The organism is Bacillus sp. TH17 (assembly GCF_016651125.1).
GTDB lineage: Bacteria > Bacillota > Bacilli > Bacillales > Bacillaceae_G > Bacillus_A > Bacillus_A mycoides.
Window position 1 is genome coordinate 807,397 of record NZ_JAEKEN010000001.1, and the last position, 115,343, is coordinate 922,739.

Genomic DNA, 115,343 nt, shown 5'->3' on the forward strand with positions numbered 1-115,343 from the left:
ATTAGAGCCAGGAGATATCATTGCAACAGGGACACCAGCTGGTGTTGGTAAAGGTTTTACACCACCGAAGTTTTTACATGCTGGTGATGAAGTTGTTATTACAGTAGAGGGAATTGGTACGCTTAGAAATATTGTGAAATGAAAAAAGAGCTATCTTGTGAAAAGATAGCTCTTTTCTATGGGCGTGGATTAACGGAGTAATCTATGATGGCGAAAATATACAATCCGATTAATGCTAAAGTACAAATTCCAATTAGCATAACTGCAAGTGCGCTTCTCTCACGGCCAAAACCGATAATTGTAAGGAAAACAGCAGCCCAAAATGATGTTTTGAGTAGTGTGAATGTATTAGGAGTTGAATAATGACTGAGTAAAGTTGTAGATAATATGAAGCCGATGAATGTCATAGAAATAAAAATTGTAGCTAAATTATTAATGTGTTTACCGTATTTCAATAGCATACAGTTACCCCCTTTTTAACAAAAACAGAATATTCAATTTTATTTTACGATAAACTACTAAAAAAAGAAAGAGGTTGTCCTATATTTAGGACAACCTCACTATGATTAAGATAGTACAGCTTTAATTTTTTGGAACGCCCACTCTAAATCTTCTTCAGAGATTACTAGAGGTGGTGCAATACGAATTACGTTTTCGTGTGTTTCTTTACATAATAGACCAGCTGCTTTTAGTTGTTCACAGTAAGGACGAGCTGGCTCGTTTAATTCGATACCGATGAATAAACCTTTACCGCGAATGTCAGTAATCATTGGGTTATCAATTTCTTTTAATTGCCCAACTAGTTTTTCTCCTAATTGAAGAGAACGCTCTGTTAATTTTTCTTCTTCTAATACTTCAAGAGCTGCAATAGAAACAGCACATGCAAGTGGGTTACCACCGAATGTAGAACCGTGAGAACCTGGCTCGAATACACCTAAAATGTCGCTGTTTGCTGCAACACAAGAGATTGGGAATACGCCGCCGCCAAGTGCTTTACCAAGTATGTACATGTCAGGAGTTACATTGTCCCAGTCGCAAGCAAATACTTTACCCGTACGGCCTAAGCCTGTTTGGATTTCATCTGCTACGAATAAAACGTTTTCTTTTTTACATACTTCAAAAGCTTCTTGTAAGAAACCAGCTGGTGGAATGTTAATTCCTGCTTCACCTTGGATTGGCTCTAAAATGAATGCAGCTGTATTTGGTGTAATCGCAGCTTTTAACGCTTCTAAATCACCATAAGGAATTACAATAATGCCAGGAAGCATTGGACCGAAGCCGCGCTTGTACTCTTCGTTTGATGACATAGAAACAGCACCCATTGTACGTCCGTGGAAGTTATCTTCACAAACGATGATTTCTGCACGGTTTGCTTCTACCTTTTTCACATCATAAGCCCAGCGACGAGCTGTTTTAATTGCAGTTTCAACAGCCTCTGCACCTGTATTCATAGGAAGTACCATATTTTTATTTGTTAGTTTCGCAACTTTTTCGTACCAAGGACCTAATTGATCGCTATGGAAAGCACGAGAAGTTAACGTCACTCGATTAGCTTGGTCAATTAAAGCGTTAATGATTTTTGGATGACGATGACCTTGGTTTACTGCAGAATATGCACTTAATAAGTCCATATAGCGGTTTCCTTCAGGATCTTCTACCCAAACGCCTTCTGCTTTAGAAATAACGATTGGAAGTGGATGGTAGTTATTTGCCCCGTATGTGTCTGTAAGTTCGATAATATCCTTAGTTTGAATCATGATTGTTCCCCCTTTTGTTATTACAAGAAGTTTGTAAATACTCTAAATATTATAGCATTTAAATATAAAAAAGCGAAACATTTCCTGAAAATATATGAACATGTTATCATATAGAGTGAAAAAGTGTGAAAAAGAGGAGGCAGGGATACGATGGTACATATGCATATTACAGCATGGGCGTTAGGATTAATTTTATTCTTCGTTGCGTATTCACTTTATTCAGCAGGAAGAAAAGGTAAAGGTGTACATATGGGGCTTCGCCTTATGTATATCATCATTATTGTGACAGGTTTCATGTTGTACATGAGTATTGTGAAGACGGCAACAGGTAGCATGCACATGTGGTACGGCATGAAAATGCTAGCTGGTATATTAGTAATCGCTGGAATGGAAATGGTTCTTGTGAAAATGAGCAAAAACAAACCAACAGGGGCGGTTTGGGGCTTATTTATTGTCGCGCTAGTAGCGGTATTATACTTAGGACTAAAATTACCGCTTGGCTGGTACGTATTCAAATAAAAATAAAACCACCTTATGATCTCAAATATTTGGGAGATAAGGTGGTTTTTATTTTATGTCGCATCAATATGTAACTCTTCTCCGTTTACTTTCGTAAATCGCAAAATATTTTTATTAGAGGAAGAGTGGCGTACAAAATGATGCTGCAATGTACAAATCATTTCGTCGTTATCGAATAAAAGAATATTTACTCCTTCGCATGCTTCCTCTTTTGGCAAGAAGGATAAATAATTATGACAATACATGCAATCATATAAAGAGTAATTAAGTGATTGCAATGATTCGGTTAATAATGTAAAGACAGAGTCAGGTAATTCCTCAAGCCATTCATTATAGCTAAGAAGTAATTTTTTTCGAATTCGTATCATTTCCCCGTTTTGGAGAGAATGTTGTTCATTTGCAATTTGTAATATGTCTTGTTCATAAAAACGAGCTGGTAGCCAATTGTTGTTATATAAAATTTCAAAACCATCTTCAGCAATATCTTCTAATAGAAAAGCCTCATCATTTTCATCATCAAAGAATACCCATTCTTTGTTTATATATTCTACATTACCGACTGTATGAGCGCGCGGTTGGTTATACAAAATGTGTTTGCGTTGTATCATAGTTCATTTCTCCTTTTATAGAAATAGTTATTCTTGTTATGGACAGTTCGTACGTTCTTTATAACTAGACACACCTAAAGATAGATGGGCATACAATAAAACACGCTTTACACTGTGAAACTGCTATTCCATATGTGGATAGTTAGTTATCGTCAAGTTTGTTGTTTTTATGTATCCGCACTCATAGGGTGGGGATTACTGCACGTTCAGAAACAGATATTAGATTAGGAAGGATGATTCTTATGTGCGGGATTACAGGATGGGTGGATTATAAACGCTCATTAGAAGGGGAAAGGGACATCGTGACGAAGATGGCGGAAACGCTAGCGAAACGCGGTCCAGATGATAATAAAGTTTGGATTAAAGGGAACGTCGCATTTGGGCATAAACGGTTAATCGTTGTAGATCCTGAAGGTGGTAAACAACCCATGACTTGTTTAAAAGACGAAACGAGTTATGCGATTTGCTATAACGGAGAGCTCTACAATACAGAAGATATTCGCAAAGAGTTATTAAGAAGAGGTTATACATTTAAAGGGCATTCCGATACAGAAGTACTATTGGCATCTTATATTGAATGGAAAGAAGAATGTGTCGATCATTTAAACGGTATATATGCGTTTGCAGTATGGGATGAGAAAAATGAACGAGTCTTTATTGCCAGAGATCGATTAGGTGTAAAACCGCTTTTTTATAAATATGATAGCGGACGATTATTATTTGGTTCAGAGTTAAAAGCGATACTAGCGCATCCAGATGTGAAGGCGGAAGTAACGTTAGAAGGGTTGTCAGAAATATTTGGCCTCGGACCATCTAGAACGCCTGGTCACGGTATATATGCTGGTATTCAAGAACTGCGTCCGGGTCATGCAATGACGTTCTCAAAAGACGGTTTATGCATATGGAGATATTGGAATGTAGAAAGTAAAAAACATGAAGATTCATTTGAAGAAACAGTAGAGAAAACTCGTTTTTTATTACAAGATGCGATTACGAGACAATTAGTTTCTGACGTACCACTATGCACTTTTTTATCAGGAGGTGTAGATTCAAGTGCTATAACAGCAATTGCCGCGAAAGAGTATGAAAGATCAGGGAAAGGTCAATTGCACACGTATTCTGTTGACTATGAAGATAACGACAAATATTTTAAAGCGAATGCGTTTCAGCCGAATTCAGATGCACCATTTATTAATTTAATGACAGAGACATTTCAAACAATTCATCATCGCTGCGTCATTTCTAATGAACAACTAGCACAGTATTTAACAGAAGCAGTACTCGTTCGCGATTTGCCTGGTATGGCAGATATTGATTCTTCATTATTATGGTTTTGCCGTGAAATAAAACAAGATTTTGTCGTCGGTTTATCTGGAGAATGTGCAGATGAAATATTCGGCGGTTATCCGTGGTTTTATAGAGAAGATGATTTACAATCAAGTGCATTTCCGTGGATGCGTTCTACAGAAGCGCGTGAACAACTTCTGAAGAAAGAATGGAGAAATAAATTAAATTTACAACAATATGTACAACAACGCTATGAAGAATCCATTCAAGAAGTTCCTATTTTAGAGGGAGAAAGCCCATTAGAAGCGAAGAGACGACAATTATTTTATTTAAACATGGTATGGTTTATGACAACATTATTAGACAGAAAAGACCGTATGAGTATGGGGGCAAGCTTAGAAGTACGCGTTCCATTTGCGGACCACCGACTTGTCGAATATGCGTGGAATATTCCTTGGGAAATGAAAATGTATAAAAACCGCGAAAAAGGTCTATTGCGTAAGGCTTTAGAAGGATTACTTCCAAATGATATATTGTATAGAAAGAAAAGTCCGTATCCGAAAACGCATAACCCGCACTATACGAAAGCAGTCACAGTATGGCTCCAAGATTTATTAGCGGATAAAGGCTCAATTTTGCATGAATTGTTCGATAAGGAGCAATTGAGCGGATTGATCCAGTCTGGCGGCAGTGCATTTCAAAAACCATGGTTTGGTCAATTAATGACTGGGCCGCAGCTTTTAGCTCATTTAGCGCAAATTCATGTTTGGTTTAAAGAGTATGGGGTAAATATTAAGGAATAGGGAAAGAGCGGCTTATATTTATGTGAGCCGCTCTTTTTCTTAAATAAATTGTCATATAAAATTCGAAATCATATTAGAAACAATACTTATTTAGAATTATTATTTTGACGTACTTATTATTGCTTGTTATAATTGGAAACAAATGTTCTTGAAAAGGATTCTCATTTCCAAAATTGAGGTGCTATATAGATGACGAAGAAGAAAATAGGTTTGCTTGTAATGGCATATGGAACGCCGGAGTCATTAGATGATGTAGAAGCTTATTATACTCACATTCGTCATGGGCGTAAGCCATCTCTGAAGAAGCGCTCCAAAATTTAATCGGACGGTATAAAGCGATTGGTGGAATTTCACCGCTTGGGAAAATAATGAAAGAGCAGGCGCATAAATTAACAGATTCAATGAATAAAATGTTTACAGAGTATGAATTTGTTTGTTACTTAGGTTTAAAACACATTGCTCGATTTAGGAGTTTTATATGACACCGATTATGAATGTAAAGTTGTAACTGATGAATTAAATGCTGCATATTTTAGACTAAATATGCCCAATTCACAATCTGTATTTATTGATTGTTTAGCTGAAATTGTTTCCAAAAAAATGAAGGAAATAGTTGACAAGGATTTAATTTTGAATAATAATTAGTTTATAATAATTTTAAATAAATAATAATTACTATGAAGGAAAGAGGAGGATCACCCTTGATGAATCCAAATAAGCGCTTAACAACAAACCAAGGTGCTCCAGTTGGAGATAACCAAAACTCTCGTACAGCTGGTCGCCGTGGACCGGTATTGTTAGAAGACTATCATTTAGTAGAAAAACTTGCTCACTTTGATCGTGAACGTATTCCTGAGCGTGTTGTGCATGCACGTGGTGCAGGTGCTCACGGTGTATTCGTAACGAAAAACAGCATGAAGCAATATACGAAAGCAGCGTTTTTACAAAATGAAGGAACTGAAACACCTGTATTCGTTCGTTTCTCAACGGTTATTCATGGTCAAGGTTCTCCAGAGACAGCTCGTGATCCGCGTGGGTTCGCTGTTAAATTTTATACAGAAGAAGGAAACTACGATATCGTAGGTAACCACTTACCAGTTTTCTTCATTCGTGACGCAATTAAATTCCCTGACATGGTGCATTCTTTAAAGCCAGCACCTGATACAAATGTTCAAACGCCAGATCGTTACTGGGATTTCATGACGTTAACTCCAGAATCTACACATATGATGACATGGGTATTTTCTGATTATGGTACACCGGCAAACTACCGTGAAATGGAAGGTTTCGGCGTACATTCATTTAAATGGATTAATGCAGAAGGTAAAATCGTTTACATTAAATATCATTGGAAGCCACAGCAAGGTGTGCGTAACTTAAGTGCAAAAGAAGTCGAGCAAGTGCAAGGAAAAGACTTCAATCATGCAACTCGTGACTTGTTCGATGCAATCGAAAAAGGAAATTATCCGAAGTGGGATTTACACGTACAAGTGATGCAACTAGAAGAAACGGATTCTTTAGATTTCGATCCACTAGATCCGACGAAAGTATGGCCAGAAGATCGTTTCCCATTAATTGAAGTAGGGACGATGACGTTAAATCGTAACCCGAAAAACTTCTTTGCGGAAGTAGAACAAGTGGCGTTCTCTCCAAGTGCAACTGTAAATGGTATTGAACCATCTGAAGATAAATTATTACAAGGTCGTTTATTCTCTTACCCAGATACACAGCGTTATCGCCTTGGTGCAAACTATTTACAAATTCCTGTAAACTGCCCATACGCAGCTGTTCGTAATCAACAACGTGATGGTGCGATGCAAGTGGATCAAAACCCATCTACAATAAACTACGAACCGAGCCGTCATACTGAAAATCCAGTTGAAGATCCAACTTACCGCGATTCAACTATGAAAGTAGAAGGCTACGTATCTCGTGAAAAAATTGAAAAACCAAATGACTTCAAACAAGCGGGTGAGCGTTACCGTTCATTCTCTAAAGAAGAGCAAGATAACTTAATTGCGAACTTAACAAACGACTTAAAAGGCGTAAATGAGCAAACGAAATTACTAGCTATTTGCAACTTCTTCCGTGCAGATCATGACTACGGAATGCGTTTAGCAGGGGCGTTAAATGTTGATATTACGCAGTATGTAGGGAATGTTCCGAAGTAAATAGGAAAAGACGACTGTTAAACGGTCGTCTTTTTTGTGTAAAATCATGCAGGGTATTTTGCGTTTTAGCTATGTCGGAATTCGTCGGTAAATCGATATATTGAAAGAAACGATCGATAAATTTATGGGAATACAGGATGGGGTGTGCAAATCAGTGCGAAAAAAGAGATGCAATCTACTATTAATAGATTGCATCTCTTTTTTAATTTACTCGCTCAGTATACTCATAAGCTTTCTCCCCATGCATCGAAATATCAAGCCCCATTTGTTCTTCGTGCTCATCGACGCGAACAGGAAGGAAGAAGTTAATAGCCTTAATAATGGCGTACGTCATTATGATTGTGAATGCATATGTTGCTCCGATTGCTACAAGTTGTTTGAAAAGGAGAGTGGCGTTTCCGTAAAATAATCCGTTAGCACCATCGCTATTTATAGTAGTAGTAGCAAATAGTCCAGTTGCAATACCGCCCCAAGTTCCTCCAATGCCGTGGCATCCAAATGCATCGAGTGTATCGTCGTATCCGAATTTGTTTTTTAAGAAGAAGACAGCTCCGAAGCATAATATACCGCCGATTGCTCCGATAAGAAGAGCGGAGAAAGGTGTAACGAATCCACAAGCCGGCGTAATTGCGACTAAACCAGAAACAACCCCGGAAGCAGCTCCCATCGCAGTCGGTTTTGATTGGAAGAACCATTCAGAAAGCATCCAAGTTAGAGCTGAGGCAGCGGCGGCTATATTTGTATTAATAAATGCAGTTAAAGCTACGTCATTTAAAGATAATGCACTACCGACGTTGAAACCGAACCAGCCGAACCAGAGTAAGCCTGCGCCTAACATTGTAAATGGTAAATGATGAGGGGAGGTACCGCTTATATTTTTTCGTTTTCCAAGGAAAATAGCTAATACAAGACCAGCAACGCCAGATGTGATATGAACGACATTACCACCAGCGAAGTCTAACGCGCCGAGTTCTCTCAGCCATCCGCCAACGCCCCATACCCAATGAGCGACAGGATTGTAAACGATTGTTGTCCAAAGAAGGATAAAAATAAGAAAGGCAGAAAATCGCATTCTTTCGGCGAATGCCCCTGAAATTAAAGCGGGAGTTAAAATAGCGAACATGAGTTGGAACATCATAAATAAATTGTGAGGAATAGTAGATGAGTAGTCTGGGTTTGGTGCGTAGGTAACTCCGTTTAGACCGAACCAATCGAGATTGCCGATAAGTCCGTGCCAATCTGGCCCGAATGATAAAGAATAACCGATAACAATCCATTGAATCGAAACGATAGCCATTGCGCTATAACTGTGCATTGTCGTGCTGAGTACGTTTTTACTGCGAACCATACCCCCATAAAAAAGTGCCAATCCTGGTGTCATCAACATGACCATTACTGTCGTTACAAAAATAAAAACTGTATCTCCCGTATTCATTCTCTCTCCTCCTATGATGATATGAAACATAACATCTATATGTTATGTTTCATATCATATTCGAAATAAAAAGAAAAATCAACTAAAAATTCAGAAAACTTTTTAGTTGATGTTAGAAAACCTAACATGATGTATTTTTGGGGGATAAAATCAACGTATGCGATTTGCTCTAAAAATTGGTATAATATTCTTACAATTGGAAGTTTGGGGGATGCGTGTGAAAAAAATATGGACTAAGGAACTATTCATTTGTTTTTGTTTAGCTGTTATTTTGTTTGTACCAGTACATACTTTTGCGGAAGAAAAAAGGGAATGGCGAGATGAAGTTATGTATTCCATTATGATTGATCGCTTTAATAACGGAGAATCGAAAAATGACAAACAGTTAGACGTTGGTAATTTAGAAGGGTATCAGGGCGGAGATATACGTGGGATTATAAAAAGATTGGACTACATAAAAGAAATGGGATTTACTACTATTATGCTTTCGCCGCTTTTTGAAAGTGAAAAGTATGACGGATTAAGCGTTCGAAATTTTCAAAAAGTAAATGAACATTTCGGAACAGAAAATGATGTGAAAGAACTTGTAAATGAGGCTCACAAAAAAGGAATGAAAGTTGTCTTTCAATTTCCGTATGAAGAAAATGAACAACAATTAATAGACTCGATGAAATGGTGGATAAAAGAAGTCGATTTAGACGGAAGTTATGTGATACATAGTGAAAAAAAGCCGCGTGCTTTTTGGGATGAAGTGCAAAAGGATTTGCAGAAGGTAAAGAAAGATTTTCACATTATGACAAAGGAAGATAATGAGTACTATAAAAAAATAGTAGAGTCATTTTCAAAAGCAGATATGTCTGTGAAACCTTTATATGATGTGAGTGGAAAAGAAGAGGAATTCGCTACGTTTTTAGATAATCAAGAAACAAAGCGATTTGCACGTATTGCAAAAGAAAATATGTATTACCCGCCGTCTCGTTTAAAACTAGCGATCACTTACTTATTAACATCCCCGGGGATACCGAATTTTTATTACGGAACTGAAATCGCATTAGATGGGGGAGATGCTCCAGATAATAGACGATTAATGGATTTCAAATCTGATGAAAAGTTTATGCAGCACATAACGAAGCTAGGTGAACTTAGACAAGCGAGACCATCTTTACGACGTGGTACGTTTGAACTTCTATATGATAAAGATGGAATGAGTATATTAAAACGAAAGTATAAAGATGAAGTAACACTAGTAGCGATTAATAATACGAAAGAGACGAAAAAGGTTTCCTTACCTGTAAGTGCAATTGGTGAAAAACAAGAGTTAAGAGGATTGTTAGAAGACGAAATTATAAGAGAAGAAAACGGAAAGTTTTATCTTGTTTTAAAGCGCGAAGAGTCGAATGTGTATAAAGTTAGCGAAGAAACAGGTGTGAATTGGTTGTTTATCTCCTTAATAGTCGGTGTGAACGTATTATTTATTGCTTTTTTAATTGCGGTTAAAAAGAAAAGATCCTCTGTATAGATAGAGGATCTTTTTTTCTTAGCGGTAGTTAATGAATTGTACGTCGATTGGTAAGTCGACGCTGCGAACGGCTGCGATTACTGCTTGTAAGTCATCACGGCTTTTCGCTGTTACGCGTACTTGGTCATCTTGTACTTGCGTTTTTACTTTTAATTTCATTTCTTTAATGATGTTGTTAATTTTTTTCGCGTTATCTTTATCGATACCTTGTTGCAGAGTTGCACGTTGGCGAACAGTATTACCAGATGCAGTTTCAACTTTTCCATAGTCCAAGTTTTTAATTGGAACGTTACGTTTTACAAGTTTAGAAATTAGAACGTCTTTTACTTGGTCTAATTTGAACTCGTCCTCAGAAGTTAAAACAAGTACTTCTTTTTCTAATTTAATATCACTTTTACTACCTTTAAAGTCATATCGGTTTTGGATTTCCTTTAATGCGATGTTAATTGCGTTTGTTACTTCAGGTAATTCTACTTTCGAAACGATGTCAAAAGAACTCTCTTTTGCCATAGTTAGCACCTCCAAATAAATTTCTATCTTTTCATGCACCTAAATAGGCTATGTAATATACATATTAAAGTATAGCGGAAAGTACATCGATTAGATAGAGTTGTTGCAACTTAAGTGTTTTGACGGATCATCCGTAGGGGAATATAGTCCTATAGATACAGTCTTTATTTAATTATAGTGAATTTTGGGCAGTTGGACAAATAAAGGAAAAATCGTGTTATAATTAACTTTTGTTTGGAATGATAAAAAAGATAACTTTATATATAGAGAAGGGAATTAAAAAATATGTATTTGCAATTAGGATCGATTGAACAGGTAACTGTTTTACGCGAAACGGAAATCGGATATATGGTTGGAAACGAAGAGGAAGAAATCTTCCTACATAAAAACGAATTAGCTGGAGAAATTGCAGAAGGCGATACGATTGATGTATTCTTATACCTTGATCACCAAAATCGTATTTCAGCAACAATGAAGGAACCAATTATTACAACGCATGATTGGAATTGGGTAAAGGTTGTAGAAGTTATTCCTAGCTTAGGTGTGTTTGTTGATATTGGTGTATCAAAAGATATACTAATTCCACTTGATGAGTTTCCAATTTATATGCCAGTATGGCCTCAGGAAGGCGACGAATTATATTGTACGTTAAAATTAACGAATCGTGATCGTTTAATTGCCCTTCCGGCAAGAGACAGTGATATGCAAGAAATTATCGTAGATGCAACGCCATCTATGCGTAATAAAAACGTAAATGGACGTGTGTATCGCTCACTTCAAGTTGGTTCGTTCATACTAACTGACGAGCATTTCCGTGCTTTCTTACACCATACAGAAAGAAAAGAACAAGTCCGCATCGGTGAGCGCGTAACAGGTCGTATTATTGACGTGAAAGACGACGGTACAATTAACATTTCACTTCTTCCTCGTAAAGAAGAAGGAATGGAAGATGATGCAGCAGTACTTTATGCATATATGGAAGAACGAGGCGGAGCAATGCCGTTTTGGGATAAGAGTAACCCAGAAGACATTAAAGAACGTTTCAATATGAGTAAGGCTGCATTTAAGCGTGCACTTGGTAAACTGATGAAAGAAGAAAAGATTTACCAAGAAGAAGGTTGGACTTACTTTAAGAAATAAGATAAATGAAAAAGAACTATTTTTTCTCTTAATTTTTAAGAGAAGAGATAATTCTTTTTTTTATTATAAAGTACATAAAAAGTAAATAAGGTGTAATAAAATTCACAAAATCTGAAGATATACAAACGACTAGAATACGTTATGGTTTTTATTATAACAAGAAAGAAGAGTATTTCGAATAAAAAGAATATTAAAATGAGTTTTTGGGCTTTTAGTTAACAAAGTTTCGAAAATAAACACTTTATAAAGGTTTCCTTTAAATATGATTATTGTGTTTCGAGGGTTTCCTTATAAATCTTAGCTATATATTTTACAAAATCAATGATGGGATAGTGTATGAGCGAGCGGTGCTGCATAAAACGAACTCCTGATTTTTCCATTTTCGAAATGATTTGTTCAATTTCCAACTCTTTTTGTTGTATCTTATTATAATTTTGATATACAATGTTTTTCCATTGATAGGAAGAACCATGAAAATAACTCTCTCCTTTTACCTTGTGATTAAATATTATTTCTATTTTTTCTCTACGTTGTCTTTCCTTCATATACGATTCCGTTGACTGCATGGTTATCGCCTCTTTCCTTTGTATTGTATACTGTTTCCGAAAATTCGGTCTAACTCATCATAGCCAATGTACAGTGATTTTGTTGGGGATTGTCGTTTAAGGCTATCTTATCAACTGTATATATTTTGCAATTTCTTAATCTAATATCTTATATCTAAATAAATTGTTAGTGTGTATAAAACGCCATTAATCTTTTAAGTTTTTGCTACCAATAACAAAATTAGAAAGTAACGAAAACGGATGAAAGATAAATTGTTTATCAATCTTTATTATAAAACGATTCTTTATGGATATGCACCTTTTTATACTCACCAAGATTTACAATATGACGAGTATCTTCATCCATGAATGTTATCCTCTATTTGCTGAGGATAGTTTTTTTATTTAGGCTAAGCAACATATCGTATGCCTCAGAACCCTTTTTATAAAAAATGACAATATATGTAACGGTTTCCCTTTTGATATGAAAAAAATCATATAGAAATAAAGCGTTCTTAAAGTGGTTTGTTAAAAATTTGTTGTATTTGACTTAAAAAAAGGAAAGTAATATTTATTTGTAGAAAATTTTTAAGGATACAAATGAATGTAAAAATAGAATGACTATCTACGATAAAAAAGGGGGCACTTATATATGCTAACAAATGATTTAGATTTCCGATTAGAACCACGTTTAAAAGAATTGTATGAACAACATAAAATAAGGGCGCAGAAGATAGACTGGGGTTATCATGAGTTTTTACCATGGGATAAGGGAATGGACTTTAAAAGAGTTCCTTGGGATGAAAGTCAAGTTACTCTTCCTTCTGGTGTAATTACGGCTATTGAGACAGCTTTATTAACAGAAGTGAATTTACCATGGTTTACAACGTATTTATCGGCGACCTTTAAAGGATCCCTTTCTGTTATTACAGACTTTATTCATACTTGGACCTCAGAAGAGGATCAACATTCGAATTTATTGGAGACATATTTACTACTCACTCGAAGTGTGAACCCTAAACGAATACATGATTTAAGAAAGTCAGTCGTTGAGGGTGGATTTGAGCCTGATTTTCATACACCAATCGAAGCAATGACGTATACGACGCTACAAGAACTTGCAACGCTGGTGTTTTATAATAACGTAGCTAAGGTTTCAAGTAAGCATGATCCAGATCTTGCTACATTATTACGTCGTCTCGCCAAAGATGAGACTCTTCATTATGCGTTTTATCGAGACGTCATTCGAACACATTTGGAATTAGAACCTAATTATTGCTATCATATTGCCAATGTGATTAAGAATTTTAAAATGCCAGGTGCCGTCATGCCTGATTTTGAAAATAGAATGGCTGTGATTGCAAAAGAAGCGAATTATGGACCACTACAATATTTTGATCAAGTACTTGATGTAGTGGTTGATTATTGGGGGTTAAAAGACTTACGACCAATTGCACCTTTAGCTGAAAAAGCAAGAATTGAGATTTTGGAATACCACACAAGATTGAAAAAAATACGGGATCGATTTGGTCGTTTTCAAGGGAAAACTGATCTACGTTAATGAGTAGAGATTTCTGAATATAAGCGGGGGAATCTGACACACTCCCTATTGTTTTTGGGGTGTTTTTTACTTAATTTAATTTTTGTTAAAAAAGTAGTTGACGATAAAAACGATTTTATGATATTATAAAATATTTGATAAAAAATCAAATATATGTTAAGGTTGAGAAGGTTACCATATATGGAGGTGGATTATATGTTTCAAATTGGCGATAACATTGTTTATCCAATGCACGGAGCAGGTATAATTGAAGCCATAGAAGAAAAAGAATTCTCAGGAAAAAAACAACAGTATTATGTTATAAAAATGTCGATCAGTAATATGCAAGTCATGATTCCTATGGGGAAAATATTAAGTTCGAGTATACGCCCAGTTACTGATATACTTGCATTAAAACACATTATACAAATTTTTCAGCATGGAGAATCAGATAAATTATTGCCGTGGAAACAAAGGTATAAAGTGAACACGGACAAAATAAAAACGGGTGAAATACAAGAAGGTGCTGAAGTTGTACGTGATTTAATGCGTATGAAGAAAGAAAAGGCACTTAATACAAGCGAAAAAAAATGTTGGATAACGCACATGAATTTTTGATTAGTGAACTAGGATTAATTAAAGGAATCACTGAAAATCAAATAAAAAGTTTCTGTTAAGATTCATTATAGATAATGTATTACATCCCCCGAAAATATCCTGAATTTTTCGGGAATATGATGATTATTAAAAGTAAATCATTTCAAAGACATTCAACTTCTTTAACTCACTTTTAGAGTAGGAACCTCTTTTGTTATTACTTCAATCTAATCCATTTTTATTTTTAAATTTCTTTTACGAACGTTCGAAGTTTCATCAAATAACTCGATTAAATAGTCACTTGATTTTTGCAATCCTGATTCACACTGGCACGGACAAGGAGCCGTAAGGATGAAAGAGAGGTAGGGCTTTCATTGTTTTAGGTAATATACTATCTAAGTCATTATTTCTAGAAGAAAAAACAATCAATCTCACCGCTATCTTTAAGAATTTCTTACATCTACTGAGACAGTGAATAGTAATTGTTTATCTTCTTTGCGTAAAATTGATAAGCGAACTGGTAACACCATATGGTTAACTACAAAAAATGGTTTCCAGACCAGGAAACCACTTTTAATTTTATTTACATAACAATAGTAAATTAAGCAGTAAGAAGGAGTGCACACATGAAAAAAATGTTAACCAAAGAATTAAGTAAAGAATTAAAGAAGCGGGAAGGGGTCATTTCTATTACAGTTGAGCCTTATGAAAAAATCGAAGTTGGTGGAATTCGTGTAGATGGACCAGCTGTTATTCTAATTAATCAAGAATAGCTAAAAATAGTTGAATGCACGAAGAAAAGGATCAGCCTTTAAGAGAAGGGAGGATCCTTTTTGTTTGCTGCAGCTAATATGGGGTACACATAATTTTCATCTGATGTGTTGGGGTTAATAGGAAGGAGAGGGTCGGGATTATCATAGTGGAAAGCTTAACATTGGTAGGATTTCTTTTCATGTTATATACATTAGTTGCTAAAAAAACAAACTAATTATTTAAATGGACAGATTTTTCTTTTTAAGGTCGGAATTTATTTTATAGTGAAATGGATAATTTAGATGGATGCAAGGAAAGAACGCATAAAATATGAGGAAATGTCAAAGAATTATGACTGTATTTATTTAGTTTCGTTTATCTTATTAATTGTGCTTGTTTGTAGTAGTGTGATTATCATAGGAGCTACAGGGGGGAAATATGGAGTGTTTTTATTGTTAACAATTTTACTTAACGCACGTATTACTAAAGAATCTCAAAAAATGTATGAGCACTATTCTAATAAAGGGCGTATTTAAAATGATACATATCTTGAAAGGAACAGCCTGGATGTACATGCAAAATATCCCTATATCATCACCTATTAACTAGTAAAAGTAACCTTATATAAATAATTTTTTAGCAATTTAGGAATAGAAAACGCACCTTATTAAAATGTTAGTTTCGTTTTTATAATGAAATATCCTTCTAGTATAGTTATAAGATTTATATCATATATTAAGAGGGAAAATGTAAGTTAGAAAGGAGTCCTATAGAATGAGTTTTTTAGAGGCAAATGACTTTAGTGAACAAAATATGGTAAGTGTACCTAATCCCTACGTATATTAGACATTACAATCGGTAATTGGTAAACATGTGGTTATTGAAGCTGTAAGAGGTAATGTAAGAGGAAAGTTAAAGAATGTGAACCGGATCATTTGCTCATTGAAGATAAGGTGCCGCATATTGTACGTATTCAACAAATTGTATGGATTATGCCAAAACAATGATCAAATTACATCTAGTTTGATTTATAACCGATTGGCGTCATAGACGCCCAAATAAAAATACAGGGTTTTATCTCTGTGTTTCTTCAAATTTTCGTTTTTGAATATATGCTTGAGCATGAATGATTTCTTCCTGAAGTGCTTCTAATTCTTCCGTAGATCCTGATTCAATCCTCATATAAGTAGTAACTAAACTAATCATCATATCCATCTTCTCTACTATATTTTGAATGACCTGTTCAGATTGCTCTTTTTTAGGGTGTTGTATTGCTATTAATACATTTTCCATATAATTGTTCTTTCTTTGCTGGATATCATAAATAAACTGTTTTGTGTTTGAGTTCATTTGTTGTTCCTCCTTTTGGATATATTTTCATTCTATCATATTTGAATAGAAAATATTGGATTCCCCTAAATTCACACCTGTCTCGTATATCTCCACAAATATACAAACTAATTCCTTAACGTACAGGGAATAAATTGAAATACGTCAATTTAATGTCTAAATGTACAGTTTTCTTTTTTGGGTATGGTGCCCCCTAATAGCTTCAGTTGAATTTTGTATGCTTTTGTTACAAGAGATTAAGAAAGAATAGATGAGATATTGAAACGGAGGTACGGAAGTGCAAGATAATGTACTTGAACAATTAATAAACCGTCTTTCCATAGTATGCCCTGAAAAAGAACGTGAAATATTAGCGGTGGATTTAAATGATATATATGAGAGTAGTGAAAGATTCGAAAAATTGTTTGAAAATATTATGAAATCTCAGCAAAATAAAGACGACTTAATAGATATATTAATTGAAGTAGAGATAGAACTAGATCACATCAATTGGCATTATAAAAGTCTGAAGAAAAAGCTGAAAGTATTAATGAAAGAATAAAAGAAGTAGGCTGCTTAAGCAGCCTACTTCTTTATGTTGTTAATTTTCGTCGGTAAATCGATATATTCGAAAAAATGCCGATACAATCTCATTTACCATCATGCATACTGTTCAAAAAGTTTGCACCCTCGTTTTTTATTTACCTTTCCCAAAAAGATGAGAAAATGTATCTTTCAAGTCACTATCGTTTATTTTAATATCCGCCTTTTTTAATTCATCTTGTAATAATTTTTGACCGAAGGAAGGGTCGGCAAGACGTTCTTCTTCTAAGTCTTTACGTATAGAGTCTTTCACTTTATCGTAAGGTTGTAAATCTTTTTTATCAGTTAGTTTAATAATGTGATAGCCGTTTGGTGATTTTACGGGATTGCTAATTTGGCCGGGCTTTAATTTGTAGGCAGCTTTTTCAAATTCAGGTGTCATTTTGCCTGCCCCGAAGTATCCGAGGTCTCCGCCATTATCTTTTGATGCTAGATCTTGAGATTCTTGGTTTGCTAATTCTTCAAATGAAGTGCCGGTATCTAATTTCTTCTTTATCTCTTTCGCTTCATTTTCGTTACTTACTAAAATGTGACTAGCTTTAATTTCTGGTTTATAGTGGTCTTTCACATCTTTTTCTGTAACGCTTTGTTTAATCGCTTCATTCAATGCAAGTTTGAATTTAATTTGATTTTTGAAATCTTCTTCATCTTTTAAACGATTATTTTCTAGTGTTGCTTTGAATTGTTCTCCATATTGATCTTTTGCTTTTTCTACTTCTTTATCTACTGCATCATCAGATACTTTATATTTTTTAGTAATAACATCTTGTGCCACCATTTCGTATAGCGTGTCTTTTCCGTATCGATCTTTCAATTGTTTTTCGAAATCGCTCTTTGTAATTGTTGAGTTTGTTGTTGTAGCGATTGTGGCCGAGTCATTTTTTTGTCCGCAAGCAGATAGCATTAATATACTTATTAGTGCAGTGATAATGAATGTACTTTTTCCTTTCATGCTAACACCTCATCCGAATATGTTATCGCTATTGTAGAATATAGAAGTGAACATGAAGTGAATTTTTAATGTTTTTTCCCTGTAAAATGTAAAAAAAGTACATCAACATTAAAGTTGATGTACGATGTAATCAAAGGTGATCGGTTTTCTTAGAATATGCACGTTTTCCTTGCTGAATATTTTTTTGCTCTTGTTCATTTTTTTGAGTGCGCTTTGCATTATTGTCGCGTGCTTTTTTGTCGTTATCGCTAGTATGTGGCATATGTATCAACTCCATTTCTAAACGTTGTATGTTTATCATTTCCTTTTTCGTAAAGACTATGTATAGCGGTGCATTCATGAATACTAAAGGTGGATTAGAAATGGATTTGAAGCTGAATTATACTGAACTTATTAAGAAGTTAGTCGTTGTAATTATTGCGGGTTTATTAAATGCGATTGGGATGAATTTATTTTTAACACCAGCGAAAGTGTATGCGAGTGGTTTTGCTGGATTGTCTCAATTATTGTCACAAATATTAGGTGACTTTTTATCTATTCATATATCTACGGGGGTATTGTTTAGTTTATTTAATATTCCTGTCGTTATTTTAGCGTGGAAAAAGGTTGGGAAGGCCTTTACATTTTTTAGTTTTCTTTGTGTTGTATTTATGACTTTGTTTTTAGAAATTATCCCAGTTAGAGCGGTTTCGCACGATATTATATTGAATGCGATTTTTGGTGGGATTATTTCAGCGATTGGGGTAGGGGTTGCTTTAAAGTGGGGGGCTTCTACAGGTGGTCTAGATATTATTGCTATGATTTTATCAAAAATAAAAGATAAGCCTGTCGGCACGTATTTTTTCTTCTTTAATGCACTTATCATTATCGCTGCTGGCTACGTATATGGATGGGAAAAGGCATTATATACTTTAGTCACTTTGTATGTATCAACGAGAATTATTGATGCGATTCATACCCGTCATGTGAAGATTACGGCATTAATTGTTACAAAGAACGGGGCAGATGTGCGAAAAGCGATTCACTCTCGCTTAGTGAGAGGGATTACAACTATACCAGCAACAGGTGCTTATACAAATGAAAATAAAGAAATGTTAATGATTGTTATTACTCGTTATGAGTTGTACGAATTAGAGAGGGTTATTAAACAAGTGGACCCAGGTGCATTTACAAATATACTGCAAACGGTCGGTGTGTTTGGATTGTTTAGAAAAGATTAAAGAGGACCAAAGCTGGTCCTCCTTTTTTAATGCGAATTCGTAATGTTTTGCAATTGCTCCTGCATTTCACGTAGCTGAACTTTTTCAGCAGTTGAAGAGTTTGCATAAGCAGAGTGCAAAGAGTTTTTTGCTCTATAAACGAGTTCCTGTTGTTCAGCGCCACTTGAACAAGAAACGGCACTTGAAACAGCGTCTCTAGCTTGTTGGAATAGTAAGTTCCCCATTTAAACCCCTCCAAATGAAGAGTTACTTCTCGCTTTTTCTGCCTCAGCTAATGTACCTCTGTACGGGAATCTTGCATCATGCTTCATAACAGCATCGGCTCCTTGCTGGATAAAACGTTTTGATTTGTTCTTTTTACCCATTCGAAAAACCCCCTTTATTTAGCTGAAAACAATTGACGCGCTGACTTTTGCGTCTAATAATAGTATGAGCGTTTGGCGAGAAACTATAAGCAGGGAATTTTTAGATTACAATCCAAGAACCTCTTCTAAATATAGAGCGATACCATCTTCTTCATTCGTTAATGTCGTATGATTTGCGAGTGATTTTAATTCAGGAATTGCATTACCCATTGCGATTCCATGACCAGCAAATTCGATCATTTCAAAGTCGTTATCCTCATCACCAAAAGCGATAATTCGCTCTTTAGGAATATTATAATGGCCTGAAATTTTTTGTAATCCGACAGCTTTATTTAATCCGCTTTTTACAATTTCAATAATTGGCCAAGGCGCACCCCATTTTCTATGGTCGATGACTTCAGCATGCATATCTGTTAAATGTTGGCGAATTGTAGCAGAATGCTCGTCATGTGCATCGATTAATAAGCAAGTTGGATGGTCGTTTAAAATATTTAATAAATCTCCTGTGAAAATCTTTGGAGAACCGAATTCAAAAATATGTTTTTTATCTTCATCAATTTCACGGACATACACATCATCGATGACTTCAGCATAGACATTTTTCACGCCGAAATCAAAGCAAGCTCGGACGATTTCTTGTGCTGTTGAAAGTTCGAGAGGAGAGTGATGTGTTCCCCAACTTGAATCAAGAGGGTGATGCACGTAAGCTCCATTAAAGTTTACGATTGGTGTGTTAAGGCTAAGTTCTTTATAATAATCGTAACTAGCGCGGAATGGACGTCCTGTTGAAATAACGACAATATGTCCTTGTTCTTTTGCTTTTGCAATTGTGTTTTTCGTTCTTGGAGAAATTATTTTGTTGTCTGTTAATAAAGTTCCGTCTAAGTCTAATGCGATTAAATGTTGTTTGTTCATAATTTCACCTCTTATAATAAATTTTTTGATTCTATCTGTATTTCCGTTTTTAATATGCAGAAATAAGAGGTTAGACTGGGTGAAACTACTGTAGATGAAAGTTTCACTATATATCCATCTTACGTCGCGAAGCGCTGTGGTGTCTACTATTTCTCGTTGGAAATTAGGAAAAGTCAATGTCTTTTTAGAAAGTTCAAACAATGTTTCTTTCATTATGTACAATTTGTGAAAAGGGTTACATTGTTTGAATGATGCGACTTATAATGAACATGTAATCTTCTCGTATATGTTTGACTCTCCTTTGAAACTGGCCTAAAGTAGGTTGGTTTCTTTTTTTTTAACAAATATGCCAATAATTCCTGCTTAAGCTTGTGTAATTATATATATGTACATGGGTAAACGGTAGTACTTGTTTCCTAAACATGACAGAAAGGCTTTCTTTTAAAATGGATATACTAATGAGGCAAGACGTCATGGAAGGAGAATGAAAATGGGACAAAATCGCAGGTTTCGTTCAGGGCAAAAAGCGCCAAATGATGGCATTTACGTAGAAATTGGTGAAACGGGAAGTATGGTGAAAAATCCGCAAATGGTACAATTAACTGCCGGTGAAAAGTTTCCAGAGAACGCAAATCATAACCGTCAGTGGACATATAAAAGAAAACCGTAACAGAAGCCGCAATCGTTATTGCGGCTTTTTTGATTAGGAAAATGAATGTTACTTTTTTCTTTTTCCAATAATAAGTTTGAACTACATAAGCAAAATTATTGTATAAAAAAGTCAGTTGGCGTATAATCAAATCAAAGGTCAAAGAAAGTCAAACATTTGGAGGGCTGTAAAGATGGACTTAAATCAAATGACAACGAAAACACAGGAAGCGATTATGAGTGCTCAATCTTTAGCGGTATCTCATCATCATCAAGAAGTAGATACTGTTCATCTATTGCTTACGTTATTAGAGCAGCAAGACGGATTAACAGTACGTATTTTTCAAAAAATGAATGTCGATATAGAAGCGTTAAAACAAGGCGCCGAAAGTTTAATTAAGAAAAAGCCTTCTGTAACTGGAAGCGGGGCAGAGGCAGGGAAATTATATGTAACAGGTGCTTTGCAACAACTGCTTGTAAAAGCGGGAAAAGAAGCGGAGAAATTGCAAGATGACTACATTTCAATCGAACATGTATTACTTGCTTTTTCTGAAGAGAAAGGCGATATAAATCAATTATTTGCAAAATTTTATATTACGAAAGATAACTTATTACAGTCTTTAATGACAGTTCGGGGGAATCAAAGAGTGACTAGTCAAAATCCAGAAGCAACTTATGAAGCGTTAGAAAAATATGGCCGTGATTTAGTGGCTGAAGTAAGAGCGGGGAAAATTGATCCTGTAATTGGCAGAGATAGTGAAATTCGCCGCGTGATCCGCATTCTTTCACGCAAAACGAAAAATAACCCCGTTTTAATCGGAGAGCCAGGTGTTGGTAAAACAGCAATCGTTGAAGGATTAGCGCAGCGTATTGTGAAAAAAGATGTCCCAGAAGGATTAAAAGATAGAACAATTTTCGCTTTAGATATGAGTGCACTTGTGGCCGGAGCAAAATTCCGCGGTGAGTTTGAAGAACGTCTGCAAGCTGTATTAAATGAAATTAAAAAGAGTGAAGGTCGCATTTTATTATTCATTGATGAACTTCATACAATCGTCGGCGCTGGTAAAACAGAAGGAGCGATGGATGCGGGAAATATGTTAAAACCAATGCTAGCGCGTGGTGAACTGCATTGTATCGGGGCAACGACATTAGATGAATACCGTAAATATATTGAGAAAGATCCAGCGTTAGAAAGACGTTTCCAACAAGTGTTAGCAGAAGAGCCAACTGTTGAGGATACAATTTCCATTTTACGTGGTTTAAAAGAGCGTTTTGAAATTTATCACGGCGTAAATATTCATGACCGCGCGATTGTAGCAGCATCTGTTTTATCAGATCGATACATTTCGGATCGCTTCTTACCTGATAAAGCGATTGATCTAGTTGATGAAGCTTGTGCAACAATTCGAACAGAAATTGATTCTATGCCAACAGAACTAGATGAAGTAACGCGCCGCATTATGCAGCTGGAAATTGAAGAAGCTGCTCTTGGGAAAGAAAAGGACTTAGGTAGTCAAGAGCGCCTAAAAACATTGCAACGTGAATTATCGGATTTAAAAGAAGTTGCAAGTAGTATGAGAGCGAAATGGGAGAAAGAAAAAGAAGACATTCATAAAGTGCGTGACTTACGTGAACATTTAGAGCGCTTGCGCCGTGAGTTAGAAGAAGCAGAAGGAAATTATGATTTAAATAAAGCAGCTGAGCTTCGCCACGGGAAAATTCCAGCTATCGAAAAAGAGTTAAAAGAAGCGGAAGAGATGGGTGCACATAATAAACAAGAGAATCGCTTATTACGCGAGGAAGTAAGTGAAGAAGAAATTGCAGACATTGTTTCAAGGTGGACTGGTATTCCTGTCGCAAAACTCGTTGAAGGTGAACGTGAGAAATTATTACGTCTTGAACAAATTTTATCAGAGCGTGTTATCGGTCAAGAGGAAGCGGTAAGCCTTGTATCAGACGCAGTACTTCGTGCTCGCGCTGGCATTAAAGATCCGAATCGTCCAATTGGTTCATTTATTTTCTTAGGCCCTACAGGTGTTGGTAAAACTGAGCTTGCAAAAACGTTAGCGCAAACACTATTTGACAGTGAAGAGCAAATGATTCGTATCGATATGTCTGAGTATATGGAGAAACACGCAGTGTCACGCTTAATTGGAGCGCCTCCTGGATATGTTGGATATGAAGAAGGTGGTCAATTAACAGAAGCAGTAAGACGTAAACCATATTCTGTTATTTTGTTAGATGAAATTGAAAAAGCACATCCAGAAGTATTCAACATTTTATTACAAATGTTAGACGATGGCCGCATTACAGATTCACAAGGACGTACAGTAGACTTTAAAAATACGGTTATTATTATGACTTCAAATATTGGATCTGCTCACTTATTAGAAGGGCTAGAAGAAGATGGTTCTATTAAAGAAGAGTCAAGAGAACTTGTAATGGGACAATTAAGAGGACATTTCCGACCAGAATTCTTAAACCGTGTCGATGAAATTATTTTATTCAAACCTCTTACAAGGAATGAAATTAAAGGTATTGTTGATAAGATTGTACAAGAATTACAAGGGCGTTTAGCAGATCGCCACATATCATTAGAATTGACGGAATCTGCAAAAGAATTTGTTGTAGAAGCTGGATTCGATCCGCTGTACGGAGCTCGTCCGTTAAAACGATATGTACAGCGTCAAGTTGAGACGAAATTAGCGAGAGAATTAATTGCAGGAGCGATTACTGACAATAGTCACGTAGTGGTTGATGTAGAAAATAACGAATTAGTCGTGCGTGTGAAGTAAAAAAAGAGTTCGGATAAAATCCGGACTCTTTTTTTAGTGTTGTTCTACTGGCTCGTTTGGAATCGCAGCTGCAATCGCTAATACTAATACCGCAAGAACAACTGAGAAAATAGACGCTTGGTTAAAATCGTATGTACCGCCAGTCATAGAGCCGATTACATAGCTCATCATATGTACAAGTGCGAACGACCAAATTAATGCCCAAATGAAACGCATATTTTACACCTCTATTCGTTCAATCTGTCCTTATTGTAACACAATTGAAAAAAGAATATAGAAAAATATTTGTAGATTTTTCAACGCAAATTTGCATTCTGTTCATACATTATAAAGAGTACTTTTATACGTTTAGAAAATAAGGCGGGGGAAAAATGAGTATTACGGAACGTTTTTTTACTTAGAAAAAGAACCATGTGTAATTTATTTACCGGAAAAGCCAAATGGATTTTCTGTTATGCTCCTAGGAGATTATAACTATTTTATTGAGAATGGTACAAGTTTATGGACACAGCATGCAGGGAGAGCTTATTTTTTACAGGGCCTTATTGAAAAAGGTTATACGGTCTTTTCATCTAACTTATACGGAAGGCATTGGGGGAACGACCGAGCTGTTCGTCTTGCAAAACGTTTGTATGATGTCGTTCTAAGAAAAGAGACATTGAATGCGAAAATGCACATTATGGCAGATGGTATGGGAGCGCTTGTAGCACTGGAGATGATGAACAAATACCCTGAATGTATACGTTCTGTCGTTATGTTAAATCCGTGTTTAGATTTACCAGAATATGTGGATTTTGAGAAAGAGCATAAGTTTTTTTACAAAAGATTAGTGAAGGAATTAAGTTTGGCGTATGATTCCAAAGAAGAAGAATTAGAATCAAAAATAAATAAGAAATCATTTGCGCTTCTGCCATCTTGTGTACCTGTTAAAGTTTTTGTCTCAACACAGGAAAAAAGAGGAAGAAAACAATTGTTACGTAAATACGAGAAAATGAGGCAATTCAATCAATGCGATACTTCTGTTTTATTCCATCTGCAAGATGTGAAATATAAAATGGTTAGACAAACGACGGATTTCTTTAAAAAATATGAAGAAGAATTGTGAAGCTCCCATATACATAAATGAGGAGCTATTTGTTTCAAGGGGAAAGGGTTGGTGGTATGAAACGCGTGCTGATTATAGGTGCACTTACGTTTGTAGGTTATCACCTTGTGAATAAAATGATTGCAGAAGAAGTAGAAGTATATGGTCTTGATTTTGATGAATTTGATAGTATGACAAAAATTAATGAAGAGAAATTATTGTTGATTGGGCGGAATGCGTTATTTACGTACTATTCTATAAGGGATGAAGACGGATGGCGATCGGTAGAGGAAGAGAGTTTCGATACAGTTTATTTTTGCTTGTATGAGCCGAATCAGCAAAGTGGATTTCGGAATGAAAGGGTCATATTACAATATTTAAAACGAATCGTAAGGATGTGTGAAAAAAATAAAGTAAAGTTAAATCTAATTTCTTCTATTGAAATAGGAAGCACTGAAGAATCCGAAAACAAACATCTATTTTCGAAAGTGGAAGAAGGGTTGAAAAAAGGCGAATTACAATATAGTGCATATCGAGTTCCTACATTATATGGGCCGTGGCAACCGTCGTTTATGATGTATCATCAGCTTATTTTATCAGAACTTGATGAAAAAGAGTGCCGTTGTATAAATGGAGAAAAAGGAAGTGATTTACTTTACGTTGAAGATGTATGTGAATATTTATGGGAAAATGGAATGAATGTAAAACACCTCGGTATATATAATTTACTTAGTGGAAAAGAAGAGTTATGGGAAAAGGGTATGAGTCTTTTACATGCAGATGATAAAGTAAATAACAAAAATGTGGAAGTAAGAGATGAAGCTGTAGAGGTTATTTCTATTCAAAAAAATACACCAGTAGAATTCGGTTTAAATAAACAATTGGCACATATGAAAAAATATAAAGAGTTATACGAAGGGTAGCATGCATGTTACACTATTGTATGGATAATTGATTGAAAAGCTTTAATGGAGAGGAAGAGATTACATGAACGAAAAAAGTATGCAATTTTTACAAATCGCAATGAAGCATTTACCAGAAGCAAAGACAATTTTAGATTCTAATGGAATTGCACTTGATATGGAGAAAGCACAGCCGGTGTTAGAGCTATTGATGAAAGTAATGGGCGAAGCATATGAGCTTGGGAAAGCAGATAAAGAATAAAACCAAACCCTTCTTTTTTGATGGAAGAGAGGCTCGAGCCGTGGATAGAAGCGGTTGGGGCCTTTTTTTATTTCGAGTGGAGTGAAACCTGAGGGATGATGAGGCTAAAGGGGAAGGTTATGAGGAGAAGGTCTTAGTTTTGAAGGGAAAGCAGATAAAGAATAAAAATCTTCTTTTTTGATGGGAGAGAGGCTCGAGCTGTGGATAGAAGCGGAAAGGGCTTTTTCTGTTTCTTTTAATGAAAAATAAAGTTAGTAATACGCTGTCTTATTTTTTTAGCTGAAATATATTCTAGACAAAAGTACATTTATGTTTTAAAATTAGTACCAAGTCATAATAATTGATATAAAACGGAGGGCTGCGATGTGAACGTGGGCATTTTAGGGATCGGAAGATATGTGCCAGAAAAAGTAGTCACAAATCACGATTTAGAGAAAATCGTAGATACATCTGATGAATGGATTCGTACGAGAACGGGAATTGCAGAAAGACGCATTGCCGATGATACAATAGATACTTCATATATGGCGGTAGAGGCTTCTAAAAAAGCACTTGAAGATGCCGGGATTAGCGGAGAGGATATCGATCTTATTTTAGTGGCAACAGTAACGCCAGATCGCGCATTCCCAGCAGTAGCTTGTGTAATCCAAGAAGCAATTGGCGCAAAACACGCAGCCGCAATGGATTTAAGTGCAGCGTGTGCTGGCTTTATGTACGGAATGATTACAGCGCAGCAATTTATTCAAACGGGAACTTATAAAAATGTATTAGTAGTTGGTAGTGACAAACTATCTAAAATTGTAGACTGGAACGATCGAAATACAGCGGTACTATTTGGGGACGGAGCAGGTGCTATCGTAATGGGAGCTGTTTCGGAAGGAAAAGGTGTACTTTCTTTTGAATTAGGAGCGGACGGAAGTGGCGGTAAGCATCTTTATCAAGACGAGTATGTTATGATGAACGGCAGAGAAGTCTTTAAATTTGCTGTTCGCCAACTTGGTGATTCCTGTCTTCGCGTGTTAGAAAAAGCGGGACTTACGAAAGAGGATGTGGACTTCTTAGTACCACATCAAGCGAATATTCGTATTATGGAATCTGCAAGAGAAAGATTAAATTTACCGAAAGAAAAAATGAGTATGACAATTGAAAAGTTCGGTAATACATCGGCTTCTTCAATTCCAATTGCAATGGTAGAGGAATTGCAAAATGGACGTATTCAAGATGGTGATTTAATTATACTAGTCGGTTTTGGCGGCGGGTTAACATGGGGAGCAGTAGCTCTTCGTTGGGGTAAATAAGGACTGAGAGAAAAAAAGGAGTGTATTTTGTATGGAAAAAAAGAGGGTCGTAATTACAGGGCTAGGAGCTGTTACACCGATCGGAACAGATGTTGAAACAGCTTGGGAAAACATTAAAAACGGTGTATCCGGAATCGGACGACTTACAAGAATAGATTCAGAACAAATTCCTGCAAAAGTAGCAGCAGAAATTAACGACTTTGAAGTCGAAAAATATATAGATAAAAAAGAAGCGCGCCGTATGGACCGCTTTACGCAATATGCAGTAGCAGCAGCGAAAATGGCAGTTGCGGATGCGAAGCTTGAAATTACAGAAGAAAATGCACCACGCATTGGTGTATGGGTTGGTTCTGGTATTGGTGGTATGGAAACATACGAAGAACAATTTAAGATTTTTACTGAAAAAGGTCCGCGCCGCGTGAGCCCATTCTTCGTACCAATGATGATTCCAGATATGGCAGCAGGTCAAGTGTCAATCGCTACAGGAGCGAAAGGAATTAATACTTGCTCTGTAACAGCTTGTGCATCTGGAGCAAACTCAATTGGTGATGCGTTTAAAGTAATCCAGCGCGGTGATGCTGATGCGATGATAACAGGCGGAGCAGAAGCGCCATTAACAAGTATGGCATTCGCTGGGTTTAGCTCAGCGAAAGCATTAACATTCAATGAAGATCCAGCAACGGCTTGCCGCCCATTCGATAAAAATCGTAGCGGTTTCGTAATGGGTGAAGGATCAGGAATTCTTATTCTTGAAGAATTAGAGCACGCATTAGCACGTGGTGCTCACATTTATGCGGAAATTGCTGGTTATGGTGCAACTGGTGATGCGTTCCATATTACAATGCCTGCTCCTGGCGGTGAAGGCGGAGTTCGTGCGATGCGTCAAGCTTTAGCTGATGCAGGTCTAGAGCCAAAAGATATTGATTACATTAATGCACATGGTACAAGTACAGATGCAAATGAAAAGTATGAAACGATGGCAATTAAAGAAACTTTCGGTGAGCATGCATATAAAGTAGCGATTAGCTCAACGAAATCAATGACAGGTCATTTATTAGGAGCAGCTGGTGCTGTTGAAGCAATCTTCTCTATTAAATCAATTACAGACGGAGTAATTCCTCCGACGATTAACTATGAAACACCAGATCCAGAATGTGATTTAGATTACGTACCAAATACAGCGAGGCATCAAGAAGTGCGAGCTGTATTAAGTAATTCATTAGGATTCGGTGGTCATAACGCAGTATTAGTATTTAAAGCATATAAATAATATGTACAATAAGGTGTCTTTTCGTAAAGTATTACGAAAAGACACCTTATTTATTTTTTATCACCTTTACGTTCCTTTCTTTTTTGCATATACATAAGAAAAGGAGGGATGAAGGTTGGGGGTTGTTGAAACGGCAGAATGGTTACATCTGTATTATGGACGTCCAGAGAAGCTTTGTGAGAAATTTACAAAGTATATTCCATTGCCAAAAGAGAGACTGTATCGCTTTTTAATCTCTAAAGGTATGTATCGCCCAGTAATGCGGGGGGAGCAGGAAATTAAAGAGTTAGAGAAGAAAGAAATTTGGAAAGAACTTAGCATGGAGTATGAAAAATTGAAAGGTTGGCTAAAAGGTCCAGATGTCCCTATCTTTATTTTATTATCAGATTCATACAATCGAACTGTACAAGAGGAATATAACGGGAAGGCTGGCTTATCTATGCGTCACGTTATTTTCTTATTCGTATGTGGACGTAATTCAGTAGAGGAACTAAAAGCTTTATTAACGCATGAATACCATCATATATGTAGGTTACATCAAATTGAGACGAAAGAAACAGAGTATACATTACTTGATACGATGATTATGGAAGGGTTAGCTGAGCAAGCTGTGTATGAAAGGTATACAGAAAAAAGATGTGCACCGTGGACTACTTACATTTCAAAAGAAGATGCTATTTATTATTGGAGGAATTCAATACAAGAACGAATAGGCGTAAAGAGAGGTACGAGGGAGCATGATGTTTTATTAAATGGACTGCACTCGTATCCGAAAATGCTTGGCTATGCACTTGGATTTCATATTGTGAAAGATTGTGTAGCATTTGAAGGAGAAAATACACTTTCTTTATTATCTATAGATGCGAAAGAAATATTGAATAAAGCAAATACATTTCATGTTTCATGAAAAACAGGGGAGCTATCTCCTGTTTTTTTATATCATAGAAGAAAAAATAATAATTAGAATATATTTCCTCAAGTGGAATAAAGTTAAGCGAAACTGAACATAATGATTGGTACAAACAGTAGTGAAGTGAGGGGTAGTGAATGTTATATCTACATGATGTATGGGTAAATTGGTTTGAAGGTGAAGAGAATGGGTATAACGTTTGTCATTTTTACGAATGGCGGAAAGATGATACGATTGAGCTATTAGATCAAGTGCCATTATTAAAAGTAGATGCCACATTATATCATTACATCGAGAACGAATTATTAGAGCTTCCGCAAAAATTATTGGAAGACGTATATCATAAGGCTTATATTCGTAAAAATCACGAACGTTTGCAACAAGAATATTGTTTTGTAGTTACAGATGGAAAAGGAATTATTGCGATTGATTCAATCGGCTATAATGTGCCAATTAGAAAAAGTAGGCTTATACCGCGTCAAGAACAGATGGTATATGAGATGGTAGAGAATGTGCAAGCAGAAAAGTATGAGTTCCAAGTGGAAGAGATTGAAAAAGAACATCATATTTTATCGCCGTCGCCTTTCATTATGAATGGCCTAACTCGTAAAGAAAGACAGTTAAAACAATTATTATTTATGGCATTAGATCAATTACATACAACGAAAAATCCAGCTGAAATTCGCTATTGGTTCACAGAGTGGGATCCATCAGCGTACGGAATGGTCCAACATATGGAGTTTGAAGATGTTTGGGCTAAACTTTATGATGAAGCGAAAACTGGATGGTCTGAGAAGCACGAGCAATTATGTGAGCGCCTTGTAAAAGGACAGCCGTTTTTTGAAAAGTTATGGGAAATGGAAAATGAGCAGAAGGTAAATTAAAAAAACCGCCAATTGGCGGTTTTTTTTATGGAGGTGACAAGAATGTTCGGTGGCTTCGCGCCTTCCTGCGAGGCAAAAAGCGCCTCTACGTCAGGAGCTCCATCCCCCTCACATTCTGAGCGAGCCGCTTCCGCTTTTTGTAGTAATCCAGCTCTGGCAGCAAGCTCTTCGTGTCTAAGAACCTTCCGCATAAGAAGACAAAAAGCGTCTTCTATGCGAAAGAACCTTAGCCAGTCAGAGCTGAACGAGCTGCCTCCGCTTTATAAGTTACCTACGTTTTCTACTTAATCCCATTGCGTTTTCTACTTTGCGTAGTTGTTTGAATGCAACGTGGTTCGCTTTTTCGGCACCTTTGTCTAGAATTTCGTCTAGTTCTGGTGAGTTGATTAGTTCGTTATATTTGTCTTGGATTGGACGAATTGCTTCTACGACTACGTGTGCTAGGTCGCCTTTGAAATCGCCGTATCCTTTTCCTTCGTACATTGCTTCTATTTCTTCAACTGTTTTTCCAGAGAATGAAGAGTAGATTGTTAATAAGTTAGAGATTCCAGGTTTGTTTTCTTTATCAAATTTCACGATACCATCAGAATCAGTTACAGCACTTTTAATTTTCTTTTCAATTGTTTTTGGTTCATCAAGCATACTGATCATTGCTTTTGGATTCGGATCAGATTTACTCATTTTTTTCGTAGGTTCTGTTAATGACATAACGCGAGCTCCTACTTTTGGAATACGAATTTCAGGAACAGTGAACACTTCACGGAAGCGTTTGTTGAAACGCTCTGCTAGGTCGCGTGTTAATTCCATATGTTGTTTTTGATCATCACCAACAGGTACGATTTCAGTGTTGTAAAGTAAAATATCAGCAGCCATTAATGGTGGATACGTTAGTAATCCAGCTGGAACTGAATCTCTACCAGAAGATTTATCTTTATATTGCGTCATACGCTCTAATTCTCCAACGTAAGCAACTGATTGCATAATCCATCCTAGTTGAGCGTGTGCTGGTACTTCTGATTGTACAAATAAAGTAGCTTTTTCAGGATCGATGCCACATGCTACATAAAGTGCAGCAAGACTGCGAATGTTTTTACGAAGTTGTACGGGATCTTGAGGTACTGTAATCGCATGTTGGTTTACAATACAGAAATAACAGTCGTGTTCATTTTGAAGCTCTGTAAATTGCTTCATAGCTCCTAAATAGTTTCCAAGTGTAATTGTTCCGCTTGGCTGAATACCAGAAAAGATAACTGACATAAGTAATTCCTCCTAAAATTGAATGTGCGATGGGGAAGAGAAGGCATACAAAAAAGCCCATTCATCCCAAATTACATAGGGACGAATGGACCGCGGTACCACCCTAATTATTTCACAGCTGTGAAATCTCTCAAGATCCATAATAACGTCTGGATATAACGCCAAAGCCTACTACTTTCGGTTCGGTTTGGTGCTCAAAAGCCCATTCCATACTGCGCAATTACTTGTTCACACCAGCCACAAGCTCTCTGAAATTGCCTCAATATGTACTCTTCTTTATCATCGCATACATATAAATTTATTTATTGTTACCTAAGCTCTTTTAATATGAAAGAACTAAAGTTTTATAACAAAATGTTTTGCTGATTATTATATCATATGGGATAGTGTTTGCAAACTACATCAAAATAGTAAAGCTAATGAGGATCGAGAACAACCCAAGTACGATACCGGTAATACAAATCGGATACGTCCATTTGAATGAATATGTTTTATAAATACGTTCTTTCTTATCGATAGGTTCCTCTGCTTCTTCAATTAAAGAGTCAATTTTTTTATTCGTACCAAATACTCTTTGGAATGCGTAAATTGTTACGTTAAAAAATCCGTTTTGAAATATGAATAAAAAACCACCTATAAGAATAAAAAACAATGCAATATAGAATGAGATGTTGACAAAATTCAACAAAAAATGAGATGAAACGAGGAATGCGCCCACACTAGAAGCGATTATCGCAACCAAAAATAGTATACAAGTATGAAAAAAACTTTATTCAAAATATTCCCCTCCGTCAAAATATTACTAGAATTATTATACTATAAAAGTTATAATAAGTAATATAAATAATTTTTTGAAAATTATACGCAATTGAGGTTCTAATTTCAAGATGATGGTAGCAATGTTAACGTATCTCTTTACAAAAAATTAAAAATATAAACATTTTATTAAAAATTTTAACAAAAAAACAAAAAACTATATTCACAATCGTCATATTATATGTATAATGAAAATTGTAGAAACTTGGAGATTATTCTTTCAATTCTGTTTTTCTACAAGTGAGGGTACAGGAAGTGCAATTAGGGGAGGCAACACAACATGAAGAAAAAGATACCGTTATTACTTGCATCAACTTTAACTGCAAGTATGTTGCTTGGCGCGTGTAGCTACCAGAAAGAGGACGCAAAAGGAAAAGAAAACACTACTAGTAGTAGTAACGGAAAACAGATTCTTAATTTAACAGAGTTATCTGAAATTCCATCAATGGATGCATCGTTAGCATCAGATTCTGCATCTTCAACAGCATTAAATAATACGATGGAAGGTTTATATCGTACGGGCAAAGATCAAAAGAGAATGCCTGGGATTGCTGAAGATGTCCAAAAGCTAGATGATGGGAAGAAATACATATTTAAGTTAAGAAAAGATGCGAAATGGTCGAATGGGGAACCTGTAACAGCGAAAGACTTTGTGTATTCATGGAAAAGAGCAGTAAATCCAGATACAAAAGCGACGTATTCATACATTATGTTCGATATTAAAAATGCAGAAAAAATTCATAAAAAAGAATTACCTGCTGACCAATTAGGTGTAAAGGCGATTGATGATTATACATTAGAAGTGGAATTAGACAATCCCGTTCCTTACTTTATTGATTTAACGGTTTATCCGGTGTTCTACCCACTAAATGAGAACTTTGTGAAATCACAAGGTGATAAGTTTGGTTTAGAGGCAAATACAACATTATATAACGGGCCATTCGTTATGAGTGATTGGAAACATGAACAAAGCTTCCAATTTAAGAAGAACCCATCATATTGGGATAACAAGACGGTTAAAATCGAAGAAATAAATTTCAATATTGTGAAAAATACATCGACTGATGTAAATTTATATGAGACAAATTCGATTGATCGTGCGGCTCTAACATCGGAATTTGTTGATAAATTTAGACAAACTCCAGAGTTCCAAACACGAAAAGAAGCTGGAGTTGCCTACTTAAGATTTAATCAAAATAATAAGTATTTGAGTAATAAAAACTTAAGAAAAGCAATTTCAATGTCCTTTGACCGTGATAACATTGCAAAAGTTATTTTAAACAACGGCGCAATCGGTGCTTACGGATTTGTTGGAAAAGATTTCGCTGAAGGTCCGAATAAAAAAGACTTCCGTGCTGAAAATGGAAATCTAGTTGAAACGGATTCAAAAGAAGCGAAAAAACTTTGGGAAACAGCAAAGAAAGAGCTTGGCACTGATAAAATTGAACTAGAATTCTTAAGCTTCGATAATGAAGATGCGAAAAAAATTGGCGAATTCTTAAAAGGTGAGATGGAAAAGAACTTACCTGGTTTAACGATCAAAATTAAACAGCAGCCATTCGCACAAAAAAATAAGTTAGAAGACTCTCAAGAATATGATATGGCGTTTGGTATTTGGGGTCCAGACTTCCCAGATCCAGTCTCATATTTAGATATGTTTGTTACGAATGGTTCGCAAAATAAAACAGGATATTCTAATCCGAAATATGATGAGCTAATTCTAAAAGCAAAAACAGATACAAAAGATTTACAAGCTCGCTGGAACAACCTTTTAGAAGTAGAGAAAATATTAATTAAAGAGGATGCAGTTATTACTCCGATCTTCCAAAAAGGTTCAGCATATGTGGTAAAAGGTGCCGTAAAAGATATTATCCCAATTAACTATGGTGGTAGATTAACTTACAAATGGGCATCTGTTGAACAAAAATAATCTTTTTTCCATCGTTTACAAGGGTATATGCCTATGATGGGCATATGCTCTTATTTTAAAAAAATAAAAGTAAGAATATTTTAAACTATCTTATTGCTTTTGAGAAAAACGGGGAGGTGCTTGACTATGGGACGTTATGTATTAAAACGTTTCGTGTACATGGCTTTGACATTATTTTTAATTACTACACTGACTTTCTTTTTGATGAAATTACTACCGGGTTCTCCGCTTAAAAACCAGGAGAAGCTATCACCGGCACAAAAAGAAATCATTCTTGAAAAATATGGTTTAAATGATCCGGTACCAGTTCAATATGCACGTTACTTAGGTAACTTAGCAAAAGGTGATTTAGGGGTATCATTCCAATATGATAACCGCCCAGTAACAGATATGATTGTGGATCGTATTGGACCATCAGCACAACTTGGTTTACAAGCGATTATATTAGGAACATTTATCGGTTTAATTTTAGGAATCGTTGCGGCGCTTCGTAACAATACGTGGGTCGATTATGGGGCGACAATTATTTCCGTACTCGGGATGTCGGTACCCTCATTCGTATTCGCCGCATTACTACAATATTTCGTAGGGGTAAAACTTGGTTGGTTCCCAGTAGCATTCTGGAAAGGACCGGAGTTTACAGTAATGCCTACAATTGCCTTATCGATGGCAGTTATCGCAACAATCGCACGTTTCGCTCGTGCAGAGTTAATTGAGGTTATGCAAGCAGACTACATTTTAACAGCGAAAGCGAAAGGAATTAGCCAAGGCGTTATCATTATCAAGCACGCACTGCGTAACGCATTAATTCCAGTTGTAACAATTTTAGGACCAATGGTTGCAGGATTAATTACAGGGACACTAGTTATTGAGCAAATTTACGCTGTACCTGGACTTGGGGAACAATTCGTTAAATCGATTACAGTGAATGACTATACAGTTATTATGGGAACTACAATTTTCTATAGTGCGATCTTCATCTTAGTTATTTTCATTGTCGATATTTTATACGGAATTATTGATCCTCGTATTCGTTTAGCGGGAGGGAAAAAATGATGAAAGATGTACAAAAATTATCTCCAGATTTATTTCAACCAGCCAATCAGAGTAATGTTGATAATGAAGTCATTGCCCGTCCAAGCTTAACGTTTTGGCAAGATGTAAGAAGACGTTTGTTCCAACATAAAGGTGCAATGTTTGGTTTCATATTATTAATGCTTATTGTACTACTAGCAATTTTAGGACCGATGGTAAGTAAGCATTCTTATAAAGAGCAGGATTTAGGTCGTGCGAAAATGCCACCGAAAATTCCAGTGATTGAAAATGTTCATTGGCTACCATTTGACGGTACAGATCAATATGGTGTTGACCAATATGAAAAACGTGATATTAAAGAGTACTTCTGGTTTGGTACAGATGATCTTGGCCGTGATTTATGGACAAGAACATGGGAAGGTACACGAGTATCATTATATATCGCTCTTTTAGCAGCAGCGATTGACTTAGTAATTGGGGTTGCATATGGAGGTATTTCAGCCTTCTATGGCGGCAGAGTAGATAATATTATGCAACGTATTATGGAGATCATTAACGGTATTCCATACTTAATCATCGTTATTTTAATGGTAATCATTATGGGATCAGGTATTTGGTCAATTACACTTGCGATGGCAATTACAGGTTGGATAGGGATGTCGCGTATCGTTCGTGGACAGATCCTAAAATTAAAAAACCAAGAATATGTATTAGCATCTCGTACATTAGGGGCAACGAATACACAGTTAATTGTGAAGCACTTAATTCCGAACGTAATGGGACCAATTATCGTAATGACAATGTTTACAATTCCAACAGCGGTATTTGGTGAAGCATTCTTAAGCTTCATCGGACTAGGTATTCAGCCACCATTCGCATCACTTGGTTCTCTTGTAAATGATGGTTATAAATCAATTCAAACGTATCCACATATGATGTTCATCCCAGCGGTTGTCATCAGTATGTTAATCTTAGCATTCAACTTAATTGCAGACGGATTACGCGACGCGTTAGATCCAAAAATGCGTAAGTAAAAGAGGGGAGAAGTAAAAATGAAAACATTGCTAGAGGTAAAAGATTTGCAAGTCTCCTTTGATACACATGCAGGTGAAGTACAAGCTGTACGCGGTGTTACTTTTGATTTGAAAAAAGGAGAAACATTAGCGATTGTAGGAGAATCTGGTTCTGGTAAATCAGTTACTTCTAAAGCGTTAATGGGATTAATTCCGAATCCTCCAGGGCGTATTAAAAACGGTGAAATCGTATTTGAAGGTCGTGACTTAACGAAACTAACAGAAAAAGAAATGCAACAAGTACGCGGTAAAGATATTGCGATGATTTTCCAAGATCCAATGACATCATTAAACCCAACGATGACAATTGGAAATCAAATTATGGAAGGCCTTATTAAACACCAAGGGATGAGTAAAGCAGATGCACGTAAAGTTGCGTTAGAATTAATCGACCTTGTAGGTATTCCGAATCCAGAAGCGCGCTTAAAACAATATCCTCACCAATTCTCAGGTGGTATGAGACAGCGTGTAGTTATTGCGATGGCGTTAGCTTGTAACCCGAAATTATTAATTGCCGATGAGCCGACAACAGCGCTAGACGTTACAATTCAGGCGCAAATTTTAGAACTTATGAAGGACATTCAGCAAAAAACAGAAGCAGCAATCATTTTCATTACGCATGACTTAGGTGTAGTGGCAAACGTTGCAGACCGAGTTGCGGTTATGTACGCTGGTAAAGTTGTTGAAATTGGAACTGTTGATGAAATTTTCTACAATCCAAAACATCCATACACATGGGGCTTAATCGCATCTATGCCAAGCTTAGATGGTGCAGAGGACGAGCTATATGCGATTCCAGGAACGCCTCCAGACTTATTAAAACCGCCAAAGGGTGATGCTTTTGCACCACGTAACCCGCAGGCATTGAAAATTGATTTTGAAATGGACCCACCTTTATTTAAAGTAAGTGATACACACTATGCGGCAACTTGGTTACTTCACGAGCAAGCTCCAGAAGTAAAACCACCGGCAGTCGTTGAAAAACGCATTCTTCAAATGAAAGCAGGTGAACAACATGACTAAACAACGTGAGAAATTAATTGAAGTAAAAAATGTAAAGCAGCACTTCGACGTGAGTGGTGGTGTTGTCAAAGCGGTTAATGATATTTCATTTGATATTTACCGCGGAGAAACATTTGGTCTTGTAGGAGAATCAGGTTGTGGTAAATCGACAACTGGAAGAACGATTATTCGTTTATATGATGCAACTGCTGGTGAAGTGTTGTTCGATGGTGAAAATGTACATGGTAAAAAATCACGTGCCGAGCTGAAGAAGTTCAACCGTAAAATGCAAATGATTTTCCAAGATCCATATGCATCATTAAATCCTCGTATGACAGTAGGGGATATTATTGCAGAAGGTATTGATATTCACGGACTAGCAAAAGGCAAAAAAGAGCGTATGGACCGTGTTCATGAATTATTAAATACAGTTGGTTTAAATAAAGAGCACGCAAACCGTTTCCCGCATGAATTCTCAGGCGGACAACGTCAACGTATCGGTATCGCTCGTGCGCTAGCTGTAGAACCTGAATTTATCATTGCTGATGAACCAATCTCAGCACTTGACGTATCGATTCAGGCGCAAGTTGTAAACTTACTGAAACAGTTACAAAGAGAAAAAGGTTTAACATACTTATTCATCGCCCATGATTTATCAATGGTAAAATACATTAGTGATCGCATTGGTGTAATGTACCGTGGTCAAATCGTTGAGTTGACAACAAGTGAAGAGTTATATGCGAATCCAATGCATCCATATACAAAATCACTACTATCTGCAATTCCGCTTCCAGATCCAGATTATGAGCGCAATCGTAAACGTATCGTATACGATCCATCTCAACATCAATATGGTGAGGAAGCACCAACAATGCGTGAAATTCGCCCAGGACATTTTGTATTATGTTCTGAAGCAGAGTATAAGAAATATAAAGAAATCTATCAATAATAAAGTAGAGCCATTCTTCTATTAAAGAAGGATGGCTCTATTTTTTTATACTAATTAAACTTAATTTAGTATAAAGAGATTTTATCCAAGTCCTTTTTCGGTTTAAAGACAGCAAATTAAGAGTTTCCAAGAATGAAGAAAAGGCGACTGAAATCCAGCCGCCTTTTTCTTCATTTAGAAACACTTTTATTTTACTGCGCTTGAACAGAAACACTCTCATCTTGCTCATTTGGTTTAACAAGTGCATAATTTTCCCACGATCTACTTCTCCAGCGGAAGAACATAATAATTGCTCGCGTCCATTCGTCGATAGCAATCGCTAGCCAAATACCAACGAGCCCCATGTCTAAATGGAAGGCGAAAAAGTAACCGAGTGGTAAGCTCATTAACACCATGGAGAATGCGCCGATTAAAACAGGGTATTTTGCATCGCCAGCTGCACGAAGTGAATTAATGATGACGATGTTCATCGTTCGTCCTGTTTCAAGTAGTACACTTAGTAAAAGAACGCTTGCCCCTAGAGCGATAATATGAGGATTATCCGTAAATAGTCCCATTAATTGTGTTCGGAATGTAACAACGAGAATGACCATAAATAAAGTTACACCAATCGCCCATTGTACACTTTTCCATACACGTGTGTACGCTTCATCCTTTTCATTTCCGCCAACTAGGCGTCCAACGATAATAGCTGTTCCCATACCGATAGCAATGGCGAATAAATAAGTGAACATGGAAATGTTAGTAGCGTATTGTCTTGCAGCTAACGATTCCGTACCTAAGTATGTTGCGTAATATAAGAAGACAATTTGACAAGCTTGATACATGACTTGCTCGAATGCCGATGGAATGCCGATCTTTAAAATTTTGCCAACGTATTCTTTTGATAAAGTGAAGTAATATTGTAATTTCACACGGTATTCCATAACGCGGTACAGTAACCAGAAGAAAACGATAAGTGCGATTAACCGGCTGACAGCAGAAGAAATAGCAGCCCCTTGCACACCAAGTTCAGGAAGACCGAATTTCCCGAAAATAAGTACGTAGTTTCCGGCGATATGAATGATATTCATTCCAAGCGAAACAAACATTGCTTGCTTTGTAAAGCCGTGAACGCGGATAATTGCGGCTAATGAGTTAATAATAGCTTGAAGGAAAATAGCTCCTCCGACGATGGATAGATAGCTTTGTGCATACGTTAGTACATCGCCTTGTAAATTCATTGCCATCATCATATGTTTTGAAAATAAAAGAAAACCAGCGCTTATAATGAGTCCGACCACTAAATTTAATGTGACGGCTAATGCTGATATTTTTGATGCTTCCATAAAGCGTTTAGAACCGAGGTATTGGGATACAACGATAGCTGCACCATTCCCTATGACTTCTAGTACTAAAATCGCGATATGAAGGTATTGATTCGCTGCACCAACCCCAGATACAGCATCGTCTGATAATGCACTTAACATGAAAGTATCAGCGATCCCCATCAGCATAAAAAGAAAAACTTCTAGAAAAATAGGCCATGTTAATAAGAATAAACTTAATTTCTCTGTTGGCCCGTTTTTTGAGCGAATTGCTGTCATGTCCGTCCCCTCTTTACCGATATCTATTTTTAGCAAAGTGTATCGTAACACACTTTCATATCCTTTGCACTTATTTTAGCCTACATATTTTCAATATGAATAAACCTTCATTTTATGACAAAAAAGGAGGAATAATTATGCGTAAGATATTATAGAATATAAAATTTATTTTTCTCTGATAATTTAGAAGAGTATAAAAATGACCATTTTTAACACTTTAGTTCAATAAAAACGCAGTGTGAAACGTTTACAAAGGCACGTGGTGTTAACAGAAAATTTTAATGAAATAGAAATATAAATATACAAAGAATATATTTATGTGTATAATATGAATTATTAGAACATATATATATTTCTTTCTGTTTGAAAATGAAAGGGCTAACATTTTTTTGGGAGGGTGGAAGTATGAAAAAAAAGATACCAGTTTTTGTAGCATCAACAGTAGCAATGAGCATGATTTTAGGGGCATGTGGCTACCAAAAAGATGAACCGCAAGCGAACGCAAAAGGGGATAGCGGGAAAAGCGGTGCGAAGCAAGTTATTAACTTAATTGAAACACAAGAAATTCCAACGATGGACCCAGCGTTATCAGCTGATGCAGTTTCTTCAAAAGTAATGAACAATACGATGGAAGGCCTATACCGCCTTGGGAAAGACGATAAATTAGTTCCAGGTGTAGCGAAGGAATTCCAAAAGTCAGAAGATGGTAAAAAGTATACATTTAAATTACGTGAAGATGCAAAATGGTCAAATGGTGAACCTGTAACGGCGAAAGATTTCGTGTATGCATGGCAAAGAGCAATTAATCCAGATACAGCTGCGAAATCGGCGTACATTATGTACGATATAAAAAATGCTGAGAAAATTAATAAAAAAGAGATGAGTCCAGACCAATTAGGTGTAAAAGCGATTGATGATCATACGCTAGAAGTAGAATTAGATAATTCTATTCCATATCTTGTTGATTTAATGGTCTATCCGATCTTCTATCCTGTTAATGAAAAGTATGTGAAAGAGCAAGGGGCGAAGTTTGGTTTAGAAGCAAATACAACACTTTATAACGGACCATTTACATTAAGTGATTGGCAACATGAACGTAGCTTCAAAATGACAAAGAGCTCATCATATTGGGACAATAAAGAAGTGAAGCTTGAGGAAGTAAACTTTAATATTGTAAAAGATACGTCTACGCCAATTAATTTATATGAAACAAACGCAGTCGATCGAGCGACGTTATTAGCAGAGTTCATCGATAAATATAAAGGAAAACCAGATTTCAAAACGGTAGAAGATACATCTGTATTCTTCCTTCGCTTAAATCAAAAAGACCCAGCTTTAGCAAATAAAAATATTCGTAAAGCAATTTCTCTTGGTTTTGACCGTAAACCATTCGTTGATACATTATTAAATAACGGTTCTAAGCCAGCGACGGGATTAATTCCTGACAATTTCATTAAAGGACCGGATAAAAAAGATTTCCGTGTTGAAAATGGAGATATTGTAAAACCAAATGTAAAAGAAGCGAAAAAGTATTGGGAAGCTGGTAAAAAAGAGCTTGGTAAAAACGAAATTGAATTAGAGCTATTAAATGAAGACGTTGAATTATCGAAGAAAACTGGTGAATATTTAAAAGGTGAGTTAGAAAAGAATTTACCAGGTTTAACAGTGAAAATTAAACAACAACCATTCGCGCAAAAACTAAAATTAGAAGATGCGGGCGACTTTGTAATGTCATTCTCTGGATGGAGTGCAGACTTCCCAGATCCAGTTACATATCTTGATATGTTCGTAACTGATGGGGCACAAAATAAAATGAAGTATTCTAATCCGAAGTACGATGAGATTATTATGAAAGCGAAGAAAGATGGAAGCGACGTAAATGCTCGTTGGAAAAACTTACTTGAAGCAGAAAAAATGTTACTTGATGACGCTGCGATTGTTCCAGTATATCAACGTGGTAGAGCATATTTACAAAGAGAAACAATTAAAGATATGTACAACCATAAGTATGGCGGGGAAGTAAGCTTCAAATGGGCATCAGTAGGAAAATAACAAAAAAAGCAGGTGATTACCTGCTTTTTTTAGTACGTACGTTTTTTATAAATGCCTTTTCCGCCAACTTGGTTCCAGCCAGATTGTACATCTAAACTTTTATTAACAAACTTCATTTTTTCTTTCCCACCAAAGAGTTTTTCACCGATGCTATTTGTAATGACACCAATCAATGCTGTTATTCCGATGATGAGGGTAGCAACAATGATAAAATCAGTAAAAAAAGCGATCATATGCAAATTCCCCCTTTGTCTGTCTGTATTTTTATTGTATGAGATAAATGGTAAAAAAGAAAGAAATGTCAGAAAAATATTCGATTTACTTTAGAAAGCATATAGACATGAGCGGAGAGATTTGTTAAAATAAGAACAAATGTTCCTTTTTATTTCTAACCTTTAGAGTCTTACATTTCCCAATTGTTTTGTCGGGAAAAGGTAAGAAAACGCTCTCTTTTTAATGGGGAAGATTATGAAACTGTAATTGTATATCAAGTGAAGATTATTGTAGAAAGTAAGTATCAAAAGGGTTGAGGACCGTTGTTAAAGGACAGTTTTACTGAGTATAATCATGTTGCATAGCAGTGGAGTACACGGAGGAATTTTCTCAACTAGCAGTAAATTCACTGTATATTTCTTGCAAAAACTAGTGTATAATGATTATAGAAGTTACTTATTAAAAGTAATTATTGTTGCTTACATGAATTGCGATTTTTTACTTTGCTATAAGACAAGTTATCGCGAAAAATTGCGGAAGTTAGAAATTTAAACTGTAATTAGTACAGAATTTGTACTCTTTAAGGAGAGTGAGCTTTGTATGGTAACATTATATAGTTCTCCAAGCTGTACGTCTTGTAGAAAGGCGAAATTATGGCTAGAGGAAAATCATATTCCTTATACAGAACGTAATATTTTCTCAGATCCATTAACGATTGATGAGATTAAAGAGATTTTACGTATGACAGAAAGCGGAACGGATGAGATTATTTCTACTCGTTCAAAAGTTTTCCAAGAATTGAATGTGAACTTAGAGTCTTTACCACTTCAAGATTTATATAAGATGATTCGTGACTATCCAGGTATTTTACGTCGTCCAATTATGATTGACGAAAAACGCCTTCAAGTAGGTTACAACGAAGATGAAATCCGTCGTTTCTTACCACGTACAGTAAGAACGTTCCAATTACGTGAAGCACAGCGTCTTGTAAATTAATTATAATAATATGAAAACCTTCTACCTATTATAGAGTAGAAGGTTTTTTTTTACTGTTTAACATTACGTAATCGCACTTGTTGAACGATAAAGCCTATGCATAAAATGGTGAAAATGAACAAATAAGGGATACTTGTGGCAAAACTAGGATTATGATGAAAAAACGTTGCAAGTCTGTCTTCATGTGTAATCATTTTTCCTGCTGTATAGGCAAGAACTGCTGCTCCGCAATAAATGAGAAATGGAAAGCGTTCCATGAGTATTAAAATAAGTTTGCTTCCCCAAATGATAATCGGGATAGAAATGAATAAACCGATAATTACGAGTGAAAGTCTTCCGTGAGCTGCTCCTGCAATGGCAATAACATTGTCAAACCCCATAACGAGATCCGCGAATACAATTGTACGCACAGCTTGGAATAAAGTCGTTTTTCCTTTGATAGAAGAAAGATCGTTGTTATTATCAGTGAGTAAATTGACCGCAATTAATGTAAGTAAAATTCCGCCGGTGAGTTGTAAAAATGGGATATCAAGTAAATAGACAGCTAGTATCGTGAGGAGAATTCGTAGCACAATTGCTAACATAGTACCAATCAAAATGGCTTTATTTCGTTTTGCTTCAGGTAAATTTCGGCTAGCTAGTGCGATGACAATTGCGTTATCGCCACCTAGTACAACATCGATACCGACAATCAGTAGTACAGATGTTAAAAACTCTAAGTCCATTCGTCTGCCTCCATTTATGATGTTTTAATAAGCGAAATATATGTATGTGGTGAAGAAAGTTTGTCTAGTTTTGATCCCGCGCTCCCAGGGACAAAATAATCACCTCTAATAGAAGTTTCACTTTATTACAGTGTACGAGGGAATATGGGAATGTATGTCCAAATTTTTTGCGAGCAGTGAATTGGTATAATGGTATATTTATTCCGATTGGTGCGAGCTAATAATCAGTGGAGGATGAAAAAAATACTGATTATTGTTTCACTTTATGTAAAAAGTCGAATACAGATAGGTATATAACTATTTTTGTAAAATAAATCGATTTTATTTCCCTTCTGGAGAATCTTATCATAAAATGAGAGTACAAGAATCTATTGTTTTGTCATATGAGTGGGGAATCCCTTCATAACAATTCTAAGCAGGAAGGGAGCGTTGTATTTTGGATATTGAAAGAATTAATGACCATACGATGAAATTTTTTATTACGTACATTGATATAGAGGACAGAGGGTTTAATCGTGAAGAAATTTGGTATGATCGCGAACGAAGTGAAGAGCTCTTTTGGGAGATGATGGACGAAGCTCGTGATCATGATGATTTCTTTATCGATGGGCCGTTATGGATCCAAGTGCAAGCAGTCGATAAAGGGATTGAAGTACTTGTAACGAAAGCGGAGCTTTCAAAGGATGGACAAAAGCTGGAACTACCAATAGGTGTAGACAAAATTATAGACATTCCTCTAGATGAAGGCATCGAATCATTATTCCAGCAAGAATTAGTGGAAGAGGTAGAAGAACAAATAGGAACAAACTTTAATGAAGATGGTACGTTTGGCTTTTTAATTAAGTTTAATGATTTTGAAGATGTTATTTCATTAAGTCATCGTCTTATCTTTGAAGATATAAAAGATGAATTACATTCATTTGAGGACCGATATTATGTATATGTGGAATTCGATGAAGTGCTACATGATGAAGAAGAAATTGATCGTATTTTAAGTATTGTTTTAGAATATGGAGAAGAATCTACTTTAACGATTCACCGTGTAAGTGAGTATGGGAAACAGGTTGTGAAAGAGCGTGCGCTTGAGACAATTCGCAACAATTTCCCTCCTAAAATGTAGGCCGATTTCTATAGTATGAAATCGGCTTTTTTTATGAAGAATAGGAAGGCTTTCTTAGTAAGGAGGTAAGAGATGAAAAATACGTTAAAACTACTTTTCTTTTTTCTACTATTGTTCGCATTATTTGTTTCATTACGCATGTTTATTGATGTAGCATTTTATTCGGATGTCATTGGGATAAAGGATGTTTCTATTTTAGGTATTATTAGTATTTTATTTACGGTTTCCGCATTTTTAATTGGATGTGTTATTTTCTTAGAAAACCGCCATCCGTCTAAAACACTTACGTGGTTAATCGTACTAGGTATTTTTCCGGTGTTCGGTTTCTTTGCTTATCTTTTATTTGGACAAAATTTTCGTAGAAAAAGAATGTTCCAAAAGAAGGCATTACTCGATGAACAGGCGTTTTTACAATATAAGGGACACGAAGATTACGAAGAACGGATTTTACGAAATCATAAGCATCAAGAATTGTTATTTCGTTTAGCAGATCGATTAGGTGCTTTAAATATTTCATTTCAAACTGAAACGAGGACATTAACAAATGGAGACGAAACGTTTCAGGCAATTTTAGATGGGTTAAATCGAGCGAAACACCACATTCATATGGAGTATTACATTGTGCGTGATGACAAGCTAGGTACAGAAATTAAAGATATTTTAATAAAAAAATCAAAAGAAGGCGTTGTCGTTCGTTTTTTATACGACGCGGTTGGAAGCTTTAAATTATCAAATTCGTATATTGAAGAATTGAATGATGCAGGAGTAGAAATGATTCCATTTTTCCCTGTGCGCTTTCCAATTTTAAACGATAAAATTAATTATCGAAACCACCGAAAAATCGTTATTATAGATGGAAATGAAGGGTTTGTAGGTGGATTAAATATTGGTGATGAGTATTTAGGGAAGGATAAATATTTCGGTTTTTGGCGAGACACGCATTTATATTTACGCGGTGAAGCAGTTCAAAGTTTACAGCTAATTTTCCTTCAAGACTGGTTTTATATGACTGGTGAGGCGGTATTAGCACCTGAATATTTACAAGCGGAAGCAGTTGAGGGTGATCATTGGGGCGGAGTCCAACTTGTTGGAGGTGGACCGGATAATAAATGGGAAACAATTAAACATTTATATTTTGCAATGATTGCTTCAGCTAGGAAATCGATTTGGATTGCAACACCATACTTTATCCCAGATGATGATATTTTATCTGCATTAAAAGTAGCTGCACTTGCAGGTATTGATGTTCGTTTGTTAATGCCAAGTAAGCCAGATAAGCGGACTGTCTTTTATGCATCAAGATCGTACTTTCCGGAGTTATTAGATGCAGGAGTAAAAATATATGAATATGAAAAAGGTTTTCTTCATAGTAAAGTTGTCATCGTGGATTCTGATCTCGCATCAATTGGGACAGCTAATATGGATATGAGAAGTTTTCATTTAAACTTTGAAGTAAATGCCTTTTTATATGATACAGGTAGCATTCGAAAGCTCGTTCAAGATTTTAAAGACGATTTAGAAGAATCCAGTGAAATTCATGTTGACCGATTTCATAAGAGACGTCTTCATAGGCGGATTGTTGAATCGACGTATCGGTTATTATCACCTTTATTATAGAAAGAGATGTCCTAATTTAGGACATCTTTTTTTTTTGAGAGGAATTTGTAGTAAATTGTAGAATACAAGAAGTTGAAAGGGTGTGATGGTGGATGTTTATTGCAAGGAGAGAAAACGGAGAGAAAATTCATCTATTATATAACCGGGATGAAGAACGTTTACGCGAAATGCGTAAACGAGAAAAATTCTTTTGTACAGCTTGCGGAAAAGAAGTGCAAATGAAATTAGGAACACAAAAGAGCTGGCATTTTGCTCATAAGAAAGTGGATTCATGTCTTACCTTTTATGAAGCAGAATCTATGTATCATATGCAAGGTAAAGAATTGTTATATAGATGGTTAAAACATCAAGATTTTCATGTCGATATAGAGCATTACCTTCCAAAAATCCAGCAAAGACCAGATGTTTTCGTAGAGAGAGCAGGTAGGGAAATTGCGATTGAATATCAATGCGCCAATCTCTCCATAGAACAGCTTTCTAAACGAACATACTCGTATTGGCAAGCTGGTATACAGGTCATCTGGATCATTGGTGGAAATCAATTAAAAAAGCAATCTGCATATTGGATGAAATTTTCCTCACTTCTGGCTTTCTCCTTACAATCTTATCCTCAGCCATTTCTTATTTTCTTCTGTCCGAAACAAAAATCGTTTATGAAATGCGCATTTATCACTCCGTTTTCTACAAATGTCTCTTTCTCACATACTATTTATTTACCAACTGATACGACTACTGTTGACATGCTCTTTTCCTCTGTTCCTTTCCAAAAAGAGGTATTAGGACAAGAATGGAAGAGAAAAAAGAACTATTTTCGGCAAAACGCTCTATCTATCTGGAATTATAATCATAAGTCACTACTCCGCCTCTTATATCAATATAAATGTACCCCAGCGAGCTTTCCTTCTGAAATCGGTGTTCCGCTCCCATCCGCGTTTGCTTTTCAAACAAATCCATTTACATGGCAAGCTTTTCTATACATGAAGTGTATAGGTGAGCTTGCGGTAGGGAATTGTATTTCCCTTCAATATGTGTGTAGTTATGTAAAAAAAAATACGGAAATGCGCTTACTTCCGTACTTTTCACAACATATATGGAAAGTAGCGGTTACTGAATATATGACTTTTTTATGTTTTGTAGGCGTGTTGCATAAAGTAGGGACTTATACGTACCGAAAAATGAGGAATATAGTTATGTTACAGGCGGAGGAGGAAGTTAGGAAATATGATGAGATTTGCCTAACTTATGCGCTATCTCTATTTGAGACAAAGTTCAACATGAGAGAAGAAAAAGGGGATATAATAAAGAATGAACGTGAAGGAATTACATAAGAAAAACAGAATTGTACTTAAGTAGAGATATTTAAAGGAGGGCTTACAGAATGTCTGAACAAAATAAAGCAAAAACATTACCAGATCGCAATGAGATTGAAGAAGCAAGTACATGGCGATTAGAAGATATTTTCCAAACAGATGCAGAATGGGAAAAAGAATTCCAAGCTATTAAAGAGCTATTGCCAAAGTTAACTGAATTTAAAGGGAAGCTTGGCGACTCTGCAGACAATTTGCTTGAGGCATTGCAATATGAAGATGAAATTTCAATGCGATTAGGTAAGCTATATACATATGCACATATGCGTTACGATCAAGATACAACAAACTCTGTGTATCAAGCACTGAATGATCGCGCAACAAATTTATACTCACAAGTATCTAGTAGCACAGCGTATATCGTACCTGAAATTTTATCTATTTCAGAAGATACATTGCAAACATTCTTACAAGAAAATCGAGAACTAAGTGTATATGAGCATGCGTTAGAAGAAATTACACGTCAACGCCCGCACGTATTATCTGAGGCAGAGGAAGCGTTATTAGCAGAAGCATCTGAAGTGATGAGTGCATCAAGTAATACATTCGGTATGTTGAATAATGCGGATTTGAAATTCCCATCTATTAAAGGTGAGGATGGAGAAGAGGTAGAAATAACACATGGCCGTTACATTCAGTTTTTAGAAAGTGATGATCGTCGTGTTCGCGAAGATGCATTCAAAGCTGTATTTGAAACGTATGGGAAATTTAAGAACACATTTGCAAGTACGTTAAGCGGGGCAGTGAAACGTAATAATTTCAATGCACGTATTCGTAAATATGATTCTGCTCGCCAAGCAGCATTAAGCAATAATAATATTCCTGAAGCAGTATACGATCAACTCGTTGAAACAGTAAATGATAACTTACATTTATTACACCGTTACATTGATATTCGTAAGCGTGCACTAGGACTTGATGAGCTTCATATGTACGATTTATATACACCACTTGTACAAGAAGTGAAAATGAATGTGAAGTATGAAGAAGCGCAAGACCTGTTATTAAAATCTTTAAACGTACTTGGTGATGAATATGTTGAAATTTTAAAAGAAGCATATGAAAATCGCTGGGTAGATGTGTACGAGAATAAAGGCAAACGAAGCGGAGCATATTCATCTGGTGCATACGGAACAAATCCGTATATTTTAATGAACTGGCATGATAATGTAAATAATTTATATACACTTGCTCATGAGTTTGGTCATTCGGTGCATAGTTATTACACAAGAAAGACACAGCCACACGTATACGGTGATTATTCAATCTTCGTTGCAGAGGTAGCATCAACTTGTAATGAAGCGCTTCTAAATGATTATTTATTAAAAACGACAGAAGATAAAAAAGAGCGTCTATATTTATTAAATCATTATTTAGAAGGATTCCGTGGTACTGTATTCCGTCAAACAATGTTTGCAGAGTTCGAGCATATCATTCATAAAAAAGTACAAGAAGGACATGCGGTTACGCCAGATATGTTAACGGAGATCTACTACGATTTAAATAAGAAATATTTCGGGGATGCTTTAGTAATCGATAAAGAAATCGGTTTAGAATGGTCTCGTATTCCGCACTTCTATTACAACTATTACGTATATCAATACGCAACAGGATTTAGTGCAGCGACTGCGTTATCTAAACAAATTTTAGAAGAAGGGCAACCAGCAGTAGAACGTTACATTAACGAATTCTTAAAAGCGGGAAGCTCCGATTATCCAATTGAAGTGTTGAAAAAAGCAGGAGTTGATATGGCATCTCCTGAACCAGTGAAAGAGGCACTTCAAGTATTTGAAGAGAAATTAAATGAATTAGAAGCGTTATTATTTGAAGAAAAGTAATGAGAAAAGACGAGGGATTTTATCCTCGTCTTTTTTGTTTGAAAATGTTTTTGTCGATATTTGTCGGAAAAATAAGGAGGATTTCCTTACTTTTTCTAAATTAGAAGGCAGTTTTACAGTTGATTTTTGTAATTAAAATCCTTTAAATCGTTTTCTATAGTTGAAATAAGAGACAGCGATGACGATAACTCCGAATAAAAGAGGGAAGGCAATAATTTTAGGAAAAGCTTGTAGTAGAGAAAGGATGTACAAGAAAAAAGAAACAATGAAAGCTAGAAAAATTAGCGCGATATGAGACTTTTTCATTAATAAAACCTCCTAAATGTTCTTTTTTATAGCTTATTCAAAAATGAAAACGTTTAGAATGTGACAAAAATGTGAAATTCGACAAAAGGGGTTGTCATCTGACGTCGAATCTTGTAATATAATAAGCGTGAACGAATTCACATACAAACATATACCCCTTTGTTTGAACGTGAAAATTTCTCCCATCCCCTTTAATATTTTTATAAGCCGTAAAGAAAAAGACCTGGTGTTTACACCAGGTCTTTTTCTTTTGCTATCCATTTCCAATAACGCTCGCACTTCACTTCAATCATTTGTACTTTTCGTTTTAGTTGTAATTTTTTTAGTTCACGCTCTATTTCTTGCTGAGGGCAGTCATATATAAATGAGATTTCCTTTGAAGAAATAAATTGTGTTGCTTCTAGTAATACTTCTAAAGGAGGTAATGGTTCTGGCTCAATTTCGCATTTTACCAGTTCTTTTAATAGCTGTACGTATACATCATAGGAATAAATCCCTGTGATTTTAATACCTTCCTCATCTGAATTTGCATGAAAAAATAGGAGGGAAGGTATTTCTGTAATATGCATCTCATTTGTGAATTTTAGGTCGCATTGGAAAGCTTTTTTTGCGCTAACTGAGTGTAGGTCTTTTTTAAATTCCTCTACATCAATGCCACTATCTTTAGCACATGTAAGCAATAATTCACAGTCAGGGTTTGATACATTTTCAAGAAAAATGTATTCTTGGAGTTTTCGCAAAAACTTCGAACCTGCTTTTCGGCCTTGCAACTCCGCCGCCTTAATTGCCATCGAAACTAAATACGGTGTTGACGACGCCTCTTGCATATGTACTTTTCCATCACATGAAAAACCTTGTAAACTTGTTGTCTTTTCCCACACAAATCGAATATTAGCAGGTTTATTCCATTTGTGTGAGGAAGCGTTCGCCCCGTCCACTTTTCCTGTTACTATATGACGAATAGAGAAGTATTTCCCATACTCAAGCCATAGTTTAATAATAAATGGCTCGATATCCCAGCAATCTTTACAAAGTGGATCAATAAATAAATATGCTTCTACAGATTTATGCTCGCATGTGGAAGGAGAAGGCATATTTATATGCTTTGCTTCCTGCTTATCCATTACACTTCACCTGTTTCATTTGGAGTATTGACCATATGTTGAGCAGTTAATGCTAAACGTTCAAAAACAAACTCTCTTATATGACCGTGCACTCCTGTATCATCCATTGCTTGCTCCATACATGACAGCCAAGCTTCTGCGCGTTTTGGAGTAATCTCAAACGGAAGATGGCGTGCTCTTAGCATAGGATGCCCATGTTCTTCAGTGTATAAATTAGGACCACCTAAATATTGTGTTAAAAATTGTTTCTGCTTCCTAGCAGTTTCTGTTAAATCATCCGGGAAGATCGGAGATAAGTCAGGGTGTTCACTGACATAGGAATAAAATGTATCCACTAATGTTGCAATGCATTGTTCACCGCCGATTGCTTCAAATGGTGTCATCGGTTGCTTGCTCATCCTTTATAAACCCCTTTTTCCATGAAATGTATATCTATTGTAGCAATGGAATGTTATGAAGAGCAACTAAACAGCCTTCATAACATTCTTTGCTTATTCTATATGTTGCTAATAAATCTTTTACTTTTCAAAAAGGTGAAATGTAGCCGTAAGTACAGCTCTTCTTGACTGATGGAAATTTTACTTTAGCGCTCTTCGTTTTGTTTGGCAAGGAAAAAGCGTTTTACTTTGTTGTTTGTATGCCGAACTGGTACGTTATGTTGCTTTAATAACCTTATAAATGCTGCTTTACCGGTCTTTTCATCTTGCACTTCGTATTCAATTTCATAATCATCGTGATTGTAATAGAAACTATGATCAAAGACAAGCGTTCCGCCTTCAAATAATATTTCAGCTCTTTCTGTTGTTAAACTACCCATATAAGTTAAAGCGGAAACGGGAATTTGTAATTTGTGTAGCTGATCCATTACAGTTCCTTGAATGATTGTGTTTGTTTCCATCATAAGTTGTGCTTCTTTTTCTGTTACAGACTGATGAGTTTCTAATAAACCAATTTCAGCAGGTTGTTTTAATGTTAATGTATAAGTTCCATCTTTATGACGAATACGAAGTGCAGAGCCCGTATCTTTTAAAGAGAAGTGAGGCGTTTCAAAGTAGTGATTTACTTGTTTTGTAAATGCTTCAATAGAAAAAGATTTGCATAATGTTTGGAATTCTTTCTCTGTAACCATATTTTTAAATTCAATTTCAATTTCTTGTGTCATTGTATGCGCTCCTTTTGAAAAATAATTCTTTCCACATTATCGCTTTTTCGCAAATTTGGTTCAATGTTTTATTTGTTTGCGTCCATGTTATGATACAATAATACTGTTAAGTAAGACAGGAAGTTGAGATGGAGGAGTTCGAGTATGCAAAATAAAATTCAAGTTAAGAGCGTAGAAACGAGAGAGAATGCGCTTATTTTTTGTGCGGAAAATACTGAAATAGAGGTAAAGGAGTTAAGTGCGCGTAATCACGTACTTGTAGACTCAGACAATTTATCATTTTTATATATCTTAGAAAATGAATCATCTTTCATTTATGTAAGTATTCCGCATACATGCTGGGAAGCAGTGCATGAAGCGATGAATAAAGATACAGCGATGTTTATTCGCGTGAATGATGTTGAAATAGAATTAGAAGGATTAAAAGAAGAAGTAGAATATTTAGTTGAAAATATTGAAGGTAATGCAAATTACGGAGAAGAACTAGTAACTGCTGTAGAAAAAGTGTTTCTATAAGCAAATGGATTGATTTTGGTGGTGGTTGAAATGAATCGTAATTGGGAAGAATTTTTAGCACCGTATCACCAAGCGGTGGCGGAGCTGAAAGTGAAACTAAAAGGAATGCGTACTCAATTTGCAATGTTAACGGAGCATTCTCCAATTGAGTTTGTAACAGGAAGGGTAAAGTCGGTTGCAAGTATTATTGATAAAGCGGAGAAGAGAAATGTACCGCTAGACCGAATTAGAGAAGATATGCAGGACATCGCGGGCCTTCGAATGATGTGTCAATTCGTAGATGAGATTAAGCCTGTTGTAGAATATCTTCGAAAACGAAATGATTTTGACATTGTAGAAGAACGTGATTATGTAACGCAAAAGAAAGATAGCGGCTATCGCTCTTACCACGTTGTCATTAGTTATCCTGTTCAAACGATACAGGGGGAGAAAAAAGTGTTAGTTGAAATTCAAATTCGCACGTTAGCAATGAATTTTTGGGCAACGATTGAGCATTCTTTAAATTACAAATATAGTGGACGTTTTCCTGAAGATATTAAAATACGCTTACAACGTGCAGCGGAAGCGGCGTTTTTATTAGATGAAGAAATGTCTTCCATTCGTCTTGAAATTCAAGAAGCGCAAAAGGTCTTTTCACGAAAGCAGGAAACGAAAGATTCTGAATCATAAACTAAAGGGTGTTGGGCGATGAAATTTACAATTATGTCAAAGGGAGATCAATCATCAGATACACTAGCAAGTACGATGAAAGAATACTTGTTAGATTTTGGGTTTACAATGGATGAAAAGGAACCTGATATTGTAATTTCTGTTGGGGGAGATGGAACGCTTTTATATGCATTCCATCGTTACTATAATCGATTAGATGAAACCGCATTTGTTGGTGTACATACAGGGCATTTAGGTTTCTATGCAGATTGGTTACCGACGGAAGTAGAGAAGTTGGTGATTGCAATCGCTAAAACACCGTTCCAAGTGGTTGAATATCCACTTTTAGAAGTGATTATTCGCTATGTGAATGGTAGTAAAGAGTCGCAGTATTTGGCGATGAATGAAGCGACTGTAAAAAGTGCAGAAGGTACATTAGTAACAGAAGTGGAAATACGCGGAGAGTATTTCGAAACGTTTCGCGGAGATGGTCTTTGTATTTCTACTCCTTCAGGAAGTACCGCGTATAATAAGGCGCTTGGCGGAGCAATTATTCACCCTTCTATTGAAGCGATTCAAATTGCAGAAATGGCATCTATCAACAATCGTGTATTTCGTACGGTAGGTTCGCCGCTCGTACTGCCGAAGCATCATACATGCGTTTTAAAGCCGGCTGCAGGAATGAACATGCAAATTACCGTGGATCATTTGACGATGGTTCATCAAGATGTGAAATCAATTCAGTATCGCGTTGCAAACGAGAAAGTACGATTTGTTCGTTTCCGTCCGTTCCCATTCTGGAAACGTGTTCGTGACTCGTTTGTTGCAGATAAATAGAGAGGGTTTATATATTTGAACAGATTTACATTGAAATGGGATATAGGGCTGGCTGAAGAGGGAACTTTAGTTAGAGAATTTTTGAAAACAAAAGGGATTTCGAAAGCTGCTTTAACGGATATAAAGTTCCGCGGGGGAGCAATTGAAGTAAACGGTCAACACACAAGTGTTCGTCACAAGTTACAAGCTGGTGAAGAGTTACAAATCTTTTTTCCAGTGGAGGAAAGAAGTGAAGGGATGGAAGTGGAAGAGATCCCTTTATGTATCGTATATGAAGATGATGCGGTTCTTGTTATAAATAAAGAAGCAAATATGTCGACGATTCCGTCTAGGGAGCACCCGTCAGGAAGTATTGCAAACGCTCTTTTATATCATTATGATAAACAAAATCTTGCAAGTACGGTGCACATTGTGACGAGGTTAGATCGTGATACTTCAGGGCTTATGCTAATTGCGAAAAATAGATTCGTTCACCACCTTTTATCGAAGCAGCATCAACAAAAAGGGGTGAAACGAACGTATGAGGCAATCGTTCATGGGACTATTTTAGAAGAAGTAGGAACGATTGACGCGCCAATCGGACGAAAAGCGGATAGTATTATCGAGCGAACTGTCTGTGAAGAGGGTCAAAGAGCTGTTACTCATTTTAGAGTGATGGAGAGTTCTTCCGATAAGACGCATGTAGCGCTTGAGCTCGAGACGGGAAGAACACATCAAATTCGTGTACATATGGCATATATAGGACATCCGCTACTTGGGGATGATCTATACGGTGGCCGAAGAGATGTGATAAAACGTCAAGCGCTGCATAGTACATCTTTGACGTTTTATCATCCTATTTTAGAAAAGGGAATGACTTTTACCGTAAGTATCCCAGAGGATATGCAATACGCTTTACATAACAATTAAAAGGGAACAAAATTCTTATCATAAAAAGAATTTTGTTCCCTTTTTTTAGCGGAATAATATTAAAATTTGATTTTCACCAGTACGTTTTATAACGAAAAAGCCACTTTCAGCTTTCGTGGCAATGCCGTCATCATTCGGACGACAATATCCGTGTGTTTCGCAAGTGCCGTCATCACGTACTAACATTTGTCCAATTAATCCGACAGGAAGCCACTCAGTACGGTCTCTTCTTGATATATACTTACAAGCTGGATCCCATTCTGTATTTAAAAGAGGTCGTATTTCTTGCGTATCCGTACGCGTATATTGACGTTTTCCGAAGCTGTCTGTTTTATAGCGTTTTTGCCAACTTAAAGCACCGCTATTTCCTATGAGAGCGGGGGTAGCGCTAGATATTCCTAATATGAATGAATCATTTGAAGTAGCTTTTCGAATTTTTTCTTCGCTACTAAATGTAATGAAATAGCCGATATCAATAGGGCTATGATCTGCTGCCTCAAACATTTGTGCAAAATCAGTACCACCTGCATTGTAAGAAGCACCATCGATATACATTTCTCCGTTATGGGCAAGCCATTTGGCACCTATATTATAATCAGTGTCATTTGTCCCATTTGCGATAAACCAGGAATAAGCTTCTTCTGCTGTACCAAATTTACCCATAATATGGCTGCCTGCAAAATTAGCTGTTGATGTATGATTTCCTTCCGCATGAGATGAGAATCCGTTAGCGATAGTTGCGGTTCCTTCTGCATGTGCTGCTTCGCCCAAAGCAATTGCATGTTTTCCTTCTGCATGAGAATAAGAGCCGCCTGCTGTCGTTTCACTTCCTTCGCTATGCGAACTATGTCCAGTTGCCTTTGTTTTTGTCCCTTCTGCATGAGAAAAGGGACCCGTTGCATGTGTAAGAAGCCCTTCTGCATGTGAAGCGATTCCATCAGCTTTAGAGTGAAGTCCTTCTTTATATGCGTGACGAGCTCCTTTGTTATTTTCTTTTTTTATAGGTGTAGGTACAGGAGCCTGAATAGGGGCGGATCTTTCTATTTGTACATCGTTGCCCGAGATTAATGCTTCTTTTATTTTTTTTACTTGATTTATAATAGTAGCTGGAATTTCTGGTTGTACTTTTTCCTTTATTGCTGCAGGAATGTTTTCTTCTATATTTTCTTGTATCTTTTCCGAATTAAGCACAGGTTCATCATTATTAGAAGCGAGCTTCTTTTTTTGTTTTGCTTTTATTTTCCTGCTATCTATAATTCGCCTCATAACAGCATTTTCTAAAGAGACATATGTTTCTCTCGGTTTGCTTTTTTTTGATGACTCTTGTTCTTCTATTTCTTCTATAGCTGCAGCTCGAATACTGCACCAGTTGTTAATTCCATACATGGGATGGTATAAAGGGTGGAATTTTCTTTTTTGTTTAGAAGATTTTTTCTTCATTCCGTCACCTCCTGCGACAGTATATGCCGTGCAATTAAAAAAAGATGCACTTTATTGCATCTTTTTTTAATTGCTTTATCTAGTTTTAGTGTGGAATATGTCTAGAAAACACCATGATCCTCTGCAAATCGTGAATTGTATTAAGTAGAGGTATTTATCCCGATTGGTGCAGGCTAATAATCAGGGGGGGATGAACAAAACCCCCACTGATTAAAGTTTCACTTTATGAAATTGGGCGGAACTTTTCAGGGACAAAAGGTAGGGAAGAAGGGACAGAAACGGTCTCCAACTCAGGGTAACGTAGTCCAGTTAGTTTACCACCAAATACAGCACCAGTATCAATATTGACTGTATGATTCACAAAGCGAGGTTCATTGACAGGTGTATGTCCATAAACAATCCATGTTTCACCCTTATACTCTTTCGCCCAATCTTGGCGGACAGGTGAGCCGTCAGGGTGTTTTTCGCCTGTAATATCACCATATAATACAAAGGTTTCTACTTTTTTATCTTGTCTTCCTATGTAATCTTGCCGAATACCAGCGTGACAGACGGTTAATTTTTTTTCATCCAGTATGTGATATAGCGGTGATTGTTCGTAAAGAGTAATGAATTTTTCTTTTATTATTTGTTGCTTATTAGAAGGCAATGCTTCATATTCTGCAACAGTTGTTTCGAGCCCATGAGCGATTGTAACATTACGTCCAAGGAAGAAACGATACAGTTTATTACAGTGATTCCCTGGAGCATAATAAGCATCTTTTCTATTTATTACGAGCTCCCATACAATTTCAATCATCGGTAATGAATGAGGACCTCGGTCTGTAATATCACCAACGAATGCAAGCCTTCGTTTTGCGTTATGAATTGGGATACCACTATCCCAGCTATACCCTAGTTTCGTTGTTAAATCTTGAAACTCTTGGAAGCATCCGTGAATATCACCTATAATGTCATATTTCATATTTAAACCTCCAGCTCATTTTTTCATTAGTATATCTAAAATGGAAATAGAAAAAAACCATACCGTTTTTCGATATGGTTCATTTAAACATAAAGATTTTAGTTCTTGAGCGTACGTTTAAAATAAATCCAATAGCAACCATATATGTGAGCAGTGAACTCCCGCCGTAGCTCATAAGCGGTAACGTTATTCCTGTAATAGGGAGTAAACCAATTGTCATCCCAATATTTTGGAATACTTGGAACGTAAACATTCCAATTGTACCAGCGCAAATATAACTACCGAAAGGTTCATTGCTTTCTAAAGCGATATGGATCATTCGGTAAATGAGTAAGAAAAAAAATGAAATAATAACACTTGCTCCTAAAAAGCCGAATTGTTCAGCGATATTTGTAAAAATAAAATCTGTATGTGGCTCTGGAAAATATACTTGTCTATTTTCCCATCCTTTTCCTTGCATCTCTCCTGATCCAGTAGCTAAAAATGCTTGTCTTAATTGGTATCCTTGTGCGTCATATTCATAAGGTGCAAGCCAACCATAGAAGCGATTTAATTGATATTCTTTTAGAATGTGCTCTTTAAAGAACTCTGTATGCGTGAAATAAATATATGTTAAGGTAGAGCCTATGGCGAAAATACCGGAGGTTAATCCGAGGATAAAGCGCCAACGTATACCAGAAACTAAAACCATTGTTGCAAGCATCGCTGAAATGACCATTGTGTTTCCTAAATCAGGTTCTTTTGCGATTAGAAGTAGTGGAGGTAAACTAGCTGCAAATATTTTTAAAAGTAAAATGAAATCTTCACGAGTTGTCCGAAAAAGGTATTTTTCATTGTGATTCGCTATAATTCGCCCAACGACGATAATCAAAAATAATTTCATAATTTCAGAAGGCTGAAAATTTCCGATGCCTGGAAGTCTGTACCACGCGGTAGCCCCTTTAATTGTAACGGCGCCAGGAACTTGAAGTTCTAGGCCAATTAGAAGTATGAGTGCAAAGCTATATAAATACCAAGCAATTTGTTTATAGCGATCGAAATCAATAACCATAATAACACCAATGGCGATAAATCCAATGGCATACCATTGGATTTGTTTTAATACAAAATTTACGTTTTGTAAAAATGGTGGTAAAGAAGCTTGTGCACTTGCGATAGCAAAGCAGCTAACAATCCCAATGGCAAATAAAATGAATATTAATATGTAGTCTATTTGATATTGAGTGTTCGGATCTTTCACTGTATGAATTCCTTTCTACTGCTCTCTATATTAGTGGGTTTTAGTTGGTGCATCACATAGTTTAAAAAGAATGTATGAACTATACGCATTATTCACGTAAAGCTCACACATTTTATTTTCGCAGAATAGACTAATGATGTAGCTCTTTTATAATTATGTCCAAACAATGGGAAAGACGTACATGTGCATCTGGAATGAGGTTTGGTAGCTGGCTATAATATTCTAAGGAACCTTTACACCATTTATAAGCGCTAATTAGACCTAGTCTATAATCTGTATTATCTTGTAAAAATCCGTATTCTTTTGAAGTTATAACGAGGTGCGTAAAATCCTCAGATCCTTCAAGGAGTTTGCTGTGTATTTGTTGCCCAGTATGGTAGCGAAATTGGCTTAAAGGTTCGGATATGTATACTGCGTCTCCTTTAGAAAGTAAGGAAATCCATGATGCCATATCGACACTACAAGAATAGTGCCTTCCTTTTAGTGTGCCGAAAGGTTCAGTGAGTAACTGTTTTCTAAATAGAATAGTTGTAGGCTCACCGATAATGTTATGTCCACCTTTTAACATCCAGTCGCCTAAAAATATTCCGTTTAATTGAATGTCTTCGCTATATAATCTTTGTGTTGGATGAGCATCTCCAATTAAATTCCCGTGATCATCAATACGTACTCGATAAGAAGTTATAAGAGCGAGATTTTTATTTGTGTCTTGCTCAAAATAAGCCATCATTTTTTGTATTTTATGATTATAAAACACATCATCGTCCATTAAAAAATTTATATACTCCCCATTAGATTTCTCTAAGAGCATAAGATCGTTATGAAATTGTCCTAAAGTAGTGGTATTTCGAATGTATGTTATGTTTTTATAATTAGGTAAATACTGTTCATTTATTAAGATTTCTGTTTCATCATTTGTACTATCGTCGCCTATAATAATTTCAATGTTTGGATAAGTTTGTGCTAATGCACTTTCTAGAGCAATTTTGAAATAATGTGGTCGATTATAAGTGGGAATAAGGATGGAAACGAGAGGTGACTTTTTTTTATTATTCATACGAAACTACCTTTCAGAAGCTTTTTTTGTAAGAACGATATCTTGATAACTTGTATATTCATTTCTGCCGCACCATAAACCATAATGCGGTTGATTAATTACCTCTAAGCCATGTTTATTTAATAAGGTGCGGATATCTTCTTCAGGATAGGCAACTGCGAAATTAGGAATATCTTTATTCACAACATAACAATTTTCAATTTGATGATAAAAACCTAATGTACTTAGCCCAGAATTTAAGTAATAGGATGATTCAGGGTTAATGAGAAAGAAGGTAATAAAACATCTCCCATCTTTTTTTAGAACACGTACAATCTCAGATACGTAATGTTCTAATTCTTTCGGAAGGAGATGGGTAAATACAGAAGTTAAAAAAATAAAATCGAATGAATCGTCTTCATATGGAAATTTGTATTGAGAAGCATCTTCTTTTCCTTCTGGGTTGTAGAATTGATTATATATATCAACGTGTTCAAAATGGAAATTGCTACGGGCAGTTGAAATATTATTTTTGCACCATGTAATGCCATCTTTAAATAAATCAAATCCATAATAAGCTCCATCATCACCTAAGTAATTCATTAATGGAACCGCCATTCGACCGACACCACAACCTACATCTAACACTGTTTCATTGGATTTTAAACTACCAATTTGAATAAAATGCTTTATGAATTCTTTTCCAACCTTTTGAAAGTCGCCACCTACATATTGGACGAGTTCGGGAGGTGGGATTAATGCGATTTTTTTTTCAAGCTCGCTCATAATTTCACTCCTTCCTTGTAGTAAATAGGGAACCAACATTTTTAACATGCAGCTAACATTTTATAGTGGGAGGGGAAACGATATTAGAACTGTTGCGATATGTAAAAAGCTCCCTAAAACAACTGGAAATAGTAATGGGAGCTTTTGTTTTTATTTATCATGCTATTGGCGAAGGCTAATAATTAGTGTGAGATGGAGAAACCCTAACTGAATAAAGTTTCGCCCTATTCTTTTCGCCAATAAACCCCGAATACATCAATTTTAGTAATAGGAGCTTTTAAGTTTCTTTGATTTCTAAAGTCTGTCACGGCCTCTGCACAAGCTGGTAGTCCATAGTCATCAATAATAATATAGCCGCCCTTAGAAACTTTATCGTATAAGTTCACGAGACCATCCATTGTGGATTCGTACATATCACCGTCAAGGCGTGCAATTGCAATTTTTTCTATTGGTGCTGTTGGTAAAGTATCTTTAAACCAGCCTTTTAAAAATTTTACTTGATCATTTAATAAATCATATTTTCTAAAATTCTCTTGTACTTGTTCTAAAGAAACGCGTAAGTAATCGAAAGAGTGTAAATAATCTCCGTAATCTTTCGGATAGTGTTCTAAATTCGGTGTTGGCAAACCTTCAAATGAATCTGCAACCCACACATTACGATCAGTAATGTTATTTGCCTGTAAAAAACCATTCATAAAAATGCACGATCCCCCGCGCCACACACCTGTTTCAATAAAATCACCTTCTATATTTTCACGGACAACTGTTTCCAGTGCTTCATGTAATTGATTCATTCGTTCCCGGCCGATCATACTGTGTGCTGCTCTGGGCCAATCCATCCCATCTTGACGTTCACTTTTTAAAACATCTGGTTTCACAATTTTCAAGTTATGGTTTTCAGCATATTGCTTAATGAATAAAGGAAGTGGTACGGTAACTGGTTCATATGGGAGTTCCTTAGAAATATGTAATGAAGCAGGTAAGTATGGCTCATACTCTAGCCATATTTCAAATAAAATTGTTTTCTTTAACAACTCGAGATAAAGCTGAACAGCAAATTTATTTTCCATATTTGTGCCTCCTGCAAAATGTCATACAACAATATGATTATGTAGATAGTGAAAGTTTCATGCTTGAATTCATAATTGAAAAAGCAGTAAAACTGATATCAGTTTTACTGCTAAGTAAAAAAATTAAGCGATTTTTTCAATAATAATGGATGCACTTGTACCAAGAGCTAGAGATAATCCAAGTCCTGTAACGACAGCTTCAACCATTGATGGCGTTATTGTAATTTGTGTAATTGCCTGGATAACGAGAGGCGCTCCAAGTGAGATTAAACTTGTTCCAGCGCCAGGTATATTAACGCCGTTCACTTGAATTGCAAGGCTACCTAATATACTTACTGCTGCAGTATATGCGATAACAGTAATTTTATAGAATCCAGTTTCACTTATGATGAAAGTATCAGCGTCTAATTGAGAAATTGCTGTACCAAACTGAGATCCAACCGTGTTAAACGGTACAGGATCATTAATTCCAAGAGCTAAAGAAATTGTAGCAGAGTTAAATGCATACAATCCTGCTGGAAGTCCTAATCCAGATGGCCCAGTAGGCCCAGTAGGTCCAGTAGGCCCAGTAGGCCCAGTAGGTCCAGTAGGCCCAGTCGCACCAGTTGCACCAGTGTCTCCAGTCGGCCCAGTAGGTCCAGTTGCGCCAGTGTCTCCAGTCGGCCCGGTAGGTCCAGTTGCGCCAGTGTCTCCAGTAGGCCCAGTAGGTCCAGTTGCACCAGTGTCTCCAGTCGGCCCAGTTGCGCCAGTGTCTCCAGTCGCGCCAGTTGTACCAGTGTCTCCAGTAGGCCCAGTCGGTCCAGTCGGTCCAGTCGGTCCAGTCGGTCCAGTAGGCCCAGTAGGCCCAGTAGGTACGGTAGGTCCAGTAGGTCCAGTCGGCCCAGTAGGTCCAGTCGGCCCGGTTGGAAGTGTAAACGGTGGTATTGGTGGTAAAGTTGGACCTACAAGATTAGGATCAAATGCACTAGCTGATAAGAATTCATCAGGATTTAAGCCATCTGAATAATTATTATTTGACATAAATTCACCTCCATAAAGCTTTCATTATATAGTAGATGCAAAATCACAAGAAAATGACACGGACATTTGAATTATTAAAAAGAAATCTTAAATAGCTTGAACAAGTTAAAAAAATGGAAAGTTTATTGTATGTATAACATATGATTGAGTTGGAAGAGGGTGATTATGTTGAACAAGCAAGGAATTACAATTAGTCTATGTATGATTGTTCGCGATGAGGAAAATACAATAGATCGATGTTTGGACGCGGTAGAAAAAATTGTTGATGAAATTATTGTAGTTGATACAGGATCCACTGATCGGACGAAGGAAATTGTAGCAAAATACACTTCTAACATACACGATTTTCCGTGGGTTGATGATTTTGCGGCAGCTAGAAATTTTGCGTTTTCAAAAGCAACGCAAGAATATATATTATGGTTAGATGCTGATGATGTGTTATTAGAGGAAGCTCAAGAATCACTGAAAACATTAAAACGAGAGTTAGATGGTAAAGTTGACGCTGTTTCTATGCCTTATTATCTTGTAATGGATTCTAATGGGAAACCTTTATATTGCACAAGAAGATATCGACTTGTAAAGCGTGAAAAACAATTTCAATGGTTTGGAAAGGTGCATGAGTATTTAGCTGTTTCTGGTGAGATTTACAATAGTAATGTCGCCATTACACATAAGAAAGAAAAAGAAATAACGAATCGTAATTTGAAAATTTTTCAAAATGCTGTAGCAGCTGGAGAAGAATTAAGCCCGAGAGATTTATTTTATTACGGTAATGAATCTATGGATAATCAAAAATACGACGATGCGGTTCTTCTGTATGAAACATTTCTTAATCAAGAGGAAGGATGGCATGAAGAGAAAATTTATGCATGTGGTAAGTTAGGAGATTGTTATGCGAAGTTAGGAGACTGGGAGAAGGCAGTTGAAACTTGTACGAAGTCGTTTCGTTATGGTATTCCTAGAGGAGAGAATTGTACAAGAATAGGATATATATATATGGAACAACAAAAGTATAATGAAGCGATATTTTGGTTTAAGCTAGCAACTGAAGTGCCGCTAGCAGAGGATAGTCCTTTTCACAGTCCGGCTAGTTATACGTGGATTCCATATTTACAAATGTGTATTTGTTATAGCAGATTAGGAGATCAAGATAAAGCTTATTATTATAATGAATTGGCAGCTTCTTATGTTCCGAATAATGCTGCGATTGAATATAACCGTAAATATTTTAGAGGCATCTATGATAAACAATATAAAATGTAATTTGTTCTATTTTTAGGAAATGACTTGTCGCTATTCTAATGATAGTAGAATGGCTATATATTAGATTATCGGTAATGCAACCAATAGAGATGGCATCCTTTGTAGAATATCTTTTGTTTATATTTCAAATTCAATTTGCATAAGGAGTGTGTGAAATGAATCGGGAGAAAAGTTCTTTATACGAAGAAAAATCTGAACATTATTATAATGCGATAAATCCTAATTTATTCAAGCATATAAAAAAGGAATGGCAAGAAGTTCTTGATATTGGTTGCTCGAGCGGTGCATTAGGAGCGGCTATAAAAGAAAATGGAGCACGTGTATCAGGAATTGAGGCGTTCCCAGAGGCTGCCGAAAAAGCGAAAGAAAAACTAGATCATGTTATTTTAGGTGATATAGAAACAATGGATCTTCCTTATGAGAAGGAACAATTTGATTGTGTCATATTCGGGGATGTATTAGAGCATTTATTTGATCCGTGGGCTGTCATAAAGAAAGTAAAGCCATATATAAAAGAAAATGGTGTGATTTTAGCTAGCATACCAAACGTTGCGCACATTTCAGTATTAGCTCCCTTACTCGCTGGAAATTGGACGTATACAGAATATGGCTTATTAGATAAAACGCATATTCGTTTCTTTACTTTTAATGAAATGCTAAGAATGTTTTTAAAAGCAGGATATTCTATTAGTAAAGTAGATCGTGTATATGTTGATCATAAAATATATGAGCCACTTATTGAAGAGTTATATGGAATTTGTAAAAAGTATCGTCTTGGAAGTGGCTTCATGGCTGAGACAGTTGTATTTCAATATATTATTGAAGCAGAAAAATCACAATTATGAGTGCTGCAGAAAAAACAATACTATTTGTTACATGTATAAATGATCGGAAATTGTATGCACAATGTGCGCGACATATATTGAAATTGGCAGTACCTCCTGGGTATACTATACAATTTATGCCGATTCGAAATGCAAAAAGTATGACGAGCGGATACAATCAAGCCATTTCACATCCAGCGAAGTATAAAGTGTATTTACACCAAGATGTCTTTATTATAAATGGAGCCTTTCTATACGGATTAATTCAATTATTTGAGGAGCATGAACATCTTGGGATGATTGGGATGGTTGGATCCCAATATGTTCCTCCAAATGGTGTATGGAACGAAGGGCGTGGGATTGTCGGGAAAGTCATTGGTTATATGAACGATTTGTTTTATATGGCAAGTTTAGAGCAACCATTTCATGAATCGAAAACATTTATTCCTGTGGAATGTATTGACGGTTTATTGATGGCGACACAATATGATATTCCGTGGCGAGAGGACTTATTTGATGGGTTTGATTTTTATGATGTATCCCAATCTTTTGAATTTAAAAAAGCTGGGTATACAGTCGGTGTCCCTGTGCAGCGTGATGCTTGGTGTATTCATTATCATTTCGATGTAAATATGACGAACTATGAAAAGTATAGAAAAGTATTTGTAGAGAACTATATGTCAGATGTGAATAAGGAAGAATAGAGGGCTACAAAATGAAAGATCATACAATATTAGTCGTTGTTTGTGTAAATAATGAAGAGCTTTTCGAGCAATGCGAAAGGCAAATAAGAAACATTGTTGTTCCCCCTGGCTATGTAGTGCAAATTTTTCCGATACGAGATGCGAAAAGTATGGCAAGTGCGTACAATCGAGCACTTTCATATCCGGCGAAATATAAAGTATATATACATCAAGATACTTACCTTATTAATCGTGATATGTTTTGTACCCTCATTTCTCTTTTTAAAGAAAATGAAAAGCTTGGTTTAATTGGAGTAGCTGGTGCTCAGTTTTTACCGAGTAACGGGATATGGTGGGAAGGGAAAAATTTAGTAGGGAAAGTGATTGAGTACAGAAGACGGAATTATCAATTATTAAATTTGGATCTGGGGTTTTACGGAAATCAATCTTTTATGTCAGTGCAAGCAATCGATGGTTTACTCATGGCAACGCAGTATGATATTCCGTGGCGAGAGGATTTGTTTCAAGGATTCCATTTCTATGATGTGTCACAGTCTTTAGAATTTCAAAAGGCTGGATATTTAATTGGTATCCCTAATCAAGCAAATCTATGGTGTATTCATTACAACGGAGATGAGTTTGATGCGGATACATATGAGAAATACCGGGAAATTTTTGTGGAACATTATAAAGAGGTGCTATCTCCATCATAAGGGAGAGATGAAGGATGAAAGGGATTATTTTAGCAGGCGGGACAGGATCGAGATTATATCCAATAACGAAAGTAACGAATAAACATTTACTTCCCGTTGGGCGGTATCCGATGATTTATCATGCGGTATATAAGCTGAAGCGATGTGAAATTACAGATATTATGATTATTACCGGTAAAGAGCATATGGGAGATGTTGTGAGCTTTCTAGGAAGTGGTCAAGAGTTTGGTGTATCCTTTACGTATCGTGTGCAAGATAAGGCGGGTGGGATTGCGCAGGCACTAGGACTTTGTGAAGATTTCGTAGGAAATGATCGGATGGTAGTTATATTAGGAGATAATATCTTTTCAGATGATATTTGCCCGTATGTTGAAGAGTTTACAAGTCAAAAAGAAGGGGCTAAAGTGCTGCTTCAATCTGTAGAAGATCCCGAGCGATTTGGTGTAGCGCATATTAAAGGCCGAAAAATAATTGGAATTGAAGAAAAGCCGAATGAGCCGAAAAGTTCTTATGCTGTTACGGGAATTTATTTGTATGATTCGAAAGTCTTTTCTTATATAAAAGAATTAAAACCTTCCGCAAGAGGGGAACTTGAAATTACAGATATAAATAATTGGTATTTAAAACGAGGAGTACTTACTTATAATGAAATGAGCGGCTGGTGGACTGATGCGGGAACGCATGCTTCTCTTCAAAGAGCGAATACGTTAGCGCGGGATATAAACTTTGGGAAACAGTTTAATGGAGAATAGGTGAAAATATGAAAGTTGTAGAAACAAATTTTACCGATGCGAAATTGTTAGAACCGAGATTGTTTGAAGACGAGCGAGGTTTTTTTACTGAAAGTTATAATAAGAAGATGCTAGAATCGTTAGGGATTACGCATTCATTTCTGCAAGATAACGTATCTTATTCAGCGCATTCGGGGACGATTCGAGGGCTACACTTTCAAAAAAATCCGAAAGCACAAACGAAACTCATTCAAGTTATGCAAGGTGCAATATATGATGTTATCGTTGATTTGCGAAAAGATTCACCTACATTTAAAAAGTGGAGAGGTTATATTTTAAGTGCGGATAATCATAGGCAATTATTAGTGCCGAAAGGATTTGCTCATGGTTTTTGTACACTTGTACCTCATACAATTGTTATGTATAAAGTAGATGAGTATTATAGTGCTGATCACGATTCCGGTTTGTTTTGGGAAGATAAAGAATTATCAATTCCATGGCCGGTAACAAATCCTATCTTGTCCGATAAGGATCGAATATTACCATTACTTCAGGAATATGAAGATAGTTTTTAAGTAGGAGAGTTGTTTATGAATATATTAGTTACAGGTGGAGCTGGATTTATTGGAAGTAATTTCATTCACTATATGTTAAAAAACTATGAAACATATAAAATCATTAATTACGATGCATTAACATATAGCGGGAATTTAAATAATGTAAAGTCTATTCAAGAAAATCCTAACTACTCATTTGTAAAAGGGAAAATCCAAAATGGAGAGCTGCTGGAACATGTTGTTAAGGAACGTGACGTGCAAGTAATTGTAAATTTCGCAGCTGAATCACATGTGGATCGTAGTATTGAAAACCCAATTCCTTTTTATGATACGAATGTAATAGGTACAGTCACGCTGTTGGAGTTAGTGAAAAAATATTCACATATTAAACTCGTGCAAGTATCAACAGATGAAGTATACGGTTCTTTAGGGAAAACAGGAAAGTTTACCGAGGAAACCCCGCTAGCTCCTAATAGTCCATATTCTTCAAGTAAAGCGAGTAGCGACATGATAGCCTTATCTTATTATGAAACGTATCAATTACCGGTTATTATAACGCGTTGTTCTAATAACTACGGACCGTACCAATATCCTGAGAAATTAATTCCGTTAATGGTTACGAATGCGCTTGAAGGAAAGAAACTACCATTATATGGTGATGGATTGAATGTAAGGGATTGGCTGCATGTAACGGATCATTGTAGTGCAATTGACACCGTTTTGCATAAGGGATGTGTAGGAGAGGTGTATAATATCGGCGGAAATAACGAAAAAACAAATGTAGATGTTGTGGAACAAATTATAAAACTTTTAGGAAAAACGAAAAAAGATATTGAATTTGTAACAGACCGTTTAGGTCACGACCGTCGTTATGCGATTGATGCACAAAAAATGAAGAATGAGTTTGAATGGGAACCGAAGTATACGTTCGAACAAGGATTAAAAGAAACGGTGGAATGGTATAAAAACAATGTGGACTGGTGGAAACCACTAAAAGAAAAGTAAGGGGCATGTAGATGAAAGAACGGATTATCATAACGGGAGCGAACGGTCAGCTAGGGAAGCAACTACAAGAAGAGTTGAATTCTGAGGAATATGACATATATCCATTTGATAAAAAGTTATTAGATGTAACAAATATATCCCGAATTAAGCAAGTGGTACAAGAAATAAAGCCACATACAATTGTTCATTGTGCAGCGTATACGAAGGTAGATGGTGCTGAGAAAGAACAGGATCTTGCTTACTTAATAAATGCGATTGGAGCTCGAAATGTAGCGGTTGCTTCACAATTAGTAGGGGCTAAGTTAGTGTATGTCAGTACCGATTATGTATTTCCAGGTGACAAACCGGATGGCTATCATGAATTTCATAATCCAGCACCGATAAATATATATGGAGCTTCTAAATTTGCAGGAGAGCAGTTCGTAAAAGAGTTACATAATAAATATTTTATAGTTCGTACATCGTGGTTGTATGGTAAGTATGGAAATAATTTTGTGAAAACGATGCTACGATTAGGAAAAGAGAGAGAAAACATATCTGTTGTAGCGGATCAAATTGGCTCTCCTACGTACGTGGCAGATTTAAATATGATGATTAATAAGCTCATTCACACTTCTTTATACGGTACGTATCACGTATCCAATAGAGGATCATGTTCTTGGTTTGAATTTGCCCAAAAAATATTTTCGTATGCAAATATGAAAGTGAATGTATTACCTGTTTCAACTGAAGAATTCGGATCGGCGGCTGCGAGACCAAAATATTCTATCTTTCAACATAACATGCTACGATTAAATGGTTTTTTACAAATGCCTACTTGGGAAGAAGGATTAGAAAGGTTTTTTATAGAAACAAAAAGTCATTAACAAATTTATGTTAGTGACTTTTTTGTTTGCCTTTAAGAGGTTTTATGGTACTATAATTATAGTATCAGGTACTAATAACAAGTATAAGTATTTCTGGGAGGATATATCATGGAACTATTACAAGGGAAAACATTTGTTGTTATGGGCGTTGCGAACCAAAGAAGTATTGCATGGGGAATTGCTCGCTCTTTGCATAATGCAGGTGCAAAATTAATATTCACATATGCAGGAGAGCGTTTAGAAAGAAACGTTCGTGAACTAGCGGAAACATTAGAAGGACAAGAATCACTTGTATTACCTTGTGATGTAACGAATGATGAGGAACTTACAGCTTGCTTTGAAACTATTAAGCAAGAAGTTGGTACAATTCACGGTGTTGCTCACTGTATTGCTTTTGCAAATCGTGATGATTTAAAAGGCGAATTTGTAGATACTTCTCGCGATGGATTTTTACTTGCACAAAATATTAGTGCATTCTCTTTAACAGCTGTAGCAAGAGAAGCGAAGAAAGTGATGACAGAAGGCGGAAATATTTTAACTTTAACATACCTTGGCGGCGAGCGCGTTGTGAAAAACTATAACGTTATGGGTGTTGCGAAAGCTTCATTAGAAGCTAGCGTGAAATATTTAGCGAACGATTTAGGACAACATGGCATTCGCGTTAACGCTATTTCTGCAGGACCAATTCGTACGTTATCTGCGAAAGGTGTAGGCGACTTTAACTCAATCTTAAAAGAAATTGAGGAACGCGCACCACTTCGTCGTGCGACGACTCCAGAAGAAGTTGGAGATACAGCAGTATTCTTATTCAGTGATTTAGCACGCGGAGTAACAGGTGAAAACATTCATGTTGATTCAGGATATCATATTTTAGGATAAATATAATAGGAATTAAAGTTTAAAAAGGACAGTCTCTAAACGTTGAGACTGTCCTTTTTAATTGTTCCCAGAAAGAACGATTTTTAACGAAAGTTCTAGCCACGTTATGAATATAACTATAATAGTACACGATTTATCCAGCTACGTATGGAAGTGGGAGGGACGAGTGTGAAGAATAAAAATAAAAGTTCAACAGTTGGAAAACCGTTGTTATATATTGCACAAGTAAATTTAGAACTCGCTGCACCGAAAATAAAAAGAATTATTTTAACGAATTTCGAAGATGAGGATCAAAAAGAGCAAAGTAATAGAAATGAAAGTATTGTAAGTAGTGCTGTGGAAGAAGTGGTAGAACAAGAGAAACAAGAACCACGAGAGGAGCCTAAAGTGGAGGTGGAAGAAAAAGTAGAGGAAGAGGAAGAGGAAGAGCAAGTGAGAACAGTCCCTTACAATAAATCCTTTAAGGATATGGATAATGAAGAAAAAATTCATTTTTTATTAAATCGTCCTCATTACATTCCAAAAATAAGATGTAGAATAAGAACGACGACCGTCTCATATATAGGATCGATTATATCTTACCGTAATGGCATTGTATCCATTATGCCACCAAATAGTATGAGAGATATTCGATTATCTATAGAAGACATCAAAACGATTGATATGGCCGGCTTTTAAATATGTAAAGGTGGTAGAAAGCTTCTACCACCCCAATAGTTTTTTAGTTTACTTAACTATAGAAACGTCGCGTAAGCACTGAATAGCACAGAAGCAGCTTAAATCAACAGTAATGCAAGTAGATGTCGAGATTAATCTTGCATTTGGTATAGCTAAAAACGTACAAATTGGATCGTCGCCAGGTGGTACAGGAGACCCATCACCTAATACTACAGTTAACACACGTAGGACAGCACAGCTATCGTCATCTACGCTTTCTACACGGAAAATTGGAGATTGGCAGTTAGTAAGGCTTGAAGATGGTGCAAATGCCTCAAATGGCGTTCCAGCTTTTGTGTATAAAATAAAAGGGCGTGTATTTGCTACTGCTGCTGTATTGTGTGCTCCTAAAAATGGAATTTCACAACCAGAACCACATGTTGAACTAGAGCAATCTTGTAGTTCATTGATGAATTTTACGACGTCAACTACGCAGTGAGAAGAGCTATGGTGTTTATTTTCGTTACAACTCATTAATGTCACTCCTTATCTTCTTGTTTGTATTTACATTAATAAGATATTGGAGTGGGGGAGATTTGGTCACAATCTTAAGACCTTTTTTTTTAAATAGGCTAAAGAGGATAGGGAAGGTGGAATTATGTTATTTACAAGCTGGCTTTTATTTTTTATTTTTGCGCTAGCTGCATTTAGGTTAACTCGTCTTATTGTTTATGATAAAATTACAGCTTTTTTGCGAAGACCGTTTATTGATGAGTTAGAGATTACAGAGCCTGATGGAAGTGTATCGACTTTTACAAAGGTGAAAGGGAAAGGATTAAGAAAGTGGATGGGAGAATTATTAAGCTGCTATTGGTGTACAGGTGTGTGGGTTAGTGCTTTTTTATTAGTTTTATATAAATGGATTCCTATTGTTGCAGAGCCTGTACTAGCATTATTAGCCATTGCAGGTGCAGCAGCGATCATTGAAACAATTACAGGATATTTTATGGGAGAATAATAAAGTGAAAATTTAATCAGTGTGGGGCATCCCCCGCTAATTATCAGCCCGCACCAATCGGGATAAATCTTTATGATGTTAGAAAAAGCGGAGTTTAAGAGGATGCGGGAACGGAAATAAAGAGTTGTTCATATAGTAAATAGACAGAATTGACAGTAGAGGAGATGTTTGCTGTGAGCAATAATCCAAGGCAAAATTCATATGATCTACAGCAGTGGTATAACATACAGCAACAGCAACAAGCACACCAACAGGCATATCAAGAACAGTTACAGCAACAAGGATTTGTGAAAAAAAAGGGATGCAACTGTGGGAAAAAGAAGAATACAATAAAACAATATGAAGAATGAAACACTCATGTTACGGTGAGTGTTTTTTATTGTAAAAATAAAAAGCGGTATTTCAATTAAGAAATACCGCTTTTTACTAGCTAATTTGTGCAACTGTTAATGCTGCAGCACGGATGTCTACAGTTCCAAGCAGTTCAACTGGTACAATTTGAATTAAGTCACCAGGGTTTAAGTTAATAAGAATAACACCACTGGATACGTCTACTTCACCAGTACCAATAACGTTAGAGCGAACCGCTGTACCTGATCCAGGAATAATGTTAGCTGGTGTACCTAATGATAAGAAGAAACGACCAGCTTCTGGTGCAGTAGGAACGTTATCAAGACTGATCGTTAATGTATAACTGATTTGATAAATACCAGCTACTTGAATTCGAATACCGTCTCCGACACTTACTGTATTATTTATTACAGGAACAGTAATATTTGGGTTTGGACTTACGCTAGGTAATAGTAGTGGTGTGAATAGTGAAGCGAACTGAGGTGCAGAAGCGTTGAAAGCAAAACCGAAGGCAGGTAGTGTACTAGCTGGTTTCGCCTCACAATCAATGTTATTAAATTCGCAATCAGAAGAGAACATGTTTTTCACTCCTTTATCTGTTTCTACTTTTAGTTAATGAAAAGGACAGGTTCTATGTTCTAGACAAGTTCCCAATTTTATAAAAAATACATAATAATACCTTTTAAGCATGGATTGGGTGGCAGAATCATCTGCCACCCAATCCATGCTTAAATTAGTATTCAGTTTTATATAGAAACATCGCGTAAGCATTGAATAGCGCAGAAGCAACTTAAATCAACAGTAATACAAGAGGAGGTTGATACTAATCTTGCATTTGGTACAGCTAAAAATGTACAGATTGGATCGTCACCAGGTGGTACAGAGGTACCATCACCTAAAACTACAGTTAATACACGCAATACAGCACAGTCATCATCATCTATACTCTCTACACGGAAAATTGGAGATTGGCAGCTAGTAAGGCTTGCAGATGGTGCAAATGCTTCAAAAGGTGTTCCAGCTTTTGTGTATAAAATAAAAGGACGTGTATTCGCTACTGATGCAGTGTTATGTGCTCCTAAAAATGGAACTTCGCAACCAGATCCACATGTTGTGGTTGCACATTCTTGTAGTTCATGTATAAAACGAACGACATTAGATACACAGTTGAAATCACAATCATGGTGTTGATGATCTTCATTACAATTGCAGCTCATTATGTTCACTCCTTATCGTGAGTTCTGACATACACTATTACAATATGAACGGGATATGGTTGATATTACGTTAATTCTCAGGATAGAAACAGGGAATTTATATAGAGGGGATGTACATATCGTGATATGGAAAAAGACACCCATTATTTAATGGATGTCTTTTCAGGTAAATCTTTTTGCGCAGTATATAGAAAACGAGATATATCTAGTTTCTTTCCTCTGAAAAATTGCGGGGAGGAAATGTAAAGTTCTTCTTTTGCGCGTGTAATGGCGACATAGAGTAATCGTCGTTCTTCTTCTAATGCTTCAGAAGTCTCCGTCACACGGTCATTTGCATCTTTTAAAGAAGAAGTATGCGGCAATATACCATCGCTTGCTCCGAGTAAAAAGACGCATGGAAACTCAAGGCCTTTCGCGTTATGAATTGACATAAGCGATACAGCATCTTTTTGCGGCATTGTTTTTAATGCTTCCATTTCTTTTTGACCTTGAATGGCCTCGTTAATAAATTGTAAGTAAGCTGGAATATCCGTAAAGCGAGTTGCTGATTCCATTAATTCTTCTAACATTTCTTCTTGTATGTCCTTATGCATCGTAAAGGAAGAACGATCATTACTTTGTAAGTACTCTAAATACTTTCCTTTACCATGAATAATTTCTTTCAATGCTTTTTTCGGTTCAAGTTCTTTTATAAACTTAATAAAATCGATTCGCTCATTTACTTTTTTAACTTGAAAAGGTTTCAAGCTTGGGTTTAGTAATAGAAAATGAAGAAGAGAAGGGAAACGGCCCTCACCATATTTCCATTGTTCACGTTCAATAAATGAAATGCACTCATCACGGCCAATATACATTGTTGGTAATATATTTGAAAGTGATTCGAGGCGGAACGGTTCAAGCACGAGTCGTAAGTGATCTAATACGGGCCTAATTAAAGAATGTTCGTAGAACGATTGGCTCGCTCCATGTTTAATAAATGGAATCTTATGAATTGTAAGCTGATCAAGTAAAGAACGGCTTACAGAATGTGTACGATATAATAAACAAAAATCTTTATAATTTCGTTCACCACTATCTACTTTTTCCTGAATGAGTTGCAAAATTTGATTTGCTTCATCAAGAGTTGTCACAGGTCGTGCATAAAACGGCTGTATGCCATCGTTACGAACAGAATATAGCTCTTTATCAAAACGTTCTTGATTGAGCTTAATAACTTCATTTCCAAGTCCTACGATAAATGGATTAGATCGATAATTCGTATTAAGTGCGATAATCGTAGTATTATCAAATTCCTTTGGAAAAGATAAAATAATTTGGTGACTTGCCCCTCGCCAGCCGTAAATCGCTTGATCGTCATCACCTGCGATAAATAAATTATTTCTCGGCGTGGCTAACAATTTTACAATTTCATATTGTGCATACGACGTATCTTGAAACTCATCTACTTCAATGTAATGAAAACGCTCTTGTAATTGAGTAAGCAGGGGAGCGTTATTTTCTAACATATAATACATTTCTAATAAGATGTCGTCAAAATCGATATAATTGTGTCGTTGTTTTACCTCTTCGAAACGTTCGTATACTTCTTTGAACTCTTGTTCAACCGGTGTTTTCGCTTTTACATCTTTCGGACGATTCAAGTTGTTTTTCTCAAGTGAAATCATAGCGAGTATCGTTTCGGCATCATAATCGTCTTTTAAGCGCAATTCTTTCAAAATTTTCTTTATCATAATTTGTTTATGTTTTTCATTTGCTAAAATTTGCTGATTATATCCTTGACTACGAAGCAATTTTAAAAAGACAGAGTGGAATGTACCAGCAACGACATAGCTACTTGCGGCATGATTCATACCAGGTAAATTCGCTACACGGCTTCGAATTTCTTCAGCTGCTTTTTGTGTAAACGTCAGCAGTAAAATATTTCGCGGATGGACATGTTTTACATTAACTAAATAACCAACGCGAGTTGTTAAAACAGATGTTTTACCACTTCCAGCACCAGCTAGTGTAAGGACAGGTCCTTCTGTCGTTTGCACTGCTTCTAACTGTTTTTCATTTAAATAAACACCTTGCTGTTCTAAAGCGCGGAAATACGCCGCATCTGCATCTTCTTCCATAATTAAATGGGTAGATGTTTTCGGAATATGATACGCCGCTTGCGGAATGCCAGCGTGTGTTAACGGTTTTTGTGAAAATTTTTCTTGTGTCATATATTCACCTTCAAAACTATAGCATCAACATTTAACTTTAGCGGAAGAAAAAGAAAATAGCAATGTAAAAAACAGGAGGGGCTACCTCCTGCTACAAAATTATAATTCTTTTATCATTACGACGTGTGGGATATTTGCTTCCATAAACACATCAGAAGCCGTCACGTATCCTAGCTTTTTATAGAAAAATTCAGCATGTGTTTGAGCATGGAGTTTCAATTTCGGTAGAGACTCTTCCTTCGCATACGCTTCAAGTGCATCCATAATGATTTTACCAATGCCTTTTTTACGATGTGAAGCTAGTACGCAAATGCGCTCCATTTTTCCTATTCCATCAACGATGCGGAAGCGACCAGCACCAACTGGAACATCATTATCATATATAACAACGTGTGTTGAAATCTCTTCAAACTCATCATACTCTTCTTCTGCAGAAACACGTTGCTCATTTACAAATACTTGCTTACGTACAGAGAATGCATCTCTTAGTTGTTCGTCCGTTTGTACGATTTGTGCGTGCAAATTAGTTGTTCTCCTTTCCAAGGTGGAATGTTTCATGTACAGTCCACGTTCCATTTTCTAATTGGTATAGAAGGTGGAAACGATCGATTGGTTGCTCATAATAGAAATCTTTCATACGTAATCGACCTAATACATCAGCGTGCTCTGCGTCTGATAAGTCTTGACCGATTGTTAAATGAGGTACGAAAGAGTACTCGCGCTCTTGTGTAAAGAAACCATTATGCATTTCTTCATTTAAGAAAGTAAGTTCAGGTGTTTTTTCTACTTTAAAATAAAGAACATTATTAACAGGTGCGAATGAACCGACTTTCCCAACATGAAGGGTGAAAGGGTTCGTTTTATTTGCGATTGTATGTAACTCATTCACAATCGATTCTAATTGTTCATCTTGCGTCTCAAAGGGTGTTTTCAATGTAATATGTGGCGGAACTAATGCGTAATGCGGATCATAACGTTTACGTAATCCGTTCGCTTTATCTTGAATCATTTTTGATGGGAAAATTACAATTCCTAATTTCATGTTCCAATTCCTCCCTTTGCAAGTCTAGTTAGATTTTGAGAATAAATCTCTTTATCTATTATATCAAATTATTCTGAATACCGCTCTCTATTATTTCATTGATAGGATATGAGAAAATGCTTTTGGTAAATCTGCTTGCCAATATTTCCATGTGTGATTCCCTTCAAACTCTTCATAATGCGTGATGAAATTTCTATCTGTAAGTAGTTTATTTAACTCGCGATTCGGTTCTACGAAATCAGATACTTGTCCGTCTGTACGCTTGACAGCTGTTTCTTCGGTCCCAATTACGTGATAAAGATCTAGCGCCCCCGGATTTTTGAAATCTTTTGCTAAGTTCGTGACTGTTTCATCAACAAATGGTGATTGCATAACGACCTTACCAAATGTATGCGGATACATAAGTGCGGTCATGAAGGAAACTGTACCGCCGAGAGAATCTCCAATTAAAACGCGTCCTTTACCCATTTGATATGTTGGATAATTTGCATCAATATATGGAGCAAGCTCATGAGCAAGGAAACGAATGTAAGCAGCATTCTTTACATCATTTGGGAAATATTTTTCCTTACGATCGTGTACATTTTTATATGGAATACCGACAATAATTGTGCGGTCGATTTCTTCAGTTTCACGAAGACGCTCAATTACACGGTGCGCTTTACCAAGCTGAAAATAATCTCTACCATCTTGTGCAATAACAACCGTATGCTTATGGAGAGGTGTGTAATTTACTGGTAAATAAACAAGAAGTGTAAGCTCCTCTTGAAGTGATGTACTAAAAAATGAAATTTCTTCAATTCTCCCTATTGTTTGATTCATGTATATCCCCCTAAATAAAAATTTACTGTAATGATTGTAAGAGCAACGCTTGTAGTGAAAAGGAAAGACATAATCACTAATAGGTGCCTTAATTTCTATTTTACCATAATGGTACGAAGAATCTAAAAAATTAGTATTTAAGTTGTGAAAGAAAACGGATATAATGAAGTGGGATTTTTTACAGGTGAGAGGGGAGACAGGATTTGAAACAAGAAAGATCAATCGCACTACCACTAGCAATTTCCATTATAGCAATTTCATTCGCAGCTGTTTTTGCAAAGATGTCCTCAGCACCATCTTCCGTTTTAAGTATGTATCGATTATGGATTATCGTACTTATTATGCTGCCGATCGTTTGGAAAAAACGGGAAGAGTTTAGTAGGATTCAAATAAAAGATTGGGGATTTTTAATTGGATCTGGTTTCTTTTTAGCTCTTCATTTTCTTCTATGGTTTGAATCCTTAAAGCATACGACAGTTGCTAGTTCGACGATTATTTTAGCACTTCAACCGATCGTATCTTTAGTGGGAGGTTTTTTCTTATTTAAAGAAAGAACAACCTATTCAGCAATTGCGACGATGGGAATTGCGATACTAGGCGTAATGTGTATTGGCTGGGGAGATTTAGGGCTAAGTGAGCAAGCAATTTATGGGGATATATTATCCTTTTTAAGTGTAATTGCAGTTGTCGGTTATTTATTTATCGGACAAACGACAGTAAAGAAAGTATCTCATTGGATTTATAGTTTCACTGTATTTGCCTTCGCTGGTATATTTATAGCGATTTATAACGTTATACTTCAAGTGCCATTTACAGGCTATACGAAGTGGGATTGGAGTATTTTTCTTTTACTTGCGATTGTACCGACAGTGTCTCACGTCATTAATAATTGGTTATTAAATTACGTAAATGCAACAACGATTTCAATGAGTATTTTAGGAGAACCAGTTGGGGCATCTATACTAGCGTTCTTCTTACTTGGAGAAAAATTAAACGCAATGCAAATTATCGGTAGCATGCTCGTATTGTTTGGTGTATCTGTTTTCTTACTACAGCAACAAAAGCGAACAGCAAAAAATGTGGTGAACGAACCGGCTTATACACAGGAATTATAACGAGCCTATTCTAATATACGAAAAGAGAAGTTATTGGTAACTTCTCTTTTTTTGTTCTATGCAGAAAATAAAACAAATCAATAGGAGGAATCCCCTCCATATAGCATGAAAAAAGATAATATATAGTGGAGTTACATCATACGTTTCTCATACAAATATAGAAGGGGAAGGAGAGACCAAATGAAAGAGATTTTAATGAAATACATGACAAATCTTACAACATTAAGTGAAGAACAGCAGCGCGTGATCGTAGAAGAATTACAAATTGAAGAGTATAAAAAAGGAACAGTGCTCCTAGGGCAAGGAGATGTTCCGTCTAAATGTTATTTTGTATTAAAAGGATGCGTGAGGCAACATTGTATAGATGAATCTGGAAAAGAAGTTACATCAAATTTTTATACAGAAGAACAAGCAATCGCAAATTTCAATCATCATAAACAAGATAAATTATCCCCACATACGTTAACGTGCCTAGAAGATTGTCTAGTTGTAGTTGGCGATCTGTATAGTGAAAAGGACATGTATAAGAAATATTCACAGTTAGAAGAAATGACGCGCCAAATGATTGAATACAATTTTGGTGAAGTACAGGAAGAACTTACATTATTTATTGCATCGACACCAGAAGAGCGCTACAAATCATTATTACAAAAACGACCTCATTTAATCGATCGTGTTCCTCAATATCAATTGGCAAGTTATCTAGGTATTACGCCAGAATCATTAAGCAGAATTAAGAAACGACTCAAACAGTAGAGTTTTTTCCACCTCTAAGCAATAGCCATATACTAAATCCTAGTTCACCTGCGATCATCGGTAGTTGAAAGACAACGTTAAGAATGGAAATAATCGCATCATATTGTGAAAACATCGTATTCATTACGTTAATGATGATATAGCCGATTGCAGCAATGAGCAGTAATATACTAATAGTTTTCGGTATGTTTTTAGATTGAAAGGTTACGTATCCTAAGGTGAGAAGATGTAAGCCGAAAATGATTAATCCTACAGACCAAATGTATTCAAAAGCTTCTAGAAATAACATTGTATATGCTTCTGAATTAGCAACTGTGTTTTTTGAAAGAAGTAATACAAATGTTAAATTGAATATAGCAATCCCAAGTATAGCTGTATACATAAGACGAAGACAGGCAGCTAGTAATGAGAGGCTAGTATGGATAGGTTTTAGAAAGAAATAAAGAGCCCACGAGGCGATAATATCCGTAATAAAAATGATAATCCATCCGAAAATTTCTGCTTTGAAAAGTGAACTTGAAGTTTGAATATTATGGAGTGTCGTGCTCGCATTACTTGGTACAACGAGATTTTCGTGAACAAAACCGTAAGAAAAAAATGCAGTGAATGCCATGATAAGAAGAGAAGTGCCTGCAAATAAGGCAAAATTTCGCTCAGTCATAATACGTCCTCCTATTCTAATGTTGTTTTCATTGTAATAGGGAAGAGGAGGAGATTCATTGACTTAAATCAAGGGAGGGGAAGTTTAGTGGAATTTCCATCAAAAAAAGATGTATGGTTATATCCAATTCTTTGTATTGTTGTAGGTGTCTGTTTTGCTCCGATATTTGCAGGGAGCGAATATTTTCTTTTATTTTTTACAATTCCTTTAGCCATACTATTTATTTGGAGTTGGTTTTCAACAAAATATATTGTTGGGGAAGAAACAATTACAATTAGATCAGGTTTCGTTAAAAAACGCATATTTATACGAGATATAAAACAAATTTCAAATACGAAAAATCCAATAGCTGCTCATGCATTATCATTTGATCGACTTGAAATTATTTATGGATCACATCAAACAGAAATTATTTCTCCTAAAGATAAAGAACAATTCATCAATCTCGTTACAAGTAAAAATTCACACATTGAAACAAAGTAAAAGAGTGGCTACGAAGCCACTCTTTTACTTTGGATTTGTCATATAAGGTTGTACATGAATAATGCATAGGTCACGGAACTTTCCTTCAGCAGTTGTGACAATTACGACTGCTCTTCCGGCACTTTTTCCAGTAATCGTTACCGTATCACCTTTTGGATACATTGTGATAACATCAGCATTCATATTTGTCCAAATAAGTTCTGTATTCGTTGCTTGCACTGGCAAAACGGAAGCTGATAACTCAGTGCTTTGTCCAGTTCTTACTTTCAGCTTATTTTTTTTTATATGAACACCAATGACTGAAATAACAGAAGGAGCGATTGAAATTTTAGGTGGATTAGGTTGTATGTTCAAACAAGACGTAGAAGTATTTGTGATGGGTGAAAATTTTCGTGTTTGTTGTTGCTGGAAAGCTGCTAACATGTTGGAGTCCCCTTTCTGTATAAGTGCTGATACTCATACTATAAAGGAGTAGTGTTATGTTAAATTTAACGAAACATAAAGAATTTGTTAAATTTGAGAAGAAGATTGTCGAACTGTAAAGAAAGCTCTGCTGTTATCATAACAGCAGAGCTTTCTTTTTATAGATTATGACTATGTTGTTTTTCGAAATCCTCAAATTGCTCTTCAACTTCTTTTGAAGGTTGTGTTAGTAAACTAACAATTACGATTACTAGTAAACTAATAGTGAAACCAGGAATCATTTCATATAAGAATTCTTTTAAGAATTTGAACTGAGTCCAAATAATTACTGTAGCGGCACCAGAGATCATACCAGCAAGTGCGCCCCACTTCGTCATACGTTTCCAATATAAGCTTAATAAAATAGCAGGTCCGAATGAAGAACCAAATCCAGCCCAAGCGTATCCAACAAGAGCTAAAATTGTATCATTTTGTTTAAGTGCTAATGCACATCCAATTAAAGCGATAACAAGAACAGCCATACGACCGACAAATACAAGTTCTTTATCAGAAGCAGAACGTTTAAAGAATGTACGATATAAATCTTCTGTTATAGCACTCGAAGTAACGAGTAACTGAGATGAAATTGTACTCATAACCGCTGCTAAAATAGCTGCTAATAAAAATCCAGTAATAAGTGGATGGAATAAAATAGTGCCAAGTTCAACGAAAATCGTTTCTGGATCAGAAAGTTTTAAACCTGCTTTTGAATAGTACGCAATACCGATAAGGCCAGTAAACATAGCTCCGACAACAGAAAAAATCATCCAGCTCATACCAATACGTCGTGCGCTTTTAATTTCTTTTACAGAAGAAATTGCCATAAAGCGTACGATAATATGTGGTTGTCCAACATAACCAAGGCCCCATGCGAATAATGAAATAATTCCTAATACAGAAGTACCTTTAAAAATATCTAATAATGCCGGATCGATAGATTTAATTGTTTCAAATGCTGGACCAAGTCCATTTACGTGCATAATTGTTACGACTGGAACAAGAATAAGAGCGACTACCATAATGATTCCTTGCACGAAGTCTGTCCAACTTACAGCTAAAAACCCACCAAATAATGTGTAAGCTACGACAACTCCACCAACGATAAGAAGACCAACATGGTAATTGAGTCCAAATGAATTTTCGAATAATACAGCGCCAGAGACAAATCCTGAAGCTACATAAAACGTGAAAAATATCATAATAACAAGTCCAGATACTAGGCGTAGCATATGGGATTTGTCGTGGAAACGGTGTTCCAAAAATTCTGGGATAGTAATAGAGTTGTTTGCAATTTCAGAGTAGGTACGTAAGCGAGGAGCGACATAGATCCAGTTTGCGTATGCGCCTAATGTTAGGCCGATCGCAATCCAACTACTACTTAATCCAACGCTAAACATTGCACCGGGTAAGCCCATTAAAAGCCAACCACTCATATCAGCTGCTCCAGCACTTAATGCTGTTACTGCGGGGCCTAGTGTACGCCCGCCAAGCATATAATCTGTTAAGTTGGATGTTCGTTTGTAGGCGAAATAGCCAATTACTAACATCCCGAGCATGTAAATAGAGATAGAAGTTAAAGTTAACATCTGCGTACTCATGTAGTTCCCCTTCCTTTTGTCATGTCTTTTGATGCGTTATGCATATTTATAATCTATCATGATTATTCTGAAAAATCCATACAGAAATACGAATTTTCAGAAATGTAAGCGTTTTTTGACATCGTTTTACTTTTTAAATATATAAATTTCAGACGAAAAAACCTTAATTTTAATAGAGTATTTATTATATTTACATAAAAACACGTTGTTTTGTCAATATAATATTGAAAGAAGGGAGAAATATTTTTTAAAAAAGTATTGACTTGTGAAAAAAGTTAGGTCTATAATGAGTGCAACTTAAAAAAATGCAAGCGTTGATGAAGAAGAGTACACATGATGAACATGTCAGAGAGCTGATGGTTGGTGCGAATCAGTATGGGATTGATGTGGAATGGGCTTCGGAGCTTCCAAACCGAAATGAAAGAAGTAGGCTTTGGCGACATGATCTCATCGATACAAGAGACACGTATTATTTTTTGATACGGCAAAGTGCGTTACATTCGTAACGAATTAAGGTGGCACCACGGGAGTACCCGTCCTTTCTATAGGATGAGTACTCCCTTTTTGTGTACAAAAAATTAAATATGTTAAATCGTTTAAGTAAGAAGAGTACGTATATTGGAGACGTTTCAGAGAGCCGGGGACAGGTGGGAGCCCGGTGCGGTGCCATATACGGAATGGGCTTACGAGAGGTATGCTGAACAATTATTTTCAGTAGGCAACCCGGGTTCCGCCGTTACAAGGATAAGGTATATATTTTGTACCTGAATAAAGCGGGATGCTTTTGCGTCCAACCTGAGGTGGTACCACGGTAAATTTATCGTCCTCTACATATTTCGATATGTAGGGGACTTTTTTATTTTTCAGAGTGAGGTGAAAGGCATGATGACAAAAGAGGAATTTATGAAGCAAAAAGAACAAAGAAACACATTTTTAGTAATTGCTGAAGAAGAAGGAGATAGCATTACGCCAATTTCTTTATATAGACGTATGAAGGGAAAGAAAAAGTTTTTATTAGAAAGTTCGCAGCTTCATCAAGATAAAGGGCGCTATTCTTACTTAGGGTGTAATCCTTATGGAGAAGTGAAAAGCGTTGGTATAGAAGTAAAGCGAATGATGTATGGGAAAAAAGAAAAGCTGCAGGGTAACGTACTGCAAATGCTAGAAGAGGTAATCGCACCAGCGCAAGTAGACAGTCCATTTCCGTTTTGCGGGGGAGCAGTTGGATATATTGGCTATGACGTCATTCGGCAGTATGAAAACATTGGAGCAGATTTACACGATCCATTAAATATTCCAGAAGTACACCTTTTACTATATCGTGAGTTTACCGTTTACGATCATTTACGCCAAAAGTTGTCATTTGTATATGTATGCAGGGAAGACGATTCAGCTTCTTATGAAGAAGTATACGAAAGATTGCAAGTATACAAAGAGGAAGTGCTAAAGGGAGAAGAAGCGGAAGTAAATGAAATACAATCAATATTATCATTCACTTCTTCAATAACTGAAAAAGAATTTTGTGAAATGGTAGAAACAGCGAAGGAATACATTCGGGCCGGAGATATTTTCCAAGTTGTATTATCCCAGCGTTTGCAAAGTGAATGTATTGGAGATCCATTTGCACTATACCGGAAACTTCGAATTGCAAATCCATCACCATATATGTTCTATATCGATTTTCAAGATTATGTTGTACTTGGCTCTTCGCCGGAAAGTTTGTTATCAGTAAGAGAGGATAAAGTGATGACAAACCCAATTGCTGGTACGAGGCCGAGAGGGAAAACGAAGCAGGAAGATGAGGAAATCGAAAAAGAACTGTTAGGAAATGAGAAAGAGCGAGCAGAGCATATGATGCTTGTGGACCTAGGACGAAATGATATTGGCAGAGTAAGTGAAATTGGCTCTGTGACGATAGATAAATATATGAAAGTAGAAAAATACTCTCACGTTATGCACATTGTATCTGAAGTTTACGGAACATTGCGAAAACAAACGAGTGGATTTGATGCATTAGCGTATTGTTTACCAGCTGGTACAGTATCAGGTGCTCCGAAAATAAGGGCGATGGAAATTATTAATACGTTAGAGCATGAAAAAAGAAATGTATATGCCGGAGCGGTTGGATATATTTCATTCTCAGGAAACCTTGATATGGCGCTAGCAATTCGAACGATGGTTGTAAAAGACGAGAAAGCGTACGTTCAGGCAGGAGCGGGTATCGTCTACGATTCAGACCCGGTTGCTGAATATGAAGAAACATTAAATAAAGCGAGAGCGCTTTTGGAGGTTATGAAATGATTGTACTTATCGATAATTATGATTCGTTCACATATAACTTGTATCAACTATTAGGCGAGTACGAGAAAGAAATTGTTGTCGTAAGAAATGATCAAATAACAATTGAACAATTAGAGGAGATGAAGCCGAAAGGAATTGTGCTCTCACCAGGACCTGGGAAACCAGAAGATACTGGAATTTGTATCGATGTTATTCGTCATTTTTATAAGAACGTTCCCATCTTAGGAATTTGCCTTGGTCATCAAGCAATCATATCCGCATTTGGAGGAGAAATTGTTAGAGCAGAGCGCATTAAACACGGAAAAACATCGCGTGTGAAACATAACGGAACGTCAATCTTTTCGTACGTAACGCAGCCGCTAACAGCAATGCGTTACCATTCACTCGTCGCAGTGCAAAATAGTTTGCCGCAGTGTTTTGACATACTTGCGACAGCGATGGATGACGGAGAAATCATGGCAGTTCGTCACAACTATTATCCGCTCTTCGGATTACAGTTTCACCCAGAATCAATTGCAACAGAAGAAGGCGGAAAGTTAATACGTGCCTTTTTAGCAGAAGTGAAAGAGGAGGAGAGAGTATGAACAGTTATCTTCGAAAATTAGTAGAGGGACAACATTTAACAGAAGAAGAAATGTATGAAGCGGGACTTCTTTTATTAAGTGACAACATATTGGAAAGTGAAGTTGCAGCTTTCTTAGTATTACTGAAAGCGAAAGGCGAAACAGCAGAAGAAATATACGGTCTCGTTCGTGCTCTTCGCGAAAAGGCATTACCGTTTTCAAATCATATAAAAGGCGCGATGGACAATTGCGGAACGGGTGGTGACGGTGCGCAAACATTCAATATTAGTACAACATCGGCATTTGTACTTACCGGAGCTGGTGTAAAGGTTGCGAAGCATGGAAACCGCGCTGTTTCTAGTAAAACAGGAAGTGCTGATTTATTAGAAGAACTCGGTGTAAACATAAGCTGTACGCCGGGTGAGATTGACTATTTATTAGAGAATGTAGGTATTGCCTTCTTATTCGCACCAGCGATGCATCCAGCATTAAGACGCATTATGAAAATAAGAAAAGAATTAAACGTTCCGACGATCTTTAACTTAATTGGACCGTTGACGAATCCGGTTAATTTAGAAACACAATTTGTCGGTATTTATAAGCGAGATATGTTATTGCCAGTAGCGGAAGTATTGCAGAAACTTGGCAGAAAACAAGCGCTCGTCGTAAACGGAAGTGGCTTTTTAGATGAAGCATCATTACAGGGAGAAAATCATGTCGTCGTTTTAAAAGATAATGAAATAGTAGAAATGAGTATTGATCCAGAAAAGTATGGTTTTTCAAGAGTGAAAAATGAAGAAATTAGAGGTGGGAATTCAAAAGAAAATGCAAAGATTACACTCGGAGTATTAAGCGGAGAAAAGAGTGTCTATCGCGATACTGTTTTATTAAATGCAGGTCTAGCCCTTTTCGCAAATGGAAGAGCAGAAACGATTGAAGAAGGAATTACACTAGCGGCACATAGCATTGACTCTGGAAAAGCATTAGCCAAACTAAACTTATTAATTGCAGCAAGCCATGAAAAATTAGAAAGGGTGAATTAAAATGGGGACGATTTTAGACAAAATTGTAGAGCAAAAGAAAGTAGAAGTTGCGGAGTTATATGAAACATATTCACCAGTGAAAGAAAAAAGGAAAACACACTCACTTGTAAAAGCTTTAGAGCAGTTTACTGTAATAGCAGAGGTAAAGCGAGCGTCTCCATCAAAAGGCGATATTAATTTACACGTTGATGTGCCAAAACAAGTGAAAACATATGAAGAATGCGGTGCTGGAGCAGTTTCGGTTTTAACAGACGGTCAATTTTTTAAAGGGTCGTTTCACGACTTAAAAACGGCAAGAGCAGAAAGTAACATTCCGCTTTTATGTAAAGATTTTATAATCGATAAAATCCAAATTGATAGAGCGTATGAAGCAGGAGCAGATCTTATTTTATTAATTGTTGCAGCATTGTCAAAAGAGAAATTAAACGAGCTTTATAACTACGTGCTAGAAAAAGGATTAGAAGCGATTGTTGAAGTTCATGATGAACAGGAATTAGAAATTGCAATCCGATTAAATCCGCACGTTATCGGTATTAACAACCGTAATTTAAAAACATTTGAAGTAGATTTAAGCCAAACTGAAAAGCTCGGAAAACGACTGAATGAGGAAAACCTACTTTGGATTAGTGAAAGCGGCATTCATTCAAAAGAAGATATTATTCGCGTCAAACGAGCTGGTGCAAAAGGTGTATTAGTTGGAGAAGCACTTATGACATCATCTTCTATAAGTAACTTTTTCGAAGACTGTAAGGTGAACATATGAAAGTGAAAATTTGCGGCATCACTGATGTTGAAACAGCAAAACATGCTTGCGAATACGGAGCAGATGCAATTGGATTTGTTTTTGCAGAAAGTAAGCGGAAAATCACCCCAGGGCTAGCGAAAGAAATTATTGGGGAAATTCCAGTCCACGTTTTCAAGGTAGGTGTTTTCGTAAATGAATCAGTAGAAGTGATCCAGAAAATTGCAGAGGAGTGCGGGTTAACGCATGTGCAACTACATGGGGATGAAGACAATCATCAAATTAGGAGATTGAATATTCCGTCTATAAAAGCAGTAGGAGTAGCTTTAGAGAAAGATATTGAATGTGCGAAAAAATACGATACAGATTATCTGTTATTTGATAGCCCGAAAGAAAAGTTCCACGGAGGAAACGGAAAGACATTCTCATGGGAGTTACTCGCACATATGCCAAACGAGTTGCGAGAGAAAACGATATTAGCTGGCGGATTAAACATCCTTAATATAGAAGAAGCAATTCGAACCGTTCAGCCATATATGATCGATGTAAGCAGCGGAGTAGAGACAGAAGGAAAGAAAGATCTAAAGAAAATAAAACAATTTATTAAAAAAGCGAAGGAGTGTTCAAAATGAACTACGCATATCCAGATGAAAAAGGTCATTACGGTATATACGGAGGACGATACGTTCCAGAAACGTTAATGCAATCCGTATTAGAATTAGAAGAAGCATATAAAGAAGCGATGCAAGATGAAGCGTTTCAAAAGGAATTAGATCATTATTTACAAACGTATGTTGGAAGAGAAACACCGCTTTATTTCGCTGAAAATATGACGAAGTATTGCGGCGGAGCAAAAATCTATTTGAAACGTGAAGATTTGAACCATACGGGAGCTCATAAAATTAACAATACAATCGGTCAGGCACTTCTTGCGGTAAGAATGGGTAAGAAGAAAGTTGTCGCTGAAACAGGAGCAGGACAACACGGAGTTGCAACAGCTACTGTATGTGCACTTTTCGGTTTAGAATGCGTCATCTTCATGGGAGAAGAAGATGTGAGACGACAAAAATTAAACGTGTTTCGAATGGAATTACTCGGAGCGAAAGTAGAAAGCGTTGCGGCAGGTAGCGGCACGTTGAAAGATGCAGTAAACGAGGCGCTTCGTTACTGGGTTTCACATGTACACGATACGCACTACATTATGGGATCAGTTCTCGGGCCACATCCATTCCCGCAAATTGTTCGTGATTTCCAAAGTATAATTGGGAAAGAAACGAAAAAGCAATACGAAGCGTTAGAAGGAAAATTACCAGAAGCAGTCGTTGCTTGTATTGGCGGTGGTAGTAATGCAATGGGAATGTTTTATCCGTTCGTACACGATGAAGAAGTTGCTCTTTACGGTGTTGAAGCAGCTGGAAAAGGTGTTCACACAGAAAAGCACGCAGCCACTTTAACGAAAGGAAGTGTCGGTGTTTTACACGGATCGATGATGTACCTTCTGCAAAATGAAGAAGGGCAAATTCAAGAAGCGCACTCTATTTCGGCAGGGCTGGATTACCCGGGTGTTGGGCCAGAACATAGCTTGCTAAAAGATATTGGCCGCGTTTCTTATCATTCCATTACAGATGAAGAAGCGTTAGAAGCATTTCAATTATTAACGAAAAAAGAAGGGATTATCCCGGCATTAGAAAGTTCACATGCTGTTGCATACGCTTTAAAACTAGCGCCGCAAATGAAGAAAGACGAAGGACTTGTCATTTGTTTATCCGGCCGCGGTGATAAAGATGTAGAGAGTATAAAACGTTATATGGAAGAGGTGTAAAAAATGGGAGTAGAAAAAATTATAGAAGCGTTTGAAAATGGCAAGAAAGCATTTATTCCGTATGTAATGGGCGGAGATGGTGGACTTGAAAAGTTAAAAGAAAGAATTCGTTTTCTTGATGAAGCAGGAGCAAGCATCGTTGAAATCGGTATTCCGTTCTCAGATCCAGTCGCAGACGGTCCAACTATTCAAAGGGCAGGAAAAAGAGCATTAGATAGCGGTGTAACATTGAAAGGTATTTTTCAAGCATTAATAGAGGTGAGGCAAGAAGTTCAAATTCCATTTGTACTTATGACATATTTAAATCCAGTACTCGCATTCGGAAAGGAACGTTTCATTGAGAGCTGTCTTGAAGCAGGGGTGGACGGTATTATCGTTCCAGACTTACCGTATGAAGAACAAGACATTATTGCACCGCTCCTTCGCGTGGCGAATATCGCTTTAATTCCACTCGTTACCGTAACGAGCCCTATTGAACGAATCGAAAAAATCACGAGTGAATCACAAGGATTCGTCTACGCCGTTACAGTAGCGGGCGTAACGGGAGTACGTCAAAACTTTAAAGATGAGATTCGTAGTTACTTAGAAAAAGTAAAAGAACACGTCCACTTACCAGTAGTCGCAGGATTCGGTATTTCAACACGAGAACAAATTGAAGAAATGATTACAATATGTGACGGCGTTGTCGTTGGAAGTAAAGTCATTGAGCTGTTAGAAAATGAAAAGCGAGAAGAAATTTGTGAGTTAATACATGCAGTAAAAGAAACAGAAGAGGCTTAAGTCTCTTCTGTTTCTTTTGTGTAATAAATGTTAAAATATACAGAAAATACTTATAACTTAGAGGGTGAGAAGGCATGCTAAGACGTAAACTATTATATCTTCTTTTAACTGTACCATTATACGCTTGGCTCATTAGCATGACGAAAATAGAGTTGATGGCTCTGTTTTTAGGATATGTATTCATCTTTTCCCAATTAAATCGAATACAAGAGCAATCTATTTTAGAAGTATGTATATTTTCGGTTAGTATAGAACTATTTAGTATCGTTTCGATTGTATTATTAAGTGAATTATTCCAATGGATCCATTCATTTGAATTAATAAAACTTGGGAATATTGTATTGCAAGTAATATGTGCTTATATTGTGTTTGTTGTACTAGAAAAAATGATTGGACAGCAGACGGTTTTTCAGGATAAAAGATAAAATATTAGTTATTCAAAAAAGGAGCCAAGCGGCTCCTTTTTTAAATCTGTTATAAAGATAATTGAAAATCATAACATCTGTTATATAATAGTTAAAAATTGCAATTTTTACGAAAAGAGATGATAGCATGGCCATATTGTTGGCACTTATCCCGATTATGATGATTTTTATTTGTTTGTTTTTGTTTAAACAAACGTCATTAAGAGCCTCATTAATCTCTTATGCCGTTTCTGTTGGAATCGTTTTACTTTCGCCAACGTTTCAATTAGGGATAAGTGAAACTGTACACGCAACAATTAAAGGGTGGTTAATTTGTTTTATTGTCGGATACGTTTTATTTTCCGGTATTTTTTTATTTCACCTCATGAACAAAATGGGATGCATCGATCAAGTAGCGCGTTTTCTAGAAGAAATTACGCACGATCGCTTACTACAAATGCTTCTTATGTGTTTTGGTATTTGTCCACTTATTGAATCAGTGAGTGGATTCGGAATTGGTTTTATGGTCGCAGCACCTATTTTTCTTTCGCTCGGTTATAAACCGTTTCAAGCTGTGTTACTATCGTTTATCGGTTTACTTGCAAGTTCATGGGGCGCGATGGCAACGGGTACGATTATCGGTTCTCAGCTTATTAACATGCCGCTCACAACTCTTGGTACAAATACAGCATTATTAAGCATCCCGATTTTCGCATACTTTATCATCCTTTCTTTATACGTTGTCGGTGGCTGGCAGGCAGTTATAGAAAAGTGTAAGGAAGGAGTAGGATTCTTTCTATTATTTTCTCTCGGAATCTATCTTTCTAACGCATACGTAAGTGTTGAACTTGCAGGGATATTAAGTTCTATCGTTACCATTGCATTTGGCTTTCTAATCATTAAATTAAAAGGCAAAAGTGAGCAAAACTTTATAACAGAACATGCGGCGACTGCAGAGAGAGAAGTATCTATTATAAAAATTATTAGCCCTTATATCTTTTTAACAGTTTGTATTTTACTTTCCCGCCTCGTTCCAGTATTACATGATTTTCTTAGGTCATATGCAGTTCTCGATTTAAAATCATATTCTTACAAACTAGAGCTACTATATTCACCAGGATTTTGGCTCGCTATGACTTGTTTATTTACAATTATTTTCTTCCGCATTCCATCAAATATTATTAAACAATCACTCTCACAAACGATAAAACAATGGATTCCTTTCGCTATTACAACGACGATGTTCATCGCCATTTCAGAACTAATGGGTGCATCTGGTATGCATTCATTACTCGCAAAAACAGCTGGTGAAACATTTGGGACATTTTTCGTTTTCGTTGCTCCTTTCATAGGCGGAATTGGCGGCTTTTTAACAGGTAGTAACGCAGGATCAAATGCGATGTTTATAAAACTACAAATGCAAACAGCGCAAAACGTAGCGCTCCCGTGGCAATATGTCACAACACTCCAAAACACCGCATCATCAGTAGCGACAATCGCTTGTCCATCACGAATTACACTAGGCGCGTATTTATGTAATATCCCTTATCGTGAAAATGAACTATTAAAGAAGACGACGTTAATGATCTTTGGTGCGGTGTTGCTTGTAGTGGTAGAGGTTATTGTTTGGTATATGTTGAGAAAATAAGAAATCCTCCTGGGAAAGGAGGATTTTCTTTTTATATGGATAATGCCTAAAGTATGAAAAGCTTCTACTAAATGAATAGGAGATGAAATGTATGCCCCTAAAAAACTACGGCGTGTTAAAAGGTACAGTTATACAGTCAAAGATTGGAAAAGGGAACACACCTCATTATCAAGTTCATTTACAAGGCGAAGCAGAAGTAGATTATCGTATTGCAATTAACGTAAAGTCGCAAAGTTATCCGTCAGAAGTTTTATATTTTGCAAGCGAACATATTGATTCAGAAGCTATTCACATTTTATCAACATTACCGTTTGGGTTTACAGAAGTGAAAAACAATGAGCCGAAAGTAGCTTTAGATTATGTAAGAGGTAATTTATTTGATTCAAAGCAAATGATTCCTTTACCTGCTGAAAAATCGGGATCTGATAATGATTTAAATGAGAAAATAGAACATTATATAAAAAGAGCAATAGATGAGAAAGCAATTATTTATGCGTTTGGTGAAAGGTGGGGACCAGAAGAAAAGGTTCCGGATTCGTATTTCCACTTTACACCTGGAAACGGTATACACGATATTCATATGAATCAAGGGAATGTAGAGAAATGGCAAGGTGATGATGGCAAATGGCAAGACGGTGGGATATTGATTCACTTTGAGAAGAAGGAAGAGTGGATTGGTATTTTTCTTGCCTTTCAGTCACAGTCATGGTGTACCGATGAAGAAGGGCACGCTCGTGTTCCGGTTGAGCATTGTGATTATAAGAGAAATAACTGATGAGAAGAGCTAGTTCAAAATGGACTAGCTCTTCTCATTGTATACAAGATATATAGTGATGAAATTATGTTTGTAATATTAAAAAATGGTGATAGGGTTATTGATTTTTATTCGTATTAGAAAGTAGGTACCCAATTAGCAGGACAAGGAGGTCTACCTTTGAAGATAACGGAAGAAAATGTTGTGCAACAAATTAAAAAGCGTAATGAGAAAAGCGTTACGTTTATTATTCAAACATACGGCGGTTTACTAAGCGTGATTATTAAAAGATATGTACAGAGTAATCAGCAAGATTATGAAGAATGCTTAGATGATGTATTATTAGCCATTTGGTTTCATATCGATTCATTTGATTCAAGTAAAAATACGTTTAAACAATGGATAGCAGCCATTGCTAAATATCGGGCAATTGATTATCAGCGGAAAAATGCGAGAAATCAGCAACAAACTGTCTGTACAGAGATTAATGATCGCCTGTATCAAGAACAAAGAAAACAAAATGACTTCTTAGACGTACAGGAATTGCTTAGTGAGTTGTCAGCAACAGAGCGGAACATTTTTGAAAAGTATTATTTAGAAGGTGTACCGTCTCGTGAAATTGCTTCCCATCTTAACGTGAAAGAATCATGGATTCATAACAAACTGTCACGCGGACGAAAAAAGCTCAAACAGATTTTTATTTTTAAAAATGGAGTGTGAGGGCATGTCTATTTATAAAGAGTTAAATGATATTCAGCTAGATATCACAGAGTTTGAGGAGACTCCCTTAACCAAAATAGAGGAAAAGCAGTGGGAAAAACGTGTGAAAAATAAGCTACGCAAAAATAAAAAAACAAAAAAATGGTTCGGGGTCGCAGCAGCTTGCATGTTAATTGTCAGTATTACAGTGCCACTTGGACAAACATCTTTAGCAAATATGCCATTTATTGCGGGATTGATTGAAAAATATATTGATAAACAGCAACCACTTGACTATTCTCCCTATAAAACGGCTATTGGGAAAACTGCTGAAAATAAATACGGTAAACTGACGTTAAATGAGGTATTAGTGGATGACAATAAATTATTCATCAGTTCAACATTTGAGCCAGCGAAGGGTGTGAAATTTGATTATCAAACATATTTAATTCCACAGGTACGAATAAATGGGCGTGACTTTTCTAATACAAAGGATGCACAATCAATTGAAGTAAATGATTCTATGTTTACAATTTACGGTGGTATCGAGTTAAGTGAAATGCCACAAACTGATGAACTTCAAATCGAAATTACTTATGATACATTCAACAGAGATACTGTAATTGAGCAACCATGGATATTTGCTATTGAAGTATCACAAGCTCAGTTGATGAAAGAGAAGCGGACGTTTGATTTAAATGAAACAATTGCTTTATACGATGGCAATAAAGTAACTGTTAACAAAGTAGTTTCTACGCCGATTTCCACAACGATTTATTATGATGTGCCACAAAGTACAAATGAAGATATTTATTTTAAAATCGAATCAGAATCTGGGGAAGCACATACATTTAAAGAGGCGGTTATATCGAATGAAGATGGCGGTATTTCTTTTAGTAGATTTGATGGAATAAATGTAGCGGTGGGAAAATATTCACTTGTACCGTATTCGGGGAAAGAAAACAAAAAAATTGGACCACCTATTCCGATTCAATAACTTATTAAAGCTGATAAATAATTATTTAAGGAGAGAAGAGGACGTTCACAATGAACGCCCTCTTCTCATTTTATAAAACCCAAAACTAACAAGTGTAGAAATACAAGAGAAAAGAAGCGCTACACTAGAAAATGCAATGAGATACATATTATACTTCATCATTTTACCGATTAGTTGGTTACTATCGTACTGAAACAGTCCCGCTATTATATTGAATAAAAATAATAAGATAAACATGACGATGACGCCGTCTATTGATCCTTTAATGTCTGGTTTACTTAAAGCGATATGTGCGGAAATACAAATAGCGATAAATAAAAATAACCAAAATGAAGGAGTCAATAAATTGCTCATTGTAAATAGACTTTTTAATAAAAAGAATGTTGATAAAAACATGTTTTGGATCATGTCTAAGTTAATAGAAGTCGATGCAACAGTTGTTTCGAGATTCGTATTAAATAAAGAATATGACGCTGGTACGAAATAGCGCATTAAAAGTATTAAGGCAGTAATACCAGAAATAATAGGACCGATGCCGATAAAGAAATTACCGATTCGTTGGTATATACTTTTTTGATTGTATTGATGTTGTACGTAACCTAAAGCTCCCTGACTTGTATCTGTTGGGAAAAACTGCGTTGCTACAATTTTATGACGAAATAATAGACACATAATTGCATGTCCAAGCTCATGAACGGGAACACCAATCCACGCGGTTAAAAGAAAGCCTTTCCTACCAAAAGCTCTCGACCAATACGTTCGTGTGAGAGATTCTAAATAACCTAATATAAATCCAATTACAATGATGACACCAATTAAAGAAAATAATTGGATCACACTTGTAAGGAGTGTTTGAAAAATCGAGTTTACAAATTCCACTGTCTTCATCCAATCTGTTTAAAGTTTCACTTTATTTGCTCTGTTTCATAATAACATTATTTTTCTATATTACTAGCACACATAGTTTCGTTTAAAAGAAGGATTTCATATTCTTTTTCTTGTAGTCATGTTTTATGTACAAAGTCATATATTAAATTTGTAACACCCTATAAGGTATATGCTTAAGGAGGGATGAGAGAATGAAATGTCCGGCATGTAATACTGAAAATGCAGCGGAAGCAAGGTTTTGCGGAAATTGTGGACATTCGTTAACGGAAGAAGTGGTAGCGAGTGGTGGGCAGGAAGAAGGGCAGCTATCGCGCCCGGCACGAGTAAAGGAAACTCGTCCGAATGAAACGGTAGAGCAAGTGAAACAATTTGCAAGTGGCTATTTTCAGTTCTTTAAAAATGCTTTTAAATCACCATCGGCCATTATGGAAAGTGGAAATATTGAAGTGCGAAATGGAATTGTAAGTCTTGTGCTTATTTGCTTTTTAGGAGCATGTATTTTTTATAGAATGATGAGCGCAGCGGCGACTGTTACAAGGACATTAGTGCCAGATATAGCTACTCCTACTTTCTTTGGAGAATCTGTAATGGTCTTTTTCTTTTTATTAATTTTAACTTTATTTGTTGGATTTATTATTTTTGTAAGTGGTAAGATGATGAAATCATCTTTTTCTTTTCTTGAAGCATTCGGTATATGGGGGACGATAGCGACGCCAGCTATTGCTATACTAGTTCTTTCTTTTCTATTTAGTTTCCTATTGATCTTTTTTACCAATCTTATTAGGGCTGGCTACAACGTATATGGGAATTAGTATAATTGTAGCTATATTAAAACTAGACAACGGCGGAGTAGATCCTGTTTACACACTTATTATCGCAAATGTTTTAATCGGAATTGCAACGTTTATCGTGTTTTGGTCTTACATTAAAACGATAATCCAAACCTTTATCGGGGGATTAACAGGCTTCTAACGAAAAGGTGGTTGAATGGATGAATGTATGTACAAAATGCGGAGCTCAGTATGAAGATGGAGTGCAATTTTGCCAAAACTGCCGGATGAAGAGGGAAAGTCTTGTAGTAAAGAAGAAAATGAGCGGCGGTACAAAAGTTGGCATTACACTCTTAACATTACTTGTTATAGTAATCGTTGGATTGTATTTGTATGGATCATCGTATTATAAGCAGACGGCACAAGTAGACCGAATGATTACTATTTTACAAGAGAGGGACGGGGAGAAATTAGCTGAAATCATCACGGCAGATGATCCAGCCGTTATTGTAACGAGAGAGAGTTTAACGCCTCTATTTTCATATATAAAAGAAAATCCATCTTACGTGAATGAATTGAAAGAATATTTGAGGCAAGGTGAAAAACAAGGGGATGGAATAGAAAGAGCAGATTTTTCTTTAACGAAAGATGGGAAACATTTCTTTTTATTTGATCGGTATAAATTGAAAGCGAAGACGTATTATACGACTCTGCTTACAAATGAAAAAGGTACATCTTTAAAATTGAACGGAAAAGAAATTGATAAGACAAATGACAAAAAGTTTGAGAAGCAATATGGACCGTTTCTTCCTGGAACTCAAGTATTTCAATCTGAATATAAAAATGACTATGTAAAACTATCACGTGAGGAAAAGGTTGTACTTATGAAACAAGGTCAAAATAATGTAACGGTAGATTTAACGTTGCAAGGGCAATATATTACAGTTCAAACGAATGAATCTGGTGCGACATTGTACGTGAATCAAAAGCCAGTTACTGCGTTGACTGGAGAAGAAATTACGTGGGGACCGATAGCGACTGATGGAAGTGCGGCGATTTATTTAGAACGAAATGGAGAAAACGGAAGGGAAACGACAAAGGTAGAAACGGTAACGGCACTTTCGGCTTATAATCTTCCATTTCAAAAGAAAAGTGTAGAAAAAACAGTTGTTTACAATGTTACTCCACCGCCTACGACTCGGTATGTATATAATGGTTTCATCTTCCCTGATAGTGATATTCGAAAATTAACGAGTACGGACTTAACATATTTATCGAAAGAACAATTGAAAATAGCAAGAAACGAAATATACGCAAGACATGGACATATGTTTCAAACGAAAGATATGCAAGCGTATTTTTCAAAACAGTCTTGGTATAGAGAAAATCCGTATTTTACAGGAAAGCTAACAGATATTGAAACTTATAATGTTGAATTGATCAAATCAAGAGAATAAACACGTGAAAAAGGTACAGTGCATAGCTGTACCTTTTCTATGGTTATTTAGCTGGACCAGGATCCCTTGAGAAAAAGATATGAAAGAGGAATGTGACTTTGCTTGCTCCTCCTGATGTACTTGCTTGCACATCAGATAATGCACTAGATGTTAAAACACCTTCAGAACGAGGGGGTACGACTATTTTGAGTGCATCATCTGATTCGGATGATATAGTAACCGTTATTGTATCCTCAGAAAAGTTCACAATTTTTACAGTACCAACTGGGAAGATGGATTTGCGAGCGTGTGAGGCAGAAGCAAAGCGAGTCGATTTCCAAATAGTTTGTGAGAAAGTGTCATTATCAGATAACCAAGCACGTGCACTGTATAAAGTCACACTAACGGTAAATTCCTGTTCAAGCGGGAGGGCGGGTCTCGGTTCTATCGGTTCCTCTGGAAGCTGGACGAGAAGGCCGGCGCACATGTATGTTTCACCTACTTTCAATAGTTGCTGTTATAGCATATTAAACATCTTGTTTATAAGACACGACGGATACCTATTCATGCATAGGTTTGTGCACCAAATTTGTAGATAGAATTCTATTTCTTTACAATGGAAGTAGGTGTTATTTCTATAAAATATGGAAATCGTAAAGAGTATGTAAAAAAGAAGGAGTGGTAAAATGAACTATGTCATTATTGGCGGAGATGCAGCAGGTATGAGTGCAGCAATGCAAATTGTTAGAAACGATGAAACTGCAAATGTTGTAACGTTAGAAAAAGGTGAAATCTATTCATACGCTCAGTGCGGATTACCGTATGTGATTAGTGGTGTTATTGCTTCTACTGAAAAGTTAATTGCACGCGATGTAAAGACGTTTCGTGATAAATATGGAATTGATGCGAAAGTACGTCATGAAGTAACGAAAGTAGATACGGAAAAGAAAATGGTGTACGCAGAGCATACGGAGACGAAAGATGTTTTTGAATTTCCGTATGACCGTTTATTAATTGCGACTGGAGTGCGTCCTGTTATGCCAGAATGGGAAGGGCGAGATTTGCAAGGCGTTCATCTTTTAAAAACAATTCCGGATGCTGAGCGCATATTAAAAACGCTAGAAACGAATAAAGTTGAGGATGTAACTATTATTGGCGGCGGTGCAATTGGACTAGAGATGGCAGAAACATTCGTCGAACTTGGTAAGAAAGTAAGAATGATTGAGCGAAACAATCATATTGGCACAATTTATGATGCCGATATGGCGGAATATATACATAAAGAAGCAGATAAACATAATATTGAAATTTTAACGAATGAAAATGTAAAAGCGTTTAAAGGAAAAGAAAGAGTAGAACAACTGGAGACGGATAAAGGGACGTATAAAACTGATCTCGTTTTAGTATCTGTCGGTGTACAGCCAAATACTGATTTTCTTGAAGGGACAAATATACGTAAAACTCATAAAGGTGCAATTGAAGTAAATGCTTATATGCAAACGAATGTACAAGACGTATACGCTGCTGGTGATTGTGCAACGCATTACCATGTTATAAAGGAAACTCATGATCATATCCCGCTCGGAACGACTGCGAATAAACAAGGGCGACTTGCCGGACTCAATATGGTTGATAAACGAAGAGCATTTAAAGGTACGTTAGGTACGGGCATTATTAAATTTATGAATCTGACGCTCGCAAGAACAGGCTTAAATGAAAAAGAAGCGAAAGGGCTAAACATCCCGTATAAGACGGTCAAAGTAGATTCAACAAATATGGCAGGCTATTACCCGAGTGCTTCGCCACTTCACTTGAAATTACTATATCACGCCGATACGAAACAATTATTAGGCGGTCAAGTAATTGGAGAAGAGGGCGTAGATAAACGTATTGATGTTATCGCGATGGCACTTTTCAATAAAATGAGTATTCACGATTTAGAAGATGTCGACTTAAGTTACGCACCACCATATAACAGCGTTTGGGATCCAATTCAACAAGCAGCAAGGAGAGCGGAATAGCACTTTTTTAAGTGCTATTTTTTTTGTGAAAGGGGAATAAATAAAGTTTCACTTTATTTCGAATATACCGTTCACCCTTGAAAACATAGTACGTATCGCTTATATTGTCATATAGTATTTATTTTTTAATAAAGCAATGAACGAACCAGGGGGCACAGTATGGCAATTAACATGAATATAATCGAAGAATGGATTGCTGAATCAAATGCAAGAAACGAAGAAGACTTAGGAAACGTTGTTGAAGAGATGAAAGAAGTATGTGTCGGACTTGATAACGCGACATTAATTTATACGAAAAACGTATTTTGTTTCGGTAAGAAAGTAGAAGTATTCTTCTTCTTCCAAGATCACGTCGTTATCGGAGAAGAGAAGGAAGAGTATATTGAGATTGAAAAATTAAAGTATGATGACATTACAAATAGCAACTTAAAAACAAATGACAAAAATACAACGTTAGAACTAAAGTTTTCTAACGGGAAAGCTATTAATTTAGATAGTCTAAATGATAACTACGGTACGAAAAACTGGTTATTTGCAAGACAAATTAAGAGTATTTTTAAAGTAATCTAGTAAAAAAGGCAGACCTTGAAAGGTCTGCTTTTTACTTATTTCCTATTAAATAAAGGCACCCTCTTTCTTCGTAACATTTCACGCTTGTAAATCCCGTCTCATAAAAAAGGTTTACTAATTCTTCGGTCGTCTTAAATTTATCCATATGATATTGGATTTTGAAAGTTTCAGCAACTAGTAAAAAGGATCCATTCGGTTTTAAGACGCGAAATACTTCTTTCATATCGTGTTCAAAATCGGGCCAAAAGTAGTGGGTTTGAAAAGCGGTAATGAGATCAAAGAAGTCCGGATGATATGGAATAGAGGAGATGCTTGCTTGATGAATAATTACTTTCGCTGCTTTGACATCCTTCATATTTGCTTTCTTTGAGTTTTCAACAGCTTGATTGGAGTAGTCGATCCCGTATATTTTCCCAAGCGGAGTTCGTTTTGAAAGAGTCTGTATGGTTTTACCACCCCCACAACCAATATCTAAAATAACTGCATTTTCACGTATATGTATTTTTTGTAAAGCCCAATTTGTTAGTCTCGTATGCGCAGCATTCATAATGCAAAGCATAGAGGAACCAATTGTCCCGTGAGGATTTTTCGCTTGCTCGATTAACCTTTGTAAAATACTCAATTCAAACTCTCCTTTTATATAAGAATATGTATTTATTTCGCTTTTAATAATTTAACTCCTTTAAAAAAAGCACGCCATTAATCGGCGTGCTTCTAATTATGCAAGGACCCTTTTAGCCAATTTCGCGCCCTGTAAGCCCCAACAGGAATTTGAATGAGGGACGTTTCATTTCCAGCATCAATCCCGTACAATTGATCGCATGAATTTGTATCAAAACTTAGTAACGGATGCCCACCCATTCCCATCGCGGTCGCTGCAAAAACGAGTTTATGAACGAGCATGCCAGCTTCCATTTGATGAATGCGATATCCTCTATAACCTAATTTATTTTTATAGTAATCTTTATTTCCGATTACATGTAGACAAAGTGGTACTTGAAAAAGGTTTACGTTATCCATCGTCATACTGGATTGCAGAGAATAACGAAGGTCTCCGTACCGAATTGGCTGTATGGAATGTGTCCTACTGTTATAAGCGTAAGCGCCGTTTTCTATGTCTTTTACGTTATAAAAACATCCATATAGTGAGACTCGTGCGTTTTCATTTAAATATTTGCCATCAAGGTCGTTGTAATAAGGGAAGGAGAGGCTCGCTGCTTGTAGTAAAGTGGCGAGCTCGGCTGCATCCCATTTCGTTAAAATGAAGTCAGAATCAGGTGAATATCGTTTTTTACAAAGTTGTAAAAAATCATATGATAAACGTTCCACTTTAGGTAGCTGCATAGCGTGTGCACTATATTGTTGTCGTTCTTCACAGGTAAATGTTTGGAAGTGTTCTGTTGATTCAATCATAGATGACGCGTTTATTTTTTTTATCATCGGATATTCATCTACATATTTTGAACGAACGAAATGCTCATGTGTTAACGGTGGGATTTGTTGCAACAAGTCATGTGAAGTAATAGTTTTATTTTCGTGATGATTATCGTGAAACCAAGTTGTATTCGATTCTGTACTTAGAGGAATAACTGCGTATACACTTTCTTCACCTTCTGACAGTCCAAGTAAATGATTCATTGCCCGATCTAGAAACTGAAAATATACACCATTTGTATAACCAAATTGTTTTGCGCATTCAAGTAATTGACCGATTAGAACACCGCTATCTAATCCTTGCAGACGATACGAAAAGTTATTGTATTTAAAGAAGTTTTTCCAAAACATAGTGGATACAAATGCAGCACCAAAACAAGAATGTAGGTTACAACGATTGCCGAGTGTTTCTGTAAGATAAGAATCGAAATTTCCTTCGCGAAGTAAGATAAGACGGTGATGCGCGGCGTCGTAATGGTAAATGCCGTCTGGATAATGATCAATTTTTAAATACATATATAATTCATTCGGATATAAAGCACCCCCAGAAGGGATGAATCTTCGAAATAGAGTCGTTGTTTTATTATTTTCTAGGTTAGTAGTAGGCTGACATAATTGTGTTAAACCAAATGAGTACCAAAGATAATGACCGATTTCCTCTAAGTTAGGTTTAGTAGAAGAATTCCGCAAAGTTAATGGGATTTCTAAAGAGAGAGGGATTACTGGTAAATTTCGATATAATTTATAAGGAAGTGGTGCGTCTTCCCAGTCAATCTCTTTATCGGACGACATAATTTCATTAATAGAAAAATGGAGATGATGTAAAAAAGTATCAGGTTGCATCAAATTTCCCCCTCACTATGAATTATGGAAACGGATGCGGATGTGGATTTAAACTTTCATTCGTTAAAGGCTCAGCCCAATATCCAAGTGTCATCGGTACGGTATACACTCTATCCAGTCCTGTAACCCGAGTGAGATGGTGACCGAACGTCATCGGTAACATGCCTGGAATAATTACTTTTACACAATGTAAGCCGTTCTTTTCTATAAGGGGGACCGTTTGATTTACAACAATTACTTCAAGTCCAGATTGATGTAACCTGTTTAAAAGTTGATGAAGATCAGATGTTAAATCCATATCAAATGATTGTAATGCATTCATTTCTTGGAACGTTTGCACTGGAGCATCATCACGTAAAAGGAAGTGAAGACGTTCTTCCGCTTCTTTCAATCCGTACAACATACTATGGTCTTCCATTTGCGAAACAAGATATGGATCTTGTAAACAGTTTTCATATTTCTCTCTTTTTTGTTCAAGCTCTTCATCTGTTATAAGTAACATGCCCGCTATTTCATGAATTGCATTTTTTACAGCCCGAATTGGTTCCATATGTGCGCCGCCAGCACAGACGAGATTCATACCATCTTGCCTTGTATTTTTCGCAATGACCCATATGCTCGGAATACCATGTTCCATCGTCGCGTTGAAAACGTATAATTCATATCCAGTAATTGTGCGTAAGCGTTCAATCATTAATTGCAATTCAGTATCATTGGCTGAACTAAGATCGAGACGGGGAAGAGGTAATTCGGCATACCAAGTGAGCAAAAAGGCGTCACGCTCTACAATTTCTAAAATGCCGTGAAAAATTGCTTCTTCTAAACTACCACCAATGGCACATCCATTTGATGTTTCATACACGAAAGCGTCTCTATGACCAAGGCTATAATAAGCGATTGATTCTGGAACTAGAAGGGGCCTGCTTTGTAATAAAGAATATCCCCATATCCAGTTTTGCTCATAATCAGGATCAAACGGCTTAAATGGAAAACTATCACGATTGTAATGTTCATTTGTATGCACACCAAGTGTGAGGGGATTCAGTGCAACATCTTCTAGCTCACGAAAACTGCCATGTACATTTGTTTTTTTTCCACGAGGCGACATACCGCAATAGCGTTCTAATCCTTCTAAAATAGCAGTTGCTTCACTAAGTGAAAATGAATGAGTCCGGCCTGCGACACCTTCATTTCCAAACAGTAACGGCATGTTTATAATGACATCAGCAAACGGTAATAAAGAATGTTGCATTTGGCCGTTTAAAATACCAGTCCGGTAATCTAAATAGTCTCTCGTTAAAAATGTGTTTAGCTCATGAATGGAACGACAGCGATACGTTTCAGTACTCGTTTTCAAACTTGGTTGTAAAGAAATTTGCGCTGCATCTGCTGTATCGTCAGGCAAATTGCTGCATACCGGACAGAGAGGGTCTGGAAGAAACGAATTCCGGGTACATTGTAACGTTTGTAAGTCCAGTAAAATGAGTTCGTTTTCTAAAGAAGAATATCCATGAGCTAATATTTTCTCTGTTTCAGCATGAATGAGCTGGCACATTTGTAGCATTCCATTTTGGGTGGCGCGTACATCACGCCTCGTCACGTTCTCTGCTTTTAATGCATATTTTCGTTGTAGTTCCCACATTTCTCTTTGATCAAAGCCAGCTATAAACCGGCGTCCATCAGCGCAGTGGGAACATCCAGTTGTAAGAGGCTTCACGTAAGGACCGATAATACCTTCACCAAACGAAGTAAACGCGCGAAGCCACGGAATATTATTTGAGCGAAAGATAAGCTCAGCATCATGATGTACGGAAGAAGGAGACCCGTCATGTAAAACTAGAGCAAGATGAATGTTTTCAGGAAGAGCTTCTGTAATTGTATGCTGGCGGATGAGTGAATATTGCTTACACAATTGCTCATGTACATAGTCTGTGAGTAGGCCATCTCCTATAAGTAGTATGTTTTGAGTCATTGGTCATCCTCCTTTGCAATTAATACTCCATATACACCGTCTAAGCTGTCTCTTAAAAATGACTCAATAGCTAAATCAAAAACGAATGGATACAAGTTGTTTTCCGCTAAATTTTGCAAAGCAACTTGTAAAGACTGTACGCCTGGAATTTCTTCCTCTTCTTGTATTGCTACTCTAACAGAATCCGTACTATATAAAACAATGGATGATTCCGGTAACATATTAGCTTTATAAGGAATCTCTTCATTTTGAATATGAAGGAGTGCCTGTTGCAGAGCATTTCTTAATGCGAGTGTTATATTAATATTTGCCGCACCATACCATCTATCATTAATACCGATCCAAACGACAGGAAAACCAAGTAACTCCTCACTCATTCCTACTTTAGGTATTTCATGAATTGTAGAGAGAGCATCGTAGTAAAACCTACAATGTTTATCATAAATTTCGGTTAAATCAAGCTCTGTAATCTCTTCTAGCATATGTGATTGGCGTTCATATAACTTATTATTTAAATGTTTTTGGAGTGCTCGGTATACACCTTCTGTCATCGTTTCCCCAGCACCAATACCGATATCAGTATGTTCGGGGATAAGACGATGAATCATTTCAGCTACATATGTTTCAACGCCTGTTAAGCCAGCTTCGCGGCGTGCTTCATTATGAGTTAATCCACCGCAAGTTATAGTAGGAAGGGGAGAGGTAGGTCCGTCTGATAATGGATTTGCAACTTGAATATTGCACTGTGATAAAGGCAATTGGTATAAATCTTGTTCATCCCACATGTGGAATATACCAGCTTCTTTAGAAGTTAACGTATCAAAAAAACGAAAAAGTTCAGTTGAAGTATATTGTCCGGAACGTTGGGCAAGGTTTTCTTGAAGATTTTGCACCGTATCAATTGTAAAGATTTCATCGGTTGCGAGAAGATGTTTTATGAAAGGGTGCCACTTTCCTTCAAGTGTCTCCAAGTTTAATAAAAAGAATTGAGGATTATGCTGCCTATGTGAATCTTCAGCGACATGTTTAAATAACTCAAAAACGATAACATTTGCTAACATTGCAGATGCAATTGGTGAGAAAAGTTCAGGTGGATTTTCACTTTGTAAAGTAGTTTCGTGTAGACGATGCCAAGCTGATTCCCAGCATTCTTCACGGTCTGCGGTTACGACGGGTCCAGCTAAACCAATTCTTGATAAGCAAATAGCTGGTATGAAATTTTTCTTAAACTCTCTACAAATAGTATGGATTGCTCTTAAACTTTCAATATCTCCATTTTGGGAAACGTATAAAATCCAGTCGAAAGGCTCGAATACTTCATGTAAAGGGCGATCAATTGTAATATCTATTTCTTGAATAAGTACATTGTCATCATTTGCATATGCACGTTCGCTTAGTTCGTGAATTCGATCGTAGTTTGTTTCAGCACGATCTGTAACAAGATAATGGAATGTAGGTAAACCAGATTCTAATAAAGAAGAAACTAGGGAAGTAAGCATATCGCCAGAACCAATTATAAGCACATTTGCTGCGCGGTACGTTTCGAATTTTAAAGCGCCTGAATGGGAATCAGCTTCTAAAAACTCAATTTGCGAAGCGTATCTGTCGAGTAATGCACTGTTTAATTCGTGGGGAGCATCTTGGCTTACATCACGAATGAAACCATTTTCATATAAAATCTCTCCAATTTCAAATACACGATTTTGATAGGGGAGAGGGAGACCATCGGTTATTTCTGTCAAAGAATGATTACCGTTAAACATAGGCATTAATTTCTCAATCCAGTCATAAATTCCATCACCATCCATACGGAATGAACTGGAGTTATTTCGAAAGTAAACACCCCCGTTTGAATCGGGGAGGAAGAAAGTATCCTTATTTGCTTTAAGTTTTGCATGAACTGGAAGGTTATTCATGTTTATCCCCCTTACGTTTTAGGCATACATTATTAGTCTATGTATTGTGATTTGTCCCGTATGAACATAATAAAAAAAGGCTGTAGAATGATTCATTCTACAGCCTTTAATAGATTAATAATCTATCAACCTTCTAATAATAATGATTTTGGATCTTCAAGCATATCTTTAACAGCAACAAGGAAGCTAACTGCTTCTTTACCATCAACAATACGGTGATCGTAAGATAGTGCAAGGTACATCATTGGACGGTTTTCCATACGCTCTGCATCAATTGCAACTGGACGTACTTGGATTTTATGCATCCCTAGAATACCTACTTGTGGACTATTTAGGATTGGTGTCGACATTAGAGAACCGAACACGCCACCATTTGTAATCGTAAATGTACCACCTTGTAGCTCTTTTAATGAAAGTTTATTATCGCGTGCTTTCAGACCTAAATTACGAATCTCGCTTTCAATTTCAGCGAAGTTCAATTGGTTAGCATCGCGTACAACTGGAACAACTAATCCATCTGGAGCTGCTACTGCAATACCGATATCATAGAATTTTTTAATGATAAGCTCATCGCCTTGAATTTCAGCATTTAATAATGGGAACTGTTTTAATGCTGCAACAACTGCTTTTGTGAAGAATGACATAAAGCCAAGACGTACATCATGTTTTTTCTCGAAAGCATCTTTGCGTTCTTTACGTAATTCCATGATTGCACTCATATCAACTTCGTTAAATGTAGTTAACATTGCAGATGTTTGTTGAACTTCTACAAGACGTTTTGCAATTGTTTGACGGCGGCGGGACATTTTCACACGCTCAACTGGTTTTTCAAATTCAGTTTTTGCAACTGGAGCCGGACTTTGTTTTGGAGCAGCTGGTGCTTCTTTTGGCGCTGCAGCGTGAGCTTGTACATCATGTGGTCTCACACGTCCAAGTGGATCTGTGCTACGTACTTCGTTTAAATCGATTCCTAATTCACGAGCCATTTTGCGAGCAGCTGGTGATGCGATAGGACGATTTGTATTTGGTAAACCTTGCAACGCTTTATTTTGTTCAGCACTTGGAGCTGCTGCTTTCGGTGCTTCAGTAGTTTCTTGTTTTGGTTGCTCATTAGCCGGAGCAGGTGTGCTTACTTCAACCGCTGCGCCGTTTGCATCTAAAATTGCGATAGTAGCACCAACTTCAACTGTATCTCCAGGTTCGCCTAGTAACTTCGATACAATACCTGAATCCTCTGCAATGATTTCTACATTGACTTTGTCAGTCTCAAGCTCAACAACGCTGCCACCTTTCTCAACTTTGTCGCCTACGTTGATAAGCCATTGTGAAATAGTTCCTTCTGAAATAGATTCTGCAAGCTCAGGTACTTTAATTTCGATCATTTTAAATGTCCTCCCCTTATTTGCCTAACGGTGTGTTTTATCTTCTTTAATCTTCGGTAATCTCCATTTGTTAGCTTGGCTGTGGCAGACTATCTGCCACAGCCAAGCCTGAAAAACTCATTGTTACTTTCAGTTGCTGAAAACTTCAATTTCTTGTTTATCTTGACGGAAGTTGTACTTCACATCTAAAGCGTGTGCAACGATTAATTCTTGCTCAGCTTTGTGAGCGAATGGATCGCCACCAGATGGACTAGAACGATCCGGGCGTCCAATGTAACCTGTTTTCACTTTATCCCCAGCTAGTTCGAACAGAATTGGAGCCATGTAATGCCATGCGCCCATATTACGAGGTTCTTCTTGAACCCAAATGATTTCTTCTAAGTTTTTAAAGCGTTTAATAATAGATTGAACTTTTTCAGCAGGGAATGGGTACAACTGCTCGATACGAACCATATGAACTTCATCTAGGCTGTACTCATGCTTACCACTTTCGATTTCTGCTGCTAAGTCAATTGCCATTTTACCTGTACTTAAAACAAGACGTTTTACTTTGTTTGGTTTCGCACCAAGGTTTTCTTGTTCTAAAGCAGGTTGGAAACGTCCTTCGCTTAACTGACTAGCAGTTGAAAGCGTAAGTGGATGACGTAATAAACTCTTTGGCGTCATAAGCACTAACGGTCGAACAGCTTCTGTTCCTAAGATAGATGCTTGACGGCGCAAGATATGGAAGTATTGTGCCGCGCTCGTTAAGTTTGCAACTGTCCAGTTGTTCTCAGCAGCTAATTGTAAGAAACGCTCTGGACGTGCACTAGAGTGTTCTGGCCCTTGACCTTCATAACCGTGTGGTAATAGAAGAACTAAACCAGATTTTTGACCCCATTTTGCTCTTCCTGCTGAAACATATTGATCAAATAATGCTTGCGCAGTATTTGAGAAGTCACCGTATTGAGCTTCCCACATCACAAGAGTTTCTGGAGCAAATACGTTGTAACCATATTCGTAACCAACAACAGCAGCTTCTGATAACGGACTGTTATGAACAGAGAATGATGCGTTAATGTTCGGTAAACGGTGTAATGGTGAATATGTTTCGTTTGTATCAGTATCGTGTAATACGATATGACGGTGCGCGAATGTACCACGCTGTGAATCTTGACCAGTTAAACGAATTGGCGTACCTTCTTGCAAAATAGAAGCGAATGCTAACGATTCAGCAAGTGCCCATTCAATTTTACCGTTCTCTTCAAGAGCATCTTTACGGCGCTCAAGAATTTTCTTCACTTTTGGATATACGTTAAAGCCTTCAGGCCAAGATAATAGTCCTTCATTAATTGCACGAAGTGATTCAATTGAAACACCAGTGTCAATCGGCTGGATTCCTTTTGCAACAACCTCTGGAACTTTAACGTGAATTGTTGCAGCACTCGTATCAGCTGGTGGCACTTGTGCGTATTCAGCTTTTAATTCCTCTTGTATAAACTGAGTAATTGTTTCAACCTCATCTGCATTCAGAACGCCAGCAGATTGTAATTGATCTGCATAAATTGCTCTTACAGTTGGGTGATTTTTAATTTTTTTGTACACTTGTGGTTGCGTAACTGCTGGATCATCCATTTCGTTATGACCATATCGGCGGTAACCGATTAAATCGATTAAGAAGTCCTTTTTGAACAGCGTACGATATTGGATCGCAAGGTTTGCAGCAGCAAGACAAGCTTCCGGATCATCAGCATTCACGTGAACAATCGGAATATCGAAACCTTTTGCAAGGTCGCTTGAATATTTAGTAGAACGAGAATCATAGCTATCAGTCGTAAAGCCGACTGCATTATTTGCGATAACATGAATAGTTCCGCCAGTTTGGTATGCATTCAATCTACTTAAGTTGAGTGTCTCAGACACAACACCTTGACCAGGGAATGCAGCATCACCATGAACTAAAATTACGAATGATTTTGTAGTATCTTGTTCTGGAAGACCAGATTTTTTACGATTCTCTTGAGCTGCACGTGCGAAACCTTCAACAACAGGGTTAACGAACTCAAGATGACTCGGATTATTTGCTAATGTAACACGAGTGCTAACTTCTTCATTACCAACGACTTGTTCTCTACCTAAATGGTATTTCACGTCGCCAGTCCAGCCAGCATTTGCCACTGCACCTTCTATTTTTGCATGTTTGAATTCTGCAAACATGTGATTATATGGCTTTTCTAATACGTGAGCGAGTACGCTTAGACGACCACGGTGAGCCATACCAATCATGACATCTTCAACGCCGCCTTTAGCACCTTCTGAAACAATTTCATCTAGTACAGGTACAAGCATATCAACGCCCTCTATTGAGAAACGTTTTTGACCAACGAATGTTTTATGCAAGAATTGCTCGAAACCTTCAACAGCAGTTAAACGTTTTAAAAGAGCAGTTCGTTTTTTATTTGATAATGGTTGACGCAATGAATTTGATTCCACCATTTGATGCAACCACGCGCGTTCTTCACTATCTTGTATATGTGAGAATTCATAAGCTAAAGATTTTGTATAAACGTCTTTTAATCTATGAATTACATCAAATGCAGTGTGAATACCCTCTGGTGCATCTTGCCATACTGTTTTTGCTGGAATCGCTTTCAAGTCAGCATCGCTCAGTTCGTTCATTGTTTTCTCGATAAGAGATTGTCCGTTTGCAGCATCTTCCATCGGATTAATGTGAGCCAATGTATGCCCGAAAGAACGGATCTGTTCAACAAGTTGAACGACTTTAAGAATTTTTTCAATGTTCCCTGTGTTTTGAGGAGAAAAATGTGTTGCTGTGTTGTCCCCTGTTACGACATCATCTTGAAACGAAGGAGCTCCAAAAATTTCAAAAAGCTCTTGTAATTCCGGATCAACAGAACCTGCTCCAGTTACGTAAAGATCATACTGTTCAATAACATAACCAAGGTTCGGACCATGGAACTTGGCCCAAGGGTTTGTCGTTGTATTCTTCCTCGTCATTTGTTTAAACCTCCCAATGCATATAATCCTTTTTCCATACAAAAAGGTGCATTTTGCTCTTTTCAATAATTGATGAACCAATAATCAATGTAAATGTTTTTCTTTACTCTTATGTTATTACAATAATTTACATAATACCAAACACTATTACTTATCTGTTTTGTAAAAAAACATTCACAATAACTTATCACCCAAGTTAATCTTTCATGTTATAAAGTAATTTCACGGGAAAACGGGGTGGATATATTTGGTATACCTACATTAATACCTATAATTGTTGCATTTAAATATAAGTATAACTATCAGAATGTTTCGATAAAGTTTAGTTCGAATTATGTATATTGGAATAATAAGCGCTTTCATTGATATTATACAACAATATAACGGAATATAGTATAAAAAATAAAAAATTATGAATTTACCATAAACTTTATCTCGATAGTGTTAAATATCGAAAGGAAAATGAAGGATTTCTACAAAAAAAGTGGCTAAACATAAAAAATGCTTCATAAATCGTTAGTTTCTATAAATATGGCGAAAAACAACGTAAAAACAATAGCGCATTTCACCCGATAAAGAGCAGAATGAAACATTTTAAAAGGATAAAACAAATATGGAGATATTAAATTTTCATAAAAACGGAGAGGAGATATAGTAACGGCTATATACATTGTTCCATGTTTCATTTCAAAATAGACGTGCTGAATTTGAAAAAGTTTCTTCTATATAAATAGAATGAAAAATAGACGAAATGAATGTAAAGGAAACTTGACGTAAAGCTCCCTTTACATATATACTCGGTATAAGGAAGGAGGGAGAAATTTCCTTGGAAAATAAAATGGTTGAATACCGAAAAAAATTTGGACTATCTCAAGAAAAATTGGCTGAGAAACTTGGAGTTTCCAGACAAACCATCATTTCAATTGAAAAGGGAAAATATGATCCATCACTCCCGTTAGCATTTGAAATTGCAAAAGCATTTCAGACAACGATAGAACATGTATTTATTTATGAAGGAAAAGAAGAGGGGGAGAAAGGATGAATTATTCACAAAAGTACTTTGTAATTATGGGGATTATCTTTTTAATTATGAGCGGAACTATGATATTAGCAGGTATAATGACGCATTCTGCACCGCCAATTCCAACCTATACAGTACTTGCAATGATGATCATGTGTTTTTGCCTAAGCTACTTGCACCCGCAATTTAAAGAAAAAGATGAGCGAATGAAACTCATTCGTTATAAAGGAATGTTCTTCAGTTTTTTTGCACTAACGGCATACTATCTTCTTTTCTCTATTGGCTTAAACTTAAAAGTAATTACGCTATCTGCGGTTGAACTATTGAATATATTAATGGCACTTACGATGAGTACAGTTTTTATATCGTTTGTTGTTTTATCGAAAAGATATTAAGATGTAAAAGAGAAAGGAAGATTAACATATGCAAATGATGTATGCTTTTGGCATGGGGCTTGTATTATTTTTAGCGGTATTCTTATTTATTCGTAAAGACGTTCAAGGCGGGACGTTAACGAAAAGAGGATTTTATAAAATGATCGGCTGCTTAGTTGTTATGTTTATAGCGATTATCGTAATGATCGTTTTAATAAATCAGTCATTATAGAACTTAAAAACGGAACCTTACTTTTGTAAGGTTTTTCTTTTTGAAAATAAAACTAAAAATTTCCATAAAATCCATTTACTATATATAATGAATATTATATAATCCAATGAAATGATAGGTAAGGGGAATAGTATATGAAAAAAAGCTATCTTCTTTATAGGAGTATGTCTACTACTTATAGCTAGTATTACTTATATAATATGTAACAAACGAGAACAAGTGCCACCTATGTTAGTATGGGAGGACCAAGAATACTACGTTACGAATGAACCTGCCAAAGCAGAAGAAGTTGGGCGAAAATTTGGCGAAGCGACGAAGAAAATTGAACCAAGCAAAAAGCCTACTAAAGATAGTGAATCCAACATATTAGAAGAAAAAACAGAAGTATTTGAAATGATTTTCGAAGAAGAGGATGAAAGGCCGCTTATACTCGTAAAAGAGCCTCATAGTGAAGAATGTAGAGTAGTAAGGCGGATGTTAAAACAAGTACTATAATGAAAAGGAGACTCATATGCAGACAGTAACTTCATATCCATGGTCGTTAAGAAAAATATTTGTCTTTTTCCTTTGCTTTATTTTGCCTCCTATCGGTGCCATTTACATTTTGATGAATAGGGAGGCGCTACAAAAGATAGACTTCATTTTATATTTATTATTTGCTGCTATTAATATATCGCTTTGGTTATCATTGATGATTTTTGATAGGAGTATGTGGATTGTAGCGGGGCATGATGTGCTTGGGATGATTGTGATTATTTTTTCAGTTGTGTATAAGAAATAAATAGAAGGAAACCAACATTATTAAGAGGATTGTTTGTTTTCTTTGAATGGGCTGTCTATTTGAAGAGTGGTTGTCTAATATATATAAATAAATTATATGAATGAGGAAAATAATTATGAAAAAAACTGAATATTTTTATATAGAAAAGGCAAGCGAAGAATTAGAACAGAAAATTAAAGATTTAATAATTGAGTGTAATTTGAAAGTCTCCAATGTAAAGATAAAAAATATGAAAGTAAATGATTTGAAAATGATGAATGCATATATAAAATCCAGATTAGAAGCAATGAAGCCTACTCACTTTTTGACTACTGCGGTAGCATTTGCTGTTGCAATTTTAACAATGATTCTAACAACACCTTTGACAATAAATGCAAAAAGTAATGCTTTTTTTGTGCTAATAATGTGTGGTGTGATATTTGCATATATATTTTTCTCGTGCTGGGTGAAGGAAACGAAGTATAAAAAGAATTTAGAGTTCTGTCATTATCTTATGAATTTGCTAGATATATATATTGAAGAAAAACAAAAAACAGAACAAGTAGATAAAATTTAAAGTATAAAGAATCCATAGATGGAAAATGGTGAGTACTATGAGATAGAAAGCAGGAACTTTTGAAAAAATAGAAACGAATGACTCATCTATTGAGCAACTTATAAACACATTTAAGCAACAAAACTTAAATGGTGGAGCAGTAATAAGCTGTTTTAAAGTACATAACGAAAATTTTTTCAAAGAAATACCTTATGAAATAGATACGAGCACTTTTTCAAAAAAGTCTTCAACTCTTTAGATATAATCAATAACTTAGAGGAATTAAAAATACATACATCAGAAAAATATAAGTTTCAATTTAAATATAATAGTGCGGTAATACTTGATGGGAGTATTGCATTTCAAATTATAAGAGGCGGAGCATATAAATATTTTCCAGAGAGAATGGTAGTTGCGAAGCAATTAGCGAGCGATGTATGCCAATACATGTTCCAAGATCGTTATGAGGATATTATAGTGTTCGAAAGTCAAAGCCCTTGGACAGATTGGTTTTACGATGTTGCGTGGGATGCTACTTGGATGGTGTTAGATAGTACGGAGCATAAAATGTGGTTAATTTGCGCTACGGATACGGATTGAAAGATAAAGAGCCTTGTAGAAATACTACAAGGCTCTTTATCTTTTGGGAAAGAATAGAAAACAAATCATATAAATGCTATACTAAAAAATGTTTGTAATGTCAGTTTCATACTATTGTATAATGCTGACTTACTAGAAAAGATAAGAGGAGAATGAACGTGAAAAAGATACAGAAATTATTGCTGTTAATGATGGTAGTAGGATTAACAGTAGGTGTTTTAGCAGGGTGTGCAAATCCGAAAGATACTACAGAAGAATTTTTAACAGCGATACAAAAAGGTGATGTAGAAAAGGCTCGTACATTTGTTGAGAGTGACAAGGAATTTAATAAACTAAATGAAAAAACAGATGATGTTGAGGCAAAAGCAATGCTGAGTGCAATTACGAAAAACTTTAAATTTGAAAAGCCAGAAGAAGTGTCGAAAAAGGATGACAAAGCAGAAGTGAAAGTGAAAATTACATCTGCTGATCTATCCGTTGCTGTAACAAAAGCAGTGGGAGAAGTTATGCCAATGGCCTTCGCTAGTGCTTTTAGCGAAGACAAAGAACAATCTGAAAAATCAATCGAAAAAACGATGACATCAGCAATCGTCAAACACTTATCAGATAAAGATGCAATCATGGCAACTCGCGAAGTTACATTGAACTTA

Annotated in this window: 118 protein-coding genes, 6 pseudogenes and 3 other annotated features (2 of these 127 only partly in view); of the genes and pseudogenes, 77 read left to right on the forward strand and 47 right to left on the reverse strand. The window is 36.4% G+C overall.

Annotated elements, in window-relative coordinates; translation table 11 throughout:
* Window positions 1-142 carry the end of a fumarylacetoacetate hydrolase family protein gene (locus JFT95_RS03960; RefSeq protein WP_002125896.1) on the forward strand. It extends 761 nt beyond the left edge of the window, so 142 of the gene's 903 nt are visible here — the last part of the coding sequence; its start codon lies beyond the left edge, outside the window; the stop codon is at window positions 140-142.
* Window positions 143-176: 34 nt separating this feature from the next.
* On the opposite strand, the gene JFT95_RS03965 is transcribed toward JFT95_RS03960, so the two are convergent.
* A complete protein-coding gene (locus JFT95_RS03965; protein ID WP_000925332.1) occupies window positions 177-461 on the reverse strand; it encodes a hypothetical protein in 285 nt (94 codons plus the stop codon).
* 105 nt (window positions 462-566) lie between these two features.
* Window positions 567-1,757 (reverse strand): ornithine aminotransferase, encoded by a 1,191-nt coding sequence (rocD, locus tag JFT95_RS03970; protein ID WP_000616665.1) that lies wholly within the window; start codon window positions 1,755-1,757, stop codon window positions 567-569.
* A gap of 150 nt (window positions 1,758-1,907) precedes the next feature.
* On the opposite strand from rocD, the gene JFT95_RS03975 reads away from it, so the two are divergent.
* Window positions 1,908-2,276, forward strand: coding sequence for a YisL family protein (locus tag JFT95_RS03975; protein WP_002011256.1), 369 nt, complete (start codon window positions 1,908-1,910; stop codon window positions 2,274-2,276).
* 53 nt (window positions 2,277-2,329) lie between these two features.
* Here JFT95_RS03975 and JFT95_RS03980 read toward each other — a convergent pair whose 3' ends face one another.
* Window positions 2,330-2,884 carry a DUF2777 domain-containing protein gene (locus JFT95_RS03980; RefSeq protein WP_002140810.1) on the reverse strand — a complete coding sequence of 185 codons (555 nt, stop codon included), beginning with the start codon at window positions 2,882-2,884 and terminating at the stop codon, window positions 2,330-2,332.
* Between the two features lie 242 nt (window positions 2,885-3,126).
* Between JFT95_RS03980 and asnB the strand changes: the two genes are divergently transcribed.
* From asnB to katB, 3 genes and pseudogenes are all read left to right on the forward strand, one after another.
* Entirely contained in the window at window positions 3,127-4,974 is a 1,848-nt protein-coding gene (gene asnB / locus JFT95_RS03985; protein WP_201051507.1) for an asparagine synthase (glutamine-hydrolyzing), read from the forward strand.
* A 189-nt stretch (window positions 4,975-5,163) separates the two neighbouring features.
* Window positions 5,164-5,619: pseudogene (locus JFT95_RS03990) on the forward strand (ferrochelatase).
* 59 nt (window positions 5,620-5,678) lie between these two features.
* Window positions 5,679-7,145, forward strand: a complete 1,467-nt coding sequence (gene katB / locus JFT95_RS03995; RefSeq protein ID WP_201051509.1) for a catalase KatB — start codon at window positions 5,679-5,681, stop codon at window positions 7,143-7,145.
* A gap of 202 nt (window positions 7,146-7,347) precedes the next feature.
* Here the strand turns inward: katB and JFT95_RS04000 are convergent, their stop codons facing one another.
* Window positions 7,348-8,580: an ammonium transporter gene (locus JFT95_RS04000; protein WP_002011245.1), complete on the reverse strand. Its 1,233-nt coding sequence runs from the start codon at window positions 8,578-8,580 to the stop codon at window positions 7,348-7,350.
* A gap of 157 nt (window positions 8,581-8,737) precedes the next feature.
* Here JFT95_RS04000 and JFT95_RS04005 point away from each other — a divergent pair, with 157 nt between their 5' ends.
* Window positions 8,738-10,099: an alpha-amylase family glycosyl hydrolase gene (locus JFT95_RS04005; protein WP_201051511.1), complete on the forward strand. Its 1,362-nt coding sequence runs from the start codon at window positions 8,738-8,740 to the stop codon at window positions 10,097-10,099.
* Between the two features lie 18 nt (window positions 10,100-10,117).
* Here JFT95_RS04005 and JFT95_RS04010 read toward each other — a convergent pair whose 3' ends face one another.
* Window positions 10,118-10,609, reverse strand: a complete 492-nt coding sequence (locus tag JFT95_RS04010; RefSeq protein WP_002011241.1) for a YajQ family cyclic di-GMP-binding protein — start codon at window positions 10,607-10,609, stop codon at window positions 10,118-10,120.
* Window positions 10,610-10,894: 285 nt separating this feature from the next.
* Here JFT95_RS04010 and JFT95_RS04015 point away from each other — a divergent pair, with 285 nt between their 5' ends.
* Window positions 10,895-11,749, forward strand: coding sequence for a CvfB family protein (locus tag JFT95_RS04015; RefSeq protein WP_002011240.1), 855 nt, complete (start codon window positions 10,895-10,897; stop codon window positions 11,747-11,749).
* A gap of 266 nt (window positions 11,750-12,015) precedes the next feature.
* On the opposite strand, the gene JFT95_RS04020 is transcribed toward JFT95_RS04015, so the two are convergent.
* A complete protein-coding gene (locus JFT95_RS04020) occupies window positions 12,016-12,315 on the reverse strand; it encodes a hypothetical protein (RefSeq protein WP_201051513.1) in 300 nt (99 codons plus the stop codon).
* 631 nt (window positions 12,316-12,946) lie between these two features.
* Between JFT95_RS04020 and JFT95_RS04025 the strand changes: the two genes are divergently transcribed.
* The 5 genes and pseudogenes from JFT95_RS04025 to JFT95_RS04045 all read left to right on the forward strand — a co-directional run bounded on the left by JFT95_RS04025 (window position 12,947) and on the right by JFT95_RS04045 (window position 16,191).
* Window positions 12,947-13,855, forward strand: coding sequence for an acyl-ACP desaturase (locus JFT95_RS04025; protein ID WP_002030281.1), 909 nt, complete (start codon window positions 12,947-12,949; stop codon window positions 13,853-13,855).
* 195 nt (window positions 13,856-14,050) lie between these two features.
* A pseudogene (locus JFT95_RS04030) lies at window positions 14,051-14,511 on the forward strand (CarD family transcriptional regulator).
* Window positions 14,512-15,057: 546 nt separating this feature from the next.
* A complete protein-coding gene (locus tag JFT95_RS04035) occupies window positions 15,058-15,204 on the forward strand; it encodes a BC1881 family protein (protein WP_002011296.1) in 147 nt (48 codons plus the stop codon).
* Window positions 15,205-15,486: 282 nt separating this feature from the next.
* The gene (locus JFT95_RS04040; RefSeq protein ID WP_002030277.1) at window positions 15,487-15,720 is read left to right on the forward strand and encodes a hypothetical protein; all 234 of its coding nucleotides are present in this window, start codon (window positions 15,487-15,489) and stop codon (window positions 15,718-15,720) included.
* Window positions 15,721-15,958: 238 nt separating this feature from the next.
* Window positions 15,959-16,191 (forward strand): annotated as a pseudogene (locus JFT95_RS04045) (YuzF family protein).
* Window positions 16,192-16,258: 67 nt separating this feature from the next.
* Here the strand turns inward: JFT95_RS04045 and JFT95_RS04050 are convergent.
* A complete protein-coding gene (locus JFT95_RS04050) occupies window positions 16,259-16,534 on the reverse strand; it encodes a hypothetical protein (RefSeq protein WP_002166150.1) in 276 nt (91 codons plus the stop codon).
* Window positions 16,535-16,811: 277 nt separating this feature from the next.
* Here JFT95_RS04050 and JFT95_RS04055 point away from each other — a divergent pair, with 277 nt between their 5' ends.
* Complete coding sequence (locus JFT95_RS04055; RefSeq protein ID WP_201051515.1) at window positions 16,812-17,075, forward strand: hypothetical protein; 264 nt, start codon at window positions 16,812-16,814, stop codon at window positions 17,073-17,075.
* A gap of 135 nt (window positions 17,076-17,210) precedes the next feature.
* Here the strand turns inward: JFT95_RS04055 and prsA are convergent, their stop codons facing one another.
* Window positions 17,211-18,068 (reverse strand): peptidylprolyl isomerase PrsA, encoded by an 858-nt coding sequence (gene prsA / locus JFT95_RS04060; protein ID WP_201051517.1) that lies wholly within the window; start codon window positions 18,066-18,068, stop codon window positions 17,211-17,213.
* 130 nt (window positions 18,069-18,198) lie between these two features.
* Window positions 18,199-18,330, reverse strand: a complete 132-nt coding sequence (locus JFT95_RS04065; RefSeq protein WP_001120851.1) for a DUF3941 domain-containing protein — start codon at window positions 18,328-18,330, stop codon at window positions 18,199-18,201.
* A gap of 100 nt (window positions 18,331-18,430) precedes the next feature.
* Between JFT95_RS04065 and JFT95_RS04070 the strand changes: the two genes are divergently transcribed.
* Complete coding sequence (locus JFT95_RS04070; RefSeq protein WP_002125914.1) at window positions 18,431-19,288, forward strand: YitT family protein; 858 nt, start codon at window positions 18,431-18,433, stop codon at window positions 19,286-19,288.
* Between the two features lie 26 nt (window positions 19,289-19,314).
* On the opposite strand, the gene JFT95_RS04075 is transcribed toward JFT95_RS04070, so the two are convergent.
* The 3 genes from JFT95_RS04075 to JFT95_RS04085 all read right to left on the reverse strand — a co-directional run bounded on the left by JFT95_RS04075 (window position 19,315) and on the right by JFT95_RS04085 (window position 20,568).
* A complete protein-coding gene (locus JFT95_RS04075; RefSeq protein ID WP_002011309.1) occupies window positions 19,315-19,512 on the reverse strand; it encodes a DUF3813 domain-containing protein in 198 nt (65 codons plus the stop codon).
* On the reverse strand, window positions 19,513-19,653 hold the full coding sequence (locus tag JFT95_RS04080) for a hypothetical protein (RefSeq protein ID WP_000516816.1): 141 nt from the start codon (window positions 19,651-19,653) through the stop codon (window positions 19,513-19,515). It abuts the gene before it with no gap.
* 105 nt (window positions 19,654-19,758) lie between these two features.
* Window positions 19,759-20,568 (reverse strand): Cof-type HAD-IIB family hydrolase, encoded by an 810-nt coding sequence (locus tag JFT95_RS04085; RefSeq protein ID WP_201051519.1) that lies wholly within the window; start codon window positions 20,566-20,568, stop codon window positions 19,759-19,761.
* A 490-nt stretch (window positions 20,569-21,058) separates the two neighbouring features.
* Between JFT95_RS04085 and JFT95_RS04090 the strand changes: the two genes are divergently transcribed.
* Window positions 21,059-21,238 (forward strand): YjzC family protein, encoded by a 180-nt coding sequence (locus tag JFT95_RS04090; RefSeq protein WP_002086997.1) that lies wholly within the window; start codon window positions 21,059-21,061, stop codon window positions 21,236-21,238.
* Window positions 21,239-21,410: 172 nt separating this feature from the next.
* Window positions 21,411-24,011, forward strand: a complete 2,601-nt coding sequence (gene clpB / locus JFT95_RS04095; protein ID WP_201051521.1) for an ATP-dependent chaperone ClpB — start codon at window positions 21,411-21,413, stop codon at window positions 24,009-24,011.
* A gap of 33 nt (window positions 24,012-24,044) precedes the next feature.
* Here clpB and JFT95_RS04100 read toward each other — a convergent pair whose 3' ends face one another.
* On the reverse strand, window positions 24,045-24,227 hold the full coding sequence (locus JFT95_RS04100) for a YjzD family protein (protein WP_001211111.1): 183 nt from the start codon (window positions 24,225-24,227) through the stop codon (window positions 24,045-24,047).
* Window positions 24,228-24,382: 155 nt separating this feature from the next.
* Here JFT95_RS04100 and JFT95_RS04105 point away from each other — a divergent pair.
* The 7 genes and pseudogenes from JFT95_RS04105 to JFT95_RS04135 all read left to right on the forward strand — a co-directional run bounded on the left by JFT95_RS04105 (window position 24,383) and on the right by JFT95_RS04135 (window position 30,621).
* Window positions 24,383-25,116, forward strand: a pseudogene (locus JFT95_RS04105) (lipase family protein).
* A gap of 29 nt (window positions 25,117-25,145) precedes the next feature.
* Window positions 25,146-26,018 (forward strand): NAD-dependent epimerase/dehydratase family protein, encoded by an 873-nt coding sequence (locus JFT95_RS04110; RefSeq protein ID WP_002086991.1) that lies wholly within the window; start codon window positions 25,146-25,148, stop codon window positions 26,016-26,018.
* Between the two features lie 64 nt (window positions 26,019-26,082).
* A complete protein-coding gene (locus tag JFT95_RS04115) occupies window positions 26,083-26,259 on the forward strand; it encodes a ComZ family protein (RefSeq protein ID WP_201051523.1) in 177 nt (58 codons plus the stop codon).
* A 365-nt stretch (window positions 26,260-26,624) separates the two neighbouring features.
* Window positions 26,625-27,557, forward strand: coding sequence for a beta-ketoacyl-ACP synthase III (fabH, locus tag JFT95_RS04120; protein WP_001100550.1), 933 nt, complete (start codon window positions 26,625-26,627; stop codon window positions 27,555-27,557).
* Window positions 27,558-27,588: 31 nt separating this feature from the next.
* The gene (gene fabF, locus JFT95_RS04125; protein WP_002030364.1) at window positions 27,589-28,827 is read left to right on the forward strand and encodes a beta-ketoacyl-ACP synthase II; all 1,239 of its coding nucleotides are present in this window, start codon (window positions 27,589-27,591) and stop codon (window positions 28,825-28,827) included.
* Between the two features lie 115 nt (window positions 28,828-28,942).
* Window positions 28,943-29,734 carry a DUF2268 domain-containing putative Zn-dependent protease gene (locus JFT95_RS04130; RefSeq protein ID WP_002030365.1) on the forward strand — a complete coding sequence of 264 codons (792 nt, stop codon included), beginning with the start codon at window positions 28,943-28,945 and terminating at the stop codon, window positions 29,732-29,734.
* A 140-nt stretch (window positions 29,735-29,874) separates the two neighbouring features.
* Window positions 29,875-30,621, forward strand: a complete 747-nt coding sequence (locus JFT95_RS04135; protein WP_002030367.1) for a YjbA family protein — start codon at window positions 29,875-29,877, stop codon at window positions 30,619-30,621.
* A gap of 267 nt (window positions 30,622-30,888) precedes the next feature.
* Here the strand turns inward: JFT95_RS04135 and trpS are convergent, their stop codons facing one another.
* Together trpS and JFT95_RS04145 are read right to left on the reverse strand one after the other, a co-directional pair.
* Entirely contained in the window at window positions 30,889-31,878 is a 990-nt protein-coding gene (trpS, locus tag JFT95_RS04140) for a tryptophan--tRNA ligase (RefSeq protein ID WP_201051525.1), read from the reverse strand.
* Between the two features lie 74 nt (window positions 31,879-31,952).
* Window positions 31,953-32,170, reverse strand: a binding site (T-box leader).
* A 105-nt stretch (window positions 32,171-32,275) separates the two neighbouring features.
* Window positions 32,276-32,611: a DUF3899 domain-containing protein gene (locus JFT95_RS04145; RefSeq protein ID WP_201050402.1), complete on the reverse strand. Its 336-nt coding sequence runs from the start codon at window positions 32,609-32,611 to the stop codon at window positions 32,276-32,278.
* Window positions 32,612-32,974: 363 nt separating this feature from the next.
* Here JFT95_RS04145 and JFT95_RS04150 point away from each other — a divergent pair, with 363 nt between their 5' ends.
* The 5 genes from JFT95_RS04150 to JFT95_RS04170 all read left to right on the forward strand — a co-directional run bounded on the left by JFT95_RS04150 (window position 32,975) and on the right by JFT95_RS04170 (window position 38,683).
* The gene (locus JFT95_RS04150; protein ID WP_201051527.1) at window positions 32,975-34,624 is read left to right on the forward strand and encodes a peptide ABC transporter substrate-binding protein; all 1,650 of its coding nucleotides are present in this window, start codon (window positions 32,975-32,977) and stop codon (window positions 34,622-34,624) included.
* 126 nt (window positions 34,625-34,750) lie between these two features.
* Window positions 34,751-35,680, forward strand: coding sequence for an oligopeptide ABC transporter permease (gene opp3b, locus JFT95_RS04155; RefSeq protein WP_000534165.1), 930 nt, complete (start codon window positions 34,751-34,753; stop codon window positions 35,678-35,680).
* Window positions 35,677-36,693 carry an oligopeptide ABC transporter permease gene (gene opp3C / locus JFT95_RS04160; protein ID WP_012260546.1) on the forward strand — a complete coding sequence of 339 codons (1,017 nt, stop codon included), beginning with the start codon at window positions 35,677-35,679 and terminating at the stop codon, window positions 36,691-36,693. The genes opp3b and opp3C overlap by 4 nt, the downstream gene beginning before the upstream one ends.
* Window positions 36,694-36,711: 18 nt before the next feature.
* Complete coding sequence (locus JFT95_RS04165; protein ID WP_002011337.1) at window positions 36,712-37,755, forward strand: ABC transporter ATP-binding protein; 1,044 nt, start codon at window positions 36,712-36,714, stop codon at window positions 37,753-37,755.
* On the forward strand, window positions 37,748-38,683 hold the full coding sequence (locus tag JFT95_RS04170; protein ID WP_002086978.1) for an ABC transporter ATP-binding protein: 936 nt from the start codon (window positions 37,748-37,750) through the stop codon (window positions 38,681-38,683). The genes JFT95_RS04165 and JFT95_RS04170 overlap by 8 nt, the downstream gene beginning before the upstream one ends.
* A gap of 191 nt (window positions 38,684-38,874) precedes the next feature.
* Here JFT95_RS04170 and JFT95_RS04175 read toward each other — a convergent pair whose 3' ends face one another.
* Window positions 38,875-40,320, reverse strand: a complete 1,446-nt coding sequence (locus tag JFT95_RS04175) for an MATE family efflux transporter (protein WP_201051529.1) — start codon at window positions 40,318-40,320, stop codon at window positions 38,875-38,877.
* Between the two features lie 354 nt (window positions 40,321-40,674).
* Here JFT95_RS04175 and JFT95_RS04180 point away from each other — a divergent pair, with 354 nt between their 5' ends.
* On the forward strand, window positions 40,675-42,321 hold the full coding sequence (locus JFT95_RS04180; RefSeq protein ID WP_002125935.1) for a peptide ABC transporter substrate-binding protein: 1,647 nt from the start codon (window positions 40,675-40,677) through the stop codon (window positions 42,319-42,321).
* Between the two features lie 29 nt (window positions 42,322-42,350).
* Here JFT95_RS04180 and JFT95_RS04185 read toward each other — a convergent pair whose 3' ends face one another.
* Window positions 42,351-42,554, reverse strand: a complete 204-nt coding sequence (locus JFT95_RS04185) for a hypothetical protein (RefSeq protein ID WP_000559981.1) — start codon at window positions 42,552-42,554, stop codon at window positions 42,351-42,353.
* 580 nt (window positions 42,555-43,134) lie between these two features.
* Between JFT95_RS04185 and spx the strand changes: the two genes are divergently transcribed.
* Window positions 43,135-43,530, forward strand: a complete 396-nt coding sequence (gene spx / locus JFT95_RS04190; RefSeq protein ID WP_002011348.1) for a transcriptional regulator Spx — start codon at window positions 43,135-43,137, stop codon at window positions 43,528-43,530.
* A 50-nt stretch (window positions 43,531-43,580) separates the two neighbouring features.
* Here spx and JFT95_RS04195 read toward each other — a convergent pair whose 3' ends face one another.
* The gene (locus JFT95_RS04195) at window positions 43,581-44,255 is read right to left on the reverse strand and encodes a TerC family protein (protein ID WP_002030376.1); all 675 of its coding nucleotides are present in this window, start codon (window positions 44,253-44,255) and stop codon (window positions 43,581-43,583) included.
* A gap of 436 nt (window positions 44,256-44,691) precedes the next feature.
* Here JFT95_RS04195 and mecA point away from each other — a divergent pair, with 436 nt between their 5' ends.
* The 4 genes from mecA to pepF all read left to right on the forward strand — a co-directional run bounded on the left by mecA (window position 44,692) and on the right by pepF (window position 50,197).
* Window positions 44,692-45,375: an adaptor protein MecA gene (gene mecA, locus JFT95_RS04200; protein ID WP_002030378.1), complete on the forward strand. Its 684-nt coding sequence runs from the start codon at window positions 44,692-44,694 to the stop codon at window positions 45,373-45,375.
* A 72-nt stretch (window positions 45,376-45,447) separates the two neighbouring features.
* A complete protein-coding gene (locus JFT95_RS04205; RefSeq protein ID WP_002064255.1) occupies window positions 45,448-46,992 on the forward strand; it encodes a cardiolipin synthase in 1,545 nt (514 codons plus the stop codon).
* A 92-nt stretch (window positions 46,993-47,084) separates the two neighbouring features.
* Window positions 47,085-48,320 (forward strand): competence protein CoiA, encoded by a 1,236-nt coding sequence (locus tag JFT95_RS04210; RefSeq protein ID WP_201051532.1) that lies wholly within the window; start codon window positions 47,085-47,087, stop codon window positions 48,318-48,320.
* A gap of 50 nt (window positions 48,321-48,370) precedes the next feature.
* Complete coding sequence (pepF, locus tag JFT95_RS04215; RefSeq protein WP_002134970.1) at window positions 48,371-50,197, forward strand: oligoendopeptidase F; 1,827 nt, start codon at window positions 48,371-48,373, stop codon at window positions 50,195-50,197.
* 132 nt (window positions 50,198-50,329) lie between these two features.
* On the opposite strand, the gene JFT95_RS04220 is transcribed toward pepF, so the two are convergent.
* The 4 genes from JFT95_RS04220 to JFT95_RS04235 all read right to left on the reverse strand — a co-directional run bounded on the left by JFT95_RS04220 (window position 50,330) and on the right by JFT95_RS04235 (window position 52,789).
* Window positions 50,330-50,503, reverse strand: coding sequence for a hypothetical protein (locus JFT95_RS04220; protein ID WP_002086970.1), 174 nt, complete (start codon window positions 50,501-50,503; stop codon window positions 50,330-50,332).
* Between the two features lie 230 nt (window positions 50,504-50,733).
* The gene (locus JFT95_RS04225; RefSeq protein ID WP_002011359.1) at window positions 50,734-51,627 is read right to left on the reverse strand and encodes a ClpXP adapter SpxH family protein; all 894 of its coding nucleotides are present in this window, start codon (window positions 51,625-51,627) and stop codon (window positions 50,734-50,736) included.
* On the reverse strand, window positions 51,627-52,025 hold the full coding sequence (locus tag JFT95_RS04230; protein ID WP_000043388.1) for a globin domain-containing protein: 399 nt from the start codon (window positions 52,023-52,025) through the stop codon (window positions 51,627-51,629). Before JFT95_RS04230 ends, JFT95_RS04225 begins: the two co-directional genes overlap by 1 nt.
* Window positions 52,026-52,210: 185 nt before the next feature.
* Window positions 52,211-52,789 carry a CYTH domain-containing protein gene (locus JFT95_RS04235; RefSeq protein WP_088038881.1) on the reverse strand — a complete coding sequence of 193 codons (579 nt, stop codon included), beginning with the start codon at window positions 52,787-52,789 and terminating at the stop codon, window positions 52,211-52,213.
* 144 nt (window positions 52,790-52,933) lie between these two features.
* On the opposite strand from JFT95_RS04235, the gene JFT95_RS04240 reads away from it, so the two are divergent.
* The 4 genes from JFT95_RS04240 to JFT95_RS04255 are packed head-to-tail and all read left to right on the forward strand — an operon-like array spanning window position 52,934 to window position 55,699.
* On the forward strand, window positions 52,934-53,305 hold the full coding sequence (locus JFT95_RS04240; protein WP_002030390.1) for a UPF0738 family protein: 372 nt from the start codon (window positions 52,934-52,936) through the stop codon (window positions 53,303-53,305).
* A 30-nt stretch (window positions 53,306-53,335) separates the two neighbouring features.
* Window positions 53,336-53,974 carry a GTP diphosphokinase gene (yjbM, locus tag JFT95_RS04245; protein WP_002125951.1) on the forward strand — a complete coding sequence of 213 codons (639 nt, stop codon included), beginning with the start codon at window positions 53,336-53,338 and terminating at the stop codon, window positions 53,972-53,974.
* A gap of 18 nt (window positions 53,975-53,992) precedes the next feature.
* A complete protein-coding gene (locus JFT95_RS04250; RefSeq protein ID WP_002011365.1) occupies window positions 53,993-54,790 on the forward strand; it encodes an NAD kinase in 798 nt (265 codons plus the stop codon).
* Between the two features lie 15 nt (window positions 54,791-54,805).
* Window positions 54,806-55,699 carry an RluA family pseudouridine synthase gene (locus JFT95_RS04255; protein ID WP_201051534.1) on the forward strand — a complete coding sequence of 298 codons (894 nt, stop codon included), beginning with the start codon at window positions 54,806-54,808 and terminating at the stop codon, window positions 55,697-55,699.
* Between the two features lie 45 nt (window positions 55,700-55,744).
* On the opposite strand, the gene JFT95_RS04260 is transcribed toward JFT95_RS04255, so the two are convergent.
* From JFT95_RS04260 to JFT95_RS04290, 7 genes are all read right to left on the reverse strand, one after another.
* A complete protein-coding gene (locus JFT95_RS04260) occupies window positions 55,745-57,139 on the reverse strand; it encodes a peptidase G2 autoproteolytic cleavage domain-containing protein (protein ID WP_002140844.1) in 1,395 nt (464 codons plus the stop codon).
* 223 nt (window positions 57,140-57,362) lie between these two features.
* Window positions 57,363-58,103 (reverse strand): bis(5'-nucleosyl)-tetraphosphatase PrpE, encoded by a 741-nt coding sequence (prpE, locus tag JFT95_RS04265; RefSeq protein ID WP_088038887.1) that lies wholly within the window; start codon window positions 58,101-58,103, stop codon window positions 57,363-57,365.
* A 79-nt stretch (window positions 58,104-58,182) separates the two neighbouring features.
* The gene (locus JFT95_RS04270; protein ID WP_002030401.1) at window positions 58,183-59,343 is read right to left on the reverse strand and encodes an FtsW/RodA/SpoVE family cell cycle protein; all 1,161 of its coding nucleotides are present in this window, start codon (window positions 59,341-59,343) and stop codon (window positions 58,183-58,185) included.
* A gap of 130 nt (window positions 59,344-59,473) precedes the next feature.
* Complete coding sequence (locus tag JFT95_RS04275; RefSeq protein ID WP_002030400.1) at window positions 59,474-60,400, reverse strand: glycosyltransferase family 2 protein; 927 nt, start codon at window positions 60,398-60,400, stop codon at window positions 59,474-59,476.
* Between the two features lie 6 nt (window positions 60,401-60,406).
* Window positions 60,407-61,165: a class I SAM-dependent methyltransferase gene (locus JFT95_RS04280; protein WP_088038889.1), complete on the reverse strand. Its 759-nt coding sequence runs from the start codon at window positions 61,163-61,165 to the stop codon at window positions 60,407-60,409.
* Window positions 61,166-61,389: 224 nt separating this feature from the next.
* A complete protein-coding gene (locus tag JFT95_RS04285; protein ID WP_002186420.1) occupies window positions 61,390-62,235 on the reverse strand; it encodes a TylF/MycF family methyltransferase in 846 nt (281 codons plus the stop codon).
* A gap of 123 nt (window positions 62,236-62,358) precedes the next feature.
* Window positions 62,359-63,255 (reverse strand): BclA C-terminal domain-containing protein, encoded by an 897-nt coding sequence (locus tag JFT95_RS04290; protein ID WP_201051536.1) that lies wholly within the window; start codon window positions 63,253-63,255, stop codon window positions 62,359-62,361.
* Between the two features lie 165 nt (window positions 63,256-63,420).
* Here JFT95_RS04290 and JFT95_RS04295 point away from each other — a divergent pair, with 165 nt between their 5' ends.
* The 10 genes from JFT95_RS04295 to JFT95_RS04340 all read left to right on the forward strand — a co-directional run bounded on the left by JFT95_RS04295 (window position 63,421) and on the right by JFT95_RS04340 (window position 71,454).
* Window positions 63,421-64,518, forward strand: a complete 1,098-nt coding sequence (locus JFT95_RS04295) for a tetratricopeptide repeat-containing glycosyltransferase family 2 protein (RefSeq protein ID WP_002125963.1) — start codon at window positions 63,421-63,423, stop codon at window positions 64,516-64,518.
* Window positions 64,519-64,673: 155 nt separating this feature from the next.
* Window positions 64,674-65,363: a class I SAM-dependent methyltransferase gene (locus JFT95_RS04300; RefSeq protein WP_002125965.1), complete on the forward strand. Its 690-nt coding sequence runs from the start codon at window positions 64,674-64,676 to the stop codon at window positions 65,361-65,363.
* Window positions 65,360-66,046: a glycosyltransferase family protein gene (locus JFT95_RS04305; protein WP_002140852.1), complete on the forward strand. Its 687-nt coding sequence runs from the start codon at window positions 65,360-65,362 to the stop codon at window positions 66,044-66,046. Before JFT95_RS04300 ends, JFT95_RS04305 begins: the two co-directional genes overlap by 4 nt.
* A gap of 11 nt (window positions 66,047-66,057) precedes the next feature.
* Window positions 66,058-66,738 (forward strand): glycosyltransferase family protein, encoded by a 681-nt coding sequence (locus tag JFT95_RS04310; protein WP_044437801.1) that lies wholly within the window; start codon window positions 66,058-66,060, stop codon window positions 66,736-66,738.
* 14 nt (window positions 66,739-66,752) lie between these two features.
* Window positions 66,753-67,490, forward strand: coding sequence for a sugar phosphate nucleotidyltransferase (locus JFT95_RS04315; protein ID WP_201051538.1), 738 nt, complete (start codon window positions 66,753-66,755; stop codon window positions 67,488-67,490).
* An 8-nt stretch (window positions 67,491-67,498) separates the two neighbouring features.
* Window positions 67,499-68,044: a dTDP-4-dehydrorhamnose 3,5-epimerase gene (gene rfbC / locus JFT95_RS04320; protein WP_201051540.1), complete on the forward strand. Its 546-nt coding sequence runs from the start codon at window positions 67,499-67,501 to the stop codon at window positions 68,042-68,044.
* 15 nt (window positions 68,045-68,059) lie between these two features.
* Window positions 68,060-69,031 (forward strand): dTDP-glucose 4,6-dehydratase, encoded by a 972-nt coding sequence (gene rfbB / locus JFT95_RS04325; RefSeq protein ID WP_002125972.1) that lies wholly within the window; start codon window positions 68,060-68,062, stop codon window positions 69,029-69,031.
* An 11-nt stretch (window positions 69,032-69,042) separates the two neighbouring features.
* Window positions 69,043-69,897 (forward strand): dTDP-4-dehydrorhamnose reductase, encoded by an 855-nt coding sequence (rfbD, locus tag JFT95_RS04330; RefSeq protein WP_002011383.1) that lies wholly within the window; start codon window positions 69,043-69,045, stop codon window positions 69,895-69,897.
* Window positions 69,898-70,005: 108 nt separating this feature from the next.
* Window positions 70,006-70,776, forward strand: coding sequence for an enoyl-ACP reductase FabI (gene fabI, locus JFT95_RS04335; RefSeq protein WP_002011384.1), 771 nt, complete (start codon window positions 70,006-70,008; stop codon window positions 70,774-70,776).
* A gap of 147 nt (window positions 70,777-70,923) precedes the next feature.
* Window positions 70,924-71,454 carry a CotO family spore coat protein gene (locus JFT95_RS04340; RefSeq protein ID WP_201051543.1) on the forward strand — a complete coding sequence of 177 codons (531 nt, stop codon included), beginning with the start codon at window positions 70,924-70,926 and terminating at the stop codon, window positions 71,452-71,454.
* A gap of 48 nt (window positions 71,455-71,502) precedes the next feature.
* Here JFT95_RS04340 and exsY read toward each other — a convergent pair whose 3' ends face one another.
* Complete coding sequence (gene exsY / locus JFT95_RS04345; protein ID WP_002140857.1) at window positions 71,503-71,967, reverse strand: exosporium assembly protein ExsY; 465 nt, start codon at window positions 71,965-71,967, stop codon at window positions 71,503-71,505.
* A 124-nt stretch (window positions 71,968-72,091) separates the two neighbouring features.
* Here exsY and JFT95_RS04350 point away from each other — a divergent pair, with 124 nt between their 5' ends.
* Both JFT95_RS04350 and JFT95_RS04355 read left to right on the forward strand, forming a co-directional pair.
* Window positions 72,092-72,451: a DUF1360 domain-containing protein gene (locus tag JFT95_RS04350; RefSeq protein WP_002140858.1), complete on the forward strand. Its 360-nt coding sequence runs from the start codon at window positions 72,092-72,094 to the stop codon at window positions 72,449-72,451.
* Window positions 72,452-72,615: 164 nt separating this feature from the next.
* Window positions 72,616-72,801, forward strand: coding sequence for a hypothetical protein (locus tag JFT95_RS04355; protein WP_033708144.1), 186 nt, complete (start codon window positions 72,616-72,618; stop codon window positions 72,799-72,801).
* A gap of 76 nt (window positions 72,802-72,877) precedes the next feature.
* Here JFT95_RS04355 and exsF read toward each other — a convergent pair whose 3' ends face one another.
* The 6 genes from exsF to JFT95_RS04385 form a co-directional block, all read right to left on the reverse strand.
* Window positions 72,878-73,381, reverse strand: coding sequence for an exosporium protein ExsF (gene exsF / locus JFT95_RS04360; RefSeq protein ID WP_002011391.1), 504 nt, complete (start codon window positions 73,379-73,381; stop codon window positions 72,878-72,880).
* 167 nt (window positions 73,382-73,548) lie between these two features.
* On the reverse strand, window positions 73,549-74,019 hold the full coding sequence (cotY, locus tag JFT95_RS04365) for a spore coat protein CotY (protein WP_002011392.1): 471 nt from the start codon (window positions 74,017-74,019) through the stop codon (window positions 73,549-73,551).
* A 143-nt stretch (window positions 74,020-74,162) separates the two neighbouring features.
* A complete protein-coding gene (locus tag JFT95_RS04370; protein ID WP_002140859.1) occupies window positions 74,163-76,229 on the reverse strand; it encodes an ATP-dependent helicase in 2,067 nt (688 codons plus the stop codon).
* A gap of 99 nt (window positions 76,230-76,328) precedes the next feature.
* Complete coding sequence (locus JFT95_RS04375; RefSeq protein ID WP_002064289.1) at window positions 76,329-76,751, reverse strand: GNAT family N-acetyltransferase; 423 nt, start codon at window positions 76,749-76,751, stop codon at window positions 76,329-76,331.
* A 1-nt stretch (window position 76,752) separates the two neighbouring features.
* On the reverse strand, window positions 76,753-77,271 hold the full coding sequence (locus JFT95_RS04380; protein ID WP_002011397.1) for a YjcG family protein: 519 nt from the start codon (window positions 77,269-77,271) through the stop codon (window positions 76,753-76,755).
* 90 nt (window positions 77,272-77,361) lie between these two features.
* The gene (locus tag JFT95_RS04385) at window positions 77,362-78,093 is read right to left on the reverse strand and encodes an alpha/beta hydrolase (RefSeq protein ID WP_201051544.1); all 732 of its coding nucleotides are present in this window, start codon (window positions 78,091-78,093) and stop codon (window positions 77,362-77,364) included.
* Window positions 78,094-78,296: 203 nt separating this feature from the next.
* Here JFT95_RS04385 and JFT95_RS04390 point away from each other — a divergent pair, with 203 nt between their 5' ends.
* Both JFT95_RS04390 and JFT95_RS04395 read left to right on the forward strand, forming a co-directional pair.
* Window positions 78,297-79,208: a DMT family transporter gene (locus JFT95_RS04390; protein ID WP_002030492.1), complete on the forward strand. Its 912-nt coding sequence runs from the start codon at window positions 78,297-78,299 to the stop codon at window positions 79,206-79,208.
* Window positions 79,209-79,388: 180 nt separating this feature from the next.
* The gene (locus JFT95_RS04395) at window positions 79,389-79,964 is read left to right on the forward strand and encodes a Crp/Fnr family transcriptional regulator (protein ID WP_201051546.1); all 576 of its coding nucleotides are present in this window, start codon (window positions 79,389-79,391) and stop codon (window positions 79,962-79,964) included.
* Here JFT95_RS04395 and JFT95_RS04400 read toward each other — a convergent pair.
* Window positions 79,954-80,625, reverse strand: coding sequence for a DUF4386 domain-containing protein (locus JFT95_RS04400; RefSeq protein WP_201051548.1), 672 nt, complete (start codon window positions 80,623-80,625; stop codon window positions 79,954-79,956). The genes JFT95_RS04395 and JFT95_RS04400 overlap by 11 nt on opposite strands.
* Window positions 80,626-80,712: 87 nt before the next feature.
* Here JFT95_RS04400 and JFT95_RS04405 point away from each other — a divergent pair, with 87 nt between their 5' ends.
* Complete coding sequence (locus tag JFT95_RS04405) at window positions 80,713-81,108, forward strand: PH domain-containing protein (RefSeq protein ID WP_078184104.1); 396 nt, start codon at window positions 80,713-80,715, stop codon at window positions 81,106-81,108.
* A 24-nt stretch (window positions 81,109-81,132) separates the two neighbouring features.
* Here JFT95_RS04405 and JFT95_RS04410 read toward each other — a convergent pair whose 3' ends face one another.
* Window positions 81,133-81,531: an Ig-like domain-containing protein gene (locus JFT95_RS04410; RefSeq protein ID WP_201051550.1), complete on the reverse strand. Its 399-nt coding sequence runs from the start codon at window positions 81,529-81,531 to the stop codon at window positions 81,133-81,135.
* A 158-nt stretch (window positions 81,532-81,689) separates the two neighbouring features.
* The gene (gene putP / locus JFT95_RS04415; protein WP_002188786.1) at window positions 81,690-83,168 is read right to left on the reverse strand and encodes a sodium/proline symporter PutP; all 1,479 of its coding nucleotides are present in this window, start codon (window positions 83,166-83,168) and stop codon (window positions 81,690-81,692) included.
* Between the two features lie 305 nt (window positions 83,169-83,473).
* Window positions 83,474-83,712 (forward strand) — a binding site (T-box leader).
* A 42-nt stretch (window positions 83,713-83,754) separates the two neighbouring features.
* Window positions 83,755-83,999 (forward strand) — a binding site (T-box leader).
* Window positions 84,000-84,050: 51 nt separating this feature from the next.
* Here putP and trpE point away from each other — a divergent pair.
* From trpE to JFT95_RS04475, 12 genes are all read left to right on the forward strand, one after another.
* The gene (trpE, locus tag JFT95_RS04420; protein ID WP_201051552.1) at window positions 84,051-85,469 is read left to right on the forward strand and encodes an anthranilate synthase component I; all 1,419 of its coding nucleotides are present in this window, start codon (window positions 84,051-84,053) and stop codon (window positions 85,467-85,469) included.
* Entirely contained in the window at window positions 85,466-86,053 is a 588-nt protein-coding gene (locus JFT95_RS04425; RefSeq protein ID WP_201051554.1) for an anthranilate synthase component II, read from the forward strand. Before trpE ends, JFT95_RS04425 begins: the two co-directional genes overlap by 4 nt.
* Window positions 86,050-87,075, forward strand: coding sequence for an anthranilate phosphoribosyltransferase (gene trpD / locus JFT95_RS04430; protein WP_201051555.1), 1,026 nt, complete (start codon window positions 86,050-86,052; stop codon window positions 87,073-87,075). The genes JFT95_RS04425 and trpD overlap by 4 nt, the downstream gene beginning before the upstream one ends.
* 1 nt (window position 87,076) lies before the next feature.
* Window positions 87,077-87,838, forward strand: a complete 762-nt coding sequence (gene trpC, locus JFT95_RS04435) for an indole-3-glycerol phosphate synthase TrpC (protein WP_201051557.1) — start codon at window positions 87,077-87,079, stop codon at window positions 87,836-87,838.
* Window positions 87,835-88,449, forward strand: a complete 615-nt coding sequence (locus JFT95_RS04440) for a phosphoribosylanthranilate isomerase (protein ID WP_002186404.1) — start codon at window positions 87,835-87,837, stop codon at window positions 88,447-88,449. The genes trpC and JFT95_RS04440 overlap by 4 nt, the downstream gene beginning before the upstream one ends.
* Window positions 88,446-89,639: a tryptophan synthase subunit beta gene (trpB, locus tag JFT95_RS04445; protein ID WP_201051560.1), complete on the forward strand. Its 1,194-nt coding sequence runs from the start codon at window positions 88,446-88,448 to the stop codon at window positions 89,637-89,639. The genes JFT95_RS04440 and trpB overlap by 4 nt, the downstream gene beginning before the upstream one ends.
* A 3-nt stretch (window positions 89,640-89,642) precedes the next feature.
* On the forward strand, window positions 89,643-90,419 hold the full coding sequence (gene trpA, locus JFT95_RS04450; protein WP_201051562.1) for a tryptophan synthase subunit alpha: 777 nt from the start codon (window positions 89,643-89,645) through the stop codon (window positions 90,417-90,419).
* 74 nt (window positions 90,420-90,493) lie between these two features.
* Complete coding sequence (locus tag JFT95_RS04455) at window positions 90,494-90,844, forward strand: DUF4029 domain-containing protein (RefSeq protein ID WP_002086916.1); 351 nt, start codon at window positions 90,494-90,496, stop codon at window positions 90,842-90,844.
* A 127-nt stretch (window positions 90,845-90,971) separates the two neighbouring features.
* The gene (locus JFT95_RS04460) at window positions 90,972-92,471 is read left to right on the forward strand and encodes an L-lactate permease (RefSeq protein WP_201051564.1); all 1,500 of its coding nucleotides are present in this window, start codon (window positions 90,972-90,974) and stop codon (window positions 92,469-92,471) included.
* Window positions 92,472-92,553: 82 nt separating this feature from the next.
* Window positions 92,554-93,246, forward strand: a complete 693-nt coding sequence (locus JFT95_RS04465; RefSeq protein WP_201051566.1) for a DUF2278 family protein — start codon at window positions 92,554-92,556, stop codon at window positions 93,244-93,246.
* Between the two features lie 159 nt (window positions 93,247-93,405).
* Window positions 93,406-93,945, forward strand: coding sequence for a sigma-70 family RNA polymerase sigma factor (locus tag JFT95_RS04470; RefSeq protein WP_002202739.1), 540 nt, complete (start codon window positions 93,406-93,408; stop codon window positions 93,943-93,945).
* A gap of 4 nt (window positions 93,946-93,949) precedes the next feature.
* Window positions 93,950-94,921, forward strand: a complete 972-nt coding sequence (locus JFT95_RS04475) for a DUF4179 domain-containing protein (RefSeq protein WP_201051568.1) — start codon at window positions 93,950-93,952, stop codon at window positions 94,919-94,921.
* A gap of 45 nt (window positions 94,922-94,966) precedes the next feature.
* Here the strand turns inward: JFT95_RS04475 and JFT95_RS04480 are convergent, their stop codons facing one another.
* Entirely contained in the window at window positions 94,967-95,800 is an 834-nt protein-coding gene (locus tag JFT95_RS04480) for a hypothetical protein (protein ID WP_201051571.1), read from the reverse strand.
* Between the two features lie 200 nt (window positions 95,801-96,000).
* Between JFT95_RS04480 and JFT95_RS04485 the strand changes: the two are divergent.
* Window positions 96,001-96,781 (forward strand): annotated as a pseudogene (locus JFT95_RS04485) (zinc ribbon domain-containing protein).
* A 19-nt stretch (window positions 96,782-96,800) separates the two neighbouring features.
* The gene (locus JFT95_RS04490) at window positions 96,801-98,036 is read left to right on the forward strand and encodes a TcaA 3rd/4th domain-containing protein (protein WP_201051573.1); all 1,236 of its coding nucleotides are present in this window, start codon (window positions 96,801-96,803) and stop codon (window positions 98,034-98,036) included.
* Window positions 98,037-98,079: 43 nt separating this feature from the next.
* Here JFT95_RS04490 and JFT95_RS04495 read toward each other — a convergent pair whose 3' ends face one another.
* A complete protein-coding gene (locus JFT95_RS04495) occupies window positions 98,080-98,502 on the reverse strand; it encodes a hypothetical protein (RefSeq protein ID WP_201051574.1) in 423 nt (140 codons plus the stop codon).
* Between the two features lie 199 nt (window positions 98,503-98,701).
* Here JFT95_RS04495 and JFT95_RS04500 point away from each other — a divergent pair, with 199 nt between their 5' ends.
* Both JFT95_RS04500 and JFT95_RS04505 read left to right on the forward strand, forming a co-directional pair.
* Window positions 98,702-100,036: a CoA-disulfide reductase gene (locus JFT95_RS04500; protein WP_201051576.1), complete on the forward strand. Its 1,335-nt coding sequence runs from the start codon at window positions 98,702-98,704 to the stop codon at window positions 100,034-100,036.
* A 159-nt stretch (window positions 100,037-100,195) separates the two neighbouring features.
* Window positions 100,196-100,606: a DUF3908 family protein gene (locus JFT95_RS04505; protein WP_201051578.1), complete on the forward strand. Its 411-nt coding sequence runs from the start codon at window positions 100,196-100,198 to the stop codon at window positions 100,604-100,606.
* Window positions 100,607-100,637: 31 nt separating this feature from the next.
* On the opposite strand, the gene JFT95_RS04510 is transcribed toward JFT95_RS04505, so the two are convergent.
* The 6 genes from JFT95_RS04510 to odhA form a co-directional block, all read right to left on the reverse strand.
* Window positions 100,638-101,228 (reverse strand): class I SAM-dependent methyltransferase, encoded by a 591-nt coding sequence (locus JFT95_RS04510; RefSeq protein ID WP_201051580.1) that lies wholly within the window; start codon window positions 101,226-101,228, stop codon window positions 100,638-100,640.
* A 92-nt stretch (window positions 101,229-101,320) separates the two neighbouring features.
* Window positions 101,321-102,883, reverse strand: a complete 1,563-nt coding sequence (locus JFT95_RS04515) for a SagB family peptide dehydrogenase (protein WP_201051587.1) — start codon at window positions 102,881-102,883, stop codon at window positions 101,321-101,323.
* A 22-nt stretch (window positions 102,884-102,905) separates the two neighbouring features.
* On the reverse strand, window positions 102,906-104,855 hold the full coding sequence (locus JFT95_RS04520) for a TOMM precursor leader peptide-binding protein (RefSeq protein WP_201051589.1): 1,950 nt from the start codon (window positions 104,853-104,855) through the stop codon (window positions 102,906-102,908).
* Window positions 104,852-106,771, reverse strand: coding sequence for a putative thiazole-containing bacteriocin maturation protein (locus JFT95_RS04525; protein WP_201051590.1), 1,920 nt, complete (start codon window positions 106,769-106,771; stop codon window positions 104,852-104,854). The genes JFT95_RS04520 and JFT95_RS04525 overlap by 4 nt, the downstream gene beginning before the upstream one ends.
* A gap of 125 nt (window positions 106,772-106,896) precedes the next feature.
* Window positions 106,897-108,153, reverse strand: a complete 1,257-nt coding sequence (odhB, locus tag JFT95_RS04530) for a 2-oxoglutarate dehydrogenase complex dihydrolipoyllysine-residue succinyltransferase (protein ID WP_002168867.1) — start codon at window positions 108,151-108,153, stop codon at window positions 106,897-106,899.
* Between the two features lie 129 nt (window positions 108,154-108,282).
* Window positions 108,283-111,150: a 2-oxoglutarate dehydrogenase E1 component gene (odhA, locus tag JFT95_RS04535; protein WP_201051592.1), complete on the reverse strand. Its 2,868-nt coding sequence runs from the start codon at window positions 111,148-111,150 to the stop codon at window positions 108,283-108,285.
* Window positions 111,151-111,976: 826 nt separating this feature from the next.
* Between odhA and JFT95_RS04540 the strand changes: the two genes are divergently transcribed.
* The 8 genes and pseudogenes from JFT95_RS04540 to JFT95_RS04575 form a co-directional block, all read left to right on the forward strand.
* Window positions 111,977-112,192, forward strand: coding sequence for a helix-turn-helix transcriptional regulator (locus JFT95_RS04540; RefSeq protein ID WP_002140896.1), 216 nt, complete (start codon window positions 111,977-111,979; stop codon window positions 112,190-112,192).
* Complete coding sequence (locus JFT95_RS04545; RefSeq protein ID WP_002117153.1) at window positions 112,189-112,566, forward strand: hypothetical protein; 378 nt, start codon at window positions 112,189-112,191, stop codon at window positions 112,564-112,566. Before JFT95_RS04540 ends, JFT95_RS04545 begins: the two co-directional genes overlap by 4 nt.
* Window positions 112,567-112,594: 28 nt before the next feature.
* Window positions 112,595-112,777: a DUF3976 domain-containing protein gene (locus JFT95_RS04550; RefSeq protein ID WP_002086895.1), complete on the forward strand. Its 183-nt coding sequence runs from the start codon at window positions 112,595-112,597 to the stop codon at window positions 112,775-112,777.
* Window positions 112,778-112,924: 147 nt separating this feature from the next.
* A complete protein-coding gene (locus JFT95_RS04555; protein ID WP_307838411.1) occupies window positions 112,925-113,272 on the forward strand; it encodes a hypothetical protein in 348 nt (115 codons plus the stop codon).
* Window positions 113,273-113,288: 16 nt separating this feature from the next.
* Window positions 113,289-113,558 (forward strand): hypothetical protein, encoded by a 270-nt coding sequence (locus JFT95_RS04560; RefSeq protein WP_201051594.1) that lies wholly within the window; start codon window positions 113,289-113,291, stop codon window positions 113,556-113,558.
* Between the two features lie 115 nt (window positions 113,559-113,673).
* Window positions 113,674-114,114: a hypothetical protein gene (locus tag JFT95_RS04565; RefSeq protein ID WP_201051596.1), complete on the forward strand. Its 441-nt coding sequence runs from the start codon at window positions 113,674-113,676 to the stop codon at window positions 114,112-114,114.
* 67 nt (window positions 114,115-114,181) lie between these two features.
* A pseudogene (locus JFT95_RS04570) lies at window positions 114,182-114,693 on the forward strand (hypothetical protein).
* 158 nt (window positions 114,694-114,851) lie between these two features.
* Window positions 114,852-115,343: the 5' portion of a hypothetical protein gene (locus JFT95_RS04575; protein WP_201051599.1), read on the forward strand. Its footprint extends 105 nt past the window's final position; 492 of the gene's 597 nt are visible here — the first part of the coding sequence; the start codon lies at window positions 114,852-114,854; its stop codon lies off the right edge, out of view.

Bases quoted from the DNA above. Each gene is read 5' to 3' on its own strand.
- JFT95_RS03965 (WP_000925332.1), bottom strand. From the start codon at position 461: ATGCTATTGAAATACGGTAAACACATTAATAATTTAGCTACAATTTTT.
- rocD (WP_000616665.1), bottom strand. From the start codon at position 1,757: ATGATTCAAACTAAGGATATTATCGAACTTACAGACACATACGGGGCA.
- JFT95_RS03975 (WP_002011256.1), top strand. From the start codon at position 1,908: ATGGTACATATGCATATTACAGCATGGGCGTTAGGATTAATTTTATTC.
- JFT95_RS03980 (WP_002140810.1), bottom strand. From the start codon at position 2,884: ATGATACAACGCAAACACATTTTGTATAACCAACCGCGCGCTCATACA.
- asnB (WP_201051507.1), top strand. From the start codon at position 3,127: ATGTGCGGGATTACAGGATGGGTGGATTATAAACGCTCATTAGAAGGG.
- katB (WP_201051509.1), top strand. From the start codon at position 5,679: ATGAATCCAAATAAGCGCTTAACAACAAACCAAGGTGCTCCAGTTGGA.
- JFT95_RS04000 (WP_002011245.1), bottom strand. From the start codon at position 8,580: ATGAATACGGGAGATACAGTTTTTATTTTTGTAACGACAGTAATGGTC.
- JFT95_RS04005 (WP_201051511.1), top strand. From the start codon at position 8,738: ATGCGATTTGCTCTAAAAATTGGTATAATATTCTTACAATTGGAAGTT.
- JFT95_RS04010 (WP_002011241.1), bottom strand. From the start codon at position 10,609: ATGGCAAAAGAGAGTTCTTTTGACATCGTTTCGAAAGTAGAATTACCT.
- JFT95_RS04015 (WP_002011240.1), top strand. From the start codon at position 10,895: ATGTATTTGCAATTAGGATCGATTGAACAGGTAACTGTTTTACGCGAA.
- JFT95_RS04020 (WP_201051513.1), bottom strand. From the start codon at position 12,315: ATGCAGTCAACGGAATCGTATATGAAGGAAAGACAACGTAGAGAAAAA.
- JFT95_RS04025 (WP_002030281.1), top strand. From the start codon at position 12,947: ATGCTAACAAATGATTTAGATTTCCGATTAGAACCACGTTTAAAAGAA.
- JFT95_RS04035 (WP_002011296.1), top strand. From the start codon at position 15,058: ATGAAAAAAATGTTAACCAAAGAATTAAGTAAAGAATTAAAGAAGCGG.
- JFT95_RS04040 (WP_002030277.1), top strand. From the start codon at position 15,487: ATGGATGCAAGGAAAGAACGCATAAAATATGAGGAAATGTCAAAGAAT.
- JFT95_RS04050 (WP_002166150.1), bottom strand. From the start codon at position 16,534: ATGAACTCAAACACAAAACAGTTTATTTATGATATCCAGCAAAGAAAG.
- prsA (WP_201051517.1), bottom strand. From the start codon at position 18,068: ATGAAAGGAAAAAGTACATTCATTATCACTGCACTAATAAGTATATTA.
- JFT95_RS04065 (WP_001120851.1), bottom strand. From the start codon at position 18,330: ATGCCACATACTAGCGATAACGACAAAAAAGCACGCGACAATAATGCA.
- JFT95_RS04070 (WP_002125914.1), top strand. From the start codon at position 18,431: ATGGATTTGAAGCTGAATTATACTGAACTTATTAAGAAGTTAGTCGTT.
- JFT95_RS04075 (WP_002011309.1), bottom strand. From the start codon at position 19,512: ATGGGGAACTTACTATTCCAACAAGCTAGAGACGCTGTTTCAAGTGCC.
- JFT95_RS04080 (WP_000516816.1), bottom strand. From the start codon at position 19,653: ATGGGTAAAAAGAACAAATCAAAACGTTTTATCCAGCAAGGAGCCGAT.
- JFT95_RS04085 (WP_201051519.1), bottom strand. From the start codon at position 20,568: ATGAACAAACAACATTTAATCGCATTAGACTTAGACGGAACTTTATTA.
- JFT95_RS04090 (WP_002086997.1), top strand. From the start codon at position 21,059: ATGGGACAAAATCGCAGGTTTCGTTCAGGGCAAAAAGCGCCAAATGAT.
- clpB (WP_201051521.1), top strand. From the start codon at position 21,411: ATGGACTTAAATCAAATGACAACGAAAACACAGGAAGCGATTATGAGT.
- JFT95_RS04100 (WP_001211111.1), bottom strand. From the start codon at position 24,227: ATGCGTTTCATTTGGGCATTAATTTGGTCGTTCGCACTTGTACATATG.
- JFT95_RS04115 (WP_201051523.1), top strand. From the start codon at position 26,083: ATGAACGAAAAAAGTATGCAATTTTTACAAATCGCAATGAAGCATTTA.
- fabF (WP_002030364.1), top strand. From the start codon at position 27,589: ATGGAAAAAAAGAGGGTCGTAATTACAGGGCTAGGAGCTGTTACACCG.
- JFT95_RS04135 (WP_002030367.1), top strand. From the start codon at position 29,875: ATGTTATATCTACATGATGTATGGGTAAATTGGTTTGAAGGTGAAGAG.
- trpS (WP_201051525.1), bottom strand. From the start codon at position 31,878: ATGTCAGTTATCTTTTCTGGTATTCAGCCAAGCGGAACAATTACACTT.
- JFT95_RS04150 (WP_201051527.1), top strand. From the start codon at position 32,975: ATGAAGAAAAAGATACCGTTATTACTTGCATCAACTTTAACTGCAAGT.
- opp3b (WP_000534165.1), top strand. From the start codon at position 34,751: ATGGGACGTTATGTATTAAAACGTTTCGTGTACATGGCTTTGACATTA.
- opp3C (WP_012260546.1), top strand. From the start codon at position 35,677: ATGATGAAAGATGTACAAAAATTATCTCCAGATTTATTTCAACCAGCC.
- JFT95_RS04165 (WP_002011337.1), top strand. From the start codon at position 36,712: ATGAAAACATTGCTAGAGGTAAAAGATTTGCAAGTCTCCTTTGATACA.
- JFT95_RS04170 (WP_002086978.1), top strand. From the start codon at position 37,748: ATGACTAAACAACGTGAGAAATTAATTGAAGTAAAAAATGTAAAGCAG.
- JFT95_RS04180 (WP_002125935.1), top strand. From the start codon at position 40,675: ATGAAAAAAAAGATACCAGTTTTTGTAGCATCAACAGTAGCAATGAGC.
- JFT95_RS04185 (WP_000559981.1), bottom strand. From the start codon at position 42,554: ATGATCGCTTTTTTTACTGATTTTATCATTGTTGCTACCCTCATCATC.
- spx (WP_002011348.1), top strand. From the start codon at position 43,135: ATGGTAACATTATATAGTTCTCCAAGCTGTACGTCTTGTAGAAAGGCG.
- JFT95_RS04195 (WP_002030376.1), bottom strand. From the start codon at position 44,255: ATGGACTTAGAGTTTTTAACATCTGTACTACTGATTGTCGGTATCGAT.
- JFT95_RS04205 (WP_002064255.1), top strand. From the start codon at position 45,448: ATGAAAAATACGTTAAAACTACTTTTCTTTTTTCTACTATTGTTCGCA.
- JFT95_RS04210 (WP_201051532.1), top strand. From the start codon at position 47,085: ATGTTTATTGCAAGGAGAGAAAACGGAGAGAAAATTCATCTATTATAT.
- pepF (WP_002134970.1), top strand. From the start codon at position 48,371: ATGTCTGAACAAAATAAAGCAAAAACATTACCAGATCGCAATGAGATT.
- JFT95_RS04220 (WP_002086970.1), bottom strand. From the start codon at position 50,503: ATGAAAAAGTCTCATATCGCGCTAATTTTTCTAGCTTTCATTGTTTCT.
- JFT95_RS04225 (WP_002011359.1), bottom strand. From the start codon at position 51,627: ATGGATAAGCAGGAAGCAAAGCATATAAATATGCCTTCTCCTTCCACA.
- JFT95_RS04230 (WP_000043388.1), bottom strand. From the start codon at position 52,025: ATGAGCAAGCAACCGATGACACCATTTGAAGCAATCGGCGGTGAACAA.
- JFT95_RS04235 (WP_088038881.1), bottom strand. From the start codon at position 52,789: ATGACACAAGAAATTGAAATTGAATTTAAAAATATGGTTACAGAGAAA.
- JFT95_RS04240 (WP_002030390.1), top strand. From the start codon at position 52,934: ATGCAAAATAAAATTCAAGTTAAGAGCGTAGAAACGAGAGAGAATGCG.
- yjbM (WP_002125951.1), top strand. From the start codon at position 53,336: ATGAATCGTAATTGGGAAGAATTTTTAGCACCGTATCACCAAGCGGTG.
- JFT95_RS04250 (WP_002011365.1), top strand. From the start codon at position 53,993: ATGAAATTTACAATTATGTCAAAGGGAGATCAATCATCAGATACACTA.
- JFT95_RS04260 (WP_002140844.1), bottom strand. From the start codon at position 57,139: ATGAAGAAAAAATCTTCTAAACAAAAAAGAAAATTCCACCCTTTATAC.
- prpE (WP_088038887.1), bottom strand. From the start codon at position 58,103: ATGAAATATGACATTATAGGTGATATTCACGGATGCTTCCAAGAGTTT.
- JFT95_RS04275 (WP_002030400.1), bottom strand. From the start codon at position 60,400: ATGAATAATAAAAAAAAGTCACCTCTCGTTTCCATCCTTATTCCCACT.
- JFT95_RS04280 (WP_088038889.1), bottom strand. From the start codon at position 61,165: ATGAGCGAGCTTGAAAAAAAAATCGCATTAATCCCACCTCCCGAACTC.
- JFT95_RS04285 (WP_002186420.1), bottom strand. From the start codon at position 62,235: ATGGAAAATAAATTTGCTGTTCAGCTTTATCTCGAGTTGTTAAAGAAA.
- JFT95_RS04290 (WP_201051536.1), bottom strand. From the start codon at position 63,255: ATGTCAAATAATAATTATTCAGATGGCTTAAATCCTGATGAATTCTTA.
- JFT95_RS04295 (WP_002125963.1), top strand. From the start codon at position 63,421: ATGTTGAACAAGCAAGGAATTACAATTAGTCTATGTATGATTGTTCGC.
- JFT95_RS04300 (WP_002125965.1), top strand. From the start codon at position 64,674: ATGAATCGGGAGAAAAGTTCTTTATACGAAGAAAAATCTGAACATTAT.
- JFT95_RS04305 (WP_002140852.1), top strand. From the start codon at position 65,360: ATGAGTGCTGCAGAAAAAACAATACTATTTGTTACATGTATAAATGAT.
- JFT95_RS04310 (WP_044437801.1), top strand. From the start codon at position 66,058: ATGAAAGATCATACAATATTAGTCGTTGTTTGTGTAAATAATGAAGAG.
- JFT95_RS04315 (WP_201051538.1), top strand. From the start codon at position 66,753: ATGAAAGGGATTATTTTAGCAGGCGGGACAGGATCGAGATTATATCCA.
- rfbC (WP_201051540.1), top strand. From the start codon at position 67,499: ATGAAAGTTGTAGAAACAAATTTTACCGATGCGAAATTGTTAGAACCG.
- rfbB (WP_002125972.1), top strand. From the start codon at position 68,060: ATGAATATATTAGTTACAGGTGGAGCTGGATTTATTGGAAGTAATTTC.
- rfbD (WP_002011383.1), top strand. From the start codon at position 69,043: ATGAAAGAACGGATTATCATAACGGGAGCGAACGGTCAGCTAGGGAAG.
- fabI (WP_002011384.1), top strand. From the start codon at position 70,006: ATGGAACTATTACAAGGGAAAACATTTGTTGTTATGGGCGTTGCGAAC.
- JFT95_RS04340 (WP_201051543.1), top strand. From the start codon at position 70,924: ATGGAAGTGGGAGGGACGAGTGTGAAGAATAAAAATAAAAGTTCAACA.
- exsY (WP_002140857.1), bottom strand. From the start codon at position 71,967: ATGAGTTGTAACGAAAATAAACACCATAGCTCTTCTCACTGCGTAGTT.
- JFT95_RS04350 (WP_002140858.1), top strand. From the start codon at position 72,092: ATGTTATTTACAAGCTGGCTTTTATTTTTTATTTTTGCGCTAGCTGCA.
- JFT95_RS04355 (WP_033708144.1), top strand. From the start codon at position 72,616: ATGTTTGCTGTGAGCAATAATCCAAGGCAAAATTCATATGATCTACAG.
- exsF (WP_002011391.1), bottom strand. From the start codon at position 73,381: ATGTTCTCTTCTGATTGCGAATTTAATAACATTGATTGTGAGGCGAAA.
- cotY (WP_002011392.1), bottom strand. From the start codon at position 74,019: ATGAGCTGCAATTGTAATGAAGATCATCAACACCATGATTGTGATTTC.
- JFT95_RS04370 (WP_002140859.1), bottom strand. From the start codon at position 76,229: ATGACACAAGAAAAATTTTCACAAAAACCGTTAACACACGCTGGCATT.
- JFT95_RS04380 (WP_002011397.1), bottom strand. From the start codon at position 77,271: ATGAAATTAGGAATTGTAATTTTCCCATCAAAAATGATTCAAGATAAA.
- JFT95_RS04385 (WP_201051544.1), bottom strand. From the start codon at position 78,093: ATGAATCAAACAATAGGGAGAATTGAAGAAATTTCATTTTTTAGTACA.
- JFT95_RS04395 (WP_201051546.1), top strand. From the start codon at position 79,389: ATGAAAGAGATTTTAATGAAATACATGACAAATCTTACAACATTAAGT.
- JFT95_RS04400 (WP_201051548.1), bottom strand. From the start codon at position 80,625: ATGACTGAGCGAAATTTTGCCTTATTTGCAGGCACTTCTCTTCTTATC.
- JFT95_RS04410 (WP_201051550.1), bottom strand. From the start codon at position 81,531: ATGTTAGCAGCTTTCCAGCAACAACAAACACGAAAATTTTCACCCATC.
- putP (WP_002188786.1), bottom strand. From the start codon at position 83,168: ATGAGTACGCAGATGTTAACTTTAACTTCTATCTCTATTTACATGCTC.
- trpE (WP_201051552.1), top strand. From the start codon at position 84,051: ATGATGACAAAAGAGGAATTTATGAAGCAAAAAGAACAAAGAAACACA.
- JFT95_RS04425 (WP_201051554.1), top strand. From the start codon at position 85,466: ATGATTGTACTTATCGATAATTATGATTCGTTCACATATAACTTGTAT.
- trpD (WP_201051555.1), top strand. From the start codon at position 86,050: ATGAACAGTTATCTTCGAAAATTAGTAGAGGGACAACATTTAACAGAA.
- trpC (WP_201051557.1), top strand. From the start codon at position 87,077: ATGGGGACGATTTTAGACAAAATTGTAGAGCAAAAGAAAGTAGAAGTT.
- JFT95_RS04440 (WP_002186404.1), top strand. From the start codon at position 87,835: ATGAAAGTGAAAATTTGCGGCATCACTGATGTTGAAACAGCAAAACAT.
- trpB (WP_201051560.1), top strand. From the start codon at position 88,446: ATGAACTACGCATATCCAGATGAAAAAGGTCATTACGGTATATACGGA.
- trpA (WP_201051562.1), top strand. From the start codon at position 89,643: ATGGGAGTAGAAAAAATTATAGAAGCGTTTGAAAATGGCAAGAAAGCA.
- JFT95_RS04455 (WP_002086916.1), top strand. From the start codon at position 90,494: ATGCTAAGACGTAAACTATTATATCTTCTTTTAACTGTACCATTATAC.
- JFT95_RS04460 (WP_201051564.1), top strand. From the start codon at position 90,972: ATGGCCATATTGTTGGCACTTATCCCGATTATGATGATTTTTATTTGT.
- JFT95_RS04465 (WP_201051566.1), top strand. From the start codon at position 92,554: ATGAAATGTATGCCCCTAAAAAACTACGGCGTGTTAAAAGGTACAGTT.
- JFT95_RS04475 (WP_201051568.1), top strand. From the start codon at position 93,950: ATGTCTATTTATAAAGAGTTAAATGATATTCAGCTAGATATCACAGAG.
- JFT95_RS04490 (WP_201051573.1), top strand. From the start codon at position 96,801: ATGAATGTATGTACAAAATGCGGAGCTCAGTATGAAGATGGAGTGCAA.
- JFT95_RS04495 (WP_201051574.1), bottom strand. From the start codon at position 98,502: ATGTGCGCCGGCCTTCTCGTCCAGCTTCCAGAGGAACCGATAGAACCG.
- JFT95_RS04500 (WP_201051576.1), top strand. From the start codon at position 98,702: ATGAACTATGTCATTATTGGCGGAGATGCAGCAGGTATGAGTGCAGCA.
- JFT95_RS04505 (WP_201051578.1), top strand. From the start codon at position 100,196: ATGGCAATTAACATGAATATAATCGAAGAATGGATTGCTGAATCAAAT.
- JFT95_RS04515 (WP_201051587.1), bottom strand. From the start codon at position 102,883: ATGCAACCTGATACTTTTTTACATCATCTCCATTTTTCTATTAATGAA.
- JFT95_RS04520 (WP_201051589.1), bottom strand. From the start codon at position 104,855: ATGACTCAAAACATACTACTTATAGGAGATGGCCTACTCACAGACTAT.
- JFT95_RS04525 (WP_201051590.1), bottom strand. From the start codon at position 106,771: ATGAATAACCTTCCAGTTCATGCAAAACTTAAAGCAAATAAGGATACT.
- odhB (WP_002168867.1), bottom strand. From the start codon at position 108,153: ATGATCGAAATTAAAGTACCTGAGCTTGCAGAATCTATTTCAGAAGGA.
- odhA (WP_201051592.1), bottom strand. From the start codon at position 111,150: ATGACGAGGAAGAATACAACGACAAACCCTTGGGCCAAGTTCCATGGT.
- JFT95_RS04545 (WP_002117153.1), top strand. From the start codon at position 112,189: ATGAATTATTCACAAAAGTACTTTGTAATTATGGGGATTATCTTTTTA.
- JFT95_RS04550 (WP_002086895.1), top strand. From the start codon at position 112,595: ATGCAAATGATGTATGCTTTTGGCATGGGGCTTGTATTATTTTTAGCG.
- JFT95_RS04560 (WP_201051594.1), top strand. From the start codon at position 113,289: ATGCAGACAGTAACTTCATATCCATGGTCGTTAAGAAAAATATTTGTC.
- JFT95_RS04565 (WP_201051596.1), top strand. From the start codon at position 113,674: ATGAAAAAAACTGAATATTTTTATATAGAAAAGGCAAGCGAAGAATTA.